Source organism: Actinomadura sp. 21ATH, from assembly GCF_041951345.1.
In the GTDB taxonomy this organism is placed as follows: Bacteria; Actinomycetota; Actinomycetes; order Streptosporangiales; family Streptosporangiaceae; genus Spirillospora.
On record NZ_JBGNUR010000001.1, the window covers coordinates 1,182,985 to 1,292,417 of the forward strand.

The following is a 109,433-nucleotide window of genomic DNA, read 5'->3' on the forward strand; positions in this document are numbered from 1 at the left end:
ACGCGCAGGCCCTTGTCGGTGAGCTCGACGCCGCGGGCCGAGCCGTCGGCGATGATCTCGGCGGCCAGCCGGCGGTCGTCGGTTGAGCGCACCAGGAACAGGTGCGGCCGGTCGGTCATCAGCCGGCGGATGCGGCGGTAGTCGCCGGACGCGGCGTGCCGGCCGGCCACGACCACCTCGATGTGCCCGGCGAGCCGTTCCACCTCTTCGAGGATGTGCGAGCTGAACAGGATCGTGCGGCCCTCGGCGGCCATCCGCCGGATGAGGTCCATCAGGTGGAGCCGCTGGCGCGGGTCCATGCCGTTGAACGGCTCGTCCAGGAGCAGCACGGGCGGGTCGTGCACCAGCGCCGAGGCCATCTTGATGCGCTGCTTCATGCCCTTGGAGTAGTTGCCGATGGCGCGGTCGGCGGCGTAGTGCATCTCGACCAGGCCGAGGGCGCGCTCGGCGGCGGCGCCGGGCTCGGGGAGCTTGTGCAGCTTGGCCATGGCGAGGATGAACTGGCGGCCGGTGAGGAAGTCGTACGCGGCCTCGCGTTCGGGAACGAGCCCGAGGCTGCGGTAGATGCCGGGGTTGTGCCAGATCGGCACGCCGTCGAGCGTGACCGTTCCGGACGACGGCGGCAGGAAGCCGCCCATCATGTGGATGAGGGTCGACTTGCCGGCGCCGTTGGGCCCCAGCAGCCCGGTGACGCCGGGGCCGATCGTCATGGAGACGCCGTTGACGGCGACGACGTTCCCGTACCAGCGGGAAACCTGCTCCAGCCTCAGCTCCGTCATGAGAGCCCCGCCTTCCGGAAGCGCGTGTAGAGGACCAGGACCGCGCCGGCGACCAGGGCCGCGCAGACGCCCAGCGCCACCGCGCCGCCGAGGACGCCGGGCGCGATGGCGATCGAGGAGCTCTGCGCGCCGAGCAGCCGCACCTGGACGATGTCGATGAGGTTGAACGGGGTGAACAGGCCCGCCCAGCCGGCCAAGGCGAACTCGGTGCGCATCTCCGCCAGGCCCTGCACGATCGCGACGAACGCGGTGCTGAGCATGAAGACGGCGATGACGGCGGCCACGCCGAAGCCGCGGCGCGGCGTGAACGCGGCCACCACCAGCCCGATCGCGGCGAGGACCAGCGCGAACAGCACGCAGCCGACGAGGCCGGCGAGGTAGTCCAGCAGCTGCCGGCCCGAGTTCGGGATCTTGGTGATCAGGCCGCCGACGTACAGCACGGTGATCGGCGCCGCGGTCAGCGCGAACAGCGCGGTCGCCATCGCCCCCAGCTTGGCCAGCACGAAGTCCAGATGCCCGACCGGCCGGGAGAAGTACAGCGGTACGACATGGAAGCGGATCTCCCGGGACGCCAGCACCGGCGCCTGGGTGGCGACGAAGATCGCGATGATGACCTGGAGCGTCGGCGCGTACGACGCGTAGCGCATCAGCATGTCCGGCTCCTTGGAGATCGCGAAGACCGCGACCGAGCCGGCGGCGGGCAGCAGCATGATCGCGCCCAGCAGGAACGGCATCACCTTGGCGCGCGCGGGCCGGCCGATGCCCCACGCGGCCCGCAGGTTGTGGACGTACAGCGACCGCAGCACGTACCCGCGGCCCGCCCGGCGGCCCTCGTAGTTCCGGTAGCCGATGTCGTGGATGGTGCTCGCGCTCATCGCTCCCGTGCCCGTGGATTCGGTGCTCATCGGGCGACTCCCTGCGCCTCGTCGGCCGCGAAGACCTCTTCGATGCGGTGCCGGCGCTGCTCCATCCGGATCAGCCGCAGCCCGAGGTCGGCGACGCCGTCGCGGACGAGGTCGTAGGTGGTCTCGCCGGCGATCTGGACGACCAGGAACCGGCCCTCCGGCTGGACGGCGGCGCCCGCCTCGTGCAGGAGCCGCCCGAGCTCGTCGCGGCCCTCCTCCACCTCGACCGTGAGGACCCCGCTGGCCGCCGTGTACGCCTCGACCGCCTGCGACCGCAGCAGTCTGCCGCCGTCGATGATGACGACATGGTCGCAGACCCGTTCCAGCTCGCCGAGCAGGTGCGAGGTCACCAGGACGCTGATGCCGAACTCGGTGCCGATCCGCCGGATCAGGTCGAGCATCTCGTCGCGGCCGGCCGGGTCCAGGCCGTTGGTGGGCTCGTCGAGGAAGACCAGCTTCGGGTCGTGGACGAGGGCCTGCGCCAGCTTCACGCGCTGCCGCATGCCGGTGGAGTAGCCGCCCATGGGGCGGTAGCGCTCCTCGTACAGGCCCACGTGGCGCAGCGTGTCGGCGGCGCGCTCGCGGGCCGCGGTCGGCGGCAGCCCGCACATCCGCGCCATGTGGACGACGAACTCGGTGGCGGACACGTCGGGCGGCAGGCACTCGTACTCGGGCATGAACCCCACCCGCTCGCGGATCCGCGCGCCCTCGCGGGCGATGTCGAGGCCCAGCACGGCGGCGCGGCCGGCGGACGGCGGCAGCAGCCCGAGCAGGATCTTGATGAGCGTCGACTTGCCGGCGCCGTTGGCCCCGACCAGTCCCACGACCCCCGGTTCCACGGCGACGGTGAGGGCGTCCAGCGCGGTCACCCTCGGGAACCTCATCGTGAGGCCTTCGGTGGCGATGATCGGCATGTTCACGAACCTAGCCCTTCGCCGGACCCGGGGCGTCCCCCTGGAGGATTACCACCGGGAGATGAGCCCGCGAAGGAGCCGGGAGACCGCCGCCCCTTCCGGCGGAGGACGAACGCCCAGATCCGGCGCTGGACGAGCAGCGTCAGCGTACCGGCGATGATCATCCCGGCCAGGTTGAGGCCCAGCTGGAGCAGCGACCCGTCGATCTCGCTGCCGTGCCGCAGCGCCAGCGCCACCGCCAGGTTGCCGGCCGCGGGCACGGTGGTGACCGAGATGAACACCCCGACCAGCGCCGACGACTTCCCGGCCGTGAGCGACAGGACGCCGCCGGCGCCCGCGAGCAGCGCGACGATGAACGACCAGCGGTCCGGGCTGTAGATGAACGCGGTCATCGGCCGCGAGTCCGGCAGCCGGTCCAGCTCGATCACCCCGATCCACCAGCTGACCAGCGCGCACGCGTAGGTGACCGCGATCGCGATGGCGAACCCGACGGTGAGCGTGCGCAGCGCGGTGCCGATGCGCCGCGGGTTCCGGTGCACGATGCCGAGGCAGATCGCCGCGACCGCGCCGAACTCCGGGCCGAGCACCATCGCGCCCACCACCAGGATCGGCGAGTCGGTCAGCGCGGCGATCCCGGCCAGCTGCGTCGCCAGCGCCAGGAACACCACGAACGACCACGACAGCACGCTGTCGGCGGCCGTACGGCGGTCGAGCTCCTCCCAGACCACCGCGTCCTCGCCGTAACCGGGGGCGCGCTCCTCGGCCCGCTCGGCGGACGTCGACAGCGTCAGGTCGACCTGCTCGATCCCGATCCCGCCGTCGCGGTCGATGCCGAGCTCCCGCAGCGCGGCGAGGATCTCGTTCGCCGACTCGCGGGCGATGTCGGCGGTCACCAGATCGCCCGCCGGGGACCGCGCGGCGCCCGGCACGACGACCACGTTGGTCGCGCCGGAGGAGTCCGCGAGGGCGGCGCAGACCGCCTCCGTACGGTCCGCGGGCACGATCGCTCTCAGGTGCAGCACCCTCCACATCGTGCCGCATGGGCGGGAACGGCGTTGCCGTCGTCCACAGGGTGGCGGCGGGGACAGGAGGGGGTGACAGTGAGTAATTTTCGCAGTAGCCCCCGGCAAAGCGGGCATAAATGCTTCCGACATGGACGCAAAGTGATTGGACGGTCACGATATGGCGCGATCGCGCCGGACGATCCTGGGCCTCGGCCTCTCCACCGCGCTCCTGGCCACCGGATGCAGCGCGGAGGTGGGCCTGTCGAACCCCTCCCCCTCGTCCAGCTCCAGATCCGGCCCCGAGTCCACCTCCGCCGGCGGCGGCGATCCCCGGAAGGCCGAACGCGACCTCGCCCGGCTCCGCACCGCCGCCGAGGGATCGGGCGGCGGGTACGAGCGGGACCGCTTCGGCACCCGCTGGAAGGACATCGACCGCAACGGCTGCGACCAGCGCAACGACGTGCTGGCCCGCGACCTGGAGAGCGTCCGCAAACGCGGCGGCTGCGTCGTGCTGAACGGGACGCTGCACGACCCGTACAGCGGGAAGGACATCACGTTCAGCAAGGCGGACGCGGCCGAGGTCCAGATCGACCACGTCTACCCGCTCGCGCTCGCCTGGCGCATGGGCGCCGCCGGCTGGGACGAGGAGCGCCGCGAGCGCTTCGCCAACGACCACGCCAACCTGCTCGCCGTCTGGGGCGTGCCGAACCAGCAGAAGAGCGACAAGGGCCCCGGCGAATGGAAGCCGCAGAAGGCTTACCAGTGCACGTACGCCACCAGGTACATCGCGGTCGCCACGAAGTACTCCCTTCCCGTCACCGGCGCCGACCGTACGGCCCTCAAGGGCTTCCTGGAGCGCTGCTGATCGTCGCGGCATAGGCTGGCGCCATGAGCACCGAGCCGAACGACCCGAACGAGCCGAGCCAGCCGGACCTGCCCGATGAGAGCGCGCACGCCGCCGCCGGGGAACGGCCCCGCGTCCGTACCGAACGCGGGGTCGGGGCCCGCGCCACCGGCGCCGAGGTGACCGGCGCCTCGGCCACCGGTCTCACCCTCCGCGCCGGCAACGCCTTCGGCTCGCTGGCCCTCGGCTCGATGGCGCTGGGCGCGCTGGCCGTCGGCGCCATCGCGATCGGCAAGCTGGTCGTCAAGCGCGCCGTCGTCCACCACCTCGAAGCCGGCACGGTCGAGATCAAGCACCTCAAGGTCGGCAAGCTGGAGATCACCGACGCCGGCTGACGCCTGGCCCGCGCGCCGACGGGACGAGGCGGGACGGGGCGGTCAGCCCAGGGCGGTCCGGACGACCTCGGCGAGGCGGTCGGCGATCTGCTGGGCCTGCTGCTCGGACGCCGCCTCGACCATGACCCGGACCATGGGCTCGGTGCCGCTGGGGCGGAGCAGCACGCGGCCGGTGTCGCCCAGCTCCGCCTCGGCCGCGGCGACGGCCGCGGTCAGCTCGGGGGCGGTGTGCGCGCGGGACTTGTCCACGCCCTTGACGTTCACGAGCACCTGCGGCAGGCGGGTCATCACCTTGGCCAGCTCGTCCAGCGGCCGGCCGCGGCGGGCCATCGCGGCCAGCAGGTGCAGGCCGGTCAGCACGCCGTCGCCCGTGGTCGCGTGCTCCAGCATGATCACGTGGCCGGACTGCTCACCGCCGAACCCGAAGCCGCCCTCCTTCATGGCCTCCAGCACGTAGCGGTCGCCGACCGCGGTCTCCACGACGGTCAGCCCGGCCTCGCGCAGGGCGTTCTTGAACCCCAGGTTCGACATCACGGTCGCGACCACCGTGTCCGCGGGCAGCCGCCCGGACTCGCGCAGTTCCAGCGCCAGGATCGCCATGATCTGGTCGCCGTCGATCGGCTCGCCGCTCGCGGTGACCGCCAGGCACCGGTCGGCGTCGCCGTCGTTGGCGATGCCCGCGTCCGCGCCGTGCTCCCGGACGGCCTGCCGCAGCGCCTCCAGATGGGTGGAGCCGCAGCCGGAGTTGATGTTGAGGCCGTCGGGGGCCGCGCCGATCGTGATCACCTCGGCGCCCGCCCGGCGCAGCGCCTCGGGCGCCACGTCGGAGGAGGCGCCGTTCGCGCAGTCGACCACGACGCGCAGGCCGTCCAGGGACACGGGGACGGTCGAGACCAGGTGCGCCACGTACTGCTCGACCGCGCCGTACGCGTCGCGGACCCGGCCCACGGCGGCACCGGTCGGCGGGTCCCAGTCCTGGCCGAGCGCGGCCTCGATCCGGTCCTCGATCTCGTCGGGCAGCTTGTGGCCGCTGCGGTCGAAGAACTTGATGCCGTTGTCGGGGGCCGGGTTGTGCGAGGCCGACAGCATCACGCCGAGGTCGGCGGTCAGGGTGTGGGTCAGGTACGCGACCGCCGGGGTCGGCAGCACCCCGAGCCTCAGCACCTCGACGCCCGCGCTGGCGAGCCCGGCCACCACCGCGGCCTCCAGGAACTCCCCCGACGCCCGCGGATCCCGGCCCACCACGGCCAGCGGGCGATGGCCCTGGAACGCTCCCGCCTCGCCCAGCACGCGCGCCGCCGCGACGGACAGGTCCATCGCCAGCGGTGCGGTCAGATCGCGGTTGGCGAGCCCGCGTACGCCATCGGTCCCGAAGAGACGACCCACAGTTCAACTCCCGATAAGGCAAAAGACCGCGGGGCACGGCCGGGGCCGGCGCCCCGGCCGCTCCACACGGTCGAAACTAGTGCGCATGCCCCGCGCGCTTCCGGCGGCACCGCGCGGCGCGCCCGGATTGCGGCACGTAAGCCATGACGTCCATCAAAGCAGCCAAAGGGCCGGATCGTCCCAAGGAATCCCCATCCGGCCGTCCGGATGGGGTCGCGGGGACACCGGCGGAGCCTGGAGCGGGGCCCTGAGAGAGGCCCTGAGAGAGGCCCGGAAAAGCGGACGAGCCGCCGCACCCGTGCTGCCGACCATGGGGGTCGGCCGCGAGATCGTTCCGGGGGTGCGGCGGCTCGTGCCTGCGATCAACGTCTGGTGAGGCCGATCAGCGCTTGCTGTACTGCGGAGCCTTACGGGCCTTCTTGAGACCGGCCTTCTTGCGCTCGGTGGCGCGCGCGTCACGGGTGAGGAAGCCCGCCTTCTTCAGCGCCGGGCGGTGCTCGATGTTGGCGAACTGCAGCGCCCGGGAGATCCCGAGGCGCAGCGCACCGGCCTGGCCGGTGGTGCCGCCGCCGTTGACCCGCGCCAGCACGTCGAACTGGCCCTCCAGGCCCAGCAGCACGAACGGCTCGTTCACGATCTGCTGGTGGACCTTGTTGGGGAAGTACTGGTCGAGGGACCGGCCGTTGATGGTCCAGTTGCCCGAACCGGGAACGATCCGCACCCGCGCGATGGCCTCCTTGCGGCGGCCGGTGCCGGCGGCCGGGCCGGTCGCGACCGGCTGCGCGAGGAAGCCCTCGCCGGCGGCCTCGGGGGACTCGGTGCTGTACTCCGACGGGGCGTCTTCGTACGAGTCGAGCTCGGCGCCGCCCTCGGCGGTCGTCTCGGTGTCGAAGGACTCGTCCACGGTTCTCCTCGGTCTTCTGGCCAGGGCGGCGGGCCCGCGCGTTCATCGCTCCGGGTGCCCCGGCGGCCACGGGTCTCGGCGCGTACGGGTTCGTACGGCCGGGGTGCTGCTGGTCGTGCTCGGTACTGCCGGTGGTGCTGGGTGCTGCTCGTGCGCCGCGCTACTGCTTGATCTGGGTGATCTCGAACGGAACGGGCTTCTGCGCCTGGTGCGGGTGGTCCGGACCGGCGTAGACCTTCACCTTGCCGAACATCTTCCGGCCGAGGGAGTTCTTGGGCAGCATGCCCTTGATCGCCTTCTCGACGGCCCGCTCGGGGTGCTTCTCCAGCAGGTCGGCGTAGTTCACCGAGCGGAGACCGCCCGGGTAGCCGGAGTGCCGGTAGGCCCGCTTCTGCTCGAGCTTGTTGCCGGACAGCGCCACCTTCTCGGCGTTCACGATGACGACGAAGTCACCGGTGTCGAGGTGCGGCGCGTAGATCGGCTTGTGCTTACCCCGAAGCAGCTGCGCGACCTGGCTTGCGAGGCGGCCCAGCACGACATCGGTCGCGTCGATGACGTGCCACTGACGCTGAACGTCAGCAGGCTTTGGGGTGTACGTGCGCACGGTCGTAGGCCTTCGTTTCTTGTCGACTTCTCAGCGGATTCCTGCTCGCGCCGATCAGAGGCTGATCCGACCTGGCGCTCCGGGAGGCCGGGACCCGATCACGCGTCCCGATCACGCGGGACAGCGCTGCGAGCACACCGGCGGTTGCGGCTCGGTACCGTTCCCCGAAGGACAGGCGTCACCGCATACAACGAATAGGCAGGATACCCAGCGCCGAGGGTGCGGGTCAAAGCGGGGCCCGGCGAGGGACCCGCTGGAGGGCCCTGCCGGAGGGCTCGCCCGGACCCGCCGGAGAACGGTCTGCCGGGACACCGTACCGGCCGTACCCGGCCTCCTGTTTTGGCCAGTAACAAGGACTTGCAGCCCTTTATCGGGATAAGGTGCGGGCCGACCGGTCACTGATGGCGACCGTCACCGTCCAGTCCCCGGGAGTCCCGCCGATGCCCCGTAGTTCCGGCCGACCCGCCGACCCCCGCCGCCCCGGACGTTCCGGCGAGAACGGCGCATCCGGTCCCGCCGTCCCCCCTGGGCCTCCCCCCGGCTCCGCGCCCGGGCAGACCGGCCGCTACGGCAGGCGGGGCGCACCGGCCCCCGGCGAGGCCCGCCTGGTCGCGGGACGCGGAATCACCCCCGAACGGCCCGCCGCCCCTGCGGCACCCCCAGAACGGCCGGCGCCCGCCGCTCCTGCGGCTCCCCAGGCATCCGGAGCGCCCGGAGCACCCGCGGCGCCTGAGCCGTCCGCGAGCCCGGCGGGCGACTGGTTCTCCCGGCCGAGCCGGCCGCGCCCGGAAGAGCCGATCATGGCCGCGTCCGCGGGCGCCCCACCCGCCGGTAGGGGCAGGGACGACCGGCTCGTCCAGGTCGAGTTCGCCGGCCCGCCGATGCCGCCCCGCCGTACCGCGCCCGCCGGCGCTCCGGGGCCCGGCCACCGCGCGCCCGGGTCGCGGCGCAAGCGCGGCACGTCCAAGCCGGCCGTGCTCGCGGCGCTCGGCGTCGCGATCCTCGCCGTCGGCACGGGCGTCGCGATCGACCGGCTCGTCCTGTCCGAGACGCGGCCGGAGCCCATCGCCGCTTCCAATCAGGCCCCGCAGGCGGACGTGCCGGCGCCCGGCACCGACCTCGACCGGCAGCGGAGCGCCGGCGGCGGCGCCACCCCGCCCGCCGCGCCGAGCGAGAGCGCCCCGCCGCTCAAGGAGATGCCCAAGCGGGACGCCGAGCCGTCCCCGAGCCCGGACACCTCCGAGTCGTCCTCCCCGGACGGCTCCAGGCCGGGCGGCGGGACCGCGGCGGCGCCCGGCTCGTCGGTGACCGAGACCGCAGTGGCGCTTCTCACCAACAAGGAGCGCGCCGCGAAGGGCTGCCCGGCGCTGCGCATCGACGCCCGCCTGGTGAGGTCCGCCCGCGCGCACTCCAGGGACATGGCCGCCAACGACTACTTCTCCCACACGTCGCGGAACGGCGACAGCCCGTGGAAGCGGATGGAGGAGGCCGGCTACCCGAGCCCCGGCGCGGAGAACATCGCCAAGGGCTACCCGACCGCCGCGGCCGTGGTGGAGGGCTGGATGAACAGCCCCGGGCACCGCGCGAACATCCTCAACTGCGACCTGCGCGCGATCGGCGTCGGGATGGCGACGGGCGGCGGCGGTCCGTACTGGACGCAGAATTTCGGCTGGAAATAGGACCATTCCGCACGGCACGCGACCTGCCGAAACCGGCGGCGGCCCGCTCACCCCCATGCCATGGTGGGTGTTCGAACCGTCCCGAACAGGGTCCGCGAGCATCGGTCCAGAGCCAGGATGAAGGAACGGTAAGGTCCAAGCCATGGGTTATCCGGGCGATCAAGGCAAACCCGGCGGCTGGCCTCCCGAGCAGCCGCCGCACGCCCCGTACGGAGAAGAGCGGCAGGGCGACGACCCCTTCGCGCCGCGCGGCGACGACGCGTTCGCCCCCCGCGGGGACGACCCCTACGGCGCGCCGCCGGGCGACCGCTTCGGCGGTCCGGGCCCCGGCGATCAGTTCGGCGCCGGCCAGGGCGACCAGTTCGCCTCGGGTCCCGGCGACCACTTCGGCCCCGGCGGAGACTTCGGCGACGGGTACGGGCCCGGCCCCGGCGGCCCCACGCCGCCGCGCAAGAAGCGCAACCTGCCGCTGATCATCGGTGCCGCGGCGGTGGCCGGGCTGGTGCTGGTCGGCGGCGGCATCGGGCTGTCCTCGCTGCTCAAGGGCGACGATTCCAAGGCCGGTACGGCGGGGAACGACCAGGCGGCGACGCAGAGGCCGACGGCGGCGCCGTCCCCGACGCAGCCGGTGCTGGAGCCGGTCAAGCTGAAGAGCCGCACCACCGACCCGAGCCCGCTGTCGCTCAAGGAAGCGTTCGGCAAGTCCAAGTTCAAGGCCGGCGGCGAGAACTACGTGCGCACCGGCTGGCACGCCAGGCGCGACTGCGCCAAGACCGTGAACGGGAGCAAGCTCGTCTCCGCGGTCAAGAAGGGCGGCTGCACGCAGGCGCTCCGGGCCACCTACGCCCGCGGCGACAAGGTGCTCGTCGGCACGGTCGGGGTGCTCAACCTCAAGACCGAGGCCGCGGCCCAGGCCGCCCAGAAGGCCGCGGTCTCGAAGGACGCGTTCCTGGAGCCGCTGGCCGGGAGCGGCGCCAGCAAGACCATCGGCAAGGGCGAGGCGCTCGGCACCGCGCAGGCGCAGGGCCACTACCTGGTGATGACCTGGGTGCAGCGGCCCGACGGCAAGAAGATCCCCGAGAAGTACCACAAGACCGTCTCCGCCTTCGGGCAGCAGCTCATCAAGGGCAGCAATCTGAGCTTCGCCCTGCACTACCGGGAAACCGAAGGAAAGCCCTACTCCAACTGATCTGGGTGAATACCTTTCTTGGCTATGTCTGGACCTAATGAGGGCTCGGAGCGGGCCGGGGACGACGGGACGGAACCCGTTCCCCACCCGGCCCCGCCCAGTTTCGGCAAGGCGGACGACCCCGCGGACGGCGAGGCGGGCGCGCCCGCCGAACTCCGGCTGCCCATCGGCCTGCAGAAGCCCTGGTGGGCCTCCTCCCCCGAAGCGTCCGCCGAACCCGGCGCCGAAGCCCGAGCGGCGGCGGACGAGGACGAGGACGACGGGACGGTCGTCTTCGGCGAGCGCGAGAAGCCCGCGCCGCCGTCCCCCTCGCCGGGAACGCTGGTGGCCGGGCACGGCGCCCCGAAGATCGACACCCGTGGCGCCGTCCCCGCCGAGCCGGTGATCCCGACGTCCGCGCCCTCGTTCCCCGACACCGACCCGGACGGCATCCCGGTCATGCGCCCGGACGAGCCCGCCGCCGAGCCGCCCCCGGAGCCCGGGACCGAAGCCGAGGCGAAGCCTGAACCCCAGGCCCGCCCCGAGCCCGCGGCCAAGCCCGAACCAGAGGCACGGCCCGCGTTCGACGCACAGCCCGAGGCTGAGGCCGAGCCCGCTGCTGAAGCGCGACGCGAGGACGCGGCCAAACCCGGACCAGAGGCACGGCCCGCGTTCGGCGCGCGGACTGCGGCCGGGCCCGAGTCTGAGGCGCGATCCGGAGCGACGCCTGCCGCTGAAGCGCCGCGCGAAGGCGCGGCCGAGTCCGGGGTCGAGGCGGGGTCCGAAGCGCCACGCGCACCCGTACCGGAGCCCGCGGCGGCCGAGACGGCGCCGACGCCGGTGCTGCTGCCGGACGCAGTGGAGCCCGCGAACGTTCAGGAAACCCGGCCGCAGCCGGTCGTTCCGGACACTCCCGCGCCCACGGTGATCACGCCGGTGTACCACGCCGAGGGCGGCGTGCCGGTCGGCAGCGGGCAGAGCCCGTTCAACGCCGGCCCGCTCGGGCCTGGCACGCCAGGCACATCAAGCACACCGGGCAAGGGCGGCAGGCGTGGGCGCAAGCCGCTGCTGATCGGCGGTGGCGTGGTGGCCGCCGCGGTCGTCGCCATCGCGGCGTTCGCGTTCGTGGGCGGCGACTCCGACAGCAAGGGCCGTACCGCCAAGGCGATCGAGTCCTCAGGGACGAAGACCGACCCGACGCCGTCCCAGGCGGTCTCCCCCAGCGCCGCGCCCAGCGCGCCCAGCGCCCCCGCCGACGGCGGCCCGCCGTCCAGCATCGACAGCGCGCGGACCGACACCAAGCCGCTGGCGCTCTCCGAGGCGTTCCCGAACTCGCGGATCGCCCTGGGCGGCCGCGACTACGTCCGCGACCGCGCCTCGGTCAACCACCAGTGCGCGCTCACCGCGCGCGGCGCGATGGCCAAGGCGCTCACCAGCGGGCGCTGCAGCAGCGTCGTCCGGGTCACGTTCCTGGACAGGGAGCGCTCCCTCGCCGTCACCTCGGGCATCGCCGTCCTCCCCACCAAGGCGGGCGCGCTCAAGGCCAACGCCGCGGGCGACCCCAGCCGGTACGAGTGGTTCCGCGGCATGGGCGGCGAGCGGACGAAGAACATCGACCGGGCGGGCGGGTACGCGGCCAGCACCGTGCGCGGCCGGTACATCGCCTACGCGTACGCCACGTACGCCGACGGCAGGCGGCCCAAGCCCGCCGACCCGACGCTGAAGTCGGTCGCCGAGCAGTTCGTCGGATACGCGCTGCGCCCCGTCGACGCCCGCGCCCGCGGCTGACCGCCGCCCGGCCGCGCTACGACGAGGAAGGCGAAGCGGGCGAGGACGGGGACGGGGCGGCCCCGCCGGGGTTGAGGGTGCGGACGCGTCGCGTCTCCTGCGCGCGCCGCGCGAGGTCCTCGGCCTGCGGGTAGCGGATCTCCTCCAGCGACAGGCCGTGCGCGGGCGCCACGTTCACGGCCGAGTCGCGGGTCCGGGCCGCGAGCACCTTCGCGGGCCACTCCACGTCCCGCCGACCGTCGCCGACCACCAGCATGGCGCCGACGAGCGCGCGCACCATCGAGTGGCAGAACGCGTCCGCCTCGACCGTCGCGACCGCCACGCCGCGCTGGGGGGCGGCGGAACGCAGCACCCGGCCCTCCGTGCGGTCCTTGACCCCGTACGGGTCCTCGCGGTGCCAGTCGAAGCGCAGCAGCTCGCGGATCGTCGTCGCGCCCTCGCGCTTGCGGCAGTACGCGGCGAAGTCGTGCTCGCCGACGAGGAGCGCGGCGGCGGCGTTCATCCGGTCCAGGTCCAGGGGCCGCGGGTGCCACAGGACGTCGTGGCGGCGCAGCGGGTCCACGCCCACCGGGTCGTCGCAGACGCTGTAGGCGTACCGCCGCGACAGCGCCGAGAACCGCGCGTCGAAGCCCTCAGGCGCCACCGACACCCGCCACACGCGCACGTCCGGGGGGAGCAGGCCCGCCAGGCGGCGCGGCATGGTGCCGTTCACCATCGAGTACGAGGCGACCGGCACGACCAGGTGCGCGACCTGGCCCCGCGCGTGGACGCCCGCGTCCGTACGGCCCGCCACGGTCAGCACCGGAGGCGGGTCCAGCCGCAGCAGCCGGGCCAGCGCGTCCTCGATGACGCCCTGGACGGTGCGCTGGTTGGGCTGGCGCGCCCAGCCCGCGAAGCCCGCACCGTCGTACCCGATGTCGAGCCTGAGTCGTACCAAAGCGGTCATGTCAGAGCTTCTCTCCCTCGCGGCGCCCATGCCCCGGCGCGCTGGCGGACAACCGACGACCCTCTGACGTGACCATGAAGGCAGTCTGGCAAAGAACGGGCCCGCCGTCCCGTAGCGGAACGGCGGGCCCGTGCGCATGTCGAGCGCGAACTCCCTCGCGGGTGCCCTCCAGGGCTGCTACTTGGCGTCGCCCTCGCCCTTGGACACGTCGTCGGTGATCTCGACGTCGGTGTCCGCGGCCTCGGGGGCCTCGTCGGCCTCGCCCTTGGTGAGCGTGACGTCCTCGGCCGGCGCGGTGTCCTCGGCCGGAGCCGCGGCCTTGACCGTACCGCCCGAAGCGGCCAGGGGCTCGCGCACCAGCTCGATCACGGCCATCGGGGCGTTGTCGCCCTTGCGCGGCCCGAGCTTGGTGATGCGGGTGTAACCACCGGGACGGTTCTCGAACGTCGGCGCGATCTCGGTGAAGAGCTCGTGCACGACGCCCTTGTCACGGATCACCCGGGCCACCTGGCGACGGTTGTGCAGGTCGCCCTTCTTGGCCTTGGTGATCAGCTTCTCGGCCAGCGGGCGCACCCGCCGGGCCTTGGCCTCGGTGGTGGTGACGCGGCCGTGCTCGAACAGCGCCGTGGCCAGGTTGGCCAGGATGAGCCGCTGGTGCGCGGCGCTGCCGCCCAGACGGGCGCCCTTGGTGGGCTGAGGCATGGTCGTTCCTCTCTGCACCGGCCGTATCAGGTACCGGTGTCAGTGTTGGATTGTCGCGCCTTCGGCACGACGGCTGTTGCGGTTCTTGCATCCCGTCTTCCCGGCTGCGCCGGGAAGACGGGGGTCTTACTAGTACTGCTCGGTCTCGGCGTAGCCCGCGTCGTCGTCGCCGTAGTTGTCGGCGGCGGCGCTCGGGTCGAATCCGGGCGGGGAGTCCTTGAGGGACAGGCCCATGTCGTTGAGCTTCTGCTTGACCTCTTCGATCGACTTGGCGCCGAAGTTGCGGATGTCCAGCAGGTCCTGCTCGCTGCGGGCCACCAGCTCGCCCACCGAGTGGATGCCCTCGCGCTTGAGGCAGTTGTAGGAGCGGACCGTGAGGTTCAGCTCCTCGATCGGCAGGGCCAGGTCCGCGGCCAGCGCGGCGTCCGTCGGGGACGGGCCCATGTCGATGCCCTCGGCCTCGACGTTGAGCTCCCGGGCCAGGCCGAACAGCTCGACGAGGGTCTTGCCGGCGGAGGCGACCGCGTCGCGCGGCGCCATCGCCTGCTTGGTCTCCACGTCCAGGATCAGGCGGTCGAAGTCGGTGCGCTGCTCGACTCGGGTCGCCTCGACCTTGTAGGTGACCTTGAGCACGGGCGAGTAGATGGAGTCGATCGGGATCCGGCCGATCTCCTGGCCCGGCTGCTTGTTCTGGGCGGCCGAGACGTAGCCGCGGCCGCGCTCGACCGTCAGCTCCATCTCCAGCTTGGCCTTGTTGTTCAGGGTGGCGATGTGCAGGTCGGGGTTGTGAACCTCGACGCCGGCCGGCGGCGCGATGTCGGCCGCGGTCACCTCGCCGGGACCCTGCTTGCGCAGGTACATCACCACGGGCTCGTCGTGCTCGGACGAGACGACCAGCTCCTTGAGGTTCAGGATGATGTCGGTGACATCCTCCTTGACCCCGGGGACGGTGCTGAACTCGTGCAGCACGCCCTCGATCCGGATGCTGGTGACGGCGGCACCGGGGATCGAGGAGAGGAGGGTGCGGCGGAGCGAGTTGCCGATCGTGTAGCCGAAGCCCGGCTCCAGCGGCTCGATGGTGAACCGCGACCGGAACTCGTCGACCTGCTCCTCGGTGAGGGTGGGACGCTGTGCGATGAGCATGGATGATCCTTCTTTCCGCGGTGCCCGCTATTTGACGACCGCGTTCTCCATGGTACGTGACCGTCCCCCGCACGCCCCGGACCGGCGTTTCCGCAGGTCCGGGGCGTGACAGGGGACGATGTGAGCCCTTACTTGGAGTAGAGCTCGACGATCAGCTGCTCCTGGACGGGAGCGTCGATCTGCTGCCGGACGGGCAGCGAGTGGACGAAGATCCGCATCTTGTCCGCGTCCACGCCCAGCCACGCCGGGACCTGGCGCTCGCCGGCCTCGGCCTTGGCGACCTGGAACGGCGTCATCTCCTGGGACTTGGCCTTGACATCGACGATGTCGGCCTCCTTCACCAGGGCGGACGGGATGTTGACCTTGCGGCCGTTGACCCGGATGTGGCCGTGCCGGATCAGCTGGCGGGCCATGTCGCGGGACTTGGCGAAGCCCGCGCGGTAGACCACGTTGTCGAGCCGGCGCTCCAGGAGGCTGAGCAGGTTCTCACCCGTCTTGCCGCCCTGGCGGTTCGCCTCGACGTAGTAGTTGCTGAACTGCCGCTCCAGAACGCCGTAGATGCGCTTGGCCTTCTGCTTCTCACGAAGCTGGAGCAGGTACTCGGTCTCCTTGGGACGACCGCGGCCGTGCTCACCCGGCGGGTAGGGGCGGATCTCGATGGGGCACTTCGGCCCCTCGCACTTGCTGCCCTTGAGGAACAGCTTCATCTTCTCGCGACGGCAAAGCTTGCAGTCGGCGCCCGTGTAACGAGCCATCGTTTGTCTTCTCCTCCTGGCTCAGACCCGGCGCCGCTTCGGCGGGCGGCAGCCGTTGTGCGGGACCGGGGTGACGTCCTGGATGGAGCCCACCTCGAGGCCGGTCGCCTGCAGCGACCGGATGGCGGTCTCACGGCCGGAGCCCGGGCCCTTGACGAACACGTCGACCTTGCGCATGCCGTGCTCCATGGCGCGGCGCGCGGCCGACTCGGCGGCCTGCTGGGCGGCGTAGGGCGTCGACTTGCGGGAGCCCTTGAAGCCCACGTGGCCGGAGGAGGCCCACGAGATCACGTTGCCGTTCGGGTCGGTGATCGAGACGATCGTGTTGTTGAACGTGCTCTTGATGTGGGCGTGCCCGTGAGCGACGTTCTTCTTTTCCTTGCGGCGCACCTTCTTCGCGCCGACACGGCTCTTGGGAGGCATCTGCTCTCTCTACTCCTGAGGTCATCGATCCGGAACGGACCGAGCGGTCCGCGTGCCGGACTACTTCTTGCCGGCCTTCTTCTTGCCGGCCACGGTCTTCTTCTTGCCCTTGCGCGTGCGCGCGTTGGTCTGCGTGCGCTGGCCGTGCACGGGAAGACCGCGGCGGTGCCGGATGCCCTGGTAGCAACCGATCTCGATCTTGCGGCGGATGTCGGCCTGAACCTCGCGGCGGAGGTCGCCCTCCGTCTTGTAGTTCGCCTCGATCCAGTCGCGGAGCTTGATCAGCTCATCGTCGCCGAGCTGGTGGACCCGCAGATCCGGGTTCACCCCGGTGTTCGCCAGGGTCTCCTGGGCCCGGGTCCGGCCGATGCCGAAGATGTAGGTGAGAGCGATCTCCACGCGCTTGTCGCGCGGGAGGTCGACGCCGAGCAGGCGTGCCATCTCGGGCAGTCCTTTCGTTTCGCGGAGGTATGAGCGCGCCGCTTCCCGCGAACACCCTGCCCGGGTGGCGGCCTCGGCCTCCGTCCGAGGGTTCCCCTTCACACGCCGGTGCCGTACGACCTGATCTAGAGCCTGGGCTCCGGACCGGTTTCGTACGGCGACGTGTGAAGGAGTGCGGTGCGCGTTCTGGAGTTCTCCGGACGCCGTCCCCTCGCGGGGCCGGTGTCCGTCAGGGCGTCAGCCCTGGCGCTGCTTGTGGCGCGGGTCGGAGCAGATCACCATGACCCGGCCGTGCCGGCGGATGACGCGGCACTTCTGGCAGATCTTCTTGACGCTCGGCTTGACCTTCACTGGGTCTCCTAGGTTCAGGGTCACCCCCGCGCCGCCACGCACGGGGAAGGCAACCCCAGTGGGATTACTTGTAGCGGTAGACGATCCGACCGCGCGAGAGGTCGTAGGGGCTCAGCTCCACGACGACGCGGTCGTCCGGCAGGATCCGGATGTAGTGCATCCGCATCTTCCCGCTGATGTGGGCGAGCACCTTGTGCCCGTTGTCCAGCTCCACTCGGAACATGGCGTTGGGGAGGGACTCGATGACGGTGCCCTCGATCTCGATGGCGCCTTCCTTCTTGGGCATGTCCTCCGCGCTTCACTGATCGGCTCATTGGACGTCGGCCCGCAGCGTCCACCACTAGACGTCCTAGGAATCACGAGGAATCCCGGGATCTGCAACGGAAACCGGCCGCGACCATGCCGGGACGGGAAGTCCGGGCAGGAAACGAGGCGGCCGACAGCGAGCCGACATGAGAGTTTACGTCACCCGGCGGCCGAATGTGAAATTGTCGCACGACTCGGCTCCGGAGACTGCTCCCGACCCAAGCATACAGCGCCCGCGCGTTGTACCTTTCGGGAGGAAGGACGTCCAGGGAGGATCCGTCCGGGGAGGGTCGGCATGCCGAGTTACGACTTCGCGCTGATCCTCAGCCGTCCCCTCTTCGAGGAGGAACTGGACGACCTGTTCGACCGCACGCACGGCTACGTCACGGTCTCGATCGTCACCGAGCCGCAGCACGCCGAGCGGCCCGGCAACGCCTCGTGCACCTGGCAGGGCCGCACCCTCGCGGCCGCGATCATGGAGCTGGTCGAGCACATGGAGGCCAGCGCGCCCGGGCTGCGCGTCCAGCGGGTCGAGGCGGACCCGCTGCTGACGATCCGCGACATCTCCGAGCGCGTCGGCCGGTCGGTCGACTCGGTACGGTTGTCGATCACCGGCGCGCGCGGGCCGGGCGGGTTCCCCGCCTCCGAGATGTCGTCGGCGGGGCACCGGCTCTGGCGCTGGTCGAAGGTCGCCGCGTGGTACGACTACGACGACCCGCAGCTGCGCGAGGCCCGCCCCACCACCCAGGCGATCAACGGCTGGCTCGCGCTGCGCGACGTCGTACCGGACGTGGCGCCGGCGGCCGAGGACGTCACCACGGCGCTCCAGGCGGTCATCCAGCACGTGGCCTGACCGCGGTCCCGCCGCGTGCTCTGACCAGGGGCTCGCGGGCCTCCCGGCAGGGTCCGCGCCACGCCCGGGACGCCCCCGGCGCGGACGTGATGTTGCTCTCGGGCGCCCGGATCGACAGCGCGCCCGCGCGCCGTCAAGATCGACTCGGTTCCGGCGCGGGCGGGCGTGCCCCGCGGCCCGGTTCCGTGATGTGCTTGGCTCAGGGGGAGGGGATCAATGGCGATCATCGCGCAGCTCAGCGACATCCATATCGCGGCCGGTCGCGGCGGCGCGGTGGACGACGACTCCGGTCCCGTACGGGCGCTGCGCGCCGCGGTGTCGAGCCTGCTGTCGCTGCCGGCGCGCCCGGACGCGGTGGTGCTCACCGGCGATCTCGCCGACGGCGGCCGGCCCGCCGAGTACGCCCGCCTGCACGCGCTCCTGTCGCCGCTGCCGATGGCCGTCCACCCGCTGCCCGGCAACCACGACGACCGCGACGCGCTGCGCGCCGCGTTCGGCGACCACCCGGCCGTGGCGGCGAGCGGCGTCCTCCCCCAGGCGCCGGTCCAGTACGCGGTGGACGTCGCCGGCGTCCGGCTGGTGTGCTGCGACACCAGCGTCCCGGGCTCGCAGTACGGGAACATGGACCCCGACCGGCTGGCCTGGCTCGACGCCACGCTCGCGGAGCGGCCCGCCACGCCGACCGTGGTCGCGACGCACCATCCGCCGTTCCCCGTCGGCATCCCGTTCCTGGACGATCTGCGCTTCATCGACCCGAGCGGGTTCGCCGACGTCATCGCGCGGCACCCGCAGGTGGTCCGGGTGGTCAGCGGGTACGTGCACCGCGGCTCGGTGGGGATGCTCGCCGGCCGGGTGAGCACAACCTGCCCCAGCACGTACCGGCAGCTGTTCCTCGATCTCACCTCGGCCGGGCGCGCGGCCGTGACCGGCGAGCCGGCCGGGTTCGCGGTGCATCTGGTGGGCCTGGACGGCGGCGCGACCACGCACTTCCTGCCGACGGGCAACTACCGGCCGCTGATGGAGGTCGACGGAGCCGGCTGATCGGCCGCCCGGCCGCCCGGCCGGCCGCGGCCCTCAGGGGCGCTTCGGGCCGAAGATCTGGCCCACCAGGAGCATGATCCCCCACGGGCCGGCGACCCACAGCCACCACGGGTAGACCAGGTTTCCGGTCAGCGCGATGGCCAGCCACACCACGAAGTTGATCCCGCTGACGGTCGCCCAGGTGGCCCACATCCCGCGCATCCCGGCGCGGTACAGCTCGCCGCCCTGCCCCTTGCGCTCCGGGACGTACGAGGTCCGCTGGCCGGCCGGGACGGGCAGCTGGTGCAGGTCCTCTTCGGGCAGGTCGTGGGTGACCTCTTCGAGCTGGCCGAGCGTGCGGGCGGCGTAGGTGGCCTCCAGCCGCTCCTCCAGCTCGTCCATCGTGATCCGGCCCTGCGCGCAGTGCTCGCGCAGCGTCGAGGCGACCCGGTCGCGATCGGCGTCCGAGGCCCTCATGTCGGGGTTGGGCGGCATGGCCAGTTCCCTCGCGTCCCTCGCGGCGTCAGGAGGAGTTGCTGCTCCCCAGCTTGGCGAACCACTCCCGGCCCTCGTCAAGTGCCGTGAGGACGCGGGGCCCTTCGGGGGTCACGGCGAACGTGTGCTCGAAGTGCGCCGAGTGCCGGCCGTCGGTGGTGATGACCGTCCAGCCGTCCTCCAGCTCCAGGGTGTCCTTGGTGCCGAGGTTGACCATCGGCTCCACCGCGAAGCACATCCCGACCTCCAGCTCCGGCCCGTGGCCGGGGGCGCCGTGGTTGGGGATCAGCGGGTCCATGTGCATCTCGGTCCCGATGCCGTGCCCCCCGTAGCCCTCGACGATGCCGTAGCGGCCCTGAGAGCGGATGTACGACTCGATCGCGTGCGACATGTCCGTGAGCCTGGCCCCGGCGACTCCGGCCGCCAGACCGTGCCACAGGGACGTCTCGGTGACCTCCAGGAGGCGGGCCTGCTCGGCGGAGACCTCCCCCACCGGAACGGTGATCGCCGAGTCGCCGTGCCAGCCCTCGACGATCGCGCCGCAGTCGATGGAGATGATGTCGCCGTCCCGCAGCTCCTTGCCGGAGCTGGGGATGCCGTGCACGATCTCCTCGTTCACCGAGGCGCAGATCGTCGCGGGGAAGCCGTGGTAGCCCTTGAACGAGGGGACGCCGCCGTGGTCGCGGATGTTGGCCTCCGCGATCACGTCGAGATCCTTGGTGGTGATCCCGGGCTTGACCGCGTCGCGCAGCAGCTCCAGGGTCCGGCCGACCAGCAGGCCGGCCGCCCGCATCAGCTCCACCTGCTCCGCGGTCTTCACCTGGATCGCGGGCCTACGCCGTCTGAACATCTCTCCCCTTGACCATGGCCGTGCTCCGGGCCGCGGGGATCACTTCTCCAGCGGCCGCAGCGCCGCGAGGGCGCGGTTGGTGACCTCCTCGACCGGACCGGTCGCGTCGATACCGACCAAAATATTCTCGTCAGCATAAAACTGCACGAGAGGTGCGGTTTGTTCCTGGTACACCTCGAGGCGGTGCCGGACGACCTCTTCCTTGTCGTCGTCCCGCTGGAACAGGTGACCGCCGCACTCGTCGCAGATGTCGTCCTGCTTGTCGTCGAAGTCGACGTGCCAGATGCGCCCGCACTGCTCGCAGGTGCGCCGGCCCGACAGCCGCCGTACGACCTCGTCCTCGTCGACGACCAGCTCCAGCACGATGTCCAGGCGGGAGTCCCACTCGGCGAGGATCTTCTTCAGCGTCTCGGCCTGCGGGACGTTCCGGGGGAACCCGTCCAGCAGGAACCCGTGCGCCGCGTCGTCCTCGGCCAGCCGGTCGCGCACCATCGCGATCGTGACCTCGTCGGGGACGAGGTCGCCGCGGTCCATGAACTTCTTGGCCTGCTTGCCGAGTTCGGTGCCGCCGCTGACGTTGGCGCGGAAGATGTCACCTGTCGAGATCTTCGGGATGGACAGATGCGATGCGATGAACTGGGCCTGCGTCCCCTTGCCCGCTCCCGGGGGGCCCACCAGAACGATGCGCACTACCGGAGGAAGCCCTCGTAATTGCGCTGCTGGAGCTGACTCTCGATCTGCTTCACGGTATCCAGTCCGACGCCGACGACGATGAGGATGCTCGTCCCCCCGAACGCGAAGTCCTGGCTCGCCCCGACGAGCGAGAACGCGACCATCGGGATCAGGGAGACGACCCCCAGGTAGAGCGCACCGGGCGTGGTGATCCTGGTGAGCACGAAGTCGAGGTACTCGGCGGTCGGCCGGCCCGGACGGATACCTGGGATGAAACCACCATACTTCTTCATGTTGTCGGCGACTTCAGTGGGGTTGAACGTGATGGCCACATAGAAGTACGTGAAGAAGACGATGAAGGCGAAGAAGATGCCCATGTGCCAGGGGTTGTCCTGGGCCAGGTACGGCTGGACGTTCTGCAGCCACTTCGTGTTGGGCCACAGCTGCGTCGCCAGCACCGGCAGGTAGAGCAGCGATGAGGCGAAGATCACCGGGATGATGCCCGCCTGGTTGACCTTCAGCGGGATGTAGGTCGAGGTGCCGCCGTACATCCGGCGGCCGACCATCCGCTTGGCGTACTGCACCGGAATGCGCCGCTGGGCCTGCTCGACGAAGACGACACCGGCCATGATCGCGATACCGACGACCAGCACGATGGCGAAGACGAAGCCGCCCTTGGACTTGTAGATGCTCCAGAACTGGCCGGGGAAGACCGCGACCACCTGGGTGAAGATCAGGATGGACATGCCGTTGCCGACGCCGCGGTCGGTGATCAGCTCGCCCAGCCACATGATGACCGCGGTGCCGGCCGTCATGCAGACCACGATCGTGATGATCGTGAACACGTCGTTGTTGTAGAGGACGTCCTGGCCGCCGGCCACGCCCTGGAACAGCTGCCCCGTACTCGCCATCGCCACGATGCCGGTCGCCTGGAGGATCGCCAGGCCGACGGTCAGGTAACGGGTGTACTGGGTGATCTTGGTGGTGCCGGACTGGCCCTCCTTCTTGAGGGCCTCCAGCCGCGGGATCACCACCGTCAGCAGCTGCAGGATGATGCTCGCGGTGATGTAGGGCATGATGCCCAGCGCGAACACCGACAGTTTCAGCAGCGCTCCGCCGCTGAACAGGTCGACCAGCCCGTAGAGCTGGTTGCTCTCTTTGGCGGCGTCGGCCGTCTCGCGCAGCACCTCGGTGTTCACGCCCGGGGACGGCAGCATCGAGCCGATCCGGAAGATCACGATGATGAACAGCGTGAACAAGAGTTTCTTACGCAGGTCCGGCGTACGGAAAGCCCGAGCGAACGCGGTCAGCACCATTCCTCCTGCGCGACTGGCGAATCCTTGGCCGCCGAGGGGCCGGAATCGGGTCCATGGACGACGGCGGGCCCGTAGGGGGACACCACCGCCGGTGTGACTCTAACAGCAGATGATGCCGGGACCGTGCGGGCGAGCGCCGGGACCTCGGGAGTCCCGGCGGACGGCGCGCACGTCCCCGGCATCATCGGGCGTTCCTACTTACAGCTCTTCGGCGGAGCCGCCGGCGGCCGCGATCTTCTCCTTGGCGGAACCGGAGAAGGCGTGCACCTTCACCTGCACCGCGACGGAGATCTCGCCGCTGCCGAGCACCTTGACCGGGCGGCCGCGGCGCACCGCGCCCTTGGCCGCCAGGTCGTCGGCGGTGACCTCGCCGCCCTCGGGGTAGAGGGCGGAGAGCTTGTCCAGGTTCACGACCTGGAACTCGACCCGGTTCGGGTTCTTGAAGCCCTTAAGCTTCGGCACCCGGCGGATCAGGGGCATCTGGCCGCCCTCGAACCCGACCGGGACCGTGCTGCGGGCCTTGGTGCCCTTGGTGCCGCGGCCCGCGGTCTTGCCCTTGGACGCCTCGCCGCGGCCCTTGCGGGTCTTGGCCCTGTTGGCGCCCGGAGCGGGCCGCAGGTCGTGCACCTTCAGCGGAGTGCCCTCGGCACCCGCGGCGTCCTTGCTGAGGTCCGCCATGTCAGTCGACCTCCTCGACGGTGATCAGGTGGTTCACCGTCCGGATCATGCCGCGCACCTCGGGCTTGTCCTCGCGGACGACACTCTGGCCGATCTTCTTGAGACCGAGGGTGCGCAGCGTGTCACGCTGGTTCTGCTTCTCGCTGATCACCGACTTGGTCTGGGTGATCTTGAGCTGGCTCATGAGGAGGCCACCTCCTGTCGCGGCTCGCTGCCGGCGGCACGCGCCCGCAGCATGGCGGCCGGGGCGACGTCCTCGATCGGCAGACCGCGCTTGGCGGCGATCTCCTCGGGCCGCTTCAGCGCCTTCAGCCCCGCGATCGTGGCGTGCACGATGTTGATCGCGTTGTCGCTGCCCAGCGACTTGCTCAGCACGTCGTGGATGCCGGCGGCCTCCAGGACCGCGCGCACCGGACCACCGGCGATGACGCCGGTACCGGGGCTGGCCGGACGCAGCAGGACCTCGCCCGCGGCGTCGCGCGCCTGCACCAGGTGCGGGATGGTGCCCTGGATCCGCGGCACCTTGAAGAAGTGCTTCTTGGCCTCTTCGACACCCTTGGCGATCGCCGCGGGCACCTCCTTGGCCTTGCCGTAGCCGACGCCGACGGTGCCGTTGCCGTCACCGACGATCACCAGGGCGGTGAAGCTGAAGCGACGACCGCCCTTCACGACCTTGGCGACGCGGTTGATCGCCACGACCTTCTCGATGTACGACTGGCCCTTGTCGGCGCCACCGCGGCGGTCGTCGCGGCGGCCGTCGCGACGGTCGCCACCCTGACCGCCACCACGCCTCTGCGCTGCCATCAGTGGTTCCTCTTCTCGTTGACGAAAGACAGGGCCATCAGAGTTCCAGGCCCCCCTCGCGCGCGCCGTCGGCGACGGCGGCCACGCGGCCGTGGTACTTGTTGCCGCCCCGGTCGAAGACCACGGCGGTCACCCCGGCCTCCTTGGCCCGGGCGGCGACGAGCTCGCCGACCCGGCGGGACTTGGCCGTCTTGTCGCCGTCGCCGGCGCGCAGGTCGGCCTCCATCGTCGACGCGTAGGCCAGCGTGTGGCCCGCGGTGTCGTCGATCACCTGGACGAACATGTGCCGGCTGGAACGCGTCACGACCAGGCGCGGCCGCGCGGCGGTGCCCACGACCTTCTTGCGGACCCGGATGTGCCGGCGCTTGCGGGACTTCGCCCGGGCCGACGTGGCCTTGCCGGCCAGGGTCTTCGTGCCTGCCATGACTACTTACCAGCCTTTCCGACCTTGCGGCGGATCTGCTCGCCCTCGTACCGCACGCCCTTGCCCTTGTACGGGTCGGGCTTGCGCAGCTTGCGGATGTTGGCGGCGACCTCGCCGACCTTCTGCTTGTCGATGCCCTCGACGACCAGCTGGGTCGGCTTCTCCACCGTGAAGGTGATGCCCTCCGGGGGCTCCACCGTGATCGGGTGGCTGTAGCCGAGCGAGAACTCCAGGTTCTTGCCCTTGGCCACCACTCGGTAGCCGACGCCCTGGATGACCAGGGTCTTCTTGTAACCCTCGGTCACGCCGACCACCATGTTGTTGATCAGCGTGCGGGTCAGCCCGTGCAGCGCGCGGTTGACGTTGATGTCGTCCGGGCGGGTCACGGTGACCGTGCCGTCCTCCAGCGCCACCTCGATGGGCTCGGCGACGGTGTGGCTGAGCTCGCCCTTGGGCCCCTTGACGGTGACCTGGCGGCCGTCGACACGCAGGTCGACACCGCTGGGAACGGAGATGGGGAGACGTCCGATACGCGACATAACTAGTGCCCTCCCCTCACCAGACGTAGGCGAGGACTTCCCCGCCCACGCCACGCTTGCCGGCCTGCCGGTCGGTCATCAGGCCGGAGGACGTCGAGATGATCGCGACGCCCAGTCCGCCGAGGACCTTGGGCAGGTTGTCCTTCTTCGCGTACACGCGCAGACCCGGCTTCGAGACGCGCTTGATGCCGGCGATGGAGCGCTCACGCGTCGGGCCGAACTTCAGCTCGATCACGAGCTTCTTGCCGACCTCGGCGTCCTCCACGCTCCAGCCCGAGATGTAGCCCTCCTGCTGGAGGATCTCGGAGATGTGCGCCTTGATCTTCGAGTACGGCATCGACACCGAGTCGTGGTACGCCGAGTTCGCGTTCCGCAGACGCGTCAGCATGTCTGCGATCGGATCGGTCATCGTCATGGGCTACAGGCCCTCCCTCGCCACGGTTTCCTCGGGCCGATGAAACCCGTGGACCTTTGGCGCGGTCGTGGGCACCTTCTTCAGGTGCCCGGTGGTTATTACAGGCTGGGGTGCCGGAGCGGCACTTACCAGCTGGACTTGGTGATGCCCGGCAGCTCGCCGCGGTGGGCCATCTCCCGGAAGCAGACCCGGCACAGGCCGAACTTCCGGTAGACCGAACGCGGGCGCCCGCAGCGCGAGCAACGAGTGTAGCTGCGCACGCCGAACTTGGGCTTCCGGGCCGCCTTGGCGATCAGCGACTTCTTCGCCATGCTCAGTTCTCCTTGAAGGGGAAGCCCAGGAGCTTCAGGAGCGCCCGGCCCTCGTCGTCGGTCTTCGCGGTGGTGACCACCGTGATGTCCATGCCGCGGGTGCGGTCGATCTTGTCCGGGTCCACCTCGTGGAACATGACCTGCTCGGTCAGCCCGAAGGTGTAGTTCCCGTTCCCGTCGAACTGCTTGGGCGACAGGCCGCGGAAGTCGCGGATCCGGGGCAGCGCGGTGGCCAGCAGCCGGTCCAGGAACTCCCACATGCGGTCACCGCGCAGCGTGACGTGCGCGCCGATCGGCATGCCCTCGCGCAGCTTGAACTGGGCGATCGACTTCTTGGCCCGGTTCACGGCCGGCTTCTGGCCGGTGATCGCCGACAGGTCGCGGATCGCGCCCTCGATGACCTTCGCGTCCTTGGCGGCCTCGCCGACGCCCATGTTGACCACGATCTTGGTCAGCCCGGGAATCTGCATCACGTTGGCGTAGCCGAACTGCTCCTGCATGGCCTGGGCGATCTCTTCGCGGTAGCGAAGCTTCAGCCGCGGGGCCGGAACGGGGCGCTCGGTGGCAGTCTCGGTCATCTCAGATCTCCTTACCGCTACGGCGCGAGATCCGGACCTTGTTGCCGTCGTCGTCGAACTTGTAGCCGATCCGGACCGGCTTGCCGTCCTCGACGATCGCGACGTTGCTGGCGTGCAGCGGCGCCTCGACCGTCACGCGGCCGCTCTCCTTGCCGGCGCGCTGCTGGTCGGCCTTGATGTTCTTGGTGATGAGGTTGACGCCCTCGACCACGACGCGCTCGGCGCGCGGGTCGACGCGCAGGACCTTGCCCGTCGCGCCCTTGTCCTTACCGGCGAGGACGATGACCTCGTCACCCTTCTTGATCTTCATCACAGCACCTCCGGCGCGAGCGAGATGATCTTCATGAACTTCTTCTCGCGCAGCTCGCGGCCCACCGGGCCGAAGATGCGGGTGCCACGGGGGTCGCCACCGTCCTTGATCAGGACGGCCGCGTTCTCGTCGAAGCGGATGTAGGAGCCGTCCGGACGCCGGCGCTCCTTGCGGGTGCGCACGACGACCGCCTTGACGACGTCACCCTTCTTCACGCCCGCGCCGGGAAGGGCGTCCTTCACCGTCGCGACGATGATGTCGCCGACTCCCGCGTAGCGCCGACCCGAGCCGCCGAGAACCCGGATGCAAAGGATCTCCTTCGCACCCGTGTTGTCGGCGACCTTGAGTCGCGACTCCTGCTGGATCACGTCAACTCCTGTTCGTCACACCGGTTCTCCCCGGATCGCGTCGCACGCGTTCCGGGGAGCCTGGCGGAACCAGTAATTACTTGGCCTTCTCGAGGATCTCCACCACGCGCCAGCGCTTGGTCGCCGACATCGGGCGGGTCTCCATGAGCCGGACGCGGTCGCCGACGCCACACGCGTTGGCCTCGTCGTGCGCCTTGTACTTGGTCGTACGGCGGATCACCTTGTGGTACCGGCGGTGGGTGATGCGGTCCTCGACGGACACGACCACGGTCTTGTCCATCTTGTCGCTCACCACGAGGCCCTCGAGCACCTTGCGGGTGTTCCGCTGCTCCGTCTGCTGCTCAGTCATCGTTGCCCTCCGAGGACTCCTCGACCGTGACGATGCCGAGCTCCCGCTCCCGCATCACGGTGTAGATGCGGGCGATCTCGCGCTTCACGGTGCGCAGCCGCCCGTGGCTCTCCAGCTGGCCGGTGGCGGCCTGGAAGCGAAGGTTGAAAAGCTCCTCCTTCGCCTCCTTCAGCTTGGTGACCAGGACGTCCTCGGGCTCGGTCCGCAGATCGTCGGCGGTAAGACCCTTGGCCATCAGGACTCACCCACCTCTCGCTTAACAATCTTGCACTTCATCGGCAGCTTGTGGATCGCGCGCGTCAGCGCCTCGCGGGCCACCTGCTCGTTCGGGTACGAGATCTCGAACATCACTCGACCCGGCTTCACGTTGGCCACCCACCACTCGACCGAACCCTTACCGGAACCCATCCGGGTCTCGGCCGGCTTCTTGGTCAGCGGGCGGTCCGGGAAGATGTTGATCCAGACCTTGCCGCCACGCTTGATGTGGCGGGTCATCGCGATACGCGCGGCCTCGATCTGCCGGTTGGTCACGTACGCGCCCTCGACGGCCTGGATGCCGAACTCGCCGAACGTCACGCGGGTGCCGCCCTTGGCCATCCCCCGGCGCTTCGGGTGGTGCTGCTTACGGTGCTTGACCTTGCGAGGGATCAGCATGGTCTATTCAGCTCCCCTCACCACTCGCAGCAGCCTCGTTCGCGGGGGCCTGCTGCTCTGAACTCTGCTGCTGCTTGGGGGCGCGGTCGCCACCGCGCTCGCCGCCGCCGCCACGCTGGCCGCCACGGCCACCGCCGCCGCCACCACCGCGGCCGCCACGGCGCTCACCGCGGCGCTCGCGGCCACCGCCGCCACCGCCGCCGGCGGCGCGCTGCTGCGCGGCCTTCTGCTCGCGCTCGGCGCGGGTCGCCGCGGCCTCGCCCTTGTAGATCCACACCTTCACGCCGATGCGGCCGAACGTCGTACGGGCCTCGTAGAAGCCGTAGTCGATGTCGGCGCGCAGCGTGTGCAGCGGGACCTGGCCCTCGCGGTAGAACTCCGAACGGGACATCTCGGCCCCGCCCAGGCGCCCGCCGCACTGGACCTTGATGCCCTTGGCACCGGACTTCATCGCGGACTGGATCGCCTTGCGCATGGCGCGGCGGAACGCGACCCGGCTGGACAGCTGCTCGGCCACGCCCTGCGCGACGAGCTGGGCGTCGATCTCGGGGTTCTTGACCTCGAGGATGTTCAGCCGCACCTGCTTGCCGGTCAGCTTCTCCAGGTCGCCCCGGAGACGCTCGGCCTCCGCGCCGCGGCGGCCGATGACGATGCCCGGCCGGGCGGTGTGGATGTTGACCTCGACACGGTCACGGGTCCGCTCGATCTCCACCTTGGAGATGCCCGCCCGGTCCATGCCCTTCTGCAGCATGCGCCGGATCTGGACGTCTTCCTTGACGTAGTCCTTGTAGAGCTTGTCGGCGAACCACACGCTCTTGTGGTCGGTGGTGATGCCGAGCCGGAACCCGTGCGGGTTGATCTTCTGACCCACTACCGGGCCCTCCTCTGCTTCTTACCGCTCGTCGCCGAAGCCTCTTCGCGCGACTCCACGACCACGGTGATGTGGCTCGTGCGCTTGTTGATGCGGTAAGCCCGACCCTGAGCGCGAGGCCGGAAACGCTTGAGCGTCGGCCCCTCGTCGACCCACGCACGGCTCACGACGAGCGTGTCGGTGTCGAGCTTGAAGTTGTGCTCGGCGTTGGCGATGGCACTCGCCAGCACCTTGCCCACAGGCTCACTCGCAGCCTGGGGGGCGAACCGCAGCACCGCCTGAGCCTCCGCGGCGGGCAGGCCGCGGATGAGGTCCACCACGCGGCGGGCCTTCCTGGGCGTGACGCGGATGAACCGCGCCTGGGCCCTGGCTTCCATCGCTGATCCCTCTTCCTAACTAGGACTCAGCCGCGTCGGCTGCGGCGGTCTTCCTTGACGTGGCTGCGGAACGTGCGCGTCGGCGCGAACTCGCCGAGCTTGTGTCCCACCATCGCGTCGGTGATGAACACCGGGACGTGCTTGCGGCCGTCGTGCACGGCGATCGTGTGACCGATCATGTCCGGCACGATCATGGAGCGCCGCGACCACGTCTTGATGACGTTCTTGGTGCCCTTCTCGTTCTGGGCGTCCACCTTCTTGATCAGGTGGTCGTCCACGAAGGGACCCTTCTTAAGGCTACGTGGCATGACGAGCGACTCCTACCGCTTCTTCTTGCTGCGACGACGGACGATCAGCCGGTCGCTCGACTTGTTCGCCTGGCGAGTACGGCCTTCCTTCTTGCCGTTCGGGTTCACCGGGTGCCGGCCACCGGAGGTCTTGCCCTCACCACCACCGTGCGGGTGGTCGATCGGGTTCATGGCCACACCGCGGACGGTGGGGCGCTTGCCCTTCCACCGCATACGGCCGGCCTTGCCCCAGTTGATGTTCGACTGCTCGGCGTTCCCCACGGAGCCGACCGTCGCGCGGCAGCGCACGTCGACCATCCGCATCTCGCCGGAGGGCATGCGCAGCGTGGCGTACTTGCCCTCCTTGGCCAGCAGCTGGACGCCGGCGCCCGCGGAACGGGCCAGCTTGGCGCCGCCGCCGGGCCGCAGCTCGATGGCGTGCACGACCGTACCGGTCGGGATGTTGCGCAGCGGCAGGCAGTTGCCCGGCTTGATGTCCGAACCCGGGCCGTTCTCCACCCGGTCGCCCTGCTTGAGGCCGGTCGGCGCGAGGATGTAGCGCTTCTCGCCGTCGGCGTAGTGCAGCAGCGCGATGCGCGCGGTGCGGTTGGGGTCGTACTCGATGTGCGCGACCTTCGCCGGCACGCCGTCCTTGTCGTGCCGCCGGAAGTCGATCACCCGGTAGGCGCGCTTGTGCCCGCCGCCCTGGTGACGCGTGGTGATGCGGCCGTGGTTGTTGCGGCCGCCCTTCTTGGGGAGCGGACGCAGCAGCGACTTCTCGGGCTCGCGGCGCGTGACCTCCACGAAGTCGGCCACGCTGGACCCGCGACGACCCGGAGTCGTCGGCTTGTACTTACGGATGCCCATCTTTTTCGTTCATCCCTTACTAACTCTTCGGTCGGTCTCCCGGCCTTACGCCGGGCCGCCGAAGATGTCGATCCGCTCGCCCTCGGCCAGGCTGACGATGGCGCGCTTGGTGTCCTTGCGCTTGCCGTAGCCGAACCGGGTGCGCTTGCGCTTGCCCGGCCGGTTGAGGGTGTTCACGTTCGTCACCTTGACGTTGAACACCTCCTCGACGGCCTGCTTGATCTGCGTCTTGTTGGCGTCGGGCGCGACGACGAACGTGTACTTGTTCTCGTCGAGAAGCCCGTAGCTCTTCTCCGAGACGACCGGCGCGATGATGACGTCCCGGGGGTCCGCGATCTTGCTCACTTCGCCCGCTCCTTCTTGCCGGCGCGCGCCACGAACTCGTCGTAGGCGGCCTTGGTGAAGACGACGTCGTGGTTCACCAGCACGTCGTAGGTGTTGAGCTGGTCGGAGACGATGACGTGCACCTCGGCCACGTTGCGCAGGCTCTTCCAGGTGACCTCGTCCTCGCGGTCGAGGACCACCAGGACCCGCCGGGCCTCGGTGACCGTGCGGAGCGCCGCCAGCGCGTCCTTCGTCTTCGGGGTGTCGCCCTCGATGAGGTTGTCGACCACGTGGACGAGCCCGTAGCGCGCCCGGTCCGACAGGGCGCCGCGCAGCGCGGCGGCCTTCATCTTCTTGGGCGTCCGCTGGCTGTAGTCCCGCGGCTGGGGACCGTGCACGGTGCCACCGCCGGCGAACTGCGGCGCCCGGGTCGAACCCTGGCGGGCCCGGCCGGTGCCCTTCTGCCGGTACGGCTTCTTGCCACCGCCGGAGACCTCGCCCCGGGTCTTGGTGGAGTGCGTGCCCTGCCGAGCCGCGGCCTCCTGCGCCACCACGACCTGGTGGATCAGCGGGACGCTGGTCTTCGCGTCGAAGATGTCCGCAGGCAGATCGATGTCGAGCTTGGTCGTCACTTGCCCGCTCCCTTCACAGCGTCGCGGACCAGCACCACGCCACCGTTCGGACCGGGAACCGCGCCCTTGATGAGCAGCAGGTTCTTGTCCGTGTCGATGGCGTGAACGGTCAGGTTCTGCACGGTGGTGCGGGCGTTGCCGTGCCGCCCCGCCATGCGCAGGCCCTTGAAGACGCGACCAGGGGTCGCGCAGCCGCCGATCGAGCCCGGCGAGCGGTGCTTGCGCTGGGTGCCGTGGGAGGCGCCCAGGCCGGCGAAGCCGTGGCGCTTCATGACGCCCGCGGTGCCCTTGCCCTTGCTCGTGCCGGTGACGTCGATCTTCTGGCCGGCCTCGAAGACCTCGACGGTGATCTCCTGGCCGAGTTCGTACCCGGTGGTGTCGTCGGCCCGCAGTTCGACGAGGTAGCGGCGCGGCGTCACGCCGGCCTTCTCGAAGTGACCCGTGCGCGGCTTGTTCACCTTGCGCGGGTCGATCTGCCCGTACCCGATCTGGACGGCGGTGTATCCGTCGCTCTCCTGGGTGCGGAGCTGGGTCACGACACACGGCCCGGCCTGGACGACGGTCACCGGAACGATCCGGCCCTCATCGTCGAAGACCTGGGTCATGCCGAGCTTCTCGCCCAGGACGCCCTTCCTCTGCTTACTCATCTCTCGGTGCGTCCCTTAGAGCTTGATCTCGATGTCAACGCCGGCCGGAAGGTCGAGCCGCATGAGCGAGTCGACCGTCTTGGGCGTGGGATCGATGATGTCGATCAGCCGCTTGTGCGTGCGCATCTCGAAGTGCTCGCGGCTGTCCTTGTACTTGTGCGGCGAGCGGATGACGCAGTACACGTTCTTCTCGGTCGGCAGCGGCACCGGGCCCGCGACCTTGGCGCCCGTCCGCGTCACCGTCTCAACGATCTTCTTCGCGGAGGTGTCGATGACCTCGTGGTCGTAGGCCTTGAGCCGGATGCGGATCTTCTGTCCCGCCATGGTGGCCTCGGTGTCCTTTGCTGTAGTGCCGCTGGTTACTTCTTCGATCGCGATACGGCGGCCCGCCTGCCCGCAGGAGGTCGGGCCGCCGTATCAGCGAGGGAGTCCTACTTGATGATCTTCGTGACGCGACCCGAGCCGACGGTCCGGCCACCCTCGCGGATGGCGAACTTCAGGCCCTCCTCCATGGCGACGGGCTGGATCAGCTCGACGCGCATCTCGGTGTTGTCGCTCGGCATGACCATCTCGGTGCCCTCGGGGAGGTTCACCACGCCGGTCACGTCGGTGGTCCGGAAGTAGAACTGCGGACGGTAGTTGTTGAAGAACGGCGTGTGCCGGCCGCCCTCGTCCTTGGACAGGATGTAGACCTGCGCCTCGAACTCGGTGTGCGGGGTGGTGGTGCCCGGCTTGATGACGCACTGGCCGCGCTCGACGTCCTCGCGCTTGATGCCGCGCAGGAGCAGGCCGACGTTGTCGCCCGCCTGGCCCTGGTCGAGCAGCTTGCGGAACATCTCGACACCGGTGACGGTGGTCGTGGTCTTCTCGTTCTTGATGCCGATGATGTCGACGGTCTCGTTGACGTTCACGACACCGCGCTCGACGCGGCCGGTGACGACCGTGCCGCGGCCGGTGATCGAGAAGACGTCCTCGATCGGCATCAGGAACGGCTTGTCGATGTCACGCGTCGGCTCCGGCACGCTCTCGTCGACGGCGTTCATCAGCTCGACGATCGACTCGCCCCACTTGGCGTCGCCCTGCAGCGCCTGGAAGGCGGACACCTTGACGACCGGGACGTCGTCGCCCGGGAACTCGTACTCGGACAGCAGCTCGCGGACCTCGAGCTCGACGAGCTCCAGGATCTCCTCGTCGTCCACCATGTCGCACTTGTTCAGCGCGACGACGATGTACGGAACGCCGACCTGGCGGGCCAGGAGCACGTGCTCCTTGGTCTGCGGCATCGGGCCGTCGGTCGCGGCGACCACCAGGATGGCGCCGTCCATCTGCGCCGCACCGGTGATCATGTTCTTGATGTAGTCCGCGTGACCGGGGCAGTCCACGTGCGCGTAGTGCCGGGCCTCGGTCTGGTACTCCACGTGCGCGATGGAGATGGTGATACCGCGCTCGCGCTCCTCCGGCGCCTTGTCGATGTCCTCGAACGGCGTGAAGGGGTTGAGGTCCGGGTGCTGGTCGTGGAGCACCTTGGTGATCGCCGCGGTAAGGGTGGTCTTACCGTGGTCGATGTGACCGATGGTGCCGATGTTCACGTGCGGCTTGGTCCGCTCGAACTTGGCCTTCGCCACTGGTTGCTCCTTGTTGCGATCCTCGGCCGGCTAGCGGCCGCTTCGTGTGCTGGCTGGTGATCTGGGGCAGGCCGGGAGCTATTCGCCCCGAGCCTTGGCGATGATCTCCTGCGCGACGTTTCCGGGAACCTCGGCGTAGGAGTCGAACTGCATGGTGAAAACAGCCCGGCCCTGGGTCTTGCTGCGCAGATCACCCACGTAGCCGAACATCTCCGAAAGGGGCACGAGGGCCTTGACGACCCGCATCCCCGAGCGCTCGTCCATCGACTGGACCTGACCGCGCCGGCTGTTGAGGTCACCGATCACGTCGCCCATGTTGTCCTCGGGCGTGGTGACCTCGACGGCCATCATCGGCTCCAGAAGCGTGGCGCCCGCGCGGCGCGCGGCCTCCTTGAACGCCATGGAACCGGCGACCTTGAACGCCATCTCCGAGGAGTCGACCTCGTGGTAGGCGCCGTCCTGCAGGGTGACCTTGACACCCACCATCGGGTACCCGGCCAGCACGCCGAACTCGGCGGCCTCCTGGCACCCGGTGTCCACCGACGGGATGTACTCCCGCGGGATACGGCCACCGGTGACCTTGTTGACGAACTCGTACCCGTCGGACCCGCCGCCGATCGGCTCCAGGTCGATGATCACGCGGCCGAACTGGCCCGAGCCACCCGTCTGCTTCTTGTGGGTGTACTCGACCTTCTCGACCTTCTTGGTGATCGTCTCGCGGTACGCCACCTGCGGCTTGCCGACGTTGGCCTCGACCTTGAACTCGCGCTTCATCCGGTCGACGAGGATCTCCAGGTGGAGCTCGCCCATGCCGGAGATCACGGTCTGGCCGGTGTCCTCCTCGGTCCGGACCGTGAAGGACGGGTCCTCCTCGGCCAGCCGCTGGATCGCGGTGCCCAGCTTCTGCTGGTCGGCCTTGGTCTTGGGCTCGATCGCGACGTGGATCACCGGCGCCGGGAAGTTCATCGACTCCAGCACGATCGGCGCCTTGTCGTCGGACAGCGTCTCGCCGGTGGTGGTCTGCTTGAGGCCCATCACCGCGACGATGTCGCCGGCACCCGCGCGCTCGATCTCGGTGCGCTTGTTGGCGTGCATCCGGTAGATCTTGCCGATGCGCTCCTTGCGCTCCTTGACGGAGTTCATCACCTGGGTGCCGGACTCCAGCACGCCGGAGTAGATCCGCACGAACGTCAGCTTGCCCAGGTGCGGGTCGCTGGCGATCTTGAAGGCCAGGGCGGAGAACGGCTCGTCCTCGCTCGGCTTGCGGGTCAGCACCTTCTCCTCGTCGCGGACCGCGTGGCCCTCGATGGCCTCGACGTCCAGCGGGGAGGGCAGGTAGCGGACGATCGCGTCCAGCAGGGGCTGCACGCCCTTGTTCTTGAACGCGGTGCCGCAGGTGACCGGGGTGAGGTTGGCGGCGATCGTCGCGCGGCGGATGCCGGCGTAGAGCTGGTCCACGGTGGGCTCGGTGCCCTCCAGGTACAGCTCCATGATCTCGTCGTCGTTCTCGGCGAGCGTCTCGACCAGCTTGTCGTGCCACTCGCGGGCGGCGTCGGCGTGCGTGTCGGGGATGTCGACGGTGTCGTACATCTCGCCGAGCTTGGCCTCTTCGTTCCAGATGAGGGCCTTCATCGTCACCAGGTCGATGACGCCCTTGAAGTCGGCCTCGGCGCCGATCGGCAGCTGCAGCACCAGCGGGGTCGCGTTGAGCCGGTCCCGGATCATGTCGACGCAGCGGTGGAACTCCGCGCCGACCCGGTCGAGCTTGTTGACGAAGCACATGCGGGGCACGCCGTACCGGTCGGCCTGGCGCCACACGGTCTCGGACTGCGGCTCCACACCGGCGACACCGTCGAAGACGGCGACCGCGCCGTCGAGCACCCGCAGGTTGCGCTCCACCTCGACGGTGAAGTCGACGTGCCCGGGGGTGTCGATGATGTTGATGGTGTGCTTGACGTCGGCGACCGGCCATTCACAGGTGGTGGCGGCGGAGGTGATGGTGATCCCCCGCTCCTGCTCCTGCTCCATCCAGTCCATGGTCGCCGCGCCGTCGTGGACCTCGCCGATCTTGTAGCTCATCCCGGTGTAGTACAGGATGCGCTCGGTCGTCGTGGTCTTGCCCGCGTCGATATGGGCCATGATCCCGATGTTGCGGACCTTGGCCAGGTCTACACCGGTTTTGGTAGCCACTGTGTCCTCGCGTCGTCTCGTCGTCGTTCAGTACCCGCCGGGGTTACCAGCGGTAGTGGGCGAAGGCCTTGTTGGACTCCGCCATCTTGTGCGTGTCCTCGCGCTTCTTGACGGAGGCGCCGAGGCCGTTGCTGGCGTCGAGCAGCTCGTTCATGAGGCGCTCGGTCATGGTCTTCTCGCGGCGCTGGCGGGCGTACACCACCAGCCACCGGAGCGCGAGGGTGGTGCTGCGGGCCGGCCGCACCTCCACCGGGACCTGGTAGGTCGCGCCACCGACACGGCGGCTGCGGACCTCCAGGGTGGGCTTCACGTTGTCGAGCGCGCGCTTCAGCGTGACGACCGGGTCGTTGCCGGTCTTCTCGCGGCACCCCTCGAGCGCGTCGTACACGATGCTCTGCGCGATGGACCGCTTGCCGTCCAGGAGAATCTTGTTGACCAGCGCGGTGACCAGCGGCGAGTTGTACACCGGGTCAGCGATCAGCTGGCGCTTGCCAGCGGGGCCCTTGCGCGGCATGTCAGCTCTTCTCCTTCTTCGCGCCGTAGTGGCTGCGTCCCTGCTTGCGGTTCCGGACGCCCTGGGTGTCCAGCGTGCCGCGAATGATCTTGTACCGGACGCCCGGGAGGTCCTTCACACGGCCGCCGCGCACGAGCACGATCGAGTGCTCCTGCAGGTTGTGGCCGACGCCGGGGATGTAGGCCGTCACCTCGATGCCGCTGGACAGCCGGACACGGGCGACCTTGCGGAGCGCCGAATTGGGCTTCTTGGGCGTCGTGGTGTAGACGCGCGTGCAAACACCCCGGCGCTGGGGGCTGCCCTTGAGCGCAGGCGTCTTGTTCTTGGTCACCTTGTCCTGGCGGCCCTTTCGGACCAGCTGCTGGATCGTGGGCACCGCGTCTCCGTCTTCCCTCGTACCGAGCCGGTAAGTCTCTGTTCTGGATGAGTCCCGATTACGCGAGACCCGTCATCACCACCACTTGCGCGGCTGTGACCTGCCGGTTTCCCGACCTCTCCGACCCACGCGGTCGGGCGTGTCGCGCTCTCCCTGAGAGCCGCACACCACCGCCCGGCCCAGAAGGGCCGAATCAAGCCGGGGAGTTTGGCGCGACGCGAAACCGCCACCCGAGGTGGACCGATAGCCCGCGCGCACGCAGAGCGGCCCGCATTACAGCGGGCACGAAGAAAGAGATTACCTCAGCCCCGCGGGGTGTGCAAAGCGAGCACCCCTCTATCGCGCCGGGGGCCTCCAGCGCAAGATCGTAGCGCCGCGGTGGGACTCTTTCGGCGAAAAACGGCCGGACGGCGGCGGGAGTTCCCCGGCGCACGGGTGAACGCCCCGCCCTTATCATGCCCCGGCCCCGCCGGGTTGGGGAAGATCTGGCGAACTCTTGGATCTTCCCCGACCCGGCGGTACGGATCCGGCGTGCGGATCAGAGCACGAACGCGATGACCAGCACCGCGATGATGACCACCAGGGCCACCACGCCGGCGACCATCAGCAGCATGTTCTTCTTGCCGCCCTTGGCCGCGGGCTGCTGCCCGCCCTGGGCCCCGTACTGCTGGCCGTACTGCTGCCCCTGCTGGCCGTAGCCCTGCTGCGGCTGCTGCCCGAACTGCTGCTGCTCACCGGGCTGGCCGAACTGCTGCTGGCCCGGCTGGCCGTACGCCTGCTGCTGCCCGAACTGCTGGCCGCCCTGCTGGCCGTGCTGGCCATAGCCCTGCTGACCCGGCTGGCCATGCTGCTGGCCGTAGCCCTGGCCCGGCTGGCCGAAGTCCTGCGGCTGCCCGTAGCCCTGCTGCGGCTGCTGCTGGGCCTGCGCGCCCCACTGCTGCTGCCCCATGTCCAGCCGGGTCTGGTCCGGGTTGGCCGGCGCGTCGCCGCCGGCCTGCCCCTGGTGCGCCGAGGGGTCGAACGCCTGCGTCGACTGGGCGTCCTCGCCCTGCGGGGCCGGGGCACCGAAGCCCTGGTCCTGCCCGAACGGCTGCGGCTCCTGCCCGGACGAGGCGGCGCCGTACCCGGAGTCGGGCGGCGGCACCATCAGCGTGCGCTCGCCGTCAACCTGGCCGCCCTGTCCGCCGCCCTGGCCCTCCGGCTGCCACGGCTCGGGCGTCGCCGGCGGGGTCGGCGCCTGCCACGGCTCGGCCGGGGGCTCGGCGGGCTTGCGCTCCGGCCCGGTCGCCACTGGGACGTCGGTCCCGGGCGACCAGTGCAGCGTCGCCTGGTCGTCGATGGCGGGCTTGGGCGGTTCGGCCGCGGGCACCCCGGTCCCCGGCCCCGGCACGATCAGCGTCCGGTCGCCCGACACCTCCGGCTCGCCCGGCTGCTGCGGCTGCTCGGCCGTCTCCGGTGCGCCCTGGGACCGCGCGTGCTGCCCGTACCCGGCCTGCGACTCGAAGGCGGGGGTCGCGGGCGGCTGCTGCTGCCCGAAGCCGTGCTGGGGCTCCTGAGGGTACTGCTGCTGCTCGCCGGGCTGCCCGTACTGCGGCTGCTCCGGCTGCGCGTAGCCCTGCTGCTGGCCGAAGTCCTGCTGCTGCCCGTACCCCTGCTGCGGCTGCCCGTACTGCTGCTGGGGCTCGCCGGGCCGGCCGTAGCCCTGCTGCTGGCCGTACCCCTGCTGCGGGTACTGCTGCTGCTCGCCCGGCTGCCCGTACCCCTGCTGGGGCTGCTGCTGCTCGTACGCGGGCGCGGGCGGGTCGTAGATGCCGGGTGCCGGGGGCTGCTGCCCGTACGGCTGCTGCGGCTCCTGCGGCGCCCCGTACTGCGGCTGCGGCGGCTCGGGCTGCTCGGCCTGCGGCTGCACCGGGATCGGCTCGATCATCGTGGGCGGCGGCGGGGGCGGCGCGGGCCGCTCCTCGCGCGGCGCCTGCGGCGGCTGGGACTGCTGCGGCTGCTGCTGGGGCGGGGCCGGAGGCTGGCCGCCCAGCTGGGGCGCCCCGAACACCACCGTGCGGTCGCCGAGCGGCCGCGCCGGCGGGTCGTTCTGCTCCGGCTGAGCGCCCTGCTCGCCGGCGGCTTCGTTGTCGTCAGGCAACGGCCACTGCGGGCCCTGCGTGCCGTCTTTTTCGGTCATCGTCGGGCTCCTTCAGCGCCGTCGTCCCGGGTGTTCGCACCCCCGGGCCCGTGCCCGTACGCCCGGAGACGCGCGGCGCATAACGCGGTCTCCGGGACCTATGCCTCACCCCCGCCCGGCGACGTCGCCACGCTGGGGACTTTCGTCCCCAAGCCTGCCCCGATCGTCGGTGGTATCGCAAATCATCCGCCCCCACGAGTCGCGGCGCGACCCGCGAACACCACCGTGACTCAGGAGTGACCCGGCATCGGGCGGGACGCCCGCCGGGTTTGGCACGGTCGCCCGCGGGCGCGAAAAGGGCCCGTTCCTGGGGGAACGGGCCCTTGAAGCGTGTGCGGCGGGGTCACGGGAGGGCGGTGCACTCCACCGTCGCGCGGCGCTCGGTCATGCCCTGGTTCACGGCCGCGGTGACGCAGCCGCGCTGCTTCTCGGTGAGCTGGGGCTGGCCGCACTGGGTGACCCCCGAGTACGTGCGGCAGTCCTGGCGCGCGGTCCCGTCTCCGGACGGCTGGGCCGCGCTCGCGGCGCCCGCCCCGCCGATCCCGAGGACGGCGGTCAGCAGCACTCCGGTCATGACCCTCTTCATCTGGCTTCTCCCCCGGTTCTCTTGCGTCTCCGTCGTGCACGTTAGCCAACGGGAACGGCCATACCCCTCCCTACTCCGGCAAGACGCAACAAAAGGTAATAAAAGGAGATAAAGCTCAGGTCATACGGCGCGGCCGCCCCCGGACGCGGCACCCCGGCAAAGGGAGAGGCCCCTCCCGAGACTGGCTCGGAAGGGGCCCCTCTGCGCGCTAGCCCTCGGCGCTACCGCCCGATCAGCGGTTGTACTGGCCGAAGTCGTACTCCTCCAGCGGGACGGCCTCGCCGGACCCCTGGCCGAAGGCGTACTCGGCGCCGTCGTCGTACGAGCCGACGCTGTAGACGGCGGCCTTCGCCTCCTCGGTGGGCTCCACCCGGACGTTGCGGTACTGCGGCATGCCGGTACCCGCCGGGATGAGCTTACCGATGATGACGTTCTCCTTGAGGCCCAGCAGCGGGTCGCTCTTGGCGTGCATGGCCGCCTCGGTCAGCACCCGCGTCGTCTCCTGGAAGGAGGCGGCGGACAGCCAGGACTCGGTGGCCAGCGACGCCTTGGTGATGCCCATGAGGACCGGACGGCCCGCGGCGGGCACCCCGCCCTCTGCGACCACGTTGCGGTTGGTCTCCTCGAAGAGGGGACGCTCGACCAGGTCGCCCGGCAGCAGCTCGGTGTCGCCCGACTCGAGGATGTTCACCCGCTTGAGCATCTGGCGGACGATGATCTCGATGTGCTTGTCGTGGATCGACACGCCCTGCGACCGGTAGACCTCCTGGACCTCCTGGACCAGGTGGAGCTGCACGGCGCGCGGGCCGAGGATGCGCAGCACCTCGTGCGGGTTGATCGCACCCGCGATGAGCTGCTGACCCACCGTGACGGGCTGCCCCTCCTTGACCAGCAGGCGGGACCGCATCGGCACCTGGTAGGCGATCTCGTCCGAGCCGTCGTCCGGGACGATGACGACCTTGCGGGTCTTCTCCGTCTCGTCGATCTTGACCCGGCCGGCCACCTCGCTGATCGGGGCCACGCCCTTGGGGATGCGGGCCTCGAACAGCTCCTGGACACGTGGCAGGCCGTGCGTGATGTCGCCACCGGCCACACCACCGGTGTGGAAGGTGCGCATCGTCAGCTGGGTGCCGGGCTCACCGATGGACTGCGCGGCGATGATGCCGACGGCCTCGCCGACGTCCACCCGCTTGCCGGTGGCCAGCGAGCGGCCGTAGCAGGCGGCGCAGACACCGATCTTGGCCTCGCAGACCAGCGCCGAACGGGTCCGGACCTCCTCGACCCCGGCCTCGACCAGGCGCGAGACCACCGAGTCGGACAGGTCGGTGTCGGCCGGGAAGATGACCGTCCCGTCGACCACGACCTCCTCGGCGATGGTCCGGCCCACCAGGCTCGTCTCCGAGGTGGCCGGCTTGACCAGCGAGCCGTCCTCCAGCCGGTCGGCCACCCGGAACGGGATCGTGCGGTCGGTGCCGCAGTCCTCCTCGCGCACGATGACGTCCTGCGCGACGTCCACCAGACGCCGGGTCAGGTAGCCCGAGTCGGCGGTACGGAGCGCGGTGTCGGCCAGGCCCTTACGGGCACCGTGGGTCGAGATGAAGTACTCGACCACCGACAGGCCCTCGCGGAACGAGGACTTGATCGGCCGCGGGATGGTCTCGCCCTTCGGGTTGGACACCAGGCCGCGCATACCGGCGATCTGCCGGATCTGCAGCGGGTTGCCGCGGGCACCGGAGTTGACCATCATCCAGACCGGGTTGGTCCGGGGGAAGGCCGCCTCCATGTCCTTGGCGACGTCCGCCGTGGCGTGGTTCCAGATCTCGATGAGCTCCTGCTTGCGCTCGTCGTCGGTGATCAGACCGCGGTTGAACTCGCGCTGCACCTTGTCGGCCTGACGCTCGTAGTCGCCCAGGATCGTCTGCTTGTTGGGCGGTACGACGACGTCCTCGATCGAGATGGTGACCCCGGACCGGGTGGCCCAGTGGAAACCGGTGCTCTTGAGGGCGTCCAGCGCGTTAGCGACCTCGACCTTGGGGTAGGTCTCGGCCAGCTCGTTCACGATCGCCGAGAGCTGCTTCTTGCCGACCTCGTAGTTCACGAACGGGAAGTCGTTCGGCAGCGTCTCGTTGAACAGCGACCGGCCCAGCGTGGTCTCCAGCCGGTACGGCTGGCCGGGCTCGTAGCCCTCGGGCGCCTGCCAGCCGCGCGGCGGCGGGACGTCCTTGAGCCGGATCTGGATCTTCGCCTGGAGGTCGAGCTCGCCCCGGTCGTAGGCCATCACGGCCTCGGCGACCGAACCGAACGCCCGGCCCTCGCCCGGCGCGCCGTCCTTCTCGGTCGTCAGCCAGTAGAGGCCGATCACCATGTCCTGGGTGGGCATGGTGACGGGCTTGCCGTCCGACGGCTTGAGGATGTTGTTGGTGGACAGCATCAGGATCCGGGCCTCGGCCTGCGCCTCCGCCGACAGCGGCAGGTGGACCGCCATCTGGTCGCCGTCGAAGTCGGCGTTGAAGGCGGTGCAGACCAGCGGGTGGATCTGGATGGCCTTGCCCTCGACCAGCTGCGGCTCGAACGCCTGGATGCCCAGCCGGTGCAGGGTCGGCGCGCGGTTCAGCAGCACGGGGTGCTCGGTGATGACCTCTTCCAGCACGTCCCACACGACCGGGCGGGCCCGCTCGACCATCCGCTTGGCGGACTTGATGTTCTGCGCGTGGTTGAGGTCGACCAGCCGCTTCATCACGAACGGCTTGAACAGCTCCAGCGCCATCTGCTTGGGCAGGCCGCACTGGTGCAGCTTGAGCTGCGGGCCGACGACGATGACCGAACGGCCGGAGTAGTCGACGCGCTTGCCCAGCAGGTTCTGCCGGAAGCGGCCCTGCTTGCCCTTGAGCATGTCGGACAGCGACTTCAGCGGGCGGTTACCGGGACCGGTGACCGGGCGGCCGCGGCGGCCGTTGTCGAACAGCGCGTCGACGGCCTCCTGCAGCATCCGCTTCTCGTTGTTGACGATGATCTCGGGCGCGCCCAGGTCGAGCAGGCGCTTGAGCCGGTTGTTCCGGTTGATCACGCGGCGGTACAGGTCGTTCAGGTCGGAGGTCGCGAAGCGGCCGCCGTCCAGCTGCACCATCGGACGCAGGTCCGGCGGGATCACCGGGATGCAGTCGAGCACCATGCCCAGCGGGCTGTTGCGGGTGTTGAGGAACGCCGAGACGACCTTCAGCCGCTTGAGGGCGCGGGCCTTCTTCTGGCCCTTGCCGGTGCGGATGATGTCGCGCAGCTTCTCGGCCTCGGCGTCGAGGTCGAAGTTCTGCAGCCGGGCCTGGATGGCCGCGGCGCCCATGCCGCCCTCGAAGTACTTCCCGAAGCGGTCCCGCATCTCGCGGTAGAGCAGCTCGTCGCCCTCGAGGTCCTGGACCTTGAGGTTCTTGAAGCGGCTCCAGACCTCTTCGAGGCGGTCGAGCTCGCGCTGCGCGCGGTCGCGCAGCTGCTTCATCTCCCGCTCGGCGCCGTCGCGCACCTTGCGCTTCTGGTCGGCCTTCGCGCCGGCCTCCTCCAGCTCCGCGAGGTCGCCCTCCAGCTTCTGCTGGCGGGCCTCGACCTGCGCGTCGCGGGCCTGCTCGATCTGCTGGCGCTCCACCGAGATGTGCGCCTCCAGCGTGGGCAGGTCGCGGTCGCGCCGCTCCGCGTCCACGCTGGTGATCATGTACGCCGCGAAGTAGATGATCTTTTCGAGATCCTTCGGGGCCAGGTCGAGCAGGTAGCCGAGCCGGCTCGGCACGCCCTTGAAGTACCAGATGTGCGTGACGGGCGCGGCCAGCTCGATGTGGCCCATCCGCTCACGGCGCACCTTGGCGCGGGTCACCTCGACGCCGCAGCGCTCGCAGATGATGCCCTTGAAGCGGACGCGCTTGTACTTACCGCAGTAGCACTCCCAGTCCCGGGTCGGGCCGAAGATCTTCTCGCAGAAGAGCCCGTCCTTCTCCGGCTTGAGGGTCCGGTAGTTGATCGTCTCCGGCTTCTTCACCTCGCCGTGCGACCACTGGCGGATGTCGTCGGCGGTCGCCAGACCGATGCGAAGCTCGTCGAAGAAGTTGACGTCAAGCAACTGTTTTCCCCTTGAGTTGATCAGACCTCTTCGACACTGCTCGGCTCACGCCGGGACAGGTCGATGCCGAGCTCCTCCGCCGCGCGGAAGACGTCCTCGTCGGTGTCGCGCATCTCGATGGACATGCCGTCGCTCGACAGGACCTCGACGTTGAGGCAGAGCGACTGCATCTCCTTGATGAGCACCTTGAAGGACTCGGGAATGCCGGGCTCGGGGATGTTCTCGCCCTTGACGATGGCCTCGTAGACCTTCACGCGGCCGAGCACGTCGTCGGACTTGATGGTCAGCAGCTCCTGCAGCGCGTACGCGGCGCCGTAAGCCTCAAGGGCCCAGACCTCCATCTCACCGAAGCGCTGGCCGCCGAACTGGGCCTTACCGCCCAGCGGCTGCTGCGTGATCATGGAGTAGGGGCCGGTCGACCGAGCGTGGATCTTGTCGTCGACCAGGTGGAGCAGCTTGAGAATGTAGATGTAGCCGACCGAGATCGGGTCCTTGTACGGCTCGCCGGTGCGGCCGTCGAAGAGCCGCGCCTTGCCGCCGGGGCCGACCAGGCGGTCGCCGTCCCGGTTGGGCAGGGTGCTCTCGATCAGTCCGGTCACGTCGTTCTCGCGGGCCCCGTCGAAGACCGGGGTCGCGGTGTTGGTCCACGGCTCGGCCTCGTCGGCGCCGATCTCCTTGAGAGCGCGCTTCCAGTCGGCGTCGTCGCCCTCGACCTTCCAGCCGCGGCTGGCCACCCACCCGAGGTGGGTCTCCAGCACCTGCCCCACGTTCATACGACCGGGGACGCCCAGCGGGTTGAGGACGATGTCGACCGGGGTGCCGTCCTCGAGGAACGGCATGTCCTCGACCGGCAGCACCTTGGAGATGACGCCCTTGTTGCCGTGCCGGCCGGCCAGCTTGTCACCGTCGGTGATCTTGCGCTTCTGCGCCACGTAGACGCGGACCAGCTCGTTCACGCCGGGCGGGAGCTCGTCGCCCTCGTCGCGGGAGAACACCCGGACGCCGATGACCTTGCCCTGCTCGCCGTGCGGCACCTTCAGCGAGGTGTCGCGGACCTCGCGCGCCTTCTCACCGAAGATCGCGCGCAGCAGCCGCTCCTCGGGGGTCAGCTCGGTCTCGCCCTTGGGCGTGACCTTGCCGACGAGGATGTCGCCGGGGACGACGTCGGCGCCGATCCGGATGATGCCGCGCTCGTCGAGGTCGGCCAGCACCTCCTCGGAGACGTTCGGGATGTCCCGGGTGATCTCCTCGGGGCCCAGCTTGGTGTCGCGGGCGTCGACCTCGTGCTCCTCGATGTGGATCGAGGACAGGACGTCGTCCTGCACCAGGCGCTGGCTGAGGATGATGGCGTCCTCGTAGTTGTGGCCCTCCCACGGCATGAACGCCACGAGGAGGTTCTTGCCGAGCGCCATCTCGCCCTCGTCGGTGCACGGGCCGTCGGCCACGACCTGGCCCACCTCGACCCGCTGCCCCTCGTGCACGATGGGCTTCTGGTTGAAGCAGGTGCCCTGGTTGGACCGCTTGAACTTGGCGACCCGGTAGGTGGTCCGGGTGCCGTCGTCGTTCATGACGGTCACGTAGTCGGCGGAGACCTCCTCGACCACGCCGGCCTTCTCCGCGACGATCACGTCACCGGCGTCGACCGCGGCACGGTACTCCATGCCGGTGCCGACCAGCGGCGCCTCGCTGCGCAGCAGCGGCACCGACTGGCGCTGCATGTTGGAGCCCATCAGCGCGCGGTTGGCGTCGTCGTGCTCCAGGAACGGGATCATCGCGGTCGCGACCGAGGTCATCTGCCGCGCGGAGACGTCCATGTACTGGACCTCGCGCGGCGGGACGAGCTCGACCTCGCCGCCCTTCTTGCGGATGAGGATCCTGTCGTCGACGAACGAGCCGTCCTCGTTCAGCAGCGAGTTGGCCTGCGCGACGACGAAGCGGTCCTCCTCGTCGGCCGTCAGGTAGTCGATCTGCTCGGTGACGACGCCGTCCACGACCTTGCGGTACGGGGTCTCGACGAAGCCGAACGGGTTGACCCGCCCGAAGGCCGCCAGCGAGCCGATCAGGCCGATGTTCGGGCCTTCCGGCGTCTCGATCGGGCACATGCGGCCGTAGTGCGACGGGTGGACGTCGCGGACCTCCATGCCGGCGCGCTCACGGGACAGACCGCCCGGGCCCAGCGCGTTCAGGCGCCGCTTGTGCGTCAGGCCGGCCAGCGGGTTGGTCTGGTCCATGAACTGCGACAGCTGGCTGGTGCCGAAGAACTCCTTGATGGAGGCGACGACCGGCCGGATGTTGATCAGCGTCTGCGGCGTGATCGCCTCGACGTCCTGGGTCGTCATCCGCTCGCGGACGACGCGCTCCATGCGGGCCAGGCCCAGGCGGACCTGGTTCTGGATCAGCTCGCCGACCGTGCGCAGGCGCCGGTTGCCGAAGTGGTCGATGTCGTCGACCTCGATCGGCACGGGGACGGCCCCGAGGGTGGCCTCCTCCTCGCCGGCGTGCAGCCGGACGAGGTACTCGACCGTGGCGACGATGTCGTCCTCGGTCAGGGTGCCCTGGCGCATGTCCAGGTCGAGGCCGAGCTTCTTGTTCACCTTGTAGCGGCCGACCTTGGCCAGGTCGTAGCGCTTCGGGTTGAAGTAGAGGTTCTCCAGCAGGGTCTGCGCCGACTCCTTGGTCGGCGGCTCGCCCGGCCGCAGCTTGCGGTAGATGTCGAGCAGCGCGTCGTCCTGGCCGGAGGTGTGGTCCTTCTCCAGGGTGACGTTGATCGACTCGTAGCTCCCGAACCGCTCGCGGATCCGGTCCTCGGTCCAGCCGAGGGCCTTGAGCAGCACGGTCACCGGCTGCTTGCGCTTGCGGTCGATGCGGACGCCGACGTTGTCGCGCTTGTCGATCTCGAACTCGAGCCAGGCGCCGCGGCTCGGGATGACCTTGCAGCCGTAGATGTCCTTGTCGGACGCCTTGTCGAGAGCGCGGTCGAAGTAGACGCCGGGCGACCGGGTCAACTGGGAGACGACGACGCGCTCGGTGCCGTTGATGATGAAGGTGCCCTTCGGGGTCATGAGCGGGAAGTCGCCCATGAACACCGTCTGGCTCTTGATCTCACCGGTGGTGTTGTTGATGAACTCCGCCGTGACGAACAGCGGAGCGGAGAAGGTCATGTCCTTGTCCTTGCACTCCTCGACGGAGTACTTGGGCGGCTCGAACCGGTGGTCGCGGAACGAGAGGGACATGGTCCCGGAGAAGTCCTCGATGGGACTGATCTCCTCGAAGATCTCCTCGAGGCCCGACTGGGTCGGGACGCTCTTACTTCCGGCCTTCTGGGCCGCCTCGACCCGGGCCTTCCACCTCTCGTTGCCCAGCAGCCAGTCGACGGAGTTGGTCTGCAGAGCAAGGAGGTCCGGGACTTCGAGCGGCTCCTTGATGCGCGCGAAGGAGACGCGGTGCGGACCGGTTGCGGTATTCGAGGCGTTGCGCGAGGCTGCCAAGAGTGGTCCTTCCGAGGGCTCGCGGCGTAATTGACGACACGCACGCCAGACGACCCACAGCGAGCCCTGGTCCTGGATGGGCCCCGGAAAAGGGGCAGGACAGGGGTGCTCTCACACGTGGATAGTCAGAGGGCAGCGCAAAGGGGCAGTGTAGCCGACCACCACACCGCTCGCAACTCTACCGCCGCAGTATGCATCACAGTTGCCATGGAGCATCGCCCCTCAGCGCCGGAGAGTCAAGAGCGGACTTGGACTTTTCGGGCTCTGACCTGCAGTGAGGAAGGCCATAGTTTAGGATCCTCCGCGCTACCCGCCGGTAGACCCGCCGAATCCCTCACTGAGCGCCGCTCCGGCCGCGGGGCGGCGAGCAGGCGGGATGGCCTCCCAACGGCGCGCTGAGGCCCTCTGAGGACCTCCCAGGCGGAACGCGACGGGCGGTGGCGGCCCCCGATCCGGGGACCGTCACCGCCCGCTCAGCGCGTCGGAGGTCTTCGCCTCTTCGTCCGCCTCTTCAGAGGACCTCGACCTTGGAGGCCAGCCACCGGTCCCCGACCTTGGTCATGCTCATCCGGAGCGTGAACTGGCTCGGGAGCCGCTGCGGCTGCCCGTTCTTGTCCGTCTGCGAGGACTTGACGGTCTGCTGGTTGAGGAACACCAGGACCGTTCCCTTCGTGGGCGAGATGTCCTCGACCGCGGTCTTCACCGCCGTGCCGGTGACCATCGCCTGCTCCTGCGGCGCGAGCGTGCGGACCCGTTCGGCCTGCTGCTCGAACTCCTTGCGGAACTGGCCGGTGGCGTAGCCGGTGGCCCGCCGCATGTCGGCGTCGACGGTGCGGTAGTCGTACGACGAGATGCTCTGCGCCGCCTGCGTCGCCGCGTAGGTCGCCTGCTTGGAGGCGTCCTCCGTCGCGTCCAGCCGCGACTTCTCCGTCCACAGCCAGCCGCATCCGGCCGCCGCCAGGACCGCGACCACCGCGAGCGCCACGAGCGTGCGCGACCCGCCGGCGGGCACCGCGACACGGACCCGCTTGCGCCCGCCCTTCCCGGAATCCTCGGACTTCTCAGCCTTCTCGGGCTTCTCGGGCTTCTTGGACTCCTCGGGCTTGTCCTCGGAGTCCTCGGCCTTCTTGGAGAGCTCGACCTTCCCGGCGCTCGCGGCCTTCTCAGGCTCGCCGGCCCCTTCCGGGGAGTCGTCCCCGGCGTCGTCCTCGGAGTCGTCCTCACCGGCCTTGGCGTCCGCCTCAGGGGCGTCCTCGCCGGCCTCGGCGACGTCCTCAGAGTCCTCAGAGTCTTCGGAGTCCTCGGAGTCTTCCTTGGAGTCCTCGGGCTCGTCGTCGGCCTCGTCCAGGGCCGCGGCGGCCTCGGCGGCTTCCTTGGCGGCCTGCTCGGCGAGTTCGGCCAGTTCGGCGGCCTTGCGCGCCTTCTCCCTGGCCTCGGCGGCGCGCCGTTCGGCGGCGGAGAGCGGGGCCGTTTCCACAGCCTCCGCAGCCTCCGCAGCCTCCGCTGCCTTCTCCGCCTCGGCTTCGGCCTCGGCCGCGTTCTCGGGAGCGCGGTCCTCGGCGGACCGCCTTCCCCGTCCGAGGAACGTCACGGAACCACTCCAAGCTTGGAAACGAGCCAGCGATCGCCGTCACGGGTGAGCTCGAAGTCCCAGCGACCCGACATCGGCATGCCCTGCGGCACCTTCTCGTTGGTCGAGATCGCCGAGACCCACACGATGACCTCGGCCGAGTCGCGGTCCATCGAGACCAGCCCGGCCCGCGCGGTCTGCACCGACGAGGACGTCTTGGTCTTGGTGACCGTCTCGCTGAGCGTCTTGGCCAGCGTCGCCCACTGGTCCTTGGCGGTGCCGGTCATCCCGCCGGTCACCCGGGCGATGTCCTTCTGCAGGTTCTTGTGATCGAGGGTCTGCATGTTGATCGCCGTCTGCTTGGCCGACTGCAACGCGGCCGCGCGCCGGTCCTCATCCTGCCGGGCCGTCCAGATCTGCCGGCCGAGCAGTACGGCGGCGACGGCCAGGGCGATGATCACAACGCCCAGCGCCCACAGGCCGATACGGCCCCGGGACTTCGCCTCCGAATTCACTATCGCGCCGTTCCCTTTCACCGCATCAGCGGGTCGAGTAGGAGCATCTTCCACGAAGCGTCCCCGAGCAGACGCTGCTGGCTTCCGGAGGCGCCCAGCTGGTAGCGCTTGCCGTCCGGGCCGTAGACCACACCGGTCGACGGATCGTACCCGGCCAGCTCGACCGCCTTGTCCGGGAACGGGATGTACACGCTCTGCAGCGCCGCGTCCTGCCCGGACAGCGACGTCGTGCCGCCCTGGCCCTGCGCGCCCGTACGGCCGGAGCCCTTGTCCTTGCCCTTGGCGTCGGAGCCGTACGCGCCGCCCTCGGGGAACCCGGCGCCGTCGGTGGCGCCCGGGGGCACCTTCGGCGCCGGCTCGATCGCGTCCTTGGGGAAGTTGCGGGCGCCGCGGACGGCCTTGCCGGAGTCCTTGGGGTCCTTGCAGCCGATGTCCAGCCGCGGCTTGCGGTGCGCGGTGTCCTGCGGCCAGCGGGTCTCTTCCTTGCTCTTGTACCCGGTGGTGCACGGCGGCGGGTGGTCGATGTTGAGCGCCAGGCCGAGGTGCTGGGTGCCGTCGCCGGGGGTCACGGTGAACGCGCCGCCCACGGTGAGCGGGTACAGGATGAACAGCGAGCGCAGCCCGGCCTTCCGGGTGGCGATGACCTGGCCGGTGGTGGTCAGGTTGGCCAGCAGCACCGGCAGGGTGGGCGCCAGGCCGTCGATGGTCTTGTCGGCCTGGACGACCGCGCCGGGGGTCGCGTCGATGACGCCGCGCAGCGCCGGGTCGTCCCGGCGCAGCTGGGTGGTCAGCGCGTTCAGGTTGCGCGCGAAGCCCCGGATGTTGGCGCCCTGCTGCCGCTGGGTGTTCAGGACGACCGCGCCGTTGTCGAGCAGCCGCTTGGTGTCGGGGTACGCCTCGTCCGCGGTCTGGATCAGCCGGTCGGTGTCGTCCAGGATCGCCTGCAGGTCCGCGGCCGAGCCGGAGAACGCCTTGTCCAGCTCGTCCACGATGGTGCCGAGGTGCTGCGGGTTGACCGAGGAGACGAGCTTGTCGACGTTGCGGAGCAGCTCGGCGGTGGACACCGGCAGCTTGGTGCGCTCGCGCGGGATCGTGTACGCGCCGTGCTCGTCCACCTGGTCCAGGTACGGGCCGCCGGCCTTGCTGGGCTGGAGGTCGATGTACTGCTCGCCGACCGCGGAGCGGTTGGCGACCACGGCGCTGGTGCCCTCGCGGGGGATCCGCTTGCCGCGGTCGAGGATCAGCTCGACCTTGATCCCGCCGTCGGTGAGCCGGATCGGCCCGACGCGGCCGACGGCGACGCCGCGGTAGGTGACCTCGGCGTTGGTGAACACGCCGCCGGAGTCGCTCAGGTCCACGTACGCGGTGTACTGGCGGTCCAGCAGGCCCCGGCCCAGGCCGATGTAGTTGACCGAGATGATCCAGACCCCGATCACCGTGATGACGGCGAACGCGAGCAGCTGGATCTTGACGCCGCGCTTGAGGATCACGACAGTCCCCCCGTCATCAGCGTCTGGAGATCCTTCTCGCCGGGGCCGAGCGAGCGTGGCCTGGGGCTGCCGCTCGGCGACGGCGTGCCCGCCGGGTTCCCGGTGCCGTTCTGCGTGCCGGCTCCGGGGATGCCGCCACCGGCGCCGGGGAGGCCGGGCAGGCCGCCGTTCTGGCCGGTGCCGCCGGCGGGCGTCTCGGGCAGGACGCCCAGCGGCGTCCGCGGCAGCGTCACGTTCGGGACCGTGAGCATGCTGCGCATCTTCTCGCCGCTGCCGAGCAGGTTCTCCAGCTCGGTGCCGCCGAAGAGGTTCCGCGCGATGGACTCGAAGTCCAGGTCCAGGGTGAGGTGGACGTTGCCGTAGTCGCCCTTGATGACGTTGTCGAACGTGGCCGGGAACGGCCAGGTCAGCAGGCCCTCCAGGGCCTTGGGCAGGTCGGATCCGGCCTTGTTGAGGTTGGCCAGGATCGTCTGGAGGTCCTTGAGGTTGGCCAGCAGGTCGGCCTGGGACCGGTTGATCACGTTGGTGGTGGTGCGGCTCAGCCGGTCCAGCGCCTTGAGCATCTTGGTCAGGTCGGCGCGGTTGCGGTTGAGGATCGTCAGGGCCGGGCCGGTCTCGTCGATGGTGTCGGCGATCGTCTTCCGCTCGGCCGACAGCTTCCCGCTCAGCCGGTCGATGCTGTCGATCGCCCGGGTGATCTCGCCGCGGTTGCGGTCGAGGGTGCCGACGAACGTGTCGACCCGGTGCAGCACCGACTTGATCGTGGAGGTGCGGCCGTTCATCGCCGCGTTCAGCTCGCGGGTGATCGTGGAGACCTGCTCGATGCCGCCGCCGTTGAGCAGCATCGACATCGCCGACAGCACCTCTTCGATCTCGGTGCTGCGGGTCGTGCGGGCCAGCGGGATGAGGTCGCCGGAGGCCAGCTCGCCCTGGGGCGCCTCGCCGGGCGGGTTGGACAGCGCCACGAACTTCTCGCCCAGCAGGCTGGTCTGCCCGATGGTGGCGACGGCGTTGTCGGGCAGCTTGGTGTCGCGGCGCACCTTGAGGGTGACGAGCGCGTGCCACCCGCTCCGGACGCCGCCGTTGGCGCCGCCCGGAACGGGCTTGCTGCCGGTCAGCTCGATCTTCTCGACCTGGCCGACCGAGACGTCGTTGACCTTGACCATCGACTGCGGCACCAGGTCGAGCACGTTGGAGAACTCGACCTTGACCGTCTTCGGCCGGTCGCCCAGGTCGGCGCCGCCGGGCAGCGGGAGCGAGTCGACGCCGCGGAACGAGCAGCCCGAGAGGGCGGTCGCGCCGGCCAGCGCGGCGATCCCGAAGGCGCCCAGGCGCCGGGCGCGGGACCTGTCGACGGGGAGCTTCATTCGCCACCTCCGGGCAGCAGCGCGCGGATGTCCCTGGGCTTGGTGCCCGATCCGGCCTGCCTGGTCTGGTTCTGGCCGCCGGTGGCGCTCTTGCCGTTCTGGCCGCTCTTCCCGCCGGGGCCGTACGCGTCCGGCGGGATGGGCGCCGGGTCGTAGTGAGTGGTCAGCGCGGTGATCCAGGACAGGTCGAGACTGAGCCCGGTCAGCGCCTTGCCGATCCCGTTGTACGGGGTGACGAAGTCCAGGCACTGCTTGGCCGGGGTGCCCACCGAGTACGCCAGCGAGCAGATCCAGTCGGCCAGGTCGTGGAACTGGCGGAGGTCGGCCCGGTTGTGGATGGTGCCGCTGATCGGGTCGTACGCGCGCGCCAGGTTGTTGATGCCCAGCGGCGCGACCTCCAGCAGCTCGGCCAGGGACTCCTTCTCCTTCACCAGCACGCCGGTGATCTGCGCCAGCTGGCGGACGTTGTCCGACAGCTGCCCGCGGTTGTCCTTGATGAAGCGCTGGACGTTGCGCAGCGTGGGGCCGAGGCTGTTGAGCGCGGCGCTCAGCTCCTCCTTCTCCCCCGCCAGCTGGCCGGACACCCCGTTGAGGTTGGTGGTGAAGCTCCGGATCTGCTGGTCGTTGGCCTTCATCGTGTCGGTGATGACGCGCAGGTTCTCGATCGTCTTGGCGACGTCGCCGCGGTCGGCGCTGAGCGTGCTGAGCATCTTGGACGTGTCGGCGATCGTCTGCCGCATGTCCGTGCCCTGCCCCTGGAGGGTGTTCGCGCCGACCTGGAGCAGCCGCGACAGCGCGCCGTCGGCGTTGGCGCCCTCGGGGCCCAGCGCCTTGCTGAGGTCGTTCAGGCCGCCGCCGACCTCGTCCACCTCGACCGGCACGGCGGTGCGGTTGATCTCCAGCGTCTGGCCGTTCGGCATCACCGGGCCGCCCTTGTAGACGGGGGTGAGCTGGATGTAGCGGTCGGCGACCAGCGTCTGGTTGACGATCACCGCCTGGGCGGTGGCCGGGACCTTGTACTTGGCGTCGTACTCCAGCTCGACCCGGACCGCGCCGCCGACCGGGGTCACCTTGGTGACCTTGCCGACCTGGATGCCGAGGATGCGCACGTCGGCGCCCGCGTAGAGGCCGACGGTGCGGCTGAAGTACGCGGTGGCGCGCTTCTGCTCCGGTTCGCGGAGGAGCACCACGAGCACGGTCGCGAGCACGGCGACGGCCAGGAGCGCGCCGCCGAGGCGGAGGACCATTCCTGAGTTACGCACGGATACCTGCCTGCTCGCTTACGGGAGGAAGGGCAGCGGGTTGTCGCGCTGCCCGCCCTGCTGTTGGCCGCCCTGCTGGCCGTTCTGCCGGGTGCCGGCGCCGCCGCCGGCCTGGGCGTCGGGGTCCTTGATGGACGCCGGGATGGGGATCAGGTTCTGGAGGTAGGCGTCGAACCAGCGGCCGGTCCCGGTGACGTCCGAGAACTGCCGCGCGAACGGCGCGAACAGCTGGAGGATCCGGTCCAGGTTCTTCTGGTTCTTCAGCAGGACCCCGTTGACCTTCTCCAGGTTGTCCAGCATGGGGCGGAGCTGCCCCTCGTTCTCCTTGATCAGGGCGTTCACCTGCTGGGACAGCACCACGGTGTTGACCAGCAGCTGGTGGATCACCTGCCGCCTGGCCCGCACCGCCTGGAGGATCTTGTCGCCGTCCTGGATCAGCCGGGCGAAGTCCTGGTTGCGGTCGGCGAGCAGCTGCGACACGTCCGCGGCGCGGCCGGTCAGCTCGTGCAGCTCCCTGTCGCGGGAGGCGACGGTGTTCGACAGCCGGCGCAGGCCCTTCAGCGACGCCTGGATCTCCTCCGGCGAGTTGCGGAAGGTGTCGGCCAGCACGTCGAACGACTGCGCGACCTGCTTGTGGTCGATCTTCTGCACCCGCTGGGTCAGCTCGCTGATCGCGGGGACCACCTCGAACGGGACGGTGGTCCGCTCGACCGGGATCTCCTTGCTCAGCCGGCCCGTGCCGCGCGGGTCCAGGGCGAGGTAGTGCGCGCCGAGCATCGTCTTGATCTTGATCTCGGCGCGGGTCAGGTCGCCCAGCCGCACGTCGTCGTTCACCCGGAAGGTGACCCTGACATGGTCGCCGGCCAGCTCCAGCCCGGTGACCTGGCCGACCTTGACCCCGGCGACGCGCACCTCCTCGTCCGCCTTCAGCCCGGCGGCCTCGGCGAACGCGGCGGTGTGCTCCCGGCCGCCGCTCAGGAACGGGATGCTGTTCAGGTTCATCGCCACCAGCAGGGCGACGATGATGACGGCGAACGCGGTGAGGCCGATGGGGACCGGGTTGCGCTCCCGGAAGGGGATCCTCATCTACTTGCACCTCGCGTTCTCGTTCACGATCGCAGGGGTCTGGTAGACGGGACCGCCGGGCAGCCGCACGCGCGCGTCCATGCCGCAGACGTACATGTTGAACCAGGAGCCGTAGGAGGAGATGTTGATCAGCTCCTCCATCTGGTGCGGCGTGTTGCGCAGGGCCCTGTCCACGTCCCCCTTGTTCGCGTCGAGCGTCCCGGCCAGCTTGCGCAGGCCCGCGACGTCGTTCCGGATGCTGGGACGGGCGCTCTTGAGCAGGTCGGCGGTGGTGCCCTCCAGCTGGTTGATCGCCGCGACCGAGTCGAAGATCGCCTGCCGGTCGTCGGCGACGCCGCTCACGAACCCGCGCAGGTCGGCGATCAGCCGGTTGACCTCGCCGTGCCGCTGGTCGATGGTGCCGAGCACCTTGTTCAGGTTGTCGATCACCCGGCCGATGACCTGGTCGCGGTCGGCGAGCGTGTTGGTCAGCGACGCGACGTGCGTCAGCAGGCTGTTGACCGTCCCGGCCTCGCCCTGGAGCGTCTGCACGATCTGGAACGCCAGCTTGTTGACGTCGTCCGGCTGGAGCGCGGTGAACAGCGGGCGGAACCCGTTGAACAGCACGGTCAGGTCGAGCGCGGGCTTGGTCTGGGACACCGGGATGGTGCCGCCGGGCCGCAGGTAGTCGTTCGGCGCGCCCGGCCCCTCGACCAGCGCCAGGTAGCGCTGCCCCATGAGGTTCCGGTAGCGGACGTTGACCTGCGTGGACTTCGGCAGCCCGGCCTCGAAGACGCCCTCCTTGTTGACGCTGAACGTCACCTGGGCCTGGTTGCCGCGCCGCAGCTCGATCTTCTCGACCTGGCCGACCCGGACGCCGGCCACCCGGACGTCGTCGTTCTCCAGCAGGCCGGCCACGTCGGTGAAGACCGCGCTGTACGAGCGGGCGTCGGTGAACCGGACGTTGGCGATGGTCATCGCGAGCACGCCGGTGGCCAGCGAGGTGGCCAGCACGAAGATCAGCAGCTTGACGGCCGCGCCGGTGGTCTTCACTGGACGTTCACCACCGATCCGCGCAGCAGCGGCCCGTACAGGAGCTGGGCCACGTCCGGCACCTCGCCGGCGGGGGTCCGCGTCATCGGCCCCACGATGTTGTTGATCCGCTCACGGTCGCTCATGTCCTGGCCGGGGTCGACGAACACGCCCGAGGTCGCGCGGTTGCGGTTGCCGGCGGCGCCGTGCGGGTTCTGGTCGTTCGGGTCGTGCGGGTTCTTCCACCAGAGGTCGTCCTGGGTGCCGTCCAGGGCCATGTAGTCGGGGAAGGGCACCTGGGGGTTGGGCAGGTTGTAGCAGCGCGGGTTGCGCTGGTCCTTCGCCTCGGGCACGTCCAGCGGGTACTTGTACGCCGGCCGCGGCTTGACGATCTCGATGGTCAGGTTGAACGAGGAGTTCTTGCCGCCGCCGGCCTCCTCGGCCCGCTGCTTGATCTTCAGCATGCCGTCCAGGACGCAGGGCAGCGAGGGCGAGTAGCGGGCGACCAGCGACAGCCCGTCCCGGCTCGCCACGTTCATTCCGATGATCTTCGGGGTGTTGTCGGCCACGAACCGGTTCCCCTTGTCACCGAACCCGGTCACCATCGGGATCAGGTCCTCGATCTCGCGGCGCTTGTCGGTGATCGTCTTGCTGGTCACGTTGATGTTGCGCAGCGTGTTGAGCAGGTCGGGTGCCGCGGCGCTGTAGATGTCGGACACGTCCGACAGGGCGCGCAGGTCGTACACCAGCGTCCGCAGCTCCGGGTTGATCTTCTTCAGCAGCGCGTCCGCCTGCTCCAGGTTCCGGCCGATCTGCTCGCCGCGGCCCTGGAGGGCGGTGGCGACCGCGTTCAGGGTGGCGTTCAGCTTCTCCGGCCGTACGGCCTGGAGCAGCGGCAGCAGGTTGTTCAGCACCCGGTCGATCTCGACCGCGGTCTGCGACCGGTCCTGCTGGATCACCTGGCCCTCGCGCAGCCCCTTCGCGCCGGCCTGCGCCGGGATCTGGAGGTCGACGTACTTCTCGCCGAACAGCGTCTTGGGCAGCAGGCGCGCCTGCACGTTCCCGGGGATGAGTTCGGCCTTGTCCGGGTCCAGGGCGAGGTCGATCTCGGCCCCGTCCGCGGTCGCCCGGGTGCCCCGGACCTCGCCGACGATCAGGCCGCGGACCTTGACGTCCGAGCGCGGCAGCAGCTGCAGGCCGGCCCGCTCGGCCCGTACCGTCACCTCGGTCACCGGGGTCAGCGCCTTGTTGAACAGGGCGACGGTCAGCGCCAGCAGCAGCGCCAGCACGACCACCATGGACAGGCCCAGCAGCTGGTAGCGCGCGCGCTGGGACAGCCCCTTCGGGTTGGCGACATGGGTCATCGCGCCGTCACCCCGCTATCCGTACGGTCGTGGTGGCTCCCCAGATCGCCATGCCCATCATCAGGTCGGCCAGGTTGATGACGACGATGCTGGTCCGCACGGCGCGGCCCACCGCGACGCCGACCCCGGCCGGGCCGCCGCTGGCGTTGTAGCCGTAGTAGCAGTGGATCAGCATGACCAGGATGGAGAAGACGATCACCTTTCCGAACGACCACAAGATGTCGTACGGCGGCAGGAAGAGTTTGAAGTAGTGGTCGTAGGTGCCCGTCGACTGCTCGTAGAAGATCGTCACGATCAGCCGGGTGGCGCCGTACGAGGCGAGCAGCCCCACGATGTACAGCGGGATCACCGCGATCATCCCGGCGATCAACCGGGTGGTGACGAGGAACGGCATCGACGGGACGGCCATGACCTCCAGCGCGTCGATCTCGTCGGAGATCCGCATCGCGCCCAGCTGGGCGGTGAAGCCGCAGCCGACCGTGGCCGACAGCGCCAGCGCCGACACCAGCGGGGCGATCTCGCGCGTGTTGAAGTACGAGGCGACGAACCCGGTGAACGCGGCGGTGCCGATCTGGTTCAGGGAGTTGTAGCCCTGCAGCCCGACCTGGCTGCCGGTGAAGAACGTCATGAATCCGACGATCACCACGCTGCCGCCGATCACGGCGAGCCCGCCGGTGCCGAGGCTGACCTCGGCCAGCAGCCGCATCACCTCGGTCCGGTAGCGGCGCAGCACCCGGAAGATCCAGGCGAACGCGCGCGCGTAGAACGACAGCTGGTGGCCGAAGTCCTCCAGGCGCTGGAGCGGGGTGCCCAGCCACCTGAAGAACGGCTTGCCGGTGCCTCCGAAAGGCGTGCTCATCACATGCCCTTCTGGGGGACGAACTGGAAGTACAGGGTGGAGATCAGGAAGTTCTCCAGGAACAGCAGCATGAAGGTGATGACCACGGTCTGGTTGACCGCGTCGCCGACCCCCTTGGGCCCGCCCTTGGCGTTCAGCCCCTTGTAGGCCGCGACGAGCCCGGCCGTGATGCCGAAGACGAACGCCTTGATCTCCGCCTGGATGAGGTCGGGCAGCTGCGCGATCGCGTTGAACGAGGCCAGGTAGGCGCCGGGGGTGCCGTCCTGGAGCATCACGTTGAACACGTAGCCGCCGGCCAGCCCGACCACCGAGACCAGGCCGTTGAGGAACAGCGCGACGAACGCGCACGCGAGCATGCGCGGCACCACCAGGCGGTGCAGGGGGTTGATCCCCAGCACCTCCATGGCGTCGATCTCCTCACGGATCTTGCGGGAGCCGATGTCGGCGCACATGGCCGAGCCCGCGGCGCCCGCGACCAGCAGCGAGGTGACCAGCGGGCTGGCCTCGCGGACGATCGCGACCACCGCGGTGGCTCCGGTGAACGACTGCGCGCCCAGCTGCCGGATCAGCCCGCCCACCTGGAGCGACAGGATGCCGCCGAAGGGGATGGCCACCAGCATCGTGGGCACGACGGTGACGCTGACGATGAACCAGGCCTGCTGGATGAACTCACGCCACTGGAACGGCCAGACGAACATCGCCCGGACGGTGTCCAGGCAGAGAGCGAAGAACCTGCCCGGTTCCCTGATGACGACGTTGGCCGCGCCGTCGGAGATCTTGCGGAACGTGGCGGGGGCACCGCCCCCCTTGCCTCCTCGCTGGTCCGCGCCGATACCAGGAGTGGACATCAGGCCGTCGCACCCGCCCCGGGGTGTCCGCCGCCCTTGTAGACGCCCGGACCGGCCGCGCCGGCCACCGGGCCCATCGCGGCCACGTACCGCGGCCACTCCTCGACCCAGTTGCGGCCCAGGTCGTCGATGAACGAGCCGGGCGGCGGGACGACGCCGTGCGCGGCGCACCAGGAGCCGGGGGCGTGCTGGGTCGGCCGGATGCGGCCGTCGGACGGCATCAGCTGCGGCGGGATCGGGGGCAGCTTGCCCGGGTCGTGGCCCATCTTGGCCTCGGCCTCCAGCTCGGAGACGTCCTTCTCCTCCGACATGCCGATCGGGCCGACCTTGCGGGCGTTGAGGAACTGCCGGACGACCGGCTCCTCGCTGGACAGCAGCATCTCGCGCGGCCCGAACATCACCAGCTCGCGGCGGAACAGCAGGCCGATGTTGTCGGGGACGGTGCGGGCGGTGTTGATGTCGTGGGTGACGATCAGGAACGTGGCGCCGATCTGCGAGTTCAGGTCGACGATCAGCTGGTTGAGGTAGGCGGTGCGGACCGGGTCGAGGCCGGAGTCCGGCTCGTCCACCAGCAGGATCTCGGGGTCGAGGACGAGTGCGCGGGCCAGCCCGGCGCGCTTCTTCATCCCGCCGGAGATCTCGCCGGGCAGCTTCTTCTCGGCGCCGAGGAGACCGACCATCTCCATCTTCTCCATGACGATGCGCCGGACCTCGGACTCGCCCTTCTTGGTGTGCTCGCGCAGCGGGAAGGCGATGTTGTCGTAGAGGTTCATCGACCCGAACAGGGCGCCGTCCTGGAAGAGCACGCCGAACAGCTTCCGGGTGTCGTACAGCTGCGACTCGGGCAGGTACGGCAGGTCCCGGTCACCGATCCAGATGTGGCCGTTGTCGGGCTTGAGCAGGCCGACCAGAGACTTCAGGAAGACCGACTTGCCCGTGCCGGAGGGCCCGAGGAGAACGCTGATCTCTCCTGCGGGAAGCGTTAGCGATACGTCCTGCCAGATGGTCTGGCGGCCGAAGGACTTGGTCAGCCCTTCGACCCTGATCTCGACGCCCACTCGTCACCTTTCGTCCAGGCCGGGGGGTTCCGGAACCAATGAGCGAGTAGCACACTCAGGCTGCTGTCGCGCCATCACGCCTCGTGTCCAACCCGTTGCTACCGTCCGGTAGCTGTGGCGGGTGCCACTACCGTAGCGGCCCCTTACGAAAATGGAAGGGGGCGGGGTGCGGATCAGCAGTAAAAAAGTGGCGCTGTAAGACAATCGTTACTTACGTCGCCGGTGAGGCTACTGCCGGTGACACCCGGGCCCCGAACCCGGGGCTGAGGTGGACGGACGCTACGGGACGGACCACTGGGGCGCGATGCCTTGAGGGACGCTACGCGGGCTCCGCCGCCCCACACAACTCGCCTCCGTACCCGGTTTACGGACCTGGTTTATCACCCCCGGACAAATCGGCACCGGCCCCGCGGAACGGGCGCGGGGCCGCCCGCCGGAACCGTCCGGGAACGCGAAAGCGGCCGCCCCACCGAATGGGACGGCCGCTTCGCACGCGGGGCCGCGGAGCCGGCGGACCGGCTCCGGGCGGTGCCTCGCGAGGGTGCTGCGGGCCTTACTTGACGGTCACCGAGGCGCCGGCCTTCTCCAGGGCCTCCTTGGCCTTGTCGGCGGTCTCCTTGTTGACCTTCTCCAGCAGCGGCTTCGGCGCGCCGTCGACCAGGTCCTTGGCCTCCTTGAGGCCGAGGCTCGTCAGGGCGCGCACCTCCTTGATGACCTGGATCTTCTTGTCGCCGGCACCCTCGAGGATGACGTCGAACTCGTCCTGCGCGGCGGCCTCGTCGCCACCGCCGCCGCCACCCTGGGCGGCCGGGGCGGCCACGGCCGCGACCGGCGCGGCGGCCTTGACGTCGAAGACCTCCTCGAACTGCTTCACGAACTCGGAGAGCTCGAGAAGGGTCATCTCCTTGAAGGCGTCGAGCAGGTCGTCGGTGCTGAGCTTCGCCATGATGTGTTCCTCCGCTATGGCTGTGTGTCTGGGGTGGTGTGGAACCGCGGGTCCCTGCCGCTACTCGGCGGCGGGTGCCTCGGCCGTCTCGCCGCCCTCGGCCTCGCGCTTGGCGCGCAGCGCCTCGGCGAGCTGGGCGGCCTGGGTCGGGAGCGCGTTGAACAGGGCGGCCGCGTTGGCCATCGAGCCCTTCATCGCACCCGCCAGCTTGGCCAGGAGCACCTCGCGCGACTCGAGGTCCGCCAGCTTGCCGACCTCGGCGGCGTCCATCGACTGACCGTCGATGTAGCCGCCCTTGATCACAAGCAGCGGGTTCGCCTTGGCGAAGTCACGCAGCCCCTTGGCGGCCTCGACGACGTCGCCCTTCACGAAGGCGATGGCGGACGGGCCTTCGAGCAGCGCACGGAACTGCTCGTCGACACCGGCCTCGTCGGCGGCGCGCTTGGTCAGCGTGTTCTTCACCACGGCGAACCTGGCGTTCTCGCCGAGGTTGGTGCGCAGCTCCTTGAGCTGCGCCACCGTGAGCCCGCGGTACTCGGTCAGCACGGCGCCGTTCGAGCTCTCGAAGTCGTTCTTGAGCTCGGCGATCGCCGCAGCCTTTTCGGCCTTTGCCATGGGCCTCCTTCCGATTACCTGGGTGGGAAGCCGCCGGGGCGAAAAGCTCCAGAAAAACAGGAACGCCCCGGCGCAGGCGCACGGGGCGTGGCACGACGCTCGAAAGCGGAGGTCGTACGAAGCTCTCGTCTCACCTACGCGGGCCGCCCGAATCTCTTCGGGTCCTTCGGCCGCCCATGAGGGCGGCGACCGGCGGTCTTCGGCAACCAACAGGGTAAGCGCCCGCGGCGCCACTTACCAAATCGGCGCGCATGGGCGGCGGCGCACGGCCCCCTGAACGGGAACGGCCCGCCGGCGCCGGTGGGGCGCCCGCGGGCCGCGCCGTCATGCGGTCGTGCGGTCGTGCCGTCCGGGAGGGATCAGTTCCGCAGGCCCGGGAGGTTGAGGTCGCCGGTCTCCGCCGTCGGCGGGGCCACCACGTCGACGGGCGCGTTGTAGTTGCCGTACGTCGCGGTCGTGGTCATCTCGTTCGCGCCGGCCGCCAGCTTGACCGAGATCTTCCGCGGCAGGTCGTCGTCGCCGACCCACACGTCGAACGGGATCTCGCTGACCCCCAGCTGCTGGTACGACTGCCGCATGGCCTGCTGGCTCTCGGCGTCCAGCTGGGCCAGCGCCTCCTCCACGCTCACCGTCCCGGTGTAGTGCCGGGTCCGGACGCCCTCGACGGTCTCCATGCCGACCTCGCGGGCGTTCTTGGAGGCGGTGAACATCTTGGTCTGCTCGGCCGGGCTCTGCCGCCTGGCCTGCTCCATGGCCTGCTGCATGTTGACGCCGCCGGTCGCCTCCTGGCTCAGCTCCGAGAGCGCGACGCGCCCCCAGGGCTTGCCGCCGGCGGCCTCCTCCAGCCCCGGCATCTTCATGTACATCGCGTCGCCGATCAGGCGCATCTCGTACGCGGGGATCGTCTGGCCCCCGACGTTCATGGAGTCGAAGTTCATGCCCATCGCGACATCGGGCCGCAGCCGCATCTGGATCCTGGCGTTCATCTGTGTGGTCTGGCCCTCGGCCGTCCCGGCGATGCTCATCCCCATCGTGAACGAGTTGATCTGGCCGCTCTTCTGCGCGGCCTTGCCGAGGACCTGTGCCGCCGTCTGCTTGATGGCCTCACGGGCCTCGCCCGCCCTCTCCTTGGTCTCGCCGAAGCAGCCGGTGAGAGCGAGCGCGAGGCTCGTGGTCACGGCCGTGCCCGTGAGGAGGCGACGCAACATCGGGGTGTTCTCCTGTCGTCAACAACGCCCGGAACGCGTTCGCCGGACGCTATCTCTGACGCGCGAACGACCGTTCAGGTTTACATCTACCGATGTGTCCTGATTCAGTTGCGCGGCTTGTGACCGCCCAGGAGGCCGCTGAGGGACAGCTCGCCGACCTGGTCCGCGGGCGGCGGGTTCACGCTGATCGGCTTGCCGTAGTCGCGGTAGAGGACGGTCACCGTCCCGCTCTCGCCCTTGGCGGGGGTGCCCTTGGAGACGAGCTTGCGCGGCAGCTGGTCGGCCCCGGTCCACAGATCGAACGTGATCTTCTCGTTCGCGGCGCCCTGCGGGAACCACGCGCGCACCTTCTCGCGGGCCTGCGCGTCGAGCCGGCCCAGCGCGTCCTGAACGGTCACGGTCCCGGTGTAGTGCGTGGTGTCCACGCCGTCGACCTTCTCGGTGCCGACGCGGCGCACGTCCTTGGAGCCGGTGAACATCCTCGTCTGCTCGGCCGGGTTGATCTTCTGGACCTGCTGGACCAGGGCACCGGCGTCGAAGCCGAACTGCCGGCCGGCCTGGTCGACGTTCACCTTCAGCCACGGCTTGCCCTCGCCGACGAACCGGGCGAGCATCGGGACCTTCGCGTACAGCACGTTCCCGGTGTAGATCGCCTGGCCCTGGGCGCCCGGCACCGCCTGCCCGTTGCGGGACATCTCGTCCAGCTGCGCGCTGAACGTCAGCTCGGGACGCAGCCGGAACTGGCCGCTGGCCCTGACCCGGTTCGCGCCGTCACCGGTGTCGGTCACGGTCAGGTCGGCCTTGAACGTGTCCGCCCGCCCGGTCTTCTGCGACGTCTTGACCAGCGCTTCGGCGGCGGTCAGCTTCATGTTCCCGGTCGAGGTCTCCGCCCCGGTGCCGCCGCACCCGGCCAGGACGAGGGCGGTGCCCATCGCGGTGCCGCCGGCGGCCACGACGAATCGACGCTTCATGAGGAATGTGCCTCCCTTGTCGCCTGCTGGTGACCCCAGTCTCGTGCGGCCGCGGGCGGGCCACATCCCCCGCTGGTACGAATGAGGTGGATTCCCGTACGACTTCGGGGGTACCCGGACAAGCCCGTTCAGAACGCCAGCAAACCGGCTGAGCGGTACGCGCTGCTCAGCGGTACGAGTGGAACGTCATCGAGCCGGTGAACCGCGTCCCCGGCCCCGAGCCGTCCAGCCCGATCCAGGACGGCCGGCCGTTCCGGTCGGCCCGCAGGTCCAGCGCCACGGCGGTGCCGCCGGGCAGCACCTTGCGCGCCTCCGCCGCGGCCTGCTGCGGGAGCAGCGCGTACAGGTGGTCGAGGACCGTCGTCCCCTGGAAGCGCGTCGTGCCGGACGCGTCCGGGCCGGTCACCTTCAGCCCCGGCAGGCCGCGCAGGACGGCGGTCAGCAGCCGCGGATCCGACTCGTCCCGCATCTTGCCGATCTGGGCGGCCGTCAGCGTCGAGTGCGACCACGCCTTGCCGTCGTACCCCGACAGCCTGGTGCCCTCGATGATCACCTTCTGGGTGAGCGAGCTGAGCACGCCGCCCTGCATCGTCTCCCGGACGCCCGTCGCGTTCAGCGAGTACGCGGGCGACATCGTGAACGTCGCCGTCTCGCGCTGCCGCTGGTAGTCGCCGTTCGCCGCGCCGGACAGCCGCACCTCCGTCACCCGCACGAACGACTTCAGCCGCGGCGTTCCCGGCGGCAGGCCGGGAAGCTTCGCCGAGCCGCCGCCGCCCTTCTGGCCGCCCGCGCTCGCGGCGCCGCCGCCACCATTGCCGCCCGCCGCGGCCGTTCCGTTCTTCCCGCCGCCGGGGACCGGGGAGGTCGTCCCGGCGGGCGTCGCGTCCGGCGCGCCGGCACCGGGCCGGGCCTGCTGCTGCGCCGCCACGTTCGCCGGCGGACGGACCGGGTCCTCCTCGGGGGAGGACCCGAGGCTCGCCTTGACCACCACCAGCGCCGCCAGCGGGACCACCGTGACGGCGGTCGCGATCACGAGCGGGCGGTCCGTTCCGAGGCGCACCGGTCCTCCATGCAGAGCGGGAGTCGATTATTGGTGATTTAACACCATTCGCCCCACCTGCACCGTGGCCGGTCGCCCGCGGCGGCTGGCCTCATCCGGCCGTCCGGAAACGCGCGAAGGGGCGCCCCGTGGCGGGACGCCCCTCCTTTACGCCTTACGCGCGTACGGCCTGGATCAGCCCTCGTCGAGCTCCGCGGTGAGGTTGCGGACCGCGTTGGGGTCGACCGGGATGCTCGGCCCCATCGAGGTGGTCACCACGGCCTTCTTCACGTACCGGCCCTTGGCGGCCGACGGCTTGAGCCGCTGGATCTCCTCGACCGCGGCCGCGTAGTTCTCCACCAGCTGCCGCTCGGTGAAGGACGCCTTGCCGATGATGAAGTGCAGGTTCGCGTGCCGGTCGACCCGGAACTCGATCTTCCCGCCCTTGATGTCGGAGACGGCCTTGGCCACGTCCATGGTCACGGTGCCGGTCTTCGGGTTCGGCATCAGGCCGCGCGGACCGAGCACCCGGCCCAGCCGGCCGACCTTGCCCATCTGGTCCGGCGTGGCCACGACCGCGTCGAAGTCCAGGAAGCCGCCCTGGATCTTCTCGATCATGTCGTCCGAGCCCACCAGGTCGGCGCCGGCCTCGCGGGCCTCGTCGGCCTTGGCGCCACCGGCGAAGACCAGCACGCGGGCGGTCTTGCCGGTGCCGTTCGGCAGGTTGACGGTGCCGCGGACCATCTGGTCGGCCTTGCGCGGGTCGACGCCCAGCCGCAGGGCGACCTCGACCGTCGCGTCGAACTTGGTGACCGAGGTCTGCTTGGCCAGCTTCATGGCCTCGGCCGGGCTGTACTGCCGCTCGCGGTCGATCTGCTCGGCCGCGCTGCGGTAACCCTTGCTGCGCTTCATTCCGGTTCCTCCAATGGAACGTGTGGTACGGGCCGCGCGAGGCCCTTCCACGAACTGCTGCTACCGGTGGTACCCGGTACTACTTGACCTCGATGCCCATGGACCGCGCGGTGCCGGCGACGATCTTCTCGGCGGCGTCCAGGTCCTTGGCGTTGAGGTCGGGCATCTTGGTGGTCGCGATCTCGCGGATCTGGTCGCGGGAGACCGAGCCGACCTTGGTCTTGTGCGGCTCGCCGCTGCCCTTCTCGACCCCGGCGGCCTTGAGGATCAGCTGCGCGGCCGGCGGCGTCTTGGTGACGAAGCTGAACGACCGGTCCTCGTAGATGGTGATCTCTACGGGGATGACGTTGCCGCGCTGGGCTTCCGTCGCAGCGTTGTACTGCTTGCAGAAGTCCATGATGTTGACGCCGTGCGGACCGAGCGCGGTACCGACCGGCGGCGCCGGCGTGGCCTGGCCGGCCTGCAGCTGCACCTTGACGACGGCCGCGACTTTTTTCTTCGGAGGCATGCTCGCCTTCCCTCCGTTCCGTTGCTACGACCCCGACTCCCGCATCGCGGGCAACACCACCGGCCGGAACGTGAGCACCAGGTGTTGGGATCCTTGTGACCCCCACAACGTGGGGACGTGTGAAGCTGAACCTTCACGACTGCGGCCATCTTCGGGCCACCCCCGCAGAGCGGGGACCAGTAATGAGGCTACCCGCTAAATCTTCGAGACCTGGTTGAAGGAGAGCTCGACCGGCGTCTCGCGACCGAAGATCGAGACCAGGACCTTCAGCTTCTGCTGCTCGGCGTTGATCTCGTTGACGGTGGCGGGGAGGGTGGCGAACGGGCCGTCCATGACGGTGACGGACTCGCCGACCTCGAAGTCCACCGCCGGGACCGCGGCCTTGGACTGCTGCTCCTTGGTCTTGACCTGCTCCTCCGGCTCGGGGGCCAGCAGGTTGGCGACCTCGTCCAGGCTCAGCGGGGACGGCTTGTTGAGCAGGCCGACGAAGCCGGTGACGCCGGGGGTGTTGCGGACCGCGGCCCACGACTCGTCGGTGAGCTCCATCCGGACCAGGATGTAGCCCGGCAGGACCTTCTCGTTGACCTTCTGCCGCTTGCCCTGCTTGATCTCGGTGACCTCGTGCTGAGGGACCTCGATCTGGAAGATGTAGTCCTCCATGTTGAGCGTCTGGGTCCGGGTCTCGATGTTGGTCTTGACCCGGTTCTCGTACCCCGCGTAGGAGTGCACGACGTACCAGTCGCCCGGCTGGAGCCGGAGCTGCATCTTGAAGTCCGCGTACGGGTCGGCCGGGGGCGCGGCGGCCTCCTCGGCCTCGTCGCCCTCGTCGCCGGCGGTCTCGTCCGCGGCGTCCTCGCCCTCGACGGCCTCGGCGAGGTCGGCGGTCTCCGCCGCGTCGCCGGGCACGGTGTCGTCGCCGTCGCCGGCGCCGTCGAACTCGCCGCCTTCGGCCCCGGCCTCGGCGACGGTCTCCGCGCCGGCCTGGCCGGCGTCGCCCGCGGGCTCGGCCGCAGCCGCAGCGGAGACGGCCTCGTCGACGGCCTCGTCGTTGGGCTGAGAGGGCTCGGACACGATGACTCTTTCTGTCGTACGGACTGCGAATGAAGATCTTGCGGGCGGACGCCGCCGTGGTGGAGCGGGTCGCGGGAACGTTCAGGTCGTCCGGGCGGCCGGTCGGCGCCGCCGGGTACGGCGCGTCAGCCGAAGACCCAGAAGACGCCCCGCTGAAACGCCCAGTCGAGACCCGAGACGATCCCCATCATGATCAGCACGAACACCAGCGAGACCGTGGTGTACATGATGAGCTCGCGCCGGGTGGGCCAGATGACCTTGCGAAGTTCGGCGATCACCTGGCGCACGAAGAGGGCCGGAGAGGTCCGCTTGCGCGCGGGCTTCCCCTTGCCTTCGTCCTTGGCCGCGGCCTCGCCGCGCGTCTCAGTCGCCATTGTGCCGCCGTTCACCTCATAGGTCGTGTTCAACCACCCAGTGGTTGTCGCGCGGTCCCGCGCCGACGCCTGTCATGACGGCGTGCCATGTGTTCCACGCCGATGACACGCGTGAGCCGGTACGGGTGCACGCACCGCACCTCGCAGGGCAGGAGGGACTCGAACCCCCAACCGCCGGTTTTGGAGACCGGAGCTCTGCCAATTGAGCCACTGCCCTTCACTTGTGACGCGACCAGGATACGACCTTTCGCGGACATGACCGTATGCCGGTGTCGCGTCACTAGGTGGGTGAGTCTACGTTGCCGGACGCCCCCGCGTCGAACCGGAAGCCCCGAAGACCTCTCCGGTGCGTCGGAAAGCCCACTCCCACCAGGGGTGTATCCGGCTGAACTCACCGCATGGCGTCTGTAACGATAGGGCCATGAGCAACGACCGACCTCGCATCTCCGAGCGCATCGCCGCGATCTCCGAATCCGCCACGCTGGCCGTCGACGCCAAGGCCAAGGCGCTGAAGGCTGCGGGCCGCCCGGTCATCGGCTTCGGCGCGGGCGAGCCCGACTTCCCGACGCCGGACTACATCGTCCAGGCCGCCGTCGAGGCGTGCTCGGTACCGCGGTTCCACAAGTACACGCCGGCGGGCGGGCTGCCCGAGCTGAAGCAGGCCATCGCCGACAAGACCGCCCGCGACTCCGGCCTCCAGGTGTCGGCGGCGCAGGTGCTCGTCACCAACGGCGGCAAGCAGGCCGTGTACGAGGCGTTCGCGGCGCTGCTCGACCCGGGCGACGAGGTGCTGGTCCCGACGCCGTACTGGACCACCTACCCCGAGTCGATCAAGCTGGCCGGCGGGGTGCCGGTGGACGTGGTGGCCGACGAGACCACCGGCTACCGGGTGAGCGTGGAGCAGCTGGAGGCGGCGCGCACCGGGCGCACCAAGGTGCTGCTGTTCGTGTCGCCGTCCAACCCGACCGGCGCGGTCTACACCCGCGACCAGATCGAGGCGATCGGCCGCTGGGCCGACGAGCACGGGCTCTGGGTGATCACCGACGAGATCTACGAGCACCTGGTCTACGGGGACGCCGAGTTCCACTCGATGCCGGTCGTCGTGCCGGAGCTGGCCGACCGCACGCTGGTGCTGAACGGCGTCGCCAAGACGTACGCGATGACCGGCTGGCGGGTGGGCTGGCTGATCGGCCCGCAGGACGTGGTGAAGGCCGCGGCGAACATGCAGTCGCACGCCACGTCCAACGTCGCGAACGTCTCGCAGGCCGCGGCGCTGGCGGCGGTGTCCGGCGACCTGACGGCGGTCGCCGAGATGCGCACGGCGTTCGACCGGCGCCGCCAGACGATGGTCCGGATGCTCAACGAGATCGCGGGCGTCGTGTGCCCCGAGCCGGAGGGCGCGTTCTACGTCTACCCGTCGGTCAAGGAGCTGCTCGGCAAGGAGATCCGCGGCAAGCGCCCGCAGACCTCGGTGGAGCTGGCCTCGCTGATCCTGGAGGAGGCCGAGGTCGCGCTGGTGCCGGGTGAGGCGTTCGGTACGCCGGGCTACTTCCGGCTGTCGTACGCGCTGGGCGACGACGACCTCGTCGAGGGCGTGTCCCGCGTCGCCAAGCTGCTCGCCGAGGCGCGCTGAGGCTCCCTGACACGCGCTGAGGCGCGTGGGTACGGTCCCCCGATACCCAGGTGAGGGCGCCCGCCCCTTGGCACGCCCTCACCTGGGCGCCGTTCCCCGTTTCCCGCTCCTGAGAGCGGCTGAATCGAACGTTCTGAGTCCGCGGCGGTGAAGTGCCGGGGTCAGGGGCGGACGCCCTCGGCGATCCGCATCAGCTGGTCGCGCGTCCCGCCGCCCGCGGCGACGACGACGCCGAGCCCGGGCCGTTCCATCCAGGCGATCTGGCGGCCGGAGTCGGGCCGGTCGGAGGTGATCGCGCGTTCGCCCCGTACCGAGGACGGCCGCGGCACGGCCGGGGACCGCATCAGGTCCTCGGGGCCGCCCAGGCGGGAGCCGCGGACCAGCCGGATCTCCACCCAGCCGGACGGGCCGCGCCAGCGGCAGGTGGTGGTCTTGGCGCCGCCCTCGGTGCCCGTGGCGCAGGGCGACTCCGCCCTGAGCCCGGACGGCAGGAACGTCACCCAGGCGGGCGGCTTGATCACCCCGCCACCGCTCCCGGAGGGCGCGCCGCTCCGGCCGGGCGAATCCGTCCCGGACGGCTTGCCGTCCTTTCCCGCCTTTTCCGGCGCCGGCGCGGCCGACTTGGGCAGCCCCGGCGCGGCCGGTCCCGGCGGCGCCGGCGGGACGGCCTTCCCGCCGGGTTCGTCCGGCCGCCCGTTCGATCCCACCGGATCGGCCCGGAACGACTGGTAGCCCGGCGCCACCACCGCCACCGCGACGGCGGCGGCCGCGACGCCCACCGTCACCCGGACGCGGGTCTGCCGGCGGCGGTGCCTGCGGCGGACGTCCGCGGCGAGCGAGGGCGGGGCCACCGACCCGGCCACCCGTTCCGCCATGGCCTCGCGCAGCTCACTCTCCAGATCCATCGCTCAGCTCCCCATCGGCGCCAGGTTGGTGTCGAGACGTTCCCGGAGTCTGGCGAGTCCCCGGGACGCCTGGCTCTTGACGGTGCCGACGGAGCAGCCGAGCACCCGCGCGGTCTCGGCCTCCGAGAGGTCCTCCCAGAACCGCAGCACCAGCACCGCCCGCTGCCGCGGGCCGAGCCTGCGCAGCTCCTCCATCAGGGTGCCGCGCAGCTCCACCGCGTGCGTCGCCGACGACGCCGGCCGCTCCGGCGGGCTGGCCATGTAGATCTCCTTGAGCACCTTCCACCGCCGCGACCTGCTGATCACCAGATTGACCAGGATGCGCCGCACGTACGGCTCGGGATCGCTGTCGGGATCCAGCCGCCCCCAATGCCGGTACGCCTTCTCCAGGGCGCTCTGCAGGACGTCCTCCGCGTCCTGGTGGGCACCGCACAGCAACGACGCTGTCCGCAGCAACGCGCTGCCGCGTGCCGCGACGAACTCGGCGAACGACTTCTCGTCTCGACGCCCCACTGTGCTCCGTCCGGCTGGGAGGGGTACGGGTACGGCCGACCGGGTCGGCGGGTGGCCCCCCGCGCAGGGGCCACCCCGCCGCGGCCGCTCTTCATTCGAAGGACCTGAAGGACCTGACGGATCTGACGATCTGAGGACCTGCAGGTGTGCGGCGCGGGTACCCCGATGTGCCGGTCGGGGCACCCTGTCCTGCCCTTACTTGGTCGCCTGGGCGATCCTGGTGGCCAGATCCCGCAGACCACCTTGGTAGACCGGGCTGCCGTTCACGAACAGCGCGCCGCCGTTCGGGTCGGCCACCAGCACGCCGCTCTGGCCCGCGGGGGCCTGCCACACGACGGCGCCGTTCACGTTCGCGGTCTTGCCGCCCTCGGGCAGCTTCAGCTCCCGCCGGAGCCGCTGCCCGTCCATGCCGGCCGGGGCCTGGATCCGCTCGACCGTGACCCAGCCGGCGGAGCCCGCGCGGGAGACCCACTTCTGCGTCACCGCGCAGATGTTCTTCGCCCGCAGCTCCTTGGGCGCCTTGGCGGCGGAGGCGTACTTCAGGCCCTTGGGCAGCATGATCGCCCGCTCCACCGGCCCGCCGACCTCGACGGCCGGGGCCAGCTTGGCACAGTCGGGGGCGGCGACGGCGGGAACCTCGACTTCCGGCTTCTTCGGCTCCTGGAGCTTCGGCAGCTTCGCGCCCGGCTTGCGCGCGCGGTCGGCGCCGTTCTCGGGGCAGGGGGGCAGCTCGGCCTTGGGCAGTTCCCCCTGGGGCAGCTTGCCCTCGGGGAGCCTCGCGTCCGGCTTCGCGGGCACCTCGGCGCCCGGCGCCTGCACGTCGTTCTTGGAGGGGAGGTTCTTGGAGGGCAGCTGGTCCTTGACGTCCGGCAGTTCACCGGCGCCCTTCCGGACGGCCTCCGCGCCCTTCCCGGCGAGGTCCCCGACCGGCGCGCAGTCCGGCTTCGGCACGGCCGGAAGCGACTCCTTCACCTTCGCGGCGGCGTCGGGCAGCCGGCCCTCGGCCGAGACGGGGGCGGCCTCGGGCTGGGCGACCGACGCCCAGGTGACGCCGCCGGCGGCGACGGCTCCGACGGCGGAGGCGGCGATCACGGCGGCCTTGAACGAAATCATTCTCTCGTGTTCCCTTCTGCCCTCTGACACTCTCTTGCGCCCCTCGTATACGCGTGACCACGGAGCGGGGTTGCACGGGATTCAGAAGTTTTTCGGGAGACGCGGTAAGCCCAGGTGGGCCGGGACATCCGGGCCGGGCGGGCGGGGCGCGCATGGCCGCGGCGGGCCATCGTTCATGGCCCGGACTGATGATCCTGGTGAGCCGAACGCCCGCGCTCCGTCGCCATCCGGCAGCATTAGGTCATGGAGGCCCGTCTCGCTGCACCCCGCCACGACCGTCACGACCGTCCCGATTCCGTCCGCCCTCAGCTGACCGGCCGGAGCGGGCCGCGCGATGTGGCCGCCCTGCCGAAGGCGCATCTGCATCTGCACTTCACCGGCTCGATGCGGCATTCCACGCTGGTGGAGCTGGCGGCCGAGCACGAGGTGCAGCTGCCGGACGCGCTGGTCGAGGACTGGCCGCCCCGGCTGCGGGCCACCGACGAGCGCGGGTGGTTCCGGTTCCAGCGGCTGTACGACATCGCCCGTTCCGTCCTGCGCACCCCCGACGACCTGCGCCGGCTCGTACGGGAGACCGCCGAGGACGAGGCGGCCGAGGGGTCGGGCTGGCTGGAGATCCAGGTGGACCCCAGCGGGTACGCGGCACGCTTCGGCGGGCTGACCCCGACCGTCGAGCTGGTACTGGACACCGTCCGGGAGGCGAGCGAGGCCACCGGGGTGGGGATCGGCGTGGTGATCGCGGCCAACCGGACCCGGCATCCCCTGGACGCGAAGACGCTGGCGCGGCTGGCCGTGCGGTACGCCGACCGCGGGGTCGTGGGCTTCGGGCTGTCGAACGACGAGCGGCGGGGCCGGGCGTACGACTTCGAGGGCGCGTTCCGGATCGCGCGGCGCGGCGGGCTGCTGTCGGTACCGCACGGCGGCGAGCTGCTGGGGCCGGCGAGCGTGCGGGAGTGCCTGGAGACGCTGTCGGCCGACCGGCTCGGGCACGGCGTGCGGGCGGTCGAGGATCCGCGGCTGCTGGCCCGGATCGTGGACCGCGAGGTGACGCTGGAGGTGTGCCCCGCGTCGAACGTGAGCCTGGGGGTGGCGGCGACGGCGGCCGACGTGCCGCTGCGCGCGCTGTACGAGGCGGGCGCGCGGATGGCGCTGGGCGCCGACGACCCGCTGCTGTTCGGGTCGCGGCTGGCGCGGCAGTACGAGCTGGCCCGGACCGAGCACGCCTTCAGCGACGCGGAGCTGGCCGAGCTGGCCCGCCAGTCGATCCGCGGCTCGGCGGCCCCCGACGCGGTCCGGCGGCGCCTGCTGGCGGGAGTGGACGACTGGGAGCGCGCGTAGCCCCCCGAAGGGCTAGGTGTCGGGAGGGCCGCCCCACATGCCGCGGTGCTCCAGGTAGGCGATCAGCAGTTCGCCCGACCGGACGATGTGGGCGCGCATCTCGTCGCCGGCCGCGGCGGGGTCGCCGGAGCGCAGCGCGGCGAGGATCAGCCGGTGGTCGCGGGCGGCGGACCCCGGCCAGTCGGGGACGCGCCCGTACAGGCCGCGCGGGACGTACCGGGCGACCGCGGCCAGCGACCAGGCGAGCTTGGCCGACCCGGCGGCCAGGTTGATCGACCGGTGGAAGGCGTGGTTGCGCTCCTCGGCCAGGTCGGCCCGGCCGGCGGCGGCCGCGCGTTCCAGGCCGGCCTGGGTGTCGGCGAGCGCGGCCAGCCGGTCGGCGGTCATGCGGCCGGCCGCGCGGGCCGTCAGTTCCCCGGCGATGGCCGCCTGCACCCAGAAGAGGTCCCCGACGTCCTGGCGCGACAGCGGGGTGACCACGAAGCCGCGGCGCGGCTCCAGGTGTACGAAGCCCTCACTGCGCAGCGACTGCAACGCCTCGCGGACGGGCGTGACACTGATTCCGAACTCCAGCGCCAGCCGTTCCAGGCGGAGGTACTCCCCCGGCCGCACCCGCCCATCCATGATCATTTCTCTGATGCGCGACGCGACCTCGTCGCTCAGCTGAGGCCGCGTTCCCAGCCCCCGCTGCTCTCGCGGAATGGCCACGGTCATGGTCCGCCCCACCGGGGCCCTCCCACGGCCCCCCACGGCGGACGCCGTGTGCGCAAAGGGTCCCTCGTCCCAATGATGCGCGCCGGACCGGTCCCGCGGAACGCGCGCGGCGGGGGAAACATCCCACGTCAGGGCCGCCGCGGCGGCATAAGTTCATTCACCGGGGCAGCCGCAGGTGGCGGGGCCGGAGGCGTGCGGTCAGAGGCGGACGCCGACGAACACGGGCTCGTTCACCAGCTCGACGCCGAACGCCTCGCGCACGCCGTCCCGGACCTCGCGGGCGAGCGCGAGCAGGTCGGCCGTGCTGGCGCCGCCGGGGTTGGTGAGCGCGAGCGTGTGCTTGCCGGAGATCCGGACCGGGCCGCGCGCGTGCCCCTTGGCGAACCCGGCCCGGTCGATCAGCCAGGCGGCCGAGGTCTTGGTGCGCGGCTCGCCGTCCGCTCCCGGGCTCTCGGCGTACCGGGGGAACGGCACGTCCGGGCCGAGCCGGCCGGCGACGCGGCGCTCCAGCTCGGCGACGCCCGCCGCGTCCAGGATCGGGTTGGTGAAGAACGATCCGGCGCTGCGCGTGTCGGGGTCGGCCGGGTCGAGGACCATGCCCTTGCCGCGGCGCAGCTCCAGGACGGCCTCGCGGGCCTCCTTCAGCGGCACCCGGTCGCCCGGCCGGACGCCCAGCTTGCGGGCCAGCTCCGCGTACGCGATCGGCTGCGAGTCCTCGGCCTCGGCGAGCGCGTAGGTGACCTCCAGGACGACGTAGCGGTCGTTCCCCTTGAAGGCGCTGTTGCGGTACGTGAACGCGCACGCCGCGCGGTCGAGCGTGACGGTCTTGCGGGCCTCGCGGTCGTACGCGCGGACCTTCACGATCGTCTCGCTGACGTCCTGGCCGTACGCGCCGACGTTCTGGATGGGGGTCGCGCCGACCCGGCCCGGGATGCCCGACAGGCACTCCACGCCCGCGAGGCCGTCCTCGACGCAGCGCGCGACGAACGGCTCCCACTCCTCGCCCGCCTGGACGCGGACGAACGTCCGGCCGCCCTCGCCGGCGGTGCGCTCGACGCCGCGGGTCGCCACCCGCACGACCGTCCCGGGGAAGCCGTCGTCCGACACCACCAGGTTGCTGCCGCCGCCGAGCACCAGCACCGGCTCGCCGTCCTCGTCGGCCTTGCGGACCGCGCCGACCAGCTCGGCCTCGGTCGTCGCCTCCACGAACCGCCGGGCCGGGCCGCCCAGCCGCAGCGTGGTGTATCCGGCCAGGTTCACCTCTTCAGCGAACACCGCCACGTGGTCTTCCCCTCCCGTGCGCGCGTGACCGCGCGGGCGCGGGACGGCGCCGGCGCGCGCGTCCCGGGCCCGCGCGATCGGGGCCCTGGCGTCCTCAGGCGAGCCGGACGACGGCCTTGGCGCGCGTGAGGACCTTCTGTTCGCCCGACCGGGCGGTCAGCGCGACGACGACCTTGTTGTCGTCGAGCTTCTCCTCCACCTTGCCGCTGATCTCCAGGGTCGCGCCGCCCTCGTCGGGCACCACGACCGGCGAGGAGAACCGTACCCCGTAGTCGACCACGGCGCCCGGGTCGCCCGCCCAGTCGGTGACGAACCGGCCGCCCTGCGCCATCGTGAACATGCCGTGCGCGATGACGTCCGGCAGGCCGACCTTCTTGGCGAACGACTCGCGCCAGTGGATCGGGTTGAAGTCGCCGGAGGCGCCCGCGTACATCACCAGGTTCGCCCGGTCGACGTGGTACGTCTGGGCGGGGATCTCGGTGCCGACCTCGACGTCGGCGTAGCTCACCTTGGCGGTCATCAGGCCCCCCGCTCCACGATCGTGTTGTACGTCTTGCAGATCAGCTCGCCCTCGACCGTCTTGACGTCGGTCTCGACGACCATCTTCTCGTTGTTGCCGATCGACTTGATCTCGGTGATCGTCGAGGTGCAGGTGACCACGTCGCCGGCGCGCAGCGGGCGGGTGTACTCGAAGCGCTGCTCGCCGTGCACGACCATCGCGTAGTTGAGGCCGAGCTCGGGGTCGGCGAGCCCGGCGTTGCCGAGCGAGACCACGATCGGGAAGGTCGGCGGGGCGATCACGTCGGGGTGCCCGGCGGCCTTCGCCGCCTCCGCGTCGCGGTAGATCGGGTTGCCGTCGCCGATCGCGTCCGCGAACTCCCGGATCTTCACCCGGCTGACCTCGTACGGGTCGGTGGGCGGGAAGCTCCGCCCGATGAAATCACGGTTGAGTGGCATGAAGTCCGTCCCTCCACGGTCGAACGGGGCAGGGGGCCGGGCCTCGGACCCGCTCGCCCGCGCCCGAGCTCGTCGTTCCAGTCTGGACGGACGGTAACAGAACGACGTTCAGCCCGCCCTCGCGGGTAGCGCGTGGGCGGGCTGACTGAGTGGCAAGCGAAGAAGCGGCCGCCGGCGGCATGCGCCGTGCCACGCCATCACCAACTGCGACGAACGGAATCCGTCCGGCTGGACCCTGCTGGCGGGACCAGCGGGCTAGCGGGTTTCGCGGTGGGTGCGGCCCCGTGCGTTCAACACAGCGGGCAGTACTTCCCGTCTGAACCCCGACTAGCGGGTTTCGCGGTGCGCGCGGTGGGTGCGGCAGTTGGGGCAGTACTTCTTGATCTCCAGGCGGTCCGGGTCGTTGCGCCGGTTCTTCCGCGTGATGTAGTTGCGGTGCTTGCACTCCTGGCAGGCCAGCGTGATCTTCGGCCGTACGTCGGTGGCAGCCACGATGGAGTGCCTTTCTGACTAGGGACTTGGACATACTCGGCCGCCCCCGAAGGGTGGGCCGGCGTTTGTTACCCAGCCCTCTCGCCCCTGTCGGGGCGAGAGGATCGAGTAGTAGCGAGGGCCGGACTTGAACCGGCGACACAGCGATTATGAGCCGCTTGCTCTGCCTGACTGAGCTACCCCGCCGTGATGGTCGGTGTGGACCGGATTGCAAGGATACCGGAACTTCAGCGGAGCCTGGAATCACGAGGATCCGGGTCGTGATCGGACGGATCCTGCCCGGATCCGGCGCCGGGTGCCGGTCGATGCGTACCGCGTCCCAGGATACCGGGGTGTGCCGATGACCTGGGAATCGTCCGCTGGGACCGGGTGGACGTTATCACGAAGCGACGGAGCGGGGCGAATCCGCCCGCCGCGCGCTGCCGCGTCGGCCCGGGTCCCGCCGCGTCGTCCCGGGTCCGCCGCCGGCGGCACCCGGGAACGGTCGAAGGCCGCCCGGATGATCTCCGGACGGCCTTCGCGCTGCCGAGCCCCTTTACGGAATCGAACCGTAGACCTTCTCCTTACCATGGAGACGCTCTGCCGACTGAGCTAAAGGGGCTTGCGTCGTTCGCGCAGTAGAACCATACATGCTCCGGGAACCACATGCGAAATCGATTAGCCCCTGCCCTCGGGCGCCGGTCAGCGCAGCAGGTTGCGGGCGATGACCAGCTGCTGGATCTGGCTCGTTCCCTCGTAGATGCGGAAGAGCCGGACGTCCCGGTAGAAGCGCTCCACGGCGACGCCGCGCATGTAGCCCATGCCGCCGTACACCTGGACGGCCCGGTCGGCGACGCGGCCGACCATCTCCGAGCAGAAGTACTTGGCGCAGGACGGGCCGAGCCTGGTGTCCTCGCCCGCGTCGTACGCGCGCGCCGCCTCCAGCACCATCGAGCGGCCGGCGAACAGCTCGGTCTGGGAGTCGGCGATGAGTCCCTGGATGAGCTGGTGGTCGCCGATCCTGCTGCCTCCCTGGGAGCGTTCGCGGGCGTACGCGACGGTCTCGTCCAGGATGCGCTGCGCGAGGCCGACGCAGACGGCGGCGATGCTCAGCCGGCCGTGCGAGAGGGAGGCCATGGCGGTGCGGAAGCCGGTGCCCTCCTCACCGACCATCGCGGCCGCGGGGACGCGCACGCCGTCGAAGAACACCTCGGCGGTGTGCGCGCCGCGCTGCCCCATCTTCGCGTCGGCCGGGCCGACCGTGAGGCCCGGCATGCCCTGCTCCACCAGGAACGTGGAGATGCCGCGCGCACCGGGCCCGCCCGTACGGGCGAAGACCATGAAGACGTCGGCCTCGGGGGCGTTGGTGATGAACCGCTTGGCGCCGTCGATGACGTACTCGTCGCCGTCGCGGCGGGCCGCGGTGGTCAGCGTGCTCGGGTCGGACCCGGCCTCGGCCTCGGTGAGCGCGAACGCGCCGATCACCTCGCCGGACGCCAGCCGCGGCAGCCACCGCTCGCGCTGCTCGCGGGTGCCCGCGTTCACCAGCACCTGCCCGGCGATGCCGTTGCTGGTGCCGAACATCGAGCGGAACGCGGGGCTCGCGTACCCGAGTTCGAAGCAGAGCCGCACCTCCTCGCTCAGGGTGAGTCCGAGCCCGCCGTACTGCTCGGGCAGCGCGTACCCGAACAGCCCCATCTCCCGGGCGTTCTGCCGGATGTCCTCCGGGATCGCGTCGGTCTCCTCGATCTCCTCCTCGCGCGGGACCACCCGGTCCCGGACGAAGGCGCGCACGGCCGCCAGCACGTCGGCGAAGTCCTGTGAGTCCATGGCCGCGATTCTAGAATCAAGTTCGAGGAACGTGCCCGGCCGCCCCGCGCTGTGCGAGGGTGATCACCCATGAACGACAACTTTCTCCAGCGTGTCCACGCGATGGTCCGCGCGGCCACGGCCGAGGACCAGGCGTTCAGCGAGCTGATGCCGCAGGTCATGCGGGAGTCGCAGGACCTGCCGCCGGTCGTGCTCAACATGGCGATGATGAAGATGGGCGAGGGCATCGCCGCCGCCCCGCCCAACCTCGGCTGCTGGCTCGCGATCATGGCGGGCTCGTGGGTGGAGATGGGCGCCACGACGTTCGCCGTGGACGAGCCCGTCCTGAACAAGTTCCTGGAAGTGGCGGAGGCGGGCGTCGCGTTCGCCGAGGCATGGGAGAAGGCGGGCGCCGGCGACCCGCCCGACCCGAGCGGCGACCAGCCGTCCCAGGCGATCGTCGACACCCTCGCCCCGCACCTGCCGGACCCGGTGGGCGCGATGATGGCGTGGTTCTCGATGGAGCGGTTCGCCCTCAGCGCCAACACGATGCTGTCGAAGTCGGCGGAGCTGCGATCCGGCGTCACCGACCGGGAGGGGCGCTCGGCGCTCGTCCAGCGGCTGGCCGGGCACTGCGAGCAGATGGGCTGGGTGGCCGGGCTCCTGCGCGTCCTCGACGGCGAGCGCCTGCTGGTCCTGGACCGCGGCACCCGGCACGGCTGGACCGTGACGATCGGCGGCATCGGCGACAACTTCCAGCTGCACACCCTCCTGGCGGGCGCCCTCCTCGGCCGTCCCGGCGGCCTGCCCGGCACCCCGCCCGCCCCCGAGATCATCAACTGCTTCCTGACCGCCGACACCCCGCCCGGCCGGCCGATCATCACCAGCCCCTGGAACCTGGTCGACGCGCACGGCGAATGGATCTACAACGAGGGCGTCCCGGCCGACATCCCCGCCGTGAGCGGCACCCGCGTCGTCGTCCTCGACCCGCCCTCGTACGAGCGCCACTTCCCCGCCGGCCGCCGCTACCCGATGCTCCCCGGCTCCCTCACCCTCGACGGCATGCACCTGCCCGAGGACCTGAACGGCTGGTGGCCGCACATCGCCCCCGCCAACAACCCCCTCTGAGTCACCGGCCCAGACGCACGAGGACCGCCGTGGCGTCGTCGTACCGCTTCCCCCTCGGGAAGTCCCCGTCCCCCGCCTCGGCGGCCCGCGTGCGCCGGATCAGCTCCCGCGGGCCCGCGCCGTCCAGGAGTTCGAGCAGGCCGCTCCAGTCCATGAGGCCGAACCGTTCCACCAGGCGTGCGGCGCCGTCGCTCAGCAGAGCCACCCGGCCGACACCGGACGCCCTGCCCGCCAGCGCCTCGTACGCGGCCTCGGGCCGGGTGCTCGCCACCCAGAACCCGTCCGCGCTGTTACGCGCCGCCCGTACGGCGTCCGCCGTGTAGCCGGGCAGCCGATCCACTCGGTCGTCGCGGATGACGCGGACCTCGCCGCCCGACTCCAGCAGGATCGGTGAATCGGCCAGGACCAGCCACTCCACCTCTTCCTCCCACCGCACCATCGCCACGGTCGTCGAAGGACTGTCCGGATTGTCGAGATCGCACTCGGGATGCATGTCCCGTACGGCCTTGATGGCCGCCGCGAGCACATCGGGCAGCGGCCCGTCCCAGGACAGCCGCGCCGCCAGCTCGCCGCCCAGCCGCCGGACGAGCCACCCGGGCCCGTGCGCGCACCCGCAGTCGAGCCCGGGCCGCTGCGTGGCCCCGTCCAGGACGACCGCCCAGTGCGGCCCGACCACCACGAAATCCTCGTTCGCCAGCCCGGGCGTCGCCTCGGTTGCGCAAGTCACCAGCACGCAGAAAGGTCTACCGCAGCGGAACCCCTCCAGGGGGCCGCGAGTCCAAAGCCGATATCCCGATCAAGACAGGAGAACGATGGACATCATCGGAGACGCGCTCGTCCGGGCCTTCGCCGAACGGGGGTACCAGGCCGCGCTGCGGACACCGGAGACGCTCGTCGTCACCCTCCCCGGCGGCACCACCGGCCCCATGGACATCGCCGAGTGGCGCGCGTTCGCCGGCCGCAACTCCCGCGCGGAACTCCCCGAGCATGCCGCCGCCTTCGTCCGCGGCTTCGTCAGGAGCATCGAGAAGGCCCAGGCCGCCCAGCGCGTCGAGGAGCACTCCGAGATCGACCGGCTCCTCGCCGAAGAGCGCCTCCGCGTGCGGATCTACACCGAAGAGGACCTCAACGCCACCCCCGGCATGCGCGAGGCCCTGGTCAACCGCCCCCTGGCCCCCGGCCTCCTCGAAACGGTCGTCGTCGACTACCCCGACTCGATCATGCCGCTGAACCGCTCCTCGCTCGGCGCCCGGCCCGAAGCCGAGATCTTCGCCGCCGCCGTGCGCGCCTCGATCGAGAAGGAGCCGCACTACGTCAAGACCGACGAGATCTGGGACGTCCCGATCACGCACATCGGCGAGACGCACCGCTACATCGGCGCCCACGTCCACGCCCTGCCCCGCCACCTCGGGCCCGCCCCGTACGGCGCGCTGGTGTCGTTCCCGATCCCCGAGTACGTCGTCTTCCACGAGATCGGCGACACCCACCTCTTCGCCGCCATGGAGGCCATGCAGGCCCTCACCCGTACCCACTTCGACAAGGGCGAGAAGGCCCTCACGCCCCAGGTCTACTGGTACCGCCCCGGCCCCGGCCTCGACCTCCGCCCCGTCGGCATCCAGGTCGACCACGAGCGGAAGAGCATCGCCGCCCAGAGCGCCGAGACCGACGAGCTCATCAGCCTCTGGAGCCGCGATCACCAGTGAAAGATCCCTTATGCTCGCCGCATGCAGCTTGTGGCGGTTGGGGACGGCACCCCGGCGGTCGTCGCCATCGGCCCCCAAGCCGTCGGCGTGTTCGCCGCCGGGCAGGAGGCCACGGGATTCATCGCCGTCGGCCAGCTCGCCAGCGGGGTGATCGCGGTCGGCCAGCTGGCGCGCGGGGTCGTCGCCATCGGCCAGCTCGCCACGGGCGTCTTCGCCATCGGGCAGGCGGCGTTTGGTTTCATCGCCGTCGGAATGGTCGCCATCGGAGTGTTCTCCCAGGCCGGCATCGGCTTCGGCGGCACCAGCATGGTCACCCCGCACATGGGGCTCTGGGGCCGGCTCAACGTCCAGCGGATGTTCGACCCGCTCGCCTCCGGCCCGATCCTCGAACCCGGCCGCCTGCCCGGCTGGCGGATCGCGCTCGCGACCCTCGGCACCCTGTTCCTCGCCGCGGCCTGGTGGAAGATCACCGGCGAGCCGCTCCGGGCGACGATCCGCGAACTCTAAAGGAACAGCGGCACGCAGAGCAGCACGGCCAGGACCAGCCCGCCGAGGGCGTTCAGCCAGATGGGGGTCCGGCCGAACAGCTCCTCGCCACCCGGCGACAGCTTCCCGTTCCTCTCCATCAGCCCGCCTCCGCCAGTCCGCCGGGCAGCAGCGTGAGCCCGGTCCTCCGCGCCTTCTCCACACTCCGCCGCAGCGCCTCCTCGACCCGCGCCGCCTCGTCCGTGAGCCCGTCGATCTCCGCGATCGCCAGCTCGTCCCGGACGGTCCGCGCGAGAAGCTCGCCGTAGGCGTCGTTGCTGTCGGCCAGGCGCTGGAGGGTCTTCCACTGCAACAGCGCCTGATCGGCGGCCTTCACCTGCTCGGCGTACCGCTCGACGGCCTCGATCCGCTCCGTGACCGACGCCGTGGCCAGCTCCAGCGCCTTGGCCTGCGAGCCCATCATCTGCGCGAGCTCGGCGTTCCGCCCCGCCCGGCGGGCCACCCGCTGCTCCTCCGACAGGCGGCTGATCTCCCGCAGCGTCTGGGCGACCTCCCACTCCTGCGCCGGCAGCATCACGGCGTTCCGCAGATCGTCGAGCAAACCCTCCCGGATGACCTCGGCGTTCAGCACCACCCGGATCGCCTTCTGCACCCGCCCGAGCAGGAGAGCCGTGGCAGCGTCAAGATCCTCCGGCACCACGTAGGACCCGTGAAGCCGCCGCGCGAGCGCCCCAGCGCGCCCTTCCCCGCACCGCCCGATCAGCACACCGAACGCGACGGCGGCCGCTCCCGCCAGCACGAACACGCCACCAGGCACGAGCAGCAGCACCGCGACCGCCACCACCTGCCCGACCGCTCCGGCGATCGCCGCCCTGCGCCCGTAGAACGGCGCGACGGCCAGCGGCAGGAAGGCCCACAAGGGCGCGTTCCAGAGACTGAAGAGCACGTCCCGGGGCGTCCGCCCGCCCAGCGGCCCCACCGGCCGCACTCCGGCGGCGGGATGCAGCAGCTCTGGCCGCGCCTCCAGCAGCCCACGATCCTTCGCCGCAACAATCGGGTCGAACGACGCTCTAACGCTCACAAGCGCATCTAACCACCCCAAGCCCCACCCGCCAGCCCTCTCAGACCACGCCAACACCACAGGCACCTTGTTGTCAGCGGTCACCTGCGAAGGGCGGTAGGGCTACCACCCCTGCCAACCCACGGGCTAGGCCCACTGCAACGCCATGCCTTCCGCCCCAGACTGGCAGGAACCATCGTTGAATCCGCTAGGGGCGAGTCATGGATGGCGTCACGGCACGAGGCAAAACGGTCTCGCCGGAGGGCATCCGCGGCTGGCTGCTCGCCTACGTCATCATGCTGGGCCTGCTGGCCCTCCACGGACTCGGCCTGACGGCCGCCGCCCTGATCGTCAATGCCGATCCGTCACTGGCGGGCCTGGACTCGTTCGTGCCGTTGCCTTCGCTGCTGCTGTACGTGACCAGCAACGCCTTCCTCATTCTTTACACCATCATGCTTTATGTCCTGATGTTCAAAAGACGAAAGTCGGCGATCGCCAACAACATAATCTTCAACGCACTGTCGATCGCCTTCCTGCTCTCCTGGCACATCCTCGGCATGAAGTCCACCCTCGGCTTGTTGGTCGACTCCGCGCCAGGAGTAATCGGAATCTGGTACATCGTCGCGTCAACGCGAGTACGGAACACCTTCACCCGAGCGTGACGCGTGCTCACGTGCCCTGTGGCGGCTCGTCCGTGCTGTTGAGTCGTTCGGCCCGCCTGAGGCGTCGGGTCCGCAGCTGCTGCGGCGGCACATCACGGAGTTCAGCATCCGGCCGGACGGGCGCCTGTTCGTCGGGCCGCGCGGCGGGATCATGACCGACCGGACCTACCTCGACATGTGGCACAAGGCTCGTAAGAAGGCGCTCAACCCGCGTGAGGCTGCCTCGCCGCTGGCGGAGACGCGTGCGCCGGCCAGCAGGCCAAAGGAGTCTCAGAACTTCGGCACGTATTCGGCACAGACGGCCGTGGGAGGCCGCTCAGAGTCGTTGCGGCCGGACCGAACGAGAACGGCCCCTGACCAAGGTTTTGCCTGGTCAGGGGCCGGTTCTTCGTGGTGTGGCGGGTGCAGGGTTCGAACCTGCGTAGGCTAAGCCGACGGATTTACAGTCCGCTCCCATTGGCCACTCGGGCAACCCGCCTTGGCGTCGCGCTGCGACGGCACTGGAAAGAATAGCGGACGTGGGGAGTGGTCGTGACATCGCAGGGGTGGGGCGGCGGGGTCGCTACGCTGATGGGGGCGCCCGGGACGGGTGATGAGGGTCCGGTGCGCCATCGGGATCGTGCCGCCGCGGTCAGCGGGCGGATTGAAGAGGATCGTGGGTGCCAATGGCGGATTCGTCGTTTGATGTCGTGTCGAAGCTGGACCGGCAGGAGGTCGACAACGCGCTGAACCAGGCGGCCAAGGAGGTCGCGAACCGGTTCGACTTCCGGAACGTGGACGCGGGGATCAAGTGGTCCGGTGAGGCCATCGAGATCCAGGCGAACACCGACGAGCGGGCGAAGGCCGTGCTGGACGTGCTGAAGGACAAGCTCGTCAAGCGGGGGATCTCGCTCAAGGCGATCGAGGAGAGCGAGCCGAAGGTGTCCGGCAAGGTCTCCAAGATCGTGGTGACCCTCAAGGAGGGCATCTCGCAGGAGAACGCCAAGAAGATCAGCAAGATCATCCGGGACGAGGGGCCGAAGGGTGTGAAGGCCCAGATCCAGGGTGAGGAGCTGCGGGTCAGCTCGAAGAAGAAGGACGACCTGCAGGAGATCATCGCGCTGCTGAAGGGCAAGGACCTCGATGTGGCCCTGCAGTTCACCAACTACCGGTGACATCGGGAACGCGCCGGGCTCCCTCCCCCGCTGAGGGAGCCCGGCGCGCTCTCGGTTGTTAGGACGGTGCCGGGGCCCCTCGGGTTCGCGGGGAACACGGTTGGCACCTTGAGGTGACTGTCAGCGGTGGCCGGCCATGCGTTCCAGGCGGGCGATCCGTTCCTCGGTGGGCGGGTGGGTGGAGAAGAGGCGGCCGATGCCGGCGCCGCGGAACGGGTTGGCGATCATCAGGGAGCTGGTGGTGGCCAGTTCGGGGTCCTGCGGGAGGGGCGCGGCGCGGGTGCCGGCCTCGATCTTGCGCAGGGCGGTGGCGAGCGCGAGCGGGTCGCCGGTGAGCATGGCGCCGGAGGCGTCCGCCTGGAATTCGCGGGTACGGCTGATCGCCATCTGGACGACGGCGGCGGCCAGCGGCCCGAGGACCAGCATGAGGAGGGCGCCGAGGATGCCGGGGCCCTCGTCGTCGTCGGTGCGGCCGATCGGCAGGAAGATCGCCAGGTGCGAGAGGTACGTGATCACGGTGGCGATCGCGGCGGCGACCGAGGAGATCAGGATGTCGCGGTTGTAGACGTGCGACAGTTCGTGGCCGAGGACGGCGCGCAGCTCGCGCTCGGTGAGGATCTCCAGGATGCCGCGGGTGCAGCAGACGGCGGCGTTGCGCGGGTTGCGGCCGGTGGCGAACGCGTTGGGCTGGCGCGTCTCGGAGATGTAGAGGCGCGGCATGGGCTGGCGTGATGATGTGGCCAGTTCGCGGACGAGGCGGTACAGGACGGGCGCCTCGACCTCGCCGACGGGGTGGGCGCGCATCGACCGCAGGGCGATCCGGTCGCTGAAGAAGTACGCGAAGCCGTTGGTGCCCAGGGCGATGATCAGGGCGATGGTGAGCCCGGCGGAGCCGCCGAGGGCCCAGCCCGCGGCGAGCATCAGTGCCGACAGCGCAGCGATCAGTGCCGCCGTCTTGACGCCGTTGAACCGCACTTGCGCCTGCCTCCCCGTCGTTCGTCCGCTATCGGGGTCAACGGGTTGACCTGCCGGAACGTTCCCCCGGTCAGGTGACCGAGCGGACGGTCTCCAGGACGAGCTGGGGGGCCACGGAGAGGACGACGGCGGCGGTGGCGGTGGCGGCGACGGCGGCCCGGACGGGGACGCCGGGGGCGGGCGCGGCGGTGGTGCCGGTGAAGAGGCGGGCCGCCCAGGCGAGGTAGTAGTAGAGGCCGATGACGGTGTTGATCGCCATGATCACGGCGAGCCAGGTGACGCCGCCGGCGACGGTGGCGCGGAAGACGACGACCTTGGCGAAGAGGCCCATGACGCCGGGCGGCAGGCCGGCGAGGCAGATGAGGAAGAACGCGAGGGCGGCGCCGGTGGCGGGGCTGCTGCGGGCCAGGCCGCGGAAGTCGTCCAGGGTGGCGCCGCGGCGGTACGCGGTGACGACGGCGAACGCGCCGAGGTTCATGGCGGCGTACAGGGCGACGTACGCGGTGGTGGCGGCGACGGCCTCGGGAAGGCGGTGGGCGCCGACCGCGAGGGGCGCGATCATGTAGCCGGACTGGGCGACGGAGGACCAGGCCAGGAGGCGGATCGCGGTGCGCTGGCGGAGGGCCAGGAGGTTGCCGAGGGTCATCGTGACCGCGGCGATGATCGCGATGACGGGGCCCCAGATGTGGCCGTACGCGGGGAAGCCGAGGGCGAGGACGATCGCGAGCCCGGCGAAGCCGGCGGCCTTGGAGGCGACGGAGAGGAACGCGGCGACCGGGAGCGGGGCGCCCTGGTAGACGTCGGGCGCCCAGAAGTGGAACGGGACGGCGGCGACCTTGAACCCGAAGCCGGCGATGACGAGGACGATGCCGACGGCCGCGACCGGTTCGAGGTCGGCGGGGAGCCGTTCGAGGGCGGGCGCGACGCGGTCGAGGTGCATGGAGCCGGTGGCGCCGTACACGAGGCTGATCCCGAACAGCATGATCGCGGCGGAGACGACGGAGACGAGGAAGAGCTTGAGGGCGGCCTCGGTGGCGGCGCCGTCGTAGCGGCGCAGGGCGACGAGGGCGAAGACGGGCAGGGAGAGGGTCTCCAGGGCGACCGCGAGGAGGATCAGGTCGCGGGCGGCGACGAGGGTGAGGGCGCCGGTGATGGCGGCCATCAGGAGGAAGTGGTACTCGCCGGCGGGCATCCGGGCCGCGGTGATCTCCCGGGCGGAGAGCAGCACGACGATCACGGCGGCGGCCAGCACGATGCCCTGGAAGAGCAGGGTGAAGTCGTCGGCGACGTACGAGCAGGAGCGGGGGCCGCCGGCGCGCAGGTCCTCGGGGAGGCAGAACGTGGCGCGGCGGGGGCCCCGGCCGAGGACGATCACGGCGGCGAGGGCGATGAGCAGCGACGAGCCGCTGAGGACGCCGAGGAGACGCCGGGGGACGTCGAACGCGTCGGCGAGCAGGAGCGCGATGGCGGCGACGGCCACGATGAGCGGGGGCGCGATCGCCGCGTAGTCGATGCCCTGGATCATGTCAGCCGCCTCCGAACAGCGCGCGGACGGGCGCGGTGGTCACGTCCAGCAGGGTCTTGGGCCAGAGCCCGACCAGCAGGATCAGGGCGATGAGCGGGGTCCACGCCGCGTACTCGTGGGCGCTGATCGCCGCGGCCGGCCCGCCGCCGGCCGGACGGGGACCGTGGGTGATCTTGGCGAGGAGGCGCAGGAAGTAGGCGGCGGTCAGCACGGCGCCGAGCGCGGCGACGGCCATGTACGCGACGAACGTCTCCCGCGGCAGCCCGGAGTGCGGCCGGTACGCGCCGACGAGCGCGAGCATCTCGCCCCAGAAGCCGGCGAGGCCGGGGAGCCCGAGCGAGGCGATCGAGGCGAACGTGAGGAACGAGGCCAGCCGGGGCGCGGTGCCGAGCATGCCGGAGCCGAGGGCGTCCAGGTCGCCGGTCCCGTACCGGTCCTTGATCGCGCCGGCCAGGAAGAAGAGCAGCCCGGTGATCAGGCCGTGCGCGATGTTGCCGAAGAGGGCGGCGTTGATGCCGACGGGGGTGAGGGTGGCGATGCCGAGCAGGACGAAGCCCATGTGCCCGACGGACGAGAACGCGATCATCCGCTTGAGGTCGCGCTGGGCGAGGCAGGCGAGCGCCCCGTACACGATGCCGATCACCGCGAGCAGGCCGAGGTAGGGGGCCCAGAACTCGGCGCCTTCGGGGGCGGCGGGGAGGGCGACGCGGACGAGGCCGTACGTGCCCATCTTCAGCAGGACGCCGGCGAGCAGCACGGACCCGACGGTGGGGGCCTCGGTGTGCGCGTCGGGCAGCCAGGTGTGCAGCGGCCACATCGGCGCCTTGATCGCGAAGCCCAGCCCCATCAGGAGGAACGCGACGATCTGGACGCCGCGGGCGACCTCGTGCCCGGCGGCGAGCTCGGTCATGTCGAGCGTGCCGGCGTTCACCGCGACCAGGAGCATCCCGGCGAGGAGGAGGCCGGAGCCGAGCAGGGTGTAGAGGATGAACTTGTACGCGGCCGCGCGCCGTCCCGGCCCGCCCCACTGCGCGATGACCAGGTACATCGGGATCAGGACGACCTCGAAGAACACGAAGAACAGCACCATGTCGAGCGCGACGAAGGTGCCGAGCAGGCCGACCTCCAGCAGCAGGAGGAGCGCGGTGAGGAGGCGGGCGGACCCGCCGGCCGGCGGATGTTTCACCAGGTGGACGAAGCAGAGGAACGTCAGCAGCGCCGTCAGGACGACCAGCGGCAGCGAGATCCCGTCCGCGCCGAGGTGGAAGCGCAGCCCGATGGCGGGCGCCCAGGCCCGGTCGGTCTCGAACTGCATCCGGGACGGCGCCGAGTAGTCGAACGCGGCGAGCGCGTACACGGCGGCGAGCAGCGTGGCGCCGGAGACGCCGAGTCCGTACCGGCGTACGGCGGTGTCGCCCGGCAGGAATCGGTCCGGCGGGACGAGCAGGAGCAGCGCGCCCGCGAGCGGGATCGCCGCCATCAGCATGAGGATCACAGGAAGATCACCACTCCGGCCGTGATGACGACGACTCCGGCGAGCAGCCCGGTCAGGTAGGTCTGCGGGTTGCCGTTCTGCGGGATCCGCAGCGGCCCGGAAAGGCGCCGCGCGCCCCGGGCCGCGCCGACGGCGAGCGCGTCGATCCCCCGCGCGTCGAACGTGACGACGCGCCGCGCCAGCGCCCTGATCGGGGCGGCGACGGCGTGGGCGTACGCCTCGTCGACGTAGAAGGCGCGCGCGAAGAGCGTGCGGGCCGGGCCGAGCACCCGCGCCGGGTCGAGCGCCGGGTCCCTGTTCCAGACGAGGAACGCCGCCCCGCCGCCGAGCAGCAGGAAGACCAGCCCGAGCAGCGCCGCGCCGGCGTGCGGGCGCAGTTCGGCGGCGCCGAGCCCGAAGAGGCCGAGGATCGCGGCGGGCACGGCCAGCGCGGCGACCGGCCACGACATCAGCGGCGGCGCCTCCCTGATCTCGTACGAGCCGCGCGGCTCCCCGAAGAACGTCATCAGCCAGGTCCGCATCGCGTACGCGGCCGTCAGCGCCACCGTGACCAGCAGCCCCAGGTAGACGATCCAGGCGGCGGCGCCGGGGATCTCGCCGCCGTGCAGCGCGGCGTGCTGCGCGCCCTCGATCACCGCGTCCTTGCTGAACCAGCCGCTCGCGGGCGGCACCCCGGCCAGCGCCGCGAGGCCGATCGTCATGGACCAGAAGGTCAGCGGCATCTTCTCCCGCAGGCCGCCGTAGTCGCGCAGCATGTTCGACCCCGCCACCATGATCACGCAGCCGGCCGCGAGGAAGAGCAGCGCCTTGAACGCGCCGTGAGTGAGCAGGTGGAACACCGCGCCGACGTCCGCGCCGACCGCGAGCCCGGCGGCCATCACGGCGAGCTGGCTGACCGTGGAGTACGCGAGGACGCGCTTGAGGTCGTCCTGCGCGAGCGCCGCCAGCGCCGAGCCGACCATCGAGATCACCGCGAGCAGGCCGAGCACGGTCAGCGCCGCCGGCGCCGCGAGGAACGCCGGGTAGAGGCGGGCGACGACGTAGATCCCGGCCGCGACCATGGTGGCCGCGTGGATCAGCGCGCTGATCGGCGTCGGGCCGGCCATCGCGTCCGGCAGCCAGGTGTGCAGCGGGAACTGGGCGCTCTTGCCCGCGACCCCGGCGAGCAGCAGCAGCGCCGCCGCGGTGACGGTCGCGTCCGGCAGCGTCCCGATCCGGCCGAGCACGCCCGCGATCTCGAACGTCCCCGCGCCGGCCCCCAGGACGATGATCCCGAGCAGGAAGCCGACGTCGCCGAGCCGCGTCACCAGGAACGCCTTCACCGCGGCGCGCGAGTTGGCCCGGTCCTCCCAGTGGTGGCCGATCAGGAAGTACGAGCAGACGCCCATGACCTCCCAGCCCACGTACAGGAGCAGGAGGTCGCCCGCGTACACCACCAGCAGCATCGCGGCGGTGAACAGCGACACGAACGCCGCGTACGAGGAGTAGCGCGGGTCCTTGGCCATGTAGGCGATCGAGTAGATCTGGACGGCGAGCGCGACGCAGCAGACCATCAGCCCGGCGAGCGCGGCGAGCCCGTCCACCTGGAGGCCGATCGCGATCTCCACGCCGCCCGTGGGGATCATCGAGAGCGTGCCGGTGCGGGCCCCCGGCGTGCGCCAGGCGGAGAACGCGACGATCGCGGCGAGGACGGTCGCGGCGGCGATCGGAACGCAGGCGAGCAGCGCGGGCCCGTTGCGCAGCGGCGACCGCTCGGCCGTCTCCGCCGCGTCCTGCCACTCCTTCTCCGGTACGCGCGGGCCGCCGCCGGGGACGGGCGCGGCGGTACGGACCCGCAGCGGCCGCGACAGCCCCGGCCCGAACAGGAGGCCGGCGAACGCGGCGGCGAAGGGCAGCAGGATCACCAGCGAGGCGGACGCGATCATCGGACGGCGCCCTCCCCGGTACGCGACTCGATCGCCGGATCCGGACCCGGGTCCGGGGCGGGGGCGGTGCCGTCCTCGGACAGCTCCCGCAGCCGGTCGACGTCGATCATCCGGCGGTTGCGGAAGACCAGCAGCACGATCGCCAGGCCCAGCCCGATCTCGGCCGCCGCGATCACGATCGTGAACAGCGTCAGCACCTGCCCGCCGTGCAGCCGGTCGCGCAGCCACACGTCGAACGCCACCAGGTTGAGGTTGACCGCGTTCAGCATCAGCTCGACCGACATCAGGACGAGGATCGCGTTGCGGCGGGCGAGCACCCCGTACACGCCCACGGAGAACAGCAGCGCCGCGACGACCAGCGGGTACGCCAGATGCATCAGCGCTCGCCCTCCTCTGCGTTCTCTCCGGCGTCCTCTTCGGAGCCGGAGTCGGCATCGGGGCCGATGTCGGAGCGCGACAGCACGATCGCGCCGACCAGCGCGGCCAGCAGCAGCACCGACAGCACCTCGAACGGCAGCACCCAGGTGCGGAAGATGCCCGACCCGAGCGACTCGGCGGACCCGCCGCCCGGCGCCAGCGGCGTGTACGCGTCCCAAAACCCCATCACCAGCACGGTGACGAGCAGGGTGGCGGTCGCGAGGGCCACCGCCAGCGCCGCCCAGCGGTTGCCGGAGTCGAGGTCGGCGGACTCGCCGACCGGCGCCCGGGTCAGCATGATCCCGAACAGCAGCAGGACGATCACGGCGCCGACGTAGATGAGGACCTGCACCCACGCCACGAACTCGGCGGTGAGCACCAGGTAGCCGCCGGCCAGCGCGCCGAACGACACCACCAGCCACAGCGCCGCGTGCACCAGCCGCCGCGTGGTGACCACGAGGATCGCGGAGCCGACCGCGACCGCGCCCAGCAGCGTGAAGACGACCTCGGCGCCGGTCACGCCGGCCGCCCCCTCGGCCGCCCCGCCGCGCCGCCCTTGGCCGCGGTGGTGACCTCCTTGGGCGGCTCGGCGCCGGAGTCGTGCGCCTGCGGCGGCGGCACCGTCCACATCCACTCGCGCAGCCGCTCGCGCTCGTGGGTCAGCTCGCCGATGTCGTACTCGGCGTACTCGAACTCCGGCGACCAGAACAGCGCGTCGAACGGGCACGCCTCGATGCAGATCCCGCAGTACATGCACAGCGCGAAATCGATCGCGAACCGGTCGAGCACGTTGCGGGTACGGGCCCGGCCGCCGCCCTCGGCGGGCAGCGTCTCCTTGTGCGAGTCGATGTAGATGCACCAGTCGGGACACTCGCGCGCGCAGAGCATGCACACCGTGCAGTTCTCCTCGAAGAGCGCGATCACCCCCCGGCTGCGCGGGGGGAGGTCCGGTTGCACCTCGGGGTACTGTCGCGTAATGGAGCGCCGCGTCATCGTCCGCAACGTGACCGCCAGCCCCTTGGCCAGCCCGCCTCCTGGTAGCCGTCCCACGGGTCATCATGATTCCTTACTGAGCGCCGCAGGGGAACGTAGTGACTCCCGCGTTCGTCCAACCATGCGTGAGCGGCCGGGACCGGCCGCTCCTCCGTGCACCGAGGAGGGGACGTGACCCACGGCGTGGACGGCCCTTTCGACCAGGACGGCCCCTACGGCCAGGACCGGCCCGTCAACAGGGACGAAGGCGAGCACGCGCCGCCGCCACCGCGCCGCCCACCGCACCCGGCCCCGGGGCCGGGCCCCGCGGCGGGCACCGGCCCGCACGGGCGGCCGCGCCCGCCGCATCCGGGCGCGCGCGCCCCGTACCCGCACCCGCCCGGCCCGCCGACCGTTCCGGGCTGGCGCCGGCAGTACCCGATGCCCCCGGCCCCGGTCCCGCCGCCGGGCCCGCCCCCGATGCCGGCGATGCCGCCCGTCCCGCCGGCCCCGCCGCCCGAACCGCGCGGCGTGATGTGGGCGTTCGTCCCGTTCATCAGCTTCGGCTTCGGCACGCCGTTCTCGTTCATGTACGCGGCGGTCCGCCGCCAGTCGTGGAATCTCGGCGCGACCGCCGCCGGCTACGGCGCCGCGACCGGGACCGCGATGCTGATGGCGCAGTCCGGCGACGCGATGCTGGGCGCGCTCAGCGCCATCATGTTCCTGATGCTGTGGGTCGCCGGGAGCGTCCACGCCTTCGCGGTACGGCCCGCGGTCTTCCCCAAGGCGGCCCCGCACAGCCAGCGGAACGAGCACGCCATCAAGCTCGCCAAGTACCGCCGCGTCCTCCGCGAGGACGCCCGCGCGCTGGCCGCCGAGGACCCGGCGCTCGCGCACGAGCTGCGGATCGGCCGCCCCGACCTGCCGCGCGGCTACGACGACGGCGGCCTGATCGACGTCAACCACGCCCCGCCGTCCGCGCTGGCCATGCTTCCCGGGCTGACCGACGAGCACGTCGAGCGCGTCGTCCGGCGGCGCGAGGAGCAGGGCGGCTTCATCTCCGCCGAGGAGATGGCCGTCGACATCGACCTGCCGCCCGCGCTCCTGGCGCAGATCTCCGAGTACGCCCTCTTCCTGCCCTGACGCCGCCCGCGGCGCGTCCTAGAGGGCGACGCGGACGATGCCGGTGAGGGCGAGCTGCGCCAGCGACAGCGGGACGAGCCACGCCCAGGCGAGCTTCTGGAGCTGGTCCTCGCGCATGCGCGGGTAGCTGACCCGCAGCCAGATGACCACGAACGCGAGCGCGGCCGTCTTCAGCAGCGTCCACAGCCAGCCCAGCTCGGTGTCCAGGAACGGGCCGTTCCAGCCGCCCAGGAACAGCACCGTGGTCAGCAGGCACAGCACCACGATGCCCGCGTACTCGGCCAGGATGAACAGCGCGAACCGCAGCCCGCCGTACTCGGTGTACGGACCGAAGATGATCTCCGAGTCGGCGACCGGCATGTCGAACGGCGGGCGGCGCAGCTCGGCCAGTCCGGCGACGAAGAACACCACCGCGCCGACGGCCTGCCACGGCAGCCACCACCAGCGCCACTCCTCCGCGATGCCGCTCAGCGACAGCGTCCCGGCGGCCATCGCGACCGACGACGCGGCGAACACCATCGGCAGCTCGTACGACATCAGCTGCGCCGCGACCCGCATCCCGCCGAGCAGCGAGTACTTGTTCGCGCTCGCCCAGCCCGCCATGATCGCGCCGATCACGCCGACGCCCATCACCGCCAGCGCGAAGAACAGCCCGAGGTCCAGCTCCAGCGCGACCTGGCCGTCCGGGCCGACCGGGATCACGATCAGGACCAGCAGGTACGGGACGAGCGCGACGGCCGGGGCGAGCTTGAAGACGCGGCGGTCGGCGTCGCGCGGGACGACGTCCTCCTTCTGCGCGAACTTCACCCCGTCGGCGACGAGCTGCGCCCAGCCGTGGAAGCGGCCCGCGTACATCGGGCCGAGGCGCCCCTGCATGTGCGCCATCACCTTGTGCTCGGCCTGCCCGACCAGCAGCGGCAGGACCGCGAACGCGGCCGCGACCAGCGCCAGCTTGGCGACGATCTCAAGCATGGGGGCCCCAGTCGTCCGGTACGCCCGGCGGCCGCACGCGGCGGCGGCTCGGCGCGCCGCCGCCGGACTCGCCGGGCTCCTTCGCGCCCGGCCACGGCTTGGCGACCCGCGCGGCCAGCACGAACTCCTTGCGCAGCGGATGCCCCTCGAAGCCGTCCGGCAGCAGCAGCGGCTTGAGGTCCGGATGGCCCTCGAAGACGACGCCGAACATCTCGTACGTCTCGCGCTCGTGCCATGCGGCGCCCCGGTAGATCCCGGTGGCCGTCGGCAGCGCAGGGGCCTCCCTCGGCACCCGTGTACGGACGAGCAGGTGGTGGCGGCGCTCCAGCGAGTAGACGTGCGCGACGACCGCGAAGCCGTCCTCCAGCTCGTCCACGCCGGTCAGCCAGTCGAAGAACCCGCATTCGAGGTCGTCGCGGGCGAAGGCGAGCGCGTCCAGCCACGTCTCGGCCGGGACGCCGACCGCGAGGCCGCCGGACGTCTCCTCGCTCGTCACGTCGTCCCCGTACCGGCCGTGCCAGGCGGCGGTGAGCTCCGCGGCCGCGCTCACCGCCCCGCCTCGCTGCCGCCTTCGTCTCCGTCGCCGCCGCCGTCCGCGGGGCGCTCGTCGCCGTCCGTCAGCCCGGGGATGATCGACGGATCGTGCTCGCCGGAGTCGCGCCGCGGCCGCTCGCGGTCCTTGGGCCTCTCCGGTTTCCTCGCCTTCGGTTCCTTCTGCGTCCGCGCACGCTTCTCCGGCTTCCGCGGCTTCTCCGGCGCCACCGCCTCCTGAGGCTCCACGGGAGGCGGCTCGACCGGCACGGTCGCGTCGCCGGGCGCCCCGGCCGGCTCCTCCGCCCGCACGCTCGCAGCGCCGGGCTCGCCGGCCGGTTCCCGCGGCTCCGCCGCAGGCGGCTCGACCGGAACGGTGGCGTCATCGGGCGCCGCCGCCCGCTCGGACTCCGGGTCCGGGTCCGGGACGGCGTCCTCGACCGGGGTGAACGCAAGGGTGCGGTGGGACGGGCCGCCCGGGGACTCCTCGGGCGGCGGCTGCTCCGCGGGCTCGTCCGGGAGCGTGCGGAGGCCGAGGGTCGGGACGTCGTCGGGGGCCGGCATCGGCTGGACGGGCCGGCGCAGCACGGTGGCCGAAAGCGGCCGCGGCGGCGGAGGAGGCGTGAAGGGCTCGGCACCGGAGCCGCTGTAGCGCTCGCCGAGCGACTCGCCCGCGATCTTGTCCTGGAGCCGGACGATGCCGTGCAGCAGCGCCTCGGGCCGCGGCGGGCAGCCGGGCACGTACACGTCCACCGGGACGATCTGGTCGACGCCCTTGGTGACGCAGTACGAGTCCCAGTACGGGCCGCCGCAGTTGGAGCAGGCGCCGAACGAGATGACGTACTTGGGCTCGGGCATCTGCTCGTACAACCGGCGCACGGCGGGGGCCATCTTGTCGCTGACCGTCCCCGACACGACCATCAGGTCCGCCTGGCGGGGCCCGGGCGCGAACGGGATCACGCCAAGCCGGATGAAGTCGTGCCGGCTCATCGACGTGGCGATGAACTCGATCGCGCAGCAGGCCAGCCCGAAGTTGAACACCCAGAGGGAGTAGCGGCGCCCCCAGTTGAGCACGAATCTCACCGGCTTGGGCGCGAGCCGCGACAGAGGCCCGACGCTGGGCGGCGGCAGATCGACCGTGCTCATGGGCTCGCTCCGCTCGCCGGCTCCCGGCCGACTCCGCGCAGCGGCCTCCCTCGTCGCGTGCTCGCTGCTTCGTCGCTGCGCGCGCTCCTCAGTCCAGCCGCTGCGCGGCCGCTCGCGGTGCTCACGAGAGCATTCTTACAGTCATCGCGCCGGGCGCCAGGGGGTCACACCCATGACAGGACGCCCTTCTTGCCCGCGTACACCAGGCCGGTGGCGAGGAAGCCGAGGAAGACGAACATCTCCACCAGGGTCGTCATTCCATAACCCGGGGCGGAGAAGATCGTGGCCCAGGGGAACAGGAACACGGCGTCGACGGCGAACACGACGTACAGGTAGGCGAACACGTAGTAGCGAACGTACGACTGCGCCCAGCCGTCGCCGACCGGATCGACGCCGCATTCGTACGTGGTGAGCTTCTCCGCGGTCGGGCGGTGCGGGCGGAGCAGCCGGTTGGCGCCGAGCCCGCCGGCGACGATGGCCGCGCCGACCAGGACCAGCGCCAGCACGGCCGCGTACCTGTCGAAATAGTCCGGCACAACTGCCTCCCCTGGCTCCCGTCAAGTATCGCCCAGTACACGGCGAACTCACGTCCCTGCGGTGCGTCTAAACCGTTGCACGGATCGTCATCCTTTTGCTGCAAACTAGAGAGCCATATGGGGTCAGTTGACCTGGAAGGACGTGACCGGATGAGCAACCCTCCACCTCCCCCCGGCTGGGAACCGCCTGCCGGACCCTCGTGGCCGCCTCCTCCGCCCGAGGGCCCGGGTGGTGGACCCGGTGCTCCGGGTGCTCCCCCTGGACCGCCCATGCCGCCAGGGCCGCCCGGACCACCCGGGCCCGGCGGGTACGCGGGGCCGAACACCCCGCCGCCGTTCCCGCCGCCCGGCCCCGGCATGCCCCCGCCCGGGCCCGGCATGGGGATGGGCATGGGCGGCATGGCGCCGCCGCCTCCCAAGAAGGGCAACGGCGCACTGATCGCCATCATCGGCGGCGGCGTGTTCGCGGTCCTGCTGATCATCGTCGCGGTGGTCGTCGTGGTGGCGGCGAACAGCGGGAAGACGCCCGAGGAGCGCCTGACCGCCGCGGCCACCTCGCTCTCAGGCGCGCGCAACGTCAAGCTCAAGGGCTCGTTCAGCTCCGGCTCCGACACGCTCCAGGGCGAGCTGATCGTCACCAAGGGCGGCCGCGCCACCGGCCAGGTCACCTGGGACGGCGACAACGTGACGCTGCTGTCGGCCGACCAGAAGCTCTTCGTCAAGGCGCCGAAGGCGTACTGGCAGGGCAAGCTGACCTCGACGACGTCCGACCGCTTCCTCAAGGACGGCGACCAGTGGGGCCTGGTCGACGACACCGACCTGAGCGTGAAGTTCGACCGCGACCTGACGCCGTCGGCGCTCGCGACCGAGCTGCGGCAGAACAGCCGGTACAACCTGCGCGAGAGTGAGACCACGGTCAACGGCCAGAAGGCGATCAGGATCCGCAGCACCCTGTCGACCTTCTACGTGAGCGACGGCGACGAGCCGGAGCTGCTGCGGTACGAGAGCACCTCGTCGCCGCGGGTCTCCGCCGACGTCAGCGTGCCGAGCGGCAGCAGCGACATCACCGCGATGCGCACCACCATGGGCGAGCTGACCGACGCGTTCGATTCCAGCAAGTCGCCGCGCAACTCGGCGAAGCCGGAGTTCGTGTCCTGCGACAAGGGCGGCCAGCCTTGCACCGTCGCGGTGAAGGTGTGGAGCACCCGGGGCGGCGCGCCGGCCGTGCCGATCAAGGTGAACTTCCGGCTGACCTCCGAGCAGGGCGGCGGCAAGCTGTTCGGCGAGTGCGAGGCGACCGGCACCGTGACCGGGCTGGACGACGTGCGCGTGCAGTGCACGATCTCCGGCGGCGAGTGGGCCCGCAGCGGCAAGAACGTCCGCCGCGTGTGGGTGGCCGCGACGCCGATGGCGGTCGGGGCGACGGCCGCCGACGTGCAGGCCCTCCAGCGGGGTCTCGACTCGGAGTGACCGGGCGGGCGCCCGGGAGGAGCCGCTGAATACGGCCTGAACGGGCGCCGAACGGCTCCATACGGAACGACCCGGCGAGTGCCGGATGATCCGCCGTCCTGCTGCGAGTGGTCGGATCGTCCGGCACTCTATGTCTGTGATGCCGGATGTCAGCAGAATGAGCGCCGAGTGAGCGTCGAACCCGGGGGGCCGCCGCCCGTGGGCCCCCGACCTCCTCTTTCGGGTCCCGGAACGCCTCCGCCGCCGATGTCACCGCTCCCGCCGCGGCCCATGGGAGGGCCGCCCCAGCCGCCCGGCGGGCCGGACCAGCCGATGCAGCCGTTCCCGATGCCGGGGTCGCAGCCGCCGGGCAACCGCCAGCGGAACGGGCGGCCGCGCCGCCGGCTGCTGGCCGTCGCGGGGGCGGTGGTGGCCGTGACGGCCGCGGTCGTGGCGTTCGGCGTCATCGCGACCCGCGATGACGACGCGGGCCGGAGCGGCGCGACGGAGACGCCCGCGCCGCCCGCCTGGTCCCGGGAGGCGGGCCGCGACCTGAAGTCGCTGCCGGGCGTCCGGTACGACGGGACCGTGACGATGCAGGGCAAGCCGGTACGGCTGCGCCTGAAGGTCACCCGCTCCGGGCTGGCCACCGGAACGCTCGCGGCGCCGGGCGGGCCGGAGGCCGACCTGGTCGCGGTCGAGGGCTCCACGTACGTCAAGGGCGGGCCGGCGTTCTGGCGCGCTTACACCACGGAGGCGGCCCGCGCGAGCAGCTTCGCGAACCGCTGGACCAAGGTGCCGACGTCGTTCCCGGGGGTGGCGGCGGTCCGGGACGTGCTGGGCCCGGAGGCGATCGCCCGCACGCTGGCCAAGGCGTCCCGGAAACCGGCGACCGAGAACGCCGGCGGTACGCCCGCGTACCGGGTCAAGACGGCCAGGGCCGACTACTTCATCGCCAAGGCCGCGCCGCACCGGCTGCTCCAGGTGCGGACGGCGGGCCAGGGCGATCCGCTGCTCACCGCCGTCCCGCTCGCGGACCCGGCGCTGGCGATCAGGCAGCTGCGGCCGCGGGTGGCCGCGCTGGGCGGCGCCGCCGACCCGGCGCTGCGCTTCGAGCCGGGCAAGCCGGCGTTCATCAACTGCAACGACAACACCAGCGGCTGCACGCTGAACGTGAAGGCGACGCTGACCGTGCCGGCCGGGACGGTGCCGGACGGCGCCCGCGCCTCGCTGCTCGCGACGATCACGGCGGAGGGCCGGACGCTGGGCTCGTGCACCACCTCGGCCGCCGTGCCCACCGACCGGAAGCCGACGCTGCGGTGCACGGTGGAGAGCCGCGGCTGGCGGACCTGGATGCGGGCGGCCCAGGACGACCCGGGCGAGCACCGGTACGAGGCGCACGCCCGGGTGCTCGGCGAGGCGGTCGCCGCGTCCGATCTGGCCCGGATGCTGGCGCTGGTCGACCGCGAGCGGGCCGCGGTGGCGCCGTCCGGGACGCCGTCGCCGCAGGGGACGGCCACGGCCACCGCGTCGCCCGCCCCCTAGCGGGCGGGGCCCCGCCGGGCCGGAAGCACGCGAACGCCCCGGAACGGGACAGTGGCCATGCGGGTACGGGGCCGGATGGAACGGGACATCCGGCCTCTGTCTATAGTTCGGGGCGTGAACTCCGTGCCCCCGGGGAGCCCCGGCTCCTCACCTCACCCCCCAAGGCTCGTGCGGCGCCTTCATGTCGACCTGTGCCGCCTGGCCAGCTGCCTGTGTTCAGGATGAACCCGGGGCACCGTCCAGGTCGTACCACCGGATAGGACCTGCCCGATACCGGCGGAGCCGCGCCCGCTTCCTCGCGAAGTGGTACCTCTTGTGTTACGGGGTCGCGACTCCCTGGAAGAGGGATGTCACATGACGGGCGGAACGGTGCCCGCGGCCGCCAGGCCGCGGCGCCACGGGTCGATCAGGGACCGGGTCGCCGGGCGGCGGTGCCGCCCTGCCCCCCTCTCTCCGGCCCCCCTCCCCCCGAAGAAGAGCATTCCATCCCGGACATACCATGAAGGTAAGCCTAAGTAGCATCACGATCCTGGGTGCCTCCCCCGGGACGGGTGCTGCGTGTCGAGGAGGTCTTCCTCTGTGACCAAACAGGTCCAGCAACTCGACCGCGTCATCATCCGCTTCGCCGGTGACTCCGGTGACGGCATGCAGCTGACCGGCGATCGCTTCACCCAGGAGACGGCCGCGTTCGGCAACGACTTGTCGACGCTGCCGAACTTCCCTGCCGAGATCCGCGCCCCCGCCGGCACGCTGCCCGGCGTGTCCAGCTTCCAGCTGCACTTCGCCGACCACGACATCCTGACGCCAGGAGACGCGCCCAACGTCCTGGTCGCCATGAACCCCGCCGCCCTCAAGGCCAACCTCGGGGACCTCCCCCGCGGGGCGGACCTCATCGTCAACACCGACGAGTTCACCAAGCGCAACCTGGCCAAGGTCGGGTACGCGACCAACCCGGTCGAGGACGGCTCCCTCGCCGAGTACCGCGTGCACGCGCTGCCGCTGACCTCGATGACCGTGGGCGCCCTGGCCGACTTCGACATCTCGAAGAAGGACGCCGAGCGGGCCAAGAACATGTTCGCCCTCGGCCTGCTGTCGTGGCTGTACCACCGTCCCACCGAAGGCACGATCGGCTTCCTGGAGCGCAAGTTCGCCAAGAAGCCCGAGATCATGAAGGCCAACATCGCGGCCTTCCAGGCGGGCTGGAGCTACGGCGAGACCACCGAGGCGTTCTCGGTCCAGTACGAGATCAAGCCGGCCGAGCACGAGCCCGGCCTGTACCGCAACATCACCGGCAACGTGGCCCTGGCGTACGGCCTGGTCGCGGCCGGCGAGCAGAGCGGGCTGGACATCTACCTCGGCTCGTACCCCATCACCCCGGCCTCGGACATCCTGCACGAGCTGTCCAAGCACAAGAGGTTCGGCGTGCGGACGTTCCAGGCCGAGGACGAGATCGCCGCGGTGGGCGCCGCGCTGGGCGCCTCGTTCGGCGGCTCCCTGGGCGTCACCACGACCTCCGGTCCCGGCATCGCGCTGAAGAGCGAGACGATCGGGCTGGCCGTGGCGACCGAGCTGCCGCTGCTGGTCATCGACGTGCAGCGGGCGGGGCCGTCCACCGGGCTGCCGACCAAGACCGAGCAGGCCGACCTGCTGCAGGCCATGCACGGCCGCAACGGCGAGGCCCCGGTGCCGGTGATCGCGCCGCGCTCCCCCTCGGACTGCTTCGACGCGGCGCTGGAGGCGGGCCGGATCGCGGTGAAGTACCGCACCCCGGTCATCCTGCTGTCGGACGGCTACCTCGCCAACGGCTCCGAGCCGTGGAAGCTGCCCGAGGTCGACTCCCTCCCGAGGATCGAGCCCGGTTTCGCCGAGCCGAACCAGGAGGACTTCCAGCCGTTCAAGCGCGACCCCGACACCCTCGCCCGCCCGTGGGCGGTCCCGGGCACGCCGGGGCTGGAGCACCGCATCGGCGGCCTGGAGAAGGCCGACGGCTCGGGCAACATCTCCTACGACCCGGCCAACCACGACCTGATGGTCCGGCTGCGCCAGGCCAAGGTCGACGGGATCGCGAACGACATCGCGCCGCTGGAGGTCGAGGACCCCTCCGGCGCGGCCCGGGTGCTGGTGCTGGGCTGGGGCGGCACGTACGGGGCGATCTCCGCCGCCGCGCGCCGCGTCCGCCGCAACGGGCACCGGGTCGCGCAGGCCCACCTGCGCCACCTCAACCCGTTCCCGGCGAACCTGGAGCAGGTGCTCCGCTCGTACGACAAGGTCATCGTGCCGGAGATCAACCTGGGCCAGCTCGCGCTGCTGCTGCGCGGCCGGTTCCTCGTCGACGTCATCGGCTACAACCAGGTCCGCGGCCTGCCCTTCAAGGCCCAGGAGCTGGAGAGCGTCATCCAGGATGTGATCGACAGTGAGTGAGAACGGCGTGAACGGCGTCAACGGCAACGGCCGCACCGCCCTGTCTCTGGTGCCCAAGACCGACCAGAAGCAGACGCTGAAGGACTTCAAGACCGACCAGGAGGTGCGCTGGTGCCCCGGCTGCGGGGACTACGCGATCCTGGCGGCCGTCCAGTCGTTCCTGCCCGAGCTGGGGCTGCGCCGGGAGAACATCACGTTCGTGTCCGGCATCGGCTGCTCGTCGCGGTTCCCGTACTACATGAACACCTACGGGTTCCACTCGATCCACGGCCGCGCGCCGGCGATCGCGACCGGGCTGGCGTCGTCCCGCCCCGACCTGTCGGTGTGGGTGGTGACCGGGGACGGGGACGCGCTGTCGATCGGCGGCAACCACCTGATCCACGCGCTGCGCCGCAACGTCAACCTGAAGATCCTCCTCTTCAATAACCGGATCTACGGGCTGACCAAGGGCCAGTACTCGCCCACCTCCGAGGTCGGCAAGATCACCAAGTCGACGCCGATGGGCTCGCTGGACTCCCCGTTCAACCCGATCTCGCTCGCGCTCGGCGCCGAGGGCACGTTCGTCGCCCGGACGATCGACTCCGACCGCAAGCACCTCCAGTCGGTGCTGCGCGCGGCCGCCCAGCACAACGGCACCGCGCTGGTGGAGATCTACCAGAACTGCAACATCTTCAACGACGGCGCGTTCGAGCCGCTCAAGGACGCTTCGGTGCGCGACGACATCACGGTGCGGCTGGAGCACGGGCAGCCGATCGTGTTCGGCGCCGAGGGGCAGAAGGCGCTGCGCCGCACGCCGTCCGGCTCGTTCGAGGTGGTGAACACCGCCGACGTGTCCACCGCCGACATCGCGGTGCACGACGCGCACAACGCCGACCCGTCGCTGGCGTTCGCGCTGTCGCGGCTCGACTCGCCCGCGTTCGAGCACACCCCGATCGGCATCTTCCGGCAGGTCGAGCGTCCCTCGTACGACGAGCTGATGCGCACCCAGGTCGAGGAGGCCGTCGAGGGCCAGGGCCGGGGCGACCTGGCCGCCCTGCTCGCCAGCGGCGACACCTGGCGCATCGACTAGCGCCGCCGGCCGGTCCGTGACGCGCGGGAAGCCCGGTCCCCACAAGGGCCGGGCTTTCGGCGTGCCCGAAAACGTGTCAACGCTGCGGGGGCCTTCCGCGTCCTGAAAGACTGGGAGATCATGCTGCCGGGAGGTGACGATGCGGGTCATGCCGCGCCGCAACAAGGTCCGTGCGGGTACGGGAGGCCCCGGGGTCCCCGAGCAGGGCCCGCCGCCGCGCGTCACCAGGCCGCTGCCGCCGCCGGTCGGCATCGACACCGCCCAGCTCGGCCCGGGGCCCGATGAGGAGACCCGGGCCCGCCGCGCCCGTGCCGCCGAGCGCCGCCGCGCCGCGGCCGAGGCCAAGGCCAGCCGCACCCTGAAACGGCAGAACGCCGCCCGCAGGGACAAGGCCGCCCGCGAGCACCGCTCCTCGCTGCTCGTCATGATCGTCATGCTCGGGCTGCTGATCGCCACCGTCGCCGTCACCGGCGGGCTGATCGCGTCCTCGATGCACACCCGGCCGGTCACGCTGGCCGCGCCCCTGCACATCTACCCGGTCACCGCGACCGTCCCGGGGCAGTGCCCGGCCGGCACGCAGGGCATCACCGGGCAGACGTCGTCCGGCATGGCCTGCTACCAGCTCAGCCAGGGCATCGCCATCCGCAAGGTCGCCGACCTGCGCGTCCAGCGGGCCCGCACGCGCGGCGCGTACGACGTCGCCGTGACGCTGCGCACCAACGACCGGCGCGCGTTCGCCACCCTGACCCGCGCCACGCTGAACCGCGACCTCGCCTTCGTCGTCCGCGAGCGCCTGGTCACGGTCCCGCGGGTGGACACCCCGATCCTGGACGGCAAGGTCGTCATCACCGGCTCGTCCAGCCGCGCCGAGGCCAACCGCCTGGTCCGCAGCCTCAAGGGCTCCAGCCGCTGACCCGCCGGCGGTTCACGGGCGTCACCTCGAACCAGACCGTGAACCGCCCGTCATGCCCGGGCATCGTCCCCCACTTGACATTCCCTGAGCAGGACGCGGATGACATCATCTACATCGAAGACCTGACAACCAGCCAGTATCTGGAGCAACCAGGCGACATTCAACGCTATACGCTCGTGACAGACCACCTGCGGGCGTCGGCCCTGTCCGCGGAATCGTCCAGAGACTTCCTCCGGCGCGTCGCCGACGACCTGACGTGAACGACTGAGAGGGAACGCCACATGCCCCTGTCGACGCATTCCAGTACGGCGTGGCGGAAGAGCAGCCGCAGCAACGGCGCAGGCGGCGCGTGCGTCGAGGTCGCGGAGCTGGCGGCGGGCGTTGGTGTACGCGACAGCAAGGCGCCGGACGCGGGGCACCTCACGCTCAGCCCGCGGGCCTGGGTCGCGCTCCTCGCCGAGACCCGAGCCGGACGGCACGGCTAGCGGCGCCGGCCACTGTTCAATCGTGCGCAGGTCGAGCGGTGGGCTGCGCCCTGGGTCCCCCTGGTCGACCGGGCCGCCAACGCTCTCACCCTGGTCATCGTCACCCGGTCCACCCGCCGACAGAAAATACTTGACGCTATGGAAAGTGGAATGTAGTTTCCATAGCGGCAAGTACTTTATCTGAAGGAGCAGGACCCCCGTGAACAGGAACACCGTCTCCGGCTTCGCCTTCTTCCCGCTGATCGCCGCCCTGGCCACCGTCCCGAGCGGCGACGGCTCCCTCGTCCTCAACGTGTCCGCGGTAGGCGCGATCTTCGCCCTCGTCATCGCCATGTCGGCCCTGTTCGCGGCCTCTCGCAAGGCCGAGCGGTGAGCGGGCGGCTCAGCGGCGAGGAGCTGAGTCCCGCCGAGGCGCTCGCGCGGATCGGCCAGACCCAGCAGAAGGCGTTCGAGCGGCACCGCGTGCCGCTCTGGTACATCCCCGGACTGGTCGCCGTGGTGACGCTGTTCGAGATCGCGTTGGACTACGACGAACTCTGGATCAACCTGGTGGGCACGGTGGCCGGGATCGCGGCCCTCGCCGGCCTGGTGGTCCTGGTCAGGACCCGGAACCGGATCACGTGGCATGTCTCCACGTGGACACCGCGCACGCTGGCGGTCTACCTGGTCTGGGCCGCCCTCATGATCGGATCGGCGTACGGGACGCACGCCCTGGCCGACGGGATCGATCAGCCGTGGCGCAAGCTCCTCGCCGGCCTCGCCGCGGTGGCCCTGGTCACGGCCACCACCCGTCCGCTGGAGGCTCTGCTGGTGCGCCTGTCCAGGGGACGGGTGGCGGGATGAACCTCGACCCGGTCATCCACGCTCCGACGCGTCTGCAGATCATGTCGTTGCTGGCCACGGCGCAGGAGGCGGAGTTCTCTCTCGTGCGCGACAGCGTCGAGGTCAGCGACAGTGTCCTGTCCAAGCACGCCGCCGCCCTGGAGGCCGCCGGATACGTCGTCATCCGGAAAGGCCACGTGGGCAAACGCCCCCGCACCTGGCTCAGCCTCAGCGACCAGGGGCGCAAGGCGTTCAAGGCCTATATCGAGGACCTGCAGAAGATCGTCGGCAGTCGGCTCACCTGAGCCGGCGGACCGGCCCTCCGGCGATCCGCGGAGAGACCGGCCGTCACTCGGCTCTCAGGCCTGCGGGAGGGAGTCGCCCTGGGCGGCCTGGATCTCCATCTCGACTCTGAGACTCTCGCCTACGGCGTTGACTCCGGCCTCCAGGATCTGGCTGTAGCGGATGCCGAAGTCGCGGCGGTTCAGCTCCGTGGTGGCGCGGAAGGCGGCGCGGGTGCCGCCCCACGGGTCGGGGCCCGTGCCGAGGTAGGTCAGGTCCAGGTCGACGGGGTGGGTGTGGCCGTTCAGGGTGAGGCGGCCGTGGACGGTCCAGCGGTCGGGGCCGGTCCCGGTGAGGCCGGAACCCTCGTAGGTGATCACCGGGTGGGCGTCCACGTGCAGGAAGTCCGGCGAGCGCAGGTGGTCGTCGCGCATCTTGTTGCCGGTGTCGATGGACGCGGCGTCGATCCGCGCCACGACCCGGGAACGCTCCACCCGTTCACCGATCTCGATCCGGCCCTCGAACGCGCCGAACCGGCCCCGCACGCTGGACAGGCCCAGGTGCTGGGCGACCGCGCCGACGCTGGAGTGCACCGGGTCGATCGTCCAGACGCCGGGCGGCGGCAGCTCCGCGCCGCCCGCCCGGGACAGCACCACCGTCCCGAGGTCGGCCGGGCCGCGGCTGGACACGATCAGGGTGGAGGCGGCGGGCTCGTAGCCGAGCGCCGTCACGATCACCGTGTAGGTGCCGCCGGGCAGCGGGCCGCCCGCCACCCGGCCGTCCTCGCCGGCGTGGAACCGGGCGGTCTGCCGGCCCATCAGGTCGGTGACGGTGACGATGGCGTTGCGCACCGCCCATCCGTCCTTGGTACGCACACTGCCGCGCAGCCCGCGGACGTCGTCCATCATCTTCGTCCTTTCGCGCGGGGTGCTCACTCGTCGGGGTAGCCGAGCTTCACGTCGTGCTCGTCGCGGCCGGTGCCCGACAGCGACACCGACGTCGCGACCGGCGGGTAGCCGGAGGCGATCACGGTGTACTGGCCGCCGACGAGGTCGGCGAAGGCGTACTCGCCGTCCGGGCCGGTGACGACCATCGCGACGACGTTGCCGGCGGCGTCGACCAGGGTGACCCGGGCGTCGCCGATCGGCTCGCCCGCGCCGTTGCGGACGGTGCCGCGGACGTGGGCGCCGGCCGGCAGGTCGATGTCGCGGACGGTACGGCCGTTCCCGGTGACCTCGGCCTGGACCGCGATCGGCCGGTGCGCGGCGGCGCTGACCGCGAGGGTGTACGCCCCCGCGACGACGTCCTTGAACAGGAACGCGCCGTCGACGCCGGTGCGCCCGGTGCCGACGACCTCGCCGCGCACGTCGGTCACCACGACCATCGCGCCCTCGATCGGGGTGCCGTTCGCGCCGCGGACCGTCCCGGCCAGGCCCCCGCCGCCGGCCAGGCGCAGGTCGAAGTCCACCGGCCTGTCCCCGACGACGAGGGTGGCGGCCTGCGGCTCGTGCTCCCCGGTCGCGGCGATCAGCACGTACGTGCCGGGGCCCGGGGCGGTGATCGCGTACGACCCGTCCGGCCCGCTGAAGCCGCGGCCGAGCTGCTGCCCGCGCGCGTCGATCAGGGTGAGCGCCACGGAGGGGACGGGGGCGCCGTCGCCGTCGCGGGCGTACCCGCGGATCGCCGGGCCGCCGCCGTCCTGCGGCCGCTGCGGCCCGTCCTGGGCGAGTACGGGCGGCATCGCCGTCTCGGCCCGCACGAGCGGCCGGGTGCCGTTCATGGACGGCGCCGTGCCGTTCCCGTTGGGGGACATGGCGTCGGGCACGGGAGCTCCTACCGTGACGAGTTCGTCCTGGCGGCCACGGGCGTGGCGGCCGGTCTGGGCGGCGGCGTGCTCGGCCGGAGCCGCGGGCGCGTTCACCGGAACAGGGCCGCCGTCGGCGGGCGCCGCGGCGGCGTGGCCCGCGGAGCCGCGCAGCGGAAGCTCCTTCACGGCCAGCACCGCGATCAGGCCGAGGACGGCGATCGGCATGCCGACGAGGAAGACCATCTCCAGCGCCCTGGTGAACGACTCCAGCACGATCCCCTGGAACGGCTGCGGCAGCGCGTGGATCTGCTCGGGCGAGCCGAGCTGGCCGGCGTCGCCGGCCGGCGGCCTGACGCCCGCGGCGGCCAGCCGGTCCTCCATCTCGGCGGCGAGCCGGTTGCTGAGGATCGCGCCGTACGCGGCCACGCCCATCGCGCCGCCGAGGTTCCGGAAGAACGAGACGCCGGAGGTGGTGGCGGCCAGGTCCCTGGGCGCGGCGGCGTTCTGCGCGGCCAGGATCAGGATCTGCAGGGTCAGGCCCATGCCGAAGCCGAGCACGGCCATGTCCGCGCCGATGACCAGGTTGCTGGAGTCGGTGTGCAGCCGCGACAGCAGGAAGAGCGCGACCGCGACGGAGGCGAGCCCGATGACCGGGTAGATCTTCCAGCGCCCGGTGCGGGTCACCAGCTGCCCGGAGACGGTGGAGGTGACGAACATCGCGCCGACCAGCGGCAGCGTCATCAGCCCGGACTCGGTCGGGCTCATCCCCTTGACGATCTGCAGGAACTGCGGCAGGTAGATCATCGCGCCGAACATCGCGATGCCCACGCACAGCGACCCGAACGAGGTCAGCAGGAAGGTCGGGTTCCGGAACAGCCGGGGCGGCAGGATCGGGTCGCCCGCGATCCGCTCGGCGAAGACCGCCAGGACGACCAGCACGACGGCGCCGGCGATCATCCCGTACGTCCACGGGGAGTTCCACTCGAACTCCTTGCCGCCCAGCGACAGCAGCAGCATCACCACGGTGGCGGCGCCGGTGATGGTGAACGCGCCGAAGATGTCCAGCCGGGTGTCCCGCTTGACCTTGGGCAGCTTGAGGACCTTCTGGATCACCAGGAACGAGATCACCGCGAGCGGGACGCAGACGTAGAAGCACCAGCGCCAGCCGAGGCTCTCGGCGTCCACGAGGAAGCCGCCGAGCAGCGGCCCGGCGACGGTGGAGATGCCGAAGACGGCGCCCATGTAGCCGGCGTAGCGGCCGCGCTGCCGCGGCTCGACGACGTCGCCGATGATGACCTGGGCCAGCGCGGACAGGCCGCCGACGCCGAGGCCCTGGAACGCGCGGGCGGCGATCAGCTGCCCGATGTCCTGCGACGCTCCGGCGGCGACCGAGGCCAGCACGAAGATCAGCAGCGCGCTCTGGAACATCAGCTTGCGCCCGAAGATGTCGGACAGCTTGCCCCACAGCGGCGTGGAGGCGGTCATGGTCAGCAGCGTGGCGCTGGCCACCCAGGACAGCTGGTCCTGGCCGCCGAGCTCCCCGACGATCGTCGGCAGCGCGGTGCCGACCACCGACGTCGAGATCATCGAGGTCAGCATGGCCATCATCAGGCCGGCCAGGATCTCCATGATCTGGCGGTGCGTATATCGCGGTGGCGCCTGTTCCGGCGCCGGCGTCGCGGGCGGTGCCGCCGCGCTCGTCCGAGCCACTCTGCCCCCTGTCTCAGTTCCCGGTAGGCCCATTAGTTATCTGTGTTCTGCATGTATCGTATGTAGTCGGACGTTTACTTGCAAGTTGGGGGGATACTGGAGCCGTGCTGGATCAGGTGGACACCACGACCGGACGGGTAGCGTCCCAGGAGCCGGAACCGCAGGTCAGGGCCAAGCCCAAACGGGACCGCGAGGCGACCGAAGGGCGCCTGCTGGAGGCGGCCCGCGAGCTGTTCGGCGAGCACGGCTTCGACGGCGTCACGGTCCGTGAGATCGCCGCCGCCGCAGATGCCAACGTCGCGCTGGTGCATCGTTATTTCGGGTCGAAGGCGGCCCTCTTCGGCGCCGTCCTGGAGGGCGAGTACGTCCTGAAGCGCGTCATCCTCGGCACCGACGACCCCGCGCCCCTGCACCTGCGGCTCGCCCGGCACTTCGTCCGGCAGGCGTACCGCGGCCCCGCCAGCCCCGTACCGCGGATGCTCGACCGCTCCGTCGGCAACCCCGAGGTGCAGGCGATCCTCAGCGAGCACATGGAACGGCTCGTCATCGGGCCGATGGTCGAGCAGCTCGGCGGCGGCGCCGAGGCCCGCGCCCGCGCCACCCTGGCCACGACGATCATCATGGGCGGCGGCCCGATCCGCCGGGTGGCCGGCTTCGACCCCGTCCTCGCCACCGACCCGGAGAAGCTCACCGAGCGCGTCGCCGCGATGTTCGAGGCCGCGCTCGCCCCGTTCGGCTGACCCCCGCTCCGCCCGGCGCCTCTACTCCCCCGGAGGTAAGGGGCGGGCGGCGCGTACGGCGGCGGGCGCAGTACCCGGCACCGAAGATCGACTCAACGGCGGAGAGGCCCGCCGCCCCGTGCCCATAGGCTTGCTCACCATGAGGCTGGGGGGAGCGCGACGGCTCCGGGAGCGGTGGGACGGAACCCGCGCCGCCACGCGCTGGACGGCGGCGGCGGGCACGGTGGCGGTCCTGGCGGGCGGCGGCCTGCTGTGGGGCGCCGCGGCGGGCGGTGAGGAACGCGTACGGTCGGCGGCGCAGCGCATCGACGTCGTCGACGGGCCCGCGAACGACCAGAAGGTGAGCCTGGACACCACCTTCTACTCGCCCGTCGGGACGCGGAAGGCGCCGGTGGTCCTGCTCGGGCACGG

Annotated in this window: 120 protein-coding genes, 4 tRNA genes and 1 pseudogene (2 of these 125 only partly in view); 28 read left to right on the forward strand and 97 right to left on the reverse strand. The window is 70.8% G+C overall.

From position 1 onward, the window contains the following. The 4 genes in view from ACA361_RS05620 to ACA361_RS05635 are tightly spaced (at most 2 nt apart) and all read right to left on the reverse strand, a layout consistent with a single transcriptional unit that may run on beyond the window. Positions 1 to 779: the 5' portion of an ABC transporter ATP-binding protein gene (locus tag ACA361_RS05620; RefSeq protein WP_375010696.1), read on the reverse strand. The gene continues 133 nt to the left of window position 1, outside the view; 779 of the gene's 912 nt are visible here — the first part of the coding sequence; its start codon is at positions 777 to 779; its stop codon lies off the left edge, out of view. Beyond that, the gene (locus tag ACA361_RS05625) at positions 776 to 1,684 is read right to left on the reverse strand and encodes an ABC transporter permease (RefSeq protein WP_375010697.1); all 909 of its coding nucleotides are present in this window, start codon (positions 1,682 to 1,684) and stop codon (positions 776 to 778) included. The genes ACA361_RS05620 and ACA361_RS05625 overlap by 4 nt, the downstream gene beginning before the upstream one ends. After that, positions 1,681 to 2,598 carry an ABC transporter ATP-binding protein gene (locus tag ACA361_RS05630; protein ID WP_375010698.1) on the reverse strand — a complete coding sequence of 306 codons (918 nt, stop codon included), beginning with the start codon at positions 2,596 to 2,598 and terminating at the stop codon, positions 1,681 to 1,683. Before ACA361_RS05630 ends, ACA361_RS05625 begins: the two co-directional genes overlap by 4 nt. A 2-nt stretch (positions 2,599 to 2,600) precedes the next feature. After that, on the reverse strand, positions 2,601 to 3,620 hold the full coding sequence (locus ACA361_RS05635) for a DUF389 domain-containing protein (RefSeq protein ID WP_375010699.1): 1,020 nt from the start codon (positions 3,618 to 3,620) through the stop codon (positions 2,601 to 2,603). Positions 3,621 to 3,780: 160 nt separating this feature from the next. Between ACA361_RS05635 and ACA361_RS05640 the strand changes: the two genes are divergently transcribed. Beyond that, entirely contained in the window at positions 3,781 to 4,467 is a 687-nt protein-coding gene (locus tag ACA361_RS05640; RefSeq protein ID WP_375010700.1) for an HNH endonuclease family protein, read from the forward strand. Positions 4,468 to 4,490: 23 nt separating this feature from the next. Continuing rightward, entirely contained in the window at positions 4,491 to 4,841 is a 351-nt protein-coding gene (locus ACA361_RS05645; RefSeq protein WP_375010701.1) for a hypothetical protein, read from the forward strand. A gap of 42 nt (positions 4,842 to 4,883) precedes the next feature. On the opposite strand, the gene glmM is transcribed toward ACA361_RS05645, so the two are convergent. The 3 genes from glmM to rplM form a co-directional block, all read right to left on the reverse strand. Continuing rightward, positions 4,884 to 6,227, reverse strand: coding sequence for a phosphoglucosamine mutase (gene glmM / locus ACA361_RS05650; protein WP_375010702.1), 1,344 nt, complete (start codon positions 6,225 to 6,227; stop codon positions 4,884 to 4,886). Between the two features lie 382 nt (positions 6,228 to 6,609). Then, positions 6,610 to 7,131 (reverse strand): 30S ribosomal protein S9, encoded by a 522-nt coding sequence (gene rpsI, locus ACA361_RS05655; RefSeq protein WP_366617524.1) that lies wholly within the window; start codon positions 7,129 to 7,131, stop codon positions 6,610 to 6,612. Between the two features lie 160 nt (positions 7,132 to 7,291). Continuing rightward, positions 7,292 to 7,735: a 50S ribosomal protein L13 gene (rplM, locus tag ACA361_RS05660; protein WP_375010703.1), complete on the reverse strand. Its 444-nt coding sequence runs from the start codon at positions 7,733 to 7,735 to the stop codon at positions 7,292 to 7,294. Between the two features lie 800 nt (positions 7,736 to 8,535). On the opposite strand from rplM, the gene ACA361_RS05665 reads away from it, so the two are divergent. The 3 genes from ACA361_RS05665 to ACA361_RS05675 all read left to right on the forward strand — a co-directional run bounded on the left by ACA361_RS05665 (position 8,536) and on the right by ACA361_RS05675 (position 12,370). Beyond that, a complete protein-coding gene (locus tag ACA361_RS05665; protein WP_375010704.1) occupies positions 8,536 to 9,414 on the forward strand; it encodes a CAP domain-containing protein in 879 nt (292 codons plus the stop codon). Positions 9,415 to 9,556: 142 nt separating this feature from the next. Next, positions 9,557 to 10,603, forward strand: a complete 1,047-nt coding sequence (locus ACA361_RS05670; RefSeq protein ID WP_375010705.1) for a hypothetical protein — start codon at positions 9,557 to 9,559, stop codon at positions 10,601 to 10,603. Positions 10,604 to 10,627: 24 nt separating this feature from the next. After that, positions 10,628 to 12,370: a hypothetical protein gene (locus ACA361_RS05675; RefSeq protein ID WP_375010706.1), complete on the forward strand. Its 1,743-nt coding sequence runs from the start codon at positions 10,628 to 10,630 to the stop codon at positions 12,368 to 12,370. A 16-nt stretch (positions 12,371 to 12,386) separates the two neighbouring features. Here ACA361_RS05675 and truA read toward each other — a convergent pair whose 3' ends face one another. From truA to infA, 8 genes are all read right to left on the reverse strand, one after another. Continuing rightward, a complete protein-coding gene (truA, locus tag ACA361_RS05680) occupies positions 12,387 to 13,316 on the reverse strand; it encodes a tRNA pseudouridine(38-40) synthase TruA (RefSeq protein WP_375010707.1) in 930 nt (309 codons plus the stop codon). Between the two features lie 177 nt (positions 13,317 to 13,493). After that, the gene (gene rplQ, locus ACA361_RS05685; protein ID WP_375010708.1) at positions 13,494 to 14,018 is read right to left on the reverse strand and encodes a 50S ribosomal protein L17; all 525 of its coding nucleotides are present in this window, start codon (positions 14,016 to 14,018) and stop codon (positions 13,494 to 13,496) included. A 129-nt stretch (positions 14,019 to 14,147) separates the two neighbouring features. Continuing rightward, a complete protein-coding gene (locus ACA361_RS05690) occupies positions 14,148 to 15,161 on the reverse strand; it encodes a DNA-directed RNA polymerase subunit alpha (protein WP_366617536.1) in 1,014 nt (337 codons plus the stop codon). Between the two features lie 128 nt (positions 15,162 to 15,289). Continuing rightward, the gene (gene rpsD, locus ACA361_RS05695; RefSeq protein ID WP_366617538.1) at positions 15,290 to 15,916 is read right to left on the reverse strand and encodes a 30S ribosomal protein S4; all 627 of its coding nucleotides are present in this window, start codon (positions 15,914 to 15,916) and stop codon (positions 15,290 to 15,292) included. 21 nt (positions 15,917 to 15,937) lie between these two features. After that, entirely contained in the window at positions 15,938 to 16,339 is a 402-nt protein-coding gene (gene rpsK / locus ACA361_RS05700) for a 30S ribosomal protein S11 (protein ID WP_344596409.1), read from the reverse strand. Positions 16,340 to 16,399: 60 nt separating this feature from the next. Further along, the gene (rpsM, locus tag ACA361_RS05705) at positions 16,400 to 16,780 is read right to left on the reverse strand and encodes a 30S ribosomal protein S13 (protein WP_375010709.1); all 381 of its coding nucleotides are present in this window, start codon (positions 16,778 to 16,780) and stop codon (positions 16,400 to 16,402) included. Between the two features lie 237 nt (positions 16,781 to 17,017). After that, the gene (gene rpmJ / locus ACA361_RS05710; RefSeq protein WP_018657566.1) at positions 17,018 to 17,131 is read right to left on the reverse strand and encodes a 50S ribosomal protein L36; all 114 of its coding nucleotides are present in this window, start codon (positions 17,129 to 17,131) and stop codon (positions 17,018 to 17,020) included. A 64-nt stretch (positions 17,132 to 17,195) separates the two neighbouring features. Further along, positions 17,196 to 17,417, reverse strand: coding sequence for a translation initiation factor IF-1 (infA, locus tag ACA361_RS05715; RefSeq protein WP_197009446.1), 222 nt, complete (start codon positions 17,415 to 17,417; stop codon positions 17,196 to 17,198). Positions 17,418 to 17,732: 315 nt separating this feature from the next. Here infA and ACA361_RS05720 point away from each other — a divergent pair, with 315 nt between their 5' ends. Both ACA361_RS05720 and ACA361_RS05725 read left to right on the forward strand, forming a co-directional pair. After that, positions 17,733 to 18,290, forward strand: coding sequence for a hypothetical protein (locus ACA361_RS05720; protein WP_366617542.1), 558 nt, complete (start codon positions 17,733 to 17,735; stop codon positions 18,288 to 18,290). Between the two features lie 216 nt (positions 18,291 to 18,506). Next, positions 18,507 to 19,331, forward strand: coding sequence for a phosphodiesterase (locus tag ACA361_RS05725; RefSeq protein ID WP_375010710.1), 825 nt, complete (start codon positions 18,507 to 18,509; stop codon positions 19,329 to 19,331). A 33-nt stretch (positions 19,332 to 19,364) separates the two neighbouring features. On the opposite strand, the gene ACA361_RS05730 is transcribed toward ACA361_RS05725, so the two are convergent. From ACA361_RS05730 to ACA361_RS05995, 54 genes are all read right to left on the reverse strand, one after another. Continuing rightward, positions 19,365 to 19,805: a DUF1707 domain-containing protein gene (locus tag ACA361_RS05730; protein WP_375010711.1), complete on the reverse strand. Its 441-nt coding sequence runs from the start codon at positions 19,803 to 19,805 to the stop codon at positions 19,365 to 19,367. 28 nt (positions 19,806 to 19,833) lie between these two features. Next, complete coding sequence (gene map, locus ACA361_RS05735; protein WP_375010712.1) at positions 19,834 to 20,655, reverse strand: type I methionyl aminopeptidase; 822 nt, start codon at positions 20,653 to 20,655, stop codon at positions 19,834 to 19,836. A 39-nt stretch (positions 20,656 to 20,694) separates the two neighbouring features. Next, the gene (locus ACA361_RS05740; protein ID WP_366617548.1) at positions 20,695 to 21,345 is read right to left on the reverse strand and encodes an adenylate kinase; all 651 of its coding nucleotides are present in this window, start codon (positions 21,343 to 21,345) and stop codon (positions 20,695 to 20,697) included. Then, a complete protein-coding gene (gene secY, locus ACA361_RS05745) occupies positions 21,345 to 22,640 on the reverse strand; it encodes a preprotein translocase subunit SecY (RefSeq protein ID WP_375010909.1) in 1,296 nt (431 codons plus the stop codon). The genes ACA361_RS05740 and secY overlap by 1 nt, the downstream gene beginning before the upstream one ends. A 201-nt stretch (positions 22,641 to 22,841) precedes the next feature. Then, positions 22,842 to 23,321, reverse strand: a complete 480-nt coding sequence (gene rplO, locus ACA361_RS05750) for a 50S ribosomal protein L15 (RefSeq protein ID WP_375010713.1) — start codon at positions 23,319 to 23,321, stop codon at positions 22,842 to 22,844. Position 23,322: 1 nt separating this feature from the next. Continuing rightward, a complete protein-coding gene (rpmD, locus tag ACA361_RS05755) occupies positions 23,323 to 23,505 on the reverse strand; it encodes a 50S ribosomal protein L30 (protein ID WP_375010714.1) in 183 nt (60 codons plus the stop codon). Then, positions 23,502 to 24,128, reverse strand: coding sequence for a 30S ribosomal protein S5 (gene rpsE / locus ACA361_RS05760; protein ID WP_375010910.1), 627 nt, complete (start codon positions 24,126 to 24,128; stop codon positions 23,502 to 23,504). The genes rpmD and rpsE overlap by 4 nt, the downstream gene beginning before the upstream one ends. A gap of 34 nt (positions 24,129 to 24,162) precedes the next feature. Continuing rightward, the gene (rplR, locus tag ACA361_RS05765) at positions 24,163 to 24,549 is read right to left on the reverse strand and encodes a 50S ribosomal protein L18 (RefSeq protein WP_375010715.1); all 387 of its coding nucleotides are present in this window, start codon (positions 24,547 to 24,549) and stop codon (positions 24,163 to 24,165) included. A 2-nt stretch (positions 24,550 to 24,551) separates the two neighbouring features. Beyond that, positions 24,552 to 25,088 carry a 50S ribosomal protein L6 gene (rplF, locus tag ACA361_RS05770; RefSeq protein ID WP_375010716.1) on the reverse strand — a complete coding sequence of 179 codons (537 nt, stop codon included), beginning with the start codon at positions 25,086 to 25,088 and terminating at the stop codon, positions 24,552 to 24,554. Positions 25,089 to 25,104: 16 nt separating this feature from the next. Then, positions 25,105 to 25,503, reverse strand: a complete 399-nt coding sequence (rpsH, locus tag ACA361_RS05775) for a 30S ribosomal protein S8 (RefSeq protein WP_197009436.1) — start codon at positions 25,501 to 25,503, stop codon at positions 25,105 to 25,107. Between the two features lie 125 nt (positions 25,504 to 25,628). Beyond that, positions 25,629 to 25,814 carry a type Z 30S ribosomal protein S14 gene (locus tag ACA361_RS05780; protein ID WP_285942699.1) on the reverse strand — a complete coding sequence of 62 codons (186 nt, stop codon included), beginning with the start codon at positions 25,812 to 25,814 and terminating at the stop codon, positions 25,629 to 25,631. 2 nt (positions 25,815 to 25,816) lie between these two features. Beyond that, complete coding sequence (gene rplE, locus ACA361_RS05785) at positions 25,817 to 26,392, reverse strand: 50S ribosomal protein L5 (protein ID WP_366617555.1); 576 nt, start codon at positions 26,390 to 26,392, stop codon at positions 25,817 to 25,819. A 1-nt stretch (position 26,393) separates the two neighbouring features. Continuing rightward, complete coding sequence (gene rplX, locus ACA361_RS05790) at positions 26,394 to 26,702, reverse strand: 50S ribosomal protein L24 (protein WP_375010717.1); 309 nt, start codon at positions 26,700 to 26,702, stop codon at positions 26,394 to 26,396. Next, positions 26,702 to 27,070, reverse strand: a complete 369-nt coding sequence (gene rplN / locus ACA361_RS05795) for a 50S ribosomal protein L14 (RefSeq protein WP_366617558.1) — start codon at positions 27,068 to 27,070, stop codon at positions 26,702 to 26,704. The genes rplX and rplN overlap by 1 nt, the downstream gene beginning before the upstream one ends. 76 nt (positions 27,071 to 27,146) lie before the next feature. Continuing rightward, entirely contained in the window at positions 27,147 to 27,419 is a 273-nt protein-coding gene (gene rpsQ, locus ACA361_RS05800) for a 30S ribosomal protein S17 (RefSeq protein WP_375010718.1), read from the reverse strand. After that, positions 27,412 to 27,654 (reverse strand): 50S ribosomal protein L29, encoded by a 243-nt coding sequence (gene rpmC, locus ACA361_RS05805; protein ID WP_366617561.1) that lies wholly within the window; start codon positions 27,652 to 27,654, stop codon positions 27,412 to 27,414. Before rpmC ends, rpsQ begins: the two co-directional genes overlap by 8 nt. Further along, positions 27,654 to 28,073: a 50S ribosomal protein L16 gene (rplP, locus tag ACA361_RS05810; protein WP_375010719.1), complete on the reverse strand. Its 420-nt coding sequence runs from the start codon at positions 28,071 to 28,073 to the stop codon at positions 27,654 to 27,656. Before rplP ends, rpmC begins: the two co-directional genes overlap by 1 nt. 7 nt (positions 28,074 to 28,080) lie before the next feature. After that, a complete protein-coding gene (rpsC, locus tag ACA361_RS05815; protein WP_375010720.1) occupies positions 28,081 to 28,944 on the reverse strand; it encodes a 30S ribosomal protein S3 in 864 nt (287 codons plus the stop codon). Further along, on the reverse strand, positions 28,944 to 29,321 hold the full coding sequence (gene rplV / locus ACA361_RS05820) for a 50S ribosomal protein L22 (RefSeq protein WP_366617565.1): 378 nt from the start codon (positions 29,319 to 29,321) through the stop codon (positions 28,944 to 28,946). The genes rpsC and rplV overlap by 1 nt, the downstream gene beginning before the upstream one ends. A gap of 26 nt (positions 29,322 to 29,347) precedes the next feature. After that, positions 29,348 to 29,629: a 30S ribosomal protein S19 gene (gene rpsS / locus ACA361_RS05825; protein ID WP_030176138.1), complete on the reverse strand. Its 282-nt coding sequence runs from the start codon at positions 29,627 to 29,629 to the stop codon at positions 29,348 to 29,350. A 12-nt stretch (positions 29,630 to 29,641) separates the two neighbouring features. Next, complete coding sequence (gene rplB / locus ACA361_RS05830; RefSeq protein ID WP_375010721.1) at positions 29,642 to 30,475, reverse strand: 50S ribosomal protein L2; 834 nt, start codon at positions 30,473 to 30,475, stop codon at positions 29,642 to 29,644. A gap of 45 nt (positions 30,476 to 30,520) precedes the next feature. Continuing rightward, entirely contained in the window at positions 30,521 to 30,820 is a 300-nt protein-coding gene (rplW, locus tag ACA361_RS05835) for a 50S ribosomal protein L23 (RefSeq protein ID WP_375010722.1), read from the reverse strand. After that, a complete protein-coding gene (rplD, locus tag ACA361_RS05840; RefSeq protein ID WP_375010723.1) occupies positions 30,817 to 31,431 on the reverse strand; it encodes a 50S ribosomal protein L4 in 615 nt (204 codons plus the stop codon). Before rplD ends, rplW begins: the two co-directional genes overlap by 4 nt. Further along, positions 31,428 to 32,078, reverse strand: a complete 651-nt coding sequence (gene rplC, locus ACA361_RS05845) for a 50S ribosomal protein L3 (RefSeq protein WP_366617570.1) — start codon at positions 32,076 to 32,078, stop codon at positions 31,428 to 31,430. Before rplC ends, rplD begins: the two co-directional genes overlap by 4 nt. A 15-nt stretch (positions 32,079 to 32,093) precedes the next feature. Then, the gene (rpsJ, locus tag ACA361_RS05850) at positions 32,094 to 32,402 is read right to left on the reverse strand and encodes a 30S ribosomal protein S10 (protein ID WP_018657599.1); all 309 of its coding nucleotides are present in this window, start codon (positions 32,400 to 32,402) and stop codon (positions 32,094 to 32,096) included. 107 nt (positions 32,403 to 32,509) lie between these two features. Next, on the reverse strand, positions 32,510 to 33,703 hold the full coding sequence (tuf, locus tag ACA361_RS05855) for an elongation factor Tu (RefSeq protein WP_375010724.1): 1,194 nt from the start codon (positions 33,701 to 33,703) through the stop codon (positions 32,510 to 32,512). 78 nt (positions 33,704 to 33,781) lie between these two features. Beyond that, the gene (fusA, locus tag ACA361_RS05860; RefSeq protein ID WP_375010725.1) at positions 33,782 to 35,893 is read right to left on the reverse strand and encodes an elongation factor G; all 2,112 of its coding nucleotides are present in this window, start codon (positions 35,891 to 35,893) and stop codon (positions 33,782 to 33,784) included. A 43-nt stretch (positions 35,894 to 35,936) separates the two neighbouring features. Beyond that, positions 35,937 to 36,407: a 30S ribosomal protein S7 gene (gene rpsG, locus ACA361_RS05865; RefSeq protein WP_375010726.1), complete on the reverse strand. Its 471-nt coding sequence runs from the start codon at positions 36,405 to 36,407 to the stop codon at positions 35,937 to 35,939. A gap of 1 nt (position 36,408) precedes the next feature. Next, positions 36,409 to 36,783 (reverse strand): 30S ribosomal protein S12, encoded by a 375-nt coding sequence (rpsL, locus tag ACA361_RS05870; RefSeq protein WP_117398359.1) that lies wholly within the window; start codon positions 36,781 to 36,783, stop codon positions 36,409 to 36,411. Between the two features lie 538 nt (positions 36,784 to 37,321). Next, positions 37,322 to 38,962 (reverse strand): hypothetical protein, encoded by a 1,641-nt coding sequence (locus ACA361_RS05875; RefSeq protein ID WP_375010727.1) that lies wholly within the window; start codon positions 38,960 to 38,962, stop codon positions 37,322 to 37,324. A 343-nt stretch (positions 38,963 to 39,305) separates the two neighbouring features. After that, positions 39,306 to 39,548, reverse strand: a complete 243-nt coding sequence (locus ACA361_RS05880; protein WP_375010728.1) for a hypothetical protein — start codon at positions 39,546 to 39,548, stop codon at positions 39,306 to 39,308. Positions 39,549 to 39,780: 232 nt separating this feature from the next. After that, a complete protein-coding gene (locus tag ACA361_RS05885) occupies positions 39,781 to 43,653 on the reverse strand; it encodes a DNA-directed RNA polymerase subunit beta' (RefSeq protein WP_375010729.1) in 3,873 nt (1,290 codons plus the stop codon). Positions 43,654 to 43,673: 20 nt separating this feature from the next. Continuing rightward, complete coding sequence (rpoB, locus tag ACA361_RS05890; RefSeq protein WP_375010730.1) at positions 43,674 to 47,141, reverse strand: DNA-directed RNA polymerase subunit beta; 3,468 nt, start codon at positions 47,139 to 47,141, stop codon at positions 43,674 to 43,676. 511 nt (positions 47,142 to 47,652) lie between these two features. Continuing rightward, the gene (locus ACA361_RS05895; RefSeq protein ID WP_375010731.1) at positions 47,653 to 48,618 is read right to left on the reverse strand and encodes a hypothetical protein; all 966 of its coding nucleotides are present in this window, start codon (positions 48,616 to 48,618) and stop codon (positions 47,653 to 47,655) included. A 110-nt stretch (positions 48,619 to 48,728) separates the two neighbouring features. Continuing rightward, positions 48,729 to 49,226: a hypothetical protein gene (locus tag ACA361_RS05900; protein ID WP_375010732.1), complete on the reverse strand. Its 498-nt coding sequence runs from the start codon at positions 49,224 to 49,226 to the stop codon at positions 48,729 to 48,731. 17 nt (positions 49,227 to 49,243) lie between these two features. Further along, positions 49,244 to 50,716: an MCE family protein gene (locus tag ACA361_RS05905; protein ID WP_375010733.1), complete on the reverse strand. Its 1,473-nt coding sequence runs from the start codon at positions 50,714 to 50,716 to the stop codon at positions 49,244 to 49,246. Continuing rightward, positions 50,713 to 52,083, reverse strand: a complete 1,371-nt coding sequence (locus ACA361_RS05910) for an MCE family protein (RefSeq protein ID WP_375010734.1) — start codon at positions 52,081 to 52,083, stop codon at positions 50,713 to 50,715. The genes ACA361_RS05905 and ACA361_RS05910 overlap by 4 nt, the downstream gene beginning before the upstream one ends. Then, positions 52,080 to 53,345, reverse strand: a complete 1,266-nt coding sequence (locus ACA361_RS05915) for an MCE family protein (RefSeq protein ID WP_375010735.1) — start codon at positions 53,343 to 53,345, stop codon at positions 52,080 to 52,082. The genes ACA361_RS05910 and ACA361_RS05915 overlap by 4 nt, the downstream gene beginning before the upstream one ends. Positions 53,346 to 53,363: 18 nt before the next feature. Then, on the reverse strand, positions 53,364 to 54,431 hold the full coding sequence (locus tag ACA361_RS05920; RefSeq protein WP_375010736.1) for an MCE family protein: 1,068 nt from the start codon (positions 54,429 to 54,431) through the stop codon (positions 53,364 to 53,366). Continuing rightward, the gene (locus ACA361_RS05925; protein WP_375010737.1) at positions 54,432 to 55,463 is read right to left on the reverse strand and encodes an MCE family protein; all 1,032 of its coding nucleotides are present in this window, start codon (positions 55,461 to 55,463) and stop codon (positions 54,432 to 54,434) included. Next, entirely contained in the window at positions 55,460 to 56,806 is a 1,347-nt protein-coding gene (locus ACA361_RS05930; protein WP_375010738.1) for an MCE family protein, read from the reverse strand. The genes ACA361_RS05925 and ACA361_RS05930 overlap by 4 nt, the downstream gene beginning before the upstream one ends. A gap of 7 nt (positions 56,807 to 56,813) precedes the next feature. Continuing rightward, entirely contained in the window at positions 56,814 to 57,665 is an 852-nt protein-coding gene (locus ACA361_RS05935; protein WP_375010739.1) for an MlaE family ABC transporter permease, read from the reverse strand. Beyond that, positions 57,665 to 58,363, reverse strand: a complete 699-nt coding sequence (locus tag ACA361_RS05940) for an ABC transporter permease (RefSeq protein WP_366617658.1) — start codon at positions 58,361 to 58,363, stop codon at positions 57,665 to 57,667. Before ACA361_RS05940 ends, ACA361_RS05935 begins: the two co-directional genes overlap by 1 nt. 149 nt (positions 58,364 to 58,512) lie before the next feature. Next, positions 58,513 to 59,571: an ABC transporter ATP-binding protein gene (locus tag ACA361_RS05945; RefSeq protein WP_375010740.1), complete on the reverse strand. Its 1,059-nt coding sequence runs from the start codon at positions 59,569 to 59,571 to the stop codon at positions 58,513 to 58,515. A 553-nt stretch (positions 59,572 to 60,124) separates the two neighbouring features. Further along, complete coding sequence (rplL, locus tag ACA361_RS05950) at positions 60,125 to 60,517, reverse strand: 50S ribosomal protein L7/L12 (protein ID WP_375010741.1); 393 nt, start codon at positions 60,515 to 60,517, stop codon at positions 60,125 to 60,127. A gap of 60 nt (positions 60,518 to 60,577) precedes the next feature. Continuing rightward, positions 60,578 to 61,132 carry a 50S ribosomal protein L10 gene (gene rplJ, locus ACA361_RS05955; protein WP_375010742.1) on the reverse strand — a complete coding sequence of 185 codons (555 nt, stop codon included), beginning with the start codon at positions 61,130 to 61,132 and terminating at the stop codon, positions 60,578 to 60,580. A gap of 359 nt (positions 61,133 to 61,491) precedes the next feature. Then, positions 61,492 to 62,340, reverse strand: coding sequence for a hypothetical protein (locus tag ACA361_RS05960; protein ID WP_375010743.1), 849 nt, complete (start codon positions 62,338 to 62,340; stop codon positions 61,492 to 61,494). A gap of 104 nt (positions 62,341 to 62,444) precedes the next feature. After that, positions 62,445 to 63,311: a hypothetical protein gene (locus ACA361_RS05965; protein WP_375010744.1), complete on the reverse strand. Its 867-nt coding sequence runs from the start codon at positions 63,309 to 63,311 to the stop codon at positions 62,445 to 62,447. A gap of 166 nt (positions 63,312 to 63,477) precedes the next feature. Then, a complete protein-coding gene (locus tag ACA361_RS05970) occupies positions 63,478 to 64,371 on the reverse strand; it encodes a hypothetical protein (RefSeq protein ID WP_375010745.1) in 894 nt (297 codons plus the stop codon). 174 nt (positions 64,372 to 64,545) lie between these two features. Further along, complete coding sequence (gene rplA, locus ACA361_RS05975; protein ID WP_375010746.1) at positions 64,546 to 65,262, reverse strand: 50S ribosomal protein L1; 717 nt, start codon at positions 65,260 to 65,262, stop codon at positions 64,546 to 64,548. A 79-nt stretch (positions 65,263 to 65,341) separates the two neighbouring features. Beyond that, positions 65,342 to 65,770: a 50S ribosomal protein L11 gene (rplK, locus tag ACA361_RS05980; RefSeq protein ID WP_375010747.1), complete on the reverse strand. Its 429-nt coding sequence runs from the start codon at positions 65,768 to 65,770 to the stop codon at positions 65,342 to 65,344. A 195-nt stretch (positions 65,771 to 65,965) separates the two neighbouring features. Further along, on the reverse strand, positions 65,966 to 66,841 hold the full coding sequence (nusG, locus tag ACA361_RS05985) for a transcription termination/antitermination protein NusG (protein WP_375010748.1): 876 nt from the start codon (positions 66,839 to 66,841) through the stop codon (positions 65,966 to 65,968). 125 nt (positions 66,842 to 66,966) lie between these two features. Beyond that, positions 66,967 to 67,215 carry a preprotein translocase subunit SecE gene (secE, locus tag ACA361_RS05990; protein ID WP_375010911.1) on the reverse strand — a complete coding sequence of 83 codons (249 nt, stop codon included), beginning with the start codon at positions 67,213 to 67,215 and terminating at the stop codon, positions 66,967 to 66,969. 144 nt (positions 67,216 to 67,359) lie between these two features. After that, positions 67,360 to 67,432, reverse strand: a tRNA-Trp gene (locus tag ACA361_RS05995). Positions 67,433 to 67,636: 204 nt separating this feature from the next. Between ACA361_RS05995 and ACA361_RS06000 the strand changes: the two genes are divergently transcribed. Next, positions 67,637 to 68,848: a pyridoxal phosphate-dependent aminotransferase gene (locus ACA361_RS06000; RefSeq protein WP_375010749.1), complete on the forward strand. Its 1,212-nt coding sequence runs from the start codon at positions 67,637 to 67,639 to the stop codon at positions 68,846 to 68,848. 161 nt (positions 68,849 to 69,009) lie between these two features. Here ACA361_RS06000 and ACA361_RS06005 read toward each other — a convergent pair whose 3' ends face one another. The 3 genes from ACA361_RS06005 to ACA361_RS06015 form a co-directional block, all read right to left on the reverse strand. Beyond that, positions 69,010 to 69,753: a hypothetical protein gene (locus tag ACA361_RS06005; protein WP_375010750.1), complete on the reverse strand. Its 744-nt coding sequence runs from the start codon at positions 69,751 to 69,753 to the stop codon at positions 69,010 to 69,012. 3 nt (positions 69,754 to 69,756) lie between these two features. Then, complete coding sequence (locus ACA361_RS06010; RefSeq protein WP_375010751.1) at positions 69,757 to 70,266, reverse strand: SigE family RNA polymerase sigma factor; 510 nt, start codon at positions 70,264 to 70,266, stop codon at positions 69,757 to 69,759. A 195-nt stretch (positions 70,267 to 70,461) separates the two neighbouring features. Continuing rightward, entirely contained in the window at positions 70,462 to 71,379 is a 918-nt protein-coding gene (locus ACA361_RS06015; protein ID WP_375010752.1) for a hypothetical protein, read from the reverse strand. A 243-nt stretch (positions 71,380 to 71,622) separates the two neighbouring features. On the opposite strand from ACA361_RS06015, the gene ACA361_RS06020 reads away from it, so the two are divergent. Continuing rightward, entirely contained in the window at positions 71,623 to 72,717 is a 1,095-nt protein-coding gene (locus ACA361_RS06020) for an adenosine deaminase (protein WP_375010753.1), read from the forward strand. Between the two features lie 12 nt (positions 72,718 to 72,729). Here ACA361_RS06020 and ACA361_RS06025 read toward each other — a convergent pair whose 3' ends face one another. From ACA361_RS06025 to ACA361_RS06060, 8 genes are all read right to left on the reverse strand, one after another. Beyond that, on the reverse strand, positions 72,730 to 73,431 hold the full coding sequence (locus ACA361_RS06025) for a GntR family transcriptional regulator (protein WP_375010754.1): 702 nt from the start codon (positions 73,429 to 73,431) through the stop codon (positions 72,730 to 72,732). 198 nt (positions 73,432 to 73,629) lie between these two features. Next, entirely contained in the window at positions 73,630 to 74,712 is a 1,083-nt protein-coding gene (locus ACA361_RS06030) for a UDP-N-acetylmuramate dehydrogenase (RefSeq protein WP_375010755.1), read from the reverse strand. Positions 74,713 to 74,806: 94 nt separating this feature from the next. Continuing rightward, the gene (locus ACA361_RS06035) at positions 74,807 to 75,232 is read right to left on the reverse strand and encodes a MaoC family dehydratase (RefSeq protein WP_375010756.1); all 426 of its coding nucleotides are present in this window, start codon (positions 75,230 to 75,232) and stop codon (positions 74,807 to 74,809) included. Beyond that, a complete protein-coding gene (locus tag ACA361_RS06040; protein WP_375010757.1) occupies positions 75,232 to 75,669 on the reverse strand; it encodes a MaoC family dehydratase N-terminal domain-containing protein in 438 nt (145 codons plus the stop codon). The genes ACA361_RS06035 and ACA361_RS06040 overlap by 1 nt, the downstream gene beginning before the upstream one ends. A gap of 327 nt (positions 75,670 to 75,996) precedes the next feature. Next, positions 75,997 to 76,161 (reverse strand): 50S ribosomal protein L33, encoded by a 165-nt coding sequence (gene rpmG / locus ACA361_RS06045; protein ID WP_067812252.1) that lies wholly within the window; start codon positions 76,159 to 76,161, stop codon positions 75,997 to 75,999. A gap of 112 nt (positions 76,162 to 76,273) precedes the next feature. Then, positions 76,274 to 76,347: transfer RNA gene (locus tag ACA361_RS06050), tRNA-Met, on the reverse strand. 342 nt (positions 76,348 to 76,689) lie between these two features. Then, positions 76,690 to 76,762 (reverse strand) — tRNA-Thr (locus tag ACA361_RS06055). An 80-nt stretch (positions 76,763 to 76,842) separates the two neighbouring features. Next, on the reverse strand, positions 76,843 to 77,970 hold the full coding sequence (locus ACA361_RS06060; RefSeq protein ID WP_375010758.1) for an acyl-CoA dehydrogenase family protein: 1,128 nt from the start codon (positions 77,968 to 77,970) through the stop codon (positions 76,843 to 76,845). 69 nt (positions 77,971 to 78,039) lie between these two features. On the opposite strand from ACA361_RS06060, the gene ACA361_RS06065 reads away from it, so the two are divergent. Then, positions 78,040 to 79,077, forward strand: a complete 1,038-nt coding sequence (locus ACA361_RS06065) for a hypothetical protein (protein ID WP_375010759.1) — start codon at positions 78,040 to 78,042, stop codon at positions 79,075 to 79,077. A gap of 1 nt (position 79,078) precedes the next feature. Here the strand turns inward: ACA361_RS06065 and ACA361_RS06070 are convergent, their stop codons facing one another. Next, on the reverse strand, positions 79,079 to 79,810 hold the full coding sequence (locus tag ACA361_RS06070; RefSeq protein ID WP_375010760.1) for a hypothetical protein: 732 nt from the start codon (positions 79,808 to 79,810) through the stop codon (positions 79,079 to 79,081). Between the two features lie 79 nt (positions 79,811 to 79,889). Between ACA361_RS06070 and ACA361_RS06075 the strand changes: the two genes are divergently transcribed. Both ACA361_RS06075 and ACA361_RS06080 read left to right on the forward strand, forming a co-directional pair. Continuing rightward, positions 79,890 to 80,780, forward strand: a complete 891-nt coding sequence (locus ACA361_RS06075; RefSeq protein ID WP_375010761.1) for a hypothetical protein — start codon at positions 79,890 to 79,892, stop codon at positions 80,778 to 80,780. Between the two features lie 21 nt (positions 80,781 to 80,801). Beyond that, complete coding sequence (locus ACA361_RS06080) at positions 80,802 to 81,287, forward strand: hypothetical protein (RefSeq protein ID WP_375010762.1); 486 nt, start codon at positions 80,802 to 80,804, stop codon at positions 81,285 to 81,287. Here ACA361_RS06080 and ACA361_RS06085 read toward each other — a convergent pair. Continuing rightward, complete coding sequence (locus tag ACA361_RS06085) at positions 81,284 to 81,406, reverse strand: hypothetical protein (protein WP_375010763.1); 123 nt, start codon at positions 81,404 to 81,406, stop codon at positions 81,284 to 81,286. The genes ACA361_RS06080 and ACA361_RS06085 overlap by 4 nt on opposite strands. Next, entirely contained in the window at positions 81,406 to 82,347 is a 942-nt protein-coding gene (locus ACA361_RS06090; RefSeq protein WP_375010764.1) for a hypothetical protein, read from the reverse strand. The genes ACA361_RS06085 and ACA361_RS06090 overlap by 1 nt, the downstream gene beginning before the upstream one ends. A 200-nt stretch (positions 82,348 to 82,547) precedes the next feature. On the opposite strand from ACA361_RS06090, the gene ACA361_RS06095 reads away from it, so the two are divergent. Next, entirely contained in the window at positions 82,548 to 82,988 is a 441-nt protein-coding gene (locus ACA361_RS06095) for a DUF2569 family protein (protein ID WP_375010765.1), read from the forward strand. A gap of 396 nt (positions 82,989 to 83,384) precedes the next feature. On the opposite strand, the gene ACA361_RS06100 is transcribed toward ACA361_RS06095, so the two are convergent. Continuing rightward, a tRNA-Tyr gene (locus ACA361_RS06100) sits at positions 83,385 to 83,466 on the reverse strand. 187 nt (positions 83,467 to 83,653) lie between these two features. On the opposite strand from ACA361_RS06100, the gene ACA361_RS06105 reads away from it, so the two are divergent. After that, a complete protein-coding gene (locus tag ACA361_RS06105; protein WP_375010766.1) occupies positions 83,654 to 84,142 on the forward strand; it encodes a YajQ family cyclic di-GMP-binding protein in 489 nt (162 codons plus the stop codon). Positions 84,143 to 84,262: 120 nt separating this feature from the next. On the opposite strand, the gene htpX is transcribed toward ACA361_RS06105, so the two are convergent. The 7 genes from htpX to ACA361_RS06140 form a co-directional block, all read right to left on the reverse strand. Further along, entirely contained in the window at positions 84,263 to 85,117 is an 855-nt protein-coding gene (gene htpX, locus ACA361_RS06110; protein WP_375010767.1) for a zinc metalloprotease HtpX, read from the reverse strand. Between the two features lie 70 nt (positions 85,118 to 85,187). After that, complete coding sequence (locus ACA361_RS06115) at positions 85,188 to 86,642, reverse strand: NADH-quinone oxidoreductase subunit N (protein ID WP_375010768.1); 1,455 nt, start codon at positions 86,640 to 86,642, stop codon at positions 85,188 to 85,190. A 1-nt stretch (position 86,643) separates the two neighbouring features. Then, positions 86,644 to 88,122: a NuoM family protein gene (locus ACA361_RS06120; RefSeq protein ID WP_375010769.1), complete on the reverse strand. Its 1,479-nt coding sequence runs from the start codon at positions 88,120 to 88,122 to the stop codon at positions 86,644 to 86,646. Between the two features lie 11 nt (positions 88,123 to 88,133). After that, on the reverse strand, positions 88,134 to 90,062 hold the full coding sequence (locus ACA361_RS06125; RefSeq protein ID WP_375010770.1) for an NADH-quinone oxidoreductase subunit L: 1,929 nt from the start codon (positions 90,060 to 90,062) through the stop codon (positions 88,134 to 88,136). After that, a complete protein-coding gene (gene nuoK, locus ACA361_RS06130) occupies positions 90,059 to 90,439 on the reverse strand; it encodes an NADH-quinone oxidoreductase subunit NuoK (protein ID WP_375010771.1) in 381 nt (126 codons plus the stop codon). The genes ACA361_RS06125 and nuoK overlap by 4 nt, the downstream gene beginning before the upstream one ends. After that, entirely contained in the window at positions 90,439 to 90,999 is a 561-nt protein-coding gene (locus ACA361_RS06135; RefSeq protein ID WP_375010772.1) for an NADH-quinone oxidoreductase subunit J, read from the reverse strand. Before ACA361_RS06135 ends, nuoK begins: the two co-directional genes overlap by 1 nt. Beyond that, the gene (locus ACA361_RS06140) at positions 90,996 to 91,436 is read right to left on the reverse strand and encodes a 4Fe-4S binding protein (RefSeq protein ID WP_375010773.1); all 441 of its coding nucleotides are present in this window, start codon (positions 91,434 to 91,436) and stop codon (positions 90,996 to 90,998) included. Before ACA361_RS06140 ends, ACA361_RS06135 begins: the two co-directional genes overlap by 4 nt. A 207-nt stretch (positions 91,437 to 91,643) precedes the next feature. Here ACA361_RS06140 and ACA361_RS06145 point away from each other — a divergent pair, with 207 nt between their 5' ends. Continuing rightward, positions 91,644 to 92,594, forward strand: coding sequence for a helix-hairpin-helix domain-containing protein (locus ACA361_RS06145; protein ID WP_375010774.1), 951 nt, complete (start codon positions 91,644 to 91,646; stop codon positions 92,592 to 92,594). Between the two features lie 18 nt (positions 92,595 to 92,612). On the opposite strand, the gene nuoH is transcribed toward ACA361_RS06145, so the two are convergent. The 4 genes and pseudogenes from nuoH to ACA361_RS06165 all read right to left on the reverse strand — a co-directional run bounded on the left by nuoH (position 92,613) and on the right by ACA361_RS06165 (position 95,779). After that, positions 92,613 to 93,566, reverse strand: a complete 954-nt coding sequence (nuoH, locus tag ACA361_RS06150) for an NADH-quinone oxidoreductase subunit NuoH (RefSeq protein ID WP_375010775.1) — start codon at positions 93,564 to 93,566, stop codon at positions 92,613 to 92,615. Further along, the gene (locus tag ACA361_RS06155; protein WP_375010776.1) at positions 93,559 to 94,116 is read right to left on the reverse strand and encodes an NADH-quinone oxidoreductase subunit C; all 558 of its coding nucleotides are present in this window, start codon (positions 94,114 to 94,116) and stop codon (positions 93,559 to 93,561) included. The genes nuoH and ACA361_RS06155 overlap by 8 nt, the downstream gene beginning before the upstream one ends. Positions 94,117 to 94,760: 644 nt before the next feature. Beyond that, positions 94,761 to 95,243 (reverse strand): annotated as a pseudogene (locus ACA361_RS06160) (NADH-quinone oxidoreductase subunit B); the annotation flags it as partial. Between the two features lie 164 nt (positions 95,244 to 95,407). Beyond that, a complete protein-coding gene (locus tag ACA361_RS06165) occupies positions 95,408 to 95,779 on the reverse strand; it encodes an NADH-quinone oxidoreductase subunit A (protein WP_375010777.1) in 372 nt (123 codons plus the stop codon). A gap of 270 nt (positions 95,780 to 96,049) precedes the next feature. On the opposite strand from ACA361_RS06165, the gene ACA361_RS06170 reads away from it, so the two are divergent. From ACA361_RS06170 to ACA361_RS06220, 11 genes are all read left to right on the forward strand, one after another. Beyond that, on the forward strand, positions 96,050 to 97,249 hold the full coding sequence (locus ACA361_RS06170) for a hypothetical protein (protein WP_375010778.1): 1,200 nt from the start codon (positions 96,050 to 96,052) through the stop codon (positions 97,247 to 97,249). 270 nt (positions 97,250 to 97,519) lie between these two features. Continuing rightward, a complete protein-coding gene (locus tag ACA361_RS06175) occupies positions 97,520 to 98,773 on the forward strand; it encodes a hypothetical protein (RefSeq protein WP_375010779.1) in 1,254 nt (417 codons plus the stop codon). A gap of 75 nt (positions 98,774 to 98,848) precedes the next feature. Beyond that, a complete protein-coding gene (locus ACA361_RS06180; RefSeq protein WP_375010780.1) occupies positions 98,849 to 98,998 on the forward strand; it encodes a putative leader peptide in 150 nt (49 codons plus the stop codon). A gap of 354 nt (positions 98,999 to 99,352) precedes the next feature. Further along, positions 99,353 to 101,194 carry a 2-oxoacid:acceptor oxidoreductase subunit alpha gene (locus ACA361_RS06185; protein ID WP_375010781.1) on the forward strand — a complete coding sequence of 614 codons (1,842 nt, stop codon included), beginning with the start codon at positions 99,353 to 99,355 and terminating at the stop codon, positions 101,192 to 101,194. After that, a complete protein-coding gene (locus ACA361_RS06190) occupies positions 101,187 to 102,263 on the forward strand; it encodes a 2-oxoacid:ferredoxin oxidoreductase subunit beta (protein WP_375010782.1) in 1,077 nt (358 codons plus the stop codon). Before ACA361_RS06185 ends, ACA361_RS06190 begins: the two co-directional genes overlap by 8 nt. A 139-nt stretch (positions 102,264 to 102,402) precedes the next feature. Beyond that, entirely contained in the window at positions 102,403 to 103,176 is a 774-nt protein-coding gene (locus ACA361_RS06195; protein ID WP_375010912.1) for a hypothetical protein, read from the forward strand. 38 nt (positions 103,177 to 103,214) lie between these two features. Further along, the gene (locus ACA361_RS06200) at positions 103,215 to 103,436 is read left to right on the forward strand and encodes a Scr1 family TA system antitoxin-like transcriptional regulator (RefSeq protein WP_375010783.1); all 222 of its coding nucleotides are present in this window, start codon (positions 103,215 to 103,217) and stop codon (positions 103,434 to 103,436) included. Positions 103,437 to 103,457: 21 nt separating this feature from the next. Beyond that, complete coding sequence (locus ACA361_RS06205) at positions 103,458 to 103,661, forward strand: DUF397 domain-containing protein (RefSeq protein WP_375010784.1); 204 nt, start codon at positions 103,458 to 103,460, stop codon at positions 103,659 to 103,661. A gap of 199 nt (positions 103,662 to 103,860) precedes the next feature. Further along, positions 103,861 to 104,034 carry a hypothetical protein gene (locus ACA361_RS06210; RefSeq protein WP_375010785.1) on the forward strand — a complete coding sequence of 58 codons (174 nt, stop codon included), beginning with the start codon at positions 103,861 to 103,863 and terminating at the stop codon, positions 104,032 to 104,034. Continuing rightward, a complete protein-coding gene (locus ACA361_RS06215; protein WP_375010786.1) occupies positions 104,031 to 104,504 on the forward strand; it encodes a hypothetical protein in 474 nt (157 codons plus the stop codon). Before ACA361_RS06210 ends, ACA361_RS06215 begins: the two co-directional genes overlap by 4 nt. Continuing rightward, entirely contained in the window at positions 104,501 to 104,788 is a 288-nt protein-coding gene (locus ACA361_RS06220) for a winged helix-turn-helix domain-containing protein (protein ID WP_375010787.1), read from the forward strand. The genes ACA361_RS06215 and ACA361_RS06220 overlap by 4 nt, the downstream gene beginning before the upstream one ends. Positions 104,789 to 104,842: 54 nt before the next feature. Here the strand turns inward: ACA361_RS06220 and ACA361_RS06225 are convergent, their stop codons facing one another. After that, complete coding sequence (locus tag ACA361_RS06225; protein ID WP_375010788.1) at positions 104,843 to 105,673, reverse strand: YceI family protein; 831 nt, start codon at positions 105,671 to 105,673, stop codon at positions 104,843 to 104,845. 23 nt (positions 105,674 to 105,696) lie between these two features. Beyond that, positions 105,697 to 108,315, reverse strand: coding sequence for an MFS transporter (locus ACA361_RS06230; protein ID WP_375010789.1), 2,619 nt, complete (start codon positions 108,313 to 108,315; stop codon positions 105,697 to 105,699). A gap of 71 nt (positions 108,316 to 108,386) precedes the next feature. Here ACA361_RS06230 and ACA361_RS06235 point away from each other — a divergent pair, with 71 nt between their 5' ends. Both ACA361_RS06235 and ACA361_RS06240 read left to right on the forward strand, forming a co-directional pair. Continuing rightward, entirely contained in the window at positions 108,387 to 109,022 is a 636-nt protein-coding gene (locus tag ACA361_RS06235; RefSeq protein ID WP_375010790.1) for a TetR/AcrR family transcriptional regulator, read from the forward strand. A 139-nt stretch (positions 109,023 to 109,161) separates the two neighbouring features. Continuing rightward, positions 109,162 to 109,433, forward strand: the beginning of a protein-coding gene (locus ACA361_RS06240) for an alpha/beta fold hydrolase (protein WP_375010791.1). Its footprint extends 2,275 nt past the window's final position; 272 of the gene's 2,547 nt are visible here — the first part of the coding sequence; the start codon lies at positions 109,162 to 109,164; its stop codon lies off the right edge, out of view.

What these genes read in the sequence shown, in the direction of transcription:
- rplO (WP_375010713.1), bottom strand. Translation starts at nt 23,321, where the DNA reads ATGGCGGACCTCAGCAAGGACGCCGCGGGTGCCGAGGGCACTCCGCTG.
- ACA361_RS05725 (WP_375010710.1), top strand. Translation starts at nt 18,507, where the DNA reads ATGGCGATCATCGCGCAGCTCAGCGACATCCATATCGCGGCCGGTCGC.
- ACA361_RS05935 (WP_375010739.1), bottom strand. Translation starts at nt 57,665, where the DNA reads ATGAGCACGCCTTTCGGAGGCACCGGCAAGCCGTTCTTCAGGTGGCTG.
- ACA361_RS05960 (WP_375010743.1), bottom strand. Translation starts at nt 62,340, where the DNA reads ATGTTGCGTCGCCTCCTCACGGGCACGGCCGTGACCACGAGCCTCGCG.
- ACA361_RS06230 (WP_375010789.1), bottom strand. Translation starts at nt 108,315, where the DNA reads ATGGGCCTACCGGGAACTGAGACAGGGGGCAGAGTGGCTCGGACGAGC.
- rpsQ (WP_375010718.1), bottom strand. Translation starts at nt 27,419, where the DNA reads ATGACTGAGCAGCAGACGGAGCAGCGGAACACCCGCAAGGTGCTCGAG.
- ACA361_RS05910 (WP_375010734.1), bottom strand. Translation starts at nt 52,083, where the DNA reads ATGAAGCTCCCCGTCGACAGGTCCCGCGCCCGGCGCCTGGGCGCCTTC.
- ACA361_RS05690 (WP_366617536.1), bottom strand. Translation starts at nt 15,161, where the DNA reads ATGCTCATCGCACAGCGTCCCACCCTCACCGAGGAGCAGGTCGACGAG.
- ACA361_RS05640 (WP_375010700.1), top strand. Translation starts at nt 3,781, where the DNA reads ATGGCGCGATCGCGCCGGACGATCCTGGGCCTCGGCCTCTCCACCGCG.
- rplQ (WP_375010708.1), bottom strand. Translation starts at nt 14,018, where the DNA reads ATGCCTCAGCCCACCAAGGGCGCCCGTCTGGGCGGCAGCGCCGCGCAC.
- rplK (WP_375010747.1), bottom strand. Translation starts at nt 65,770, where the DNA reads ATGCCTCCGAAGAAAAAAGTCGCGGCCGTCGTCAAGGTGCAGCTGCAG.
- ACA361_RS05875 (WP_375010727.1), bottom strand. Translation starts at nt 38,962, where the DNA reads ATGACCGAAAAAGACGGCACGCAGGGCCCGCAGTGGCCGTTGCCTGAC.
- ACA361_RS06065 (WP_375010759.1), top strand. Translation starts at nt 78,040, where the DNA reads ATGAACGACAACTTTCTCCAGCGTGTCCACGCGATGGTCCGCGCGGCC.
- rplB (WP_375010721.1), bottom strand. Translation starts at nt 30,475, where the DNA reads ATGGGCATCCGTAAGTACAAGCCGACGACTCCGGGTCGTCGCGGGTCC.
- ACA361_RS05665 (WP_375010704.1), top strand. Translation starts at nt 8,536, where the DNA reads ATGGCCGCGTCCGCGGGCGCCCCACCCGCCGGTAGGGGCAGGGACGAC.
- rplF (WP_375010716.1), bottom strand. Translation starts at nt 25,088, where the DNA reads ATGTCGCGTATCGGACGTCTCCCCATCTCCGTTCCCAGCGGTGTCGAC.
- ACA361_RS05720 (WP_366617542.1), top strand. Translation starts at nt 17,733, where the DNA reads ATGCCGAGTTACGACTTCGCGCTGATCCTCAGCCGTCCCCTCTTCGAG.
- ACA361_RS06120 (WP_375010769.1), bottom strand. Translation starts at nt 88,122, where the DNA reads ATGGCGGCGATCCCGCTCGCGGGCGCGCTGCTCCTGCTCGTCCCGCCG.
- ACA361_RS06205 (WP_375010784.1), top strand. Translation starts at nt 103,458, where the DNA reads ATGCCCCTGTCGACGCATTCCAGTACGGCGTGGCGGAAGAGCAGCCGC.
- rpsD (WP_366617538.1), bottom strand. Translation starts at nt 15,916, where the DNA reads ATGGCTCGTTACACGGGCGCCGACTGCAAGCTTTGCCGTCGCGAGAAG.
- rplX (WP_375010717.1), bottom strand. Translation starts at nt 26,702, where the DNA reads ATGAAGATCAAGAAGGGTGACGAGGTCATCGTCCTCGCCGGTAAGGAC.
- ACA361_RS06220 (WP_375010787.1), top strand. Translation starts at nt 104,501, where the DNA reads ATGAACCTCGACCCGGTCATCCACGCTCCGACGCGTCTGCAGATCATG.
- nuoK (WP_375010771.1), bottom strand. Translation starts at nt 90,439, where the DNA reads ATGCATCTGGCGTACCCGCTGGTCGTCGCGGCGCTGCTGTTCTCCGTG.
- ACA361_RS06225 (WP_375010788.1), bottom strand. Translation starts at nt 105,673, where the DNA reads ATGATGGACGACGTCCGCGGGCTGCGCGGCAGTGTGCGTACCAAGGAC.
- nuoH (WP_375010775.1), bottom strand. Translation starts at nt 93,566, where the DNA reads ATGCTTGAGATCGTCGCCAAGCTGGCGCTGGTCGCGGCCGCGTTCGCG.
- ACA361_RS06195 (WP_375010912.1), top strand. Translation starts at nt 102,403, where the DNA reads ATGCGGGTCATGCCGCGCCGCAACAAGGTCCGTGCGGGTACGGGAGGC.
- ACA361_RS06085 (WP_375010763.1), bottom strand. Translation starts at nt 81,406, where the DNA reads ATGGAGAGGAACGGGAAGCTGTCGCCGGGTGGCGAGGAGCTGTTCGGC.
- rplL (WP_375010741.1), bottom strand. Translation starts at nt 60,517, where the DNA reads ATGGCGAAGCTCAGCACCGACGACCTGCTCGACGCCTTCAAGGAGATG.
- ACA361_RS05670 (WP_375010705.1), top strand. Translation starts at nt 9,557, where the DNA reads ATGGGTTATCCGGGCGATCAAGGCAAACCCGGCGGCTGGCCTCCCGAG.
- rpsJ (WP_018657599.1), bottom strand. Translation starts at nt 32,402, where the DNA reads ATGGCGGGACAGAAGATCCGCATCCGGCTCAAGGCCTACGACCACGAG.
- rpsK (WP_344596409.1), bottom strand. Translation starts at nt 16,339, where the DNA reads ATGCCTCCCAAGAGCCGTGTCGGCGCGAAGAAGGTGCGCCGCAAGGAA.
- ACA361_RS05645 (WP_375010701.1), top strand. Translation starts at nt 4,491, where the DNA reads ATGAGCACCGAGCCGAACGACCCGAACGAGCCGAGCCAGCCGGACCTG.
- truA (WP_375010707.1), bottom strand. Translation starts at nt 13,316, where the DNA reads ATGACCGCTTTGGTACGACTCAGGCTCGACATCGGGTACGACGGTGCG.
- rpsH (WP_197009436.1), bottom strand. Translation starts at nt 25,503, where the DNA reads ATGACGATGACCGATCCGATCGCAGACATGCTGACGCGTCTGCGGAAC.
- rpmC (WP_366617561.1), bottom strand. Translation starts at nt 27,654, where the DNA reads ATGGCCAAGGGTCTTACCGCCGACGATCTGCGGACCGAGCCCGAGGAC.
- ACA361_RS05730 (WP_375010711.1), bottom strand. Translation starts at nt 19,805, where the DNA reads ATGCCGCCCAACCCCGACATGAGGGCCTCGGACGCCGATCGCGACCGG.
- ACA361_RS06175 (WP_375010779.1), top strand. Translation starts at nt 97,520, where the DNA reads ATGGGAGGGCCGCCCCAGCCGCCCGGCGGGCCGGACCAGCCGATGCAG.
- map (WP_375010712.1), bottom strand. Translation starts at nt 20,655, where the DNA reads ATGTTCAGACGGCGTAGGCCCGCGATCCAGGTGAAGACCGCGGAGCAG.
- ACA361_RS06035 (WP_375010756.1), bottom strand. Translation starts at nt 75,232, where the DNA reads ATGACCGCCAAGGTGAGCTACGCCGACGTCGAGGTCGGCACCGAGATC.
- rplP (WP_375010719.1), bottom strand. Translation starts at nt 28,073, where the DNA reads ATGCTGATCCCTCGCAAGGTCAAGCACCGTAAGCAGCACCACCCGAAG.
- rplE (WP_366617555.1), bottom strand. Translation starts at nt 26,392, where the DNA reads ATGACCGAGACTGCCACCGAGCGCCCCGTTCCGGCCCCGCGGCTGAAG.
- ACA361_RS06060 (WP_375010758.1), bottom strand. Translation starts at nt 77,970, where the DNA reads ATGGACTCACAGGACTTCGCCGACGTGCTGGCGGCCGTGCGCGCCTTC.
- ACA361_RS06025 (WP_375010754.1), bottom strand. Translation starts at nt 73,431, where the DNA reads ATGACCGTGGCCATTCCGCGAGAGCAGCGGGGGCTGGGAACGCGGCCT.
- ACA361_RS05930 (WP_375010738.1), bottom strand. Translation starts at nt 56,806, where the DNA reads ATGACCCATGTCGCCAACCCGAAGGGGCTGTCCCAGCGCGCGCGCTAC.
- ACA361_RS06080 (WP_375010762.1), top strand. Translation starts at nt 80,802, where the DNA reads ATGCAGCTTGTGGCGGTTGGGGACGGCACCCCGGCGGTCGTCGCCATC.
- infA (WP_197009446.1), bottom strand. Translation starts at nt 17,417, where the DNA reads ATGCCCAAGAAGGAAGGCGCCATCGAGATCGAGGGCACCGTCATCGAG.
- ACA361_RS06005 (WP_375010750.1), bottom strand. Translation starts at nt 69,753, where the DNA reads ATGGATCTGGAGAGTGAGCTGCGCGAGGCCATGGCGGAACGGGTGGCC.
- ACA361_RS06095 (WP_375010765.1), top strand. Translation starts at nt 82,548, where the DNA reads ATGGATGGCGTCACGGCACGAGGCAAAACGGTCTCGCCGGAGGGCATC.
- ACA361_RS06000 (WP_375010749.1), top strand. Translation starts at nt 67,637, where the DNA reads ATGAGCAACGACCGACCTCGCATCTCCGAGCGCATCGCCGCGATCTCC.
- ACA361_RS06115 (WP_375010768.1), bottom strand. Translation starts at nt 86,642, where the DNA reads ATGATCCAGGGCATCGACTACGCGGCGATCGCGCCCCCGCTCATCGTG.
- rplJ (WP_375010742.1), bottom strand. Translation starts at nt 61,132, where the DNA reads ATGGCAAAGGCCGAAAAGGCTGCGGCGATCGCCGAGCTCAAGAACGAC.
- ACA361_RS05675 (WP_375010706.1), top strand. Translation starts at nt 10,628, where the DNA reads ATGTCTGGACCTAATGAGGGCTCGGAGCGGGCCGGGGACGACGGGACG.
- rpmD (WP_375010714.1), bottom strand. Translation starts at nt 23,505, where the DNA reads ATGAGCCAGCTCAAGATCACCCAGACCAAGTCGGTGATCAGCGAGAAG.
- rpsM (WP_375010709.1), bottom strand. Translation starts at nt 16,780, where the DNA reads ATGGCACGCCTGCTCGGCGTCGACCTCCCGCGCGACAAGCGCGTGGAG.
- rpsG (WP_375010726.1), bottom strand. Translation starts at nt 36,407, where the DNA reads ATGCCGCGCAAGGGCCCCGCTGGCAAGCGCCAGCTGATCGCTGACCCG.
- rplA (WP_375010746.1), bottom strand. Translation starts at nt 65,262, where the DNA reads ATGAAGCGCAGCAAGGGTTACCGCAGCGCGGCCGAGCAGATCGACCGC.
- rplV (WP_366617565.1), bottom strand. Translation starts at nt 29,321, where the DNA reads ATGGAAGCCAGGGCCCAGGCGCGGTTCATCCGCGTCACGCCCAGGAAG.
- ACA361_RS06040 (WP_375010757.1), bottom strand. Translation starts at nt 75,669, where the DNA reads ATGCCACTCAACCGTGATTTCATCGGGCGGAGCTTCCCGCCCACCGAC.
- ACA361_RS06125 (WP_375010770.1), bottom strand. Translation starts at nt 90,062, where the DNA reads ATGATCGCGTCCGCCTCGCTGGTGATCCTGCTGCCCTTCGCCGCCGCG.
- ACA361_RS06075 (WP_375010761.1), top strand. Translation starts at nt 79,890, where the DNA reads ATGGACATCATCGGAGACGCGCTCGTCCGGGCCTTCGCCGAACGGGGG.
- secE (WP_375010911.1), bottom strand. Translation starts at nt 67,215, where the DNA reads ATGGCGACTGAGACGCGCGGCGAGGCCGCGGCCAAGGACGAAGGCAAG.
- ACA361_RS05880 (WP_375010728.1), bottom strand. Translation starts at nt 39,548, where the DNA reads ATGAAGAGGGTCATGACCGGAGTGCTGCTGACCGCCGTCCTCGGGATC.
- rpsS (WP_030176138.1), bottom strand. Translation starts at nt 29,629, where the DNA reads ATGCCACGTAGCCTTAAGAAGGGTCCCTTCGTGGACGACCACCTGATC.
- ACA361_RS05920 (WP_375010736.1), bottom strand. Translation starts at nt 54,431, where the DNA reads ATGAGGATCCCCTTCCGGGAGCGCAACCCGGTCCCCATCGGCCTCACC.
- ACA361_RS06020 (WP_375010753.1), top strand. Translation starts at nt 71,623, where the DNA reads ATGGAGGCCCGTCTCGCTGCACCCCGCCACGACCGTCACGACCGTCCC.
- ACA361_RS05965 (WP_375010744.1), bottom strand. Translation starts at nt 63,311, where the DNA reads ATGAAGCGTCGATTCGTCGTGGCCGCCGGCGGCACCGCGATGGGCACC.
- ACA361_RS05780 (WP_285942699.1), bottom strand. Translation starts at nt 25,814, where the DNA reads ATGGCGAAGAAGTCGCTGATCGCCAAGGCGGCCCGGAAGCCCAAGTTC.
- ACA361_RS06105 (WP_375010766.1), top strand. Translation starts at nt 83,654, where the DNA reads ATGGCGGATTCGTCGTTTGATGTCGTGTCGAAGCTGGACCGGCAGGAG.
- ACA361_RS05625 (WP_375010697.1), bottom strand. Translation starts at nt 1,684, where the DNA reads ATGAGCACCGAATCCACGGGCACGGGAGCGATGAGCGCGAGCACCATC.
- ACA361_RS05630 (WP_375010698.1), bottom strand. Translation starts at nt 2,598, where the DNA reads ATGCCGATCATCGCCACCGAAGGCCTCACGATGAGGTTCCCGAGGGTG.
- ACA361_RS06015 (WP_375010752.1), bottom strand. Translation starts at nt 71,379, where the DNA reads ATGATTTCGTTCAAGGCCGCCGTGATCGCCGCCTCCGCCGTCGGAGCC.
- ACA361_RS06180 (WP_375010780.1), top strand. Translation starts at nt 98,849, where the DNA reads ATGGAACGGGACATCCGGCCTCTGTCTATAGTTCGGGGCGTGAACTCC.
- rplR (WP_375010715.1), bottom strand. Translation starts at nt 24,549, where the DNA reads ATGGCAGGCACGAAGACCCTGGCCGGCAAGGCCACGTCGGCCCGGGCG.
- rplC (WP_366617570.1), bottom strand. Translation starts at nt 32,078, where the DNA reads ATGAGTAAGCAGAGGAAGGGCGTCCTGGGCGAGAAGCTCGGCATGACC.
- ACA361_RS05940 (WP_366617658.1), bottom strand. Translation starts at nt 58,363, where the DNA reads ATGTTCGTCTGGCCGTTCCAGTGGCGTGAGTTCATCCAGCAGGCCTGG.
- ACA361_RS06170 (WP_375010778.1), top strand. Translation starts at nt 96,050, where the DNA reads ATGCCGCCAGGGCCGCCCGGACCACCCGGGCCCGGCGGGTACGCGGGG.